Annotated in this window: 88 protein-coding genes, 1 tRNA gene and 2 CRISPR repeat arrays (1 of these 91 running past the window's edge); of the genes, 49 read left to right on the forward strand and 40 right to left on the reverse strand. The window is 69.0% G+C overall.

Going from position 1 to position 93,246, the window contains the following annotated elements; genetic code table 11:
• The 4 genes from ACE3OU_RS06380 to ACE3OU_RS06395 form a co-directional block, all read right to left on the reverse strand.
• Positions 1 to 821, reverse strand: the 5' portion of a protein-coding gene (locus tag ACE3OU_RS06380) for a polysaccharide biosynthesis tyrosine autokinase (protein WP_374240709.1). 46 nt of this gene lie to the left of the window's left edge; only the first 821 of its 867 coding nucleotides appear in the window; its start codon is at positions 819 to 821; the stop codon falls past the left edge of the window.
• A gap of 17 nt (positions 822 to 838) precedes the next feature.
• On the reverse strand, positions 839 to 1,708 hold the full coding sequence (locus ACE3OU_RS06385; protein ID WP_374240710.1) for a hypothetical protein: 870 nt from the start codon (positions 1,706 to 1,708) through the stop codon (positions 839 to 841).
• Between the two features lie 852 nt (positions 1,709 to 2,560).
• On the reverse strand, positions 2,561 to 3,121 hold the full coding sequence (locus ACE3OU_RS06390) for a lipocalin family protein (protein WP_374240711.1): 561 nt from the start codon (positions 3,119 to 3,121) through the stop codon (positions 2,561 to 2,563).
• Positions 3,122 to 3,178: 57 nt separating this feature from the next.
• A complete protein-coding gene (locus tag ACE3OU_RS06395) occupies positions 3,179 to 4,105 on the reverse strand; it encodes a MerR family transcriptional regulator (protein ID WP_374240712.1) in 927 nt (308 codons plus the stop codon).
• Between the two features lie 93 nt (positions 4,106 to 4,198).
• On the opposite strand from ACE3OU_RS06395, the gene ACE3OU_RS06400 reads away from it, so the two are divergent.
• From ACE3OU_RS06400 to ACE3OU_RS06450, 11 genes are all read left to right on the forward strand, one after another.
• Positions 4,199 to 4,420 carry a hypothetical protein gene (locus tag ACE3OU_RS06400; protein WP_374240713.1) on the forward strand — a complete coding sequence of 74 codons (222 nt, stop codon included), beginning with the start codon at positions 4,199 to 4,201 and terminating at the stop codon, positions 4,418 to 4,420.
• Entirely contained in the window at positions 4,417 to 5,022 is a 606-nt protein-coding gene (locus ACE3OU_RS06405) for a glutathione peroxidase (RefSeq protein WP_374240714.1), read from the forward strand. The genes ACE3OU_RS06400 and ACE3OU_RS06405 overlap by 4 nt, the downstream gene beginning before the upstream one ends.
• Before the next feature lie 21 nt (positions 5,023 to 5,043).
• Entirely contained in the window at positions 5,044 to 6,384 is a 1,341-nt protein-coding gene (locus ACE3OU_RS06410; protein ID WP_374240715.1) for an NAD(P)/FAD-dependent oxidoreductase, read from the forward strand.
• Positions 6,384 to 7,172 carry a DUF1365 domain-containing protein gene (locus tag ACE3OU_RS06415; protein ID WP_374240716.1) on the forward strand — a complete coding sequence of 263 codons (789 nt, stop codon included), beginning with the start codon at positions 6,384 to 6,386 and terminating at the stop codon, positions 7,170 to 7,172. Before ACE3OU_RS06410 ends, ACE3OU_RS06415 begins: the two co-directional genes overlap by 1 nt.
• Positions 7,172 to 8,422 (forward strand): class I SAM-dependent methyltransferase, encoded by a 1,251-nt coding sequence (locus ACE3OU_RS06420; RefSeq protein ID WP_374240717.1) that lies wholly within the window; start codon positions 7,172 to 7,174, stop codon positions 8,420 to 8,422. Before ACE3OU_RS06415 ends, ACE3OU_RS06420 begins: the two co-directional genes overlap by 1 nt.
• Positions 8,419 to 8,976 carry a chalcone isomerase family protein gene (locus ACE3OU_RS06425; RefSeq protein WP_374240718.1) on the forward strand — a complete coding sequence of 186 codons (558 nt, stop codon included), beginning with the start codon at positions 8,419 to 8,421 and terminating at the stop codon, positions 8,974 to 8,976. Before ACE3OU_RS06420 ends, ACE3OU_RS06425 begins: the two co-directional genes overlap by 4 nt.
• Positions 8,973 to 10,286, forward strand: coding sequence for an MFS transporter (locus ACE3OU_RS06430; protein ID WP_374240719.1), 1,314 nt, complete (start codon positions 8,973 to 8,975; stop codon positions 10,284 to 10,286). The genes ACE3OU_RS06425 and ACE3OU_RS06430 overlap by 4 nt, the downstream gene beginning before the upstream one ends.
• Before the next feature lie 11 nt (positions 10,287 to 10,297).
• Positions 10,298 to 10,831, forward strand: a complete 534-nt coding sequence (locus ACE3OU_RS06435) for a DUF3833 domain-containing protein (RefSeq protein WP_374240793.1) — start codon at positions 10,298 to 10,300, stop codon at positions 10,829 to 10,831.
• Positions 10,831 to 11,619, forward strand: coding sequence for an SDR family NAD(P)-dependent oxidoreductase (locus tag ACE3OU_RS06440; RefSeq protein WP_374240720.1), 789 nt, complete (start codon positions 10,831 to 10,833; stop codon positions 11,617 to 11,619). Before ACE3OU_RS06435 ends, ACE3OU_RS06440 begins: the two co-directional genes overlap by 1 nt.
• A gap of 44 nt (positions 11,620 to 11,663) precedes the next feature.
• Entirely contained in the window at positions 11,664 to 12,122 is a 459-nt protein-coding gene (locus tag ACE3OU_RS06445) for a nuclear transport factor 2 family protein (protein WP_374240794.1), read from the forward strand.
• A gap of 171 nt (positions 12,123 to 12,293) precedes the next feature.
• On the forward strand, positions 12,294 to 13,364 hold the full coding sequence (locus ACE3OU_RS06450) for a tyrosine-type recombinase/integrase (protein WP_374240721.1): 1,071 nt from the start codon (positions 12,294 to 12,296) through the stop codon (positions 13,362 to 13,364).
• Between the two features lie 61 nt (positions 13,365 to 13,425).
• Here the strand turns inward: ACE3OU_RS06450 and ACE3OU_RS06455 are convergent, their stop codons facing one another.
• From ACE3OU_RS06455 to ACE3OU_RS06475, 5 genes are all read right to left on the reverse strand, one after another.
• Complete coding sequence (locus ACE3OU_RS06455) at positions 13,426 to 14,958, reverse strand: cryptochrome/photolyase family protein (protein WP_374240722.1); 1,533 nt, start codon at positions 14,956 to 14,958, stop codon at positions 13,426 to 13,428.
• Positions 14,955 to 16,238 carry a DASH family cryptochrome gene (locus ACE3OU_RS06460; RefSeq protein WP_374240723.1) on the reverse strand — a complete coding sequence of 428 codons (1,284 nt, stop codon included), beginning with the start codon at positions 16,236 to 16,238 and terminating at the stop codon, positions 14,955 to 14,957. Before ACE3OU_RS06460 ends, ACE3OU_RS06455 begins: the two co-directional genes overlap by 4 nt.
• 234 nt (positions 16,239 to 16,472) lie before the next feature.
• The gene (locus tag ACE3OU_RS06465) at positions 16,473 to 16,607 is read right to left on the reverse strand and encodes a DUF2256 domain-containing protein (protein WP_374240724.1); all 135 of its coding nucleotides are present in this window, start codon (positions 16,605 to 16,607) and stop codon (positions 16,473 to 16,475) included.
• Positions 16,607 to 18,133: an FAD-binding domain-containing protein gene (locus tag ACE3OU_RS06470; protein WP_374240795.1), complete on the reverse strand. Its 1,527-nt coding sequence runs from the start codon at positions 18,131 to 18,133 to the stop codon at positions 16,607 to 16,609. The genes ACE3OU_RS06465 and ACE3OU_RS06470 overlap by 1 nt, the downstream gene beginning before the upstream one ends.
• A gap of 11 nt (positions 18,134 to 18,144) precedes the next feature.
• Complete coding sequence (locus tag ACE3OU_RS06475) at positions 18,145 to 19,152, reverse strand: NAD(P)/FAD-dependent oxidoreductase (RefSeq protein WP_374240725.1); 1,008 nt, start codon at positions 19,150 to 19,152, stop codon at positions 18,145 to 18,147.
• Positions 19,153 to 19,240: 88 nt separating this feature from the next.
• Between ACE3OU_RS06475 and ACE3OU_RS06480 the strand changes: the two genes are divergently transcribed.
• From ACE3OU_RS06480 to ACE3OU_RS06490, 3 genes are read left to right on the forward strand one after another with little or no spacing between them, the layout of a single operon-like run.
• Positions 19,241 to 19,981: an SDR family NAD(P)-dependent oxidoreductase gene (locus tag ACE3OU_RS06480; protein WP_374240726.1), complete on the forward strand. Its 741-nt coding sequence runs from the start codon at positions 19,241 to 19,243 to the stop codon at positions 19,979 to 19,981.
• A 9-nt stretch (positions 19,982 to 19,990) separates the two neighbouring features.
• Positions 19,991 to 20,449 (forward strand): DUF3429 domain-containing protein, encoded by a 459-nt coding sequence (locus ACE3OU_RS06485; protein WP_374240727.1) that lies wholly within the window; start codon positions 19,991 to 19,993, stop codon positions 20,447 to 20,449.
• Positions 20,450 to 20,466: 17 nt separating this feature from the next.
• Positions 20,467 to 20,835, forward strand: coding sequence for a hypothetical protein (locus ACE3OU_RS06490; RefSeq protein ID WP_374240728.1), 369 nt, complete (start codon positions 20,467 to 20,469; stop codon positions 20,833 to 20,835).
• A gap of 25 nt (positions 20,836 to 20,860) precedes the next feature.
• On the opposite strand, the gene ACE3OU_RS06495 is transcribed toward ACE3OU_RS06490, so the two are convergent.
• From ACE3OU_RS06495 to ACE3OU_RS06540, 10 genes are all read right to left on the reverse strand, one after another.
• Entirely contained in the window at positions 20,861 to 21,475 is a 615-nt protein-coding gene (locus ACE3OU_RS06495; protein WP_374240729.1) for a response regulator transcription factor, read from the reverse strand.
• Positions 21,476 to 21,501: 26 nt separating this feature from the next.
• Positions 21,502 to 23,016 carry a PAS domain S-box protein gene (locus ACE3OU_RS06500; protein ID WP_374240796.1) on the reverse strand — a complete coding sequence of 505 codons (1,515 nt, stop codon included), beginning with the start codon at positions 23,014 to 23,016 and terminating at the stop codon, positions 21,502 to 21,504.
• The gene (locus ACE3OU_RS06505) at positions 22,917 to 24,389 is read right to left on the reverse strand and encodes a histidine kinase dimerization/phospho-acceptor domain-containing protein (protein ID WP_374240730.1); all 1,473 of its coding nucleotides are present in this window, start codon (positions 24,387 to 24,389) and stop codon (positions 22,917 to 22,919) included. Before ACE3OU_RS06505 ends, ACE3OU_RS06500 begins: the two co-directional genes overlap by 100 nt.
• A 107-nt stretch (positions 24,390 to 24,496) precedes the next feature.
• Positions 24,497 to 25,903 (reverse strand): OmpP1/FadL family transporter, encoded by a 1,407-nt coding sequence (locus ACE3OU_RS06510; RefSeq protein WP_374240731.1) that lies wholly within the window; start codon positions 25,901 to 25,903, stop codon positions 24,497 to 24,499.
• A 32-nt stretch (positions 25,904 to 25,935) separates the two neighbouring features.
• Positions 25,936 to 26,949, reverse strand: coding sequence for a 2Fe-2S iron-sulfur cluster-binding protein (locus ACE3OU_RS06515; RefSeq protein ID WP_374240732.1), 1,014 nt, complete (start codon positions 26,947 to 26,949; stop codon positions 25,936 to 25,938).
• Positions 26,950 to 27,031: 82 nt separating this feature from the next.
• Positions 27,032 to 28,018, reverse strand: a complete 987-nt coding sequence (locus ACE3OU_RS06520; RefSeq protein ID WP_374240733.1) for an aromatic/alkene monooxygenase hydroxylase subunit beta — start codon at positions 28,016 to 28,018, stop codon at positions 27,032 to 27,034.
• 37 nt (positions 28,019 to 28,055) lie between these two features.
• Positions 28,056 to 28,370, reverse strand: coding sequence for an MmoB/DmpM family protein (locus tag ACE3OU_RS06525; RefSeq protein WP_374240734.1), 315 nt, complete (start codon positions 28,368 to 28,370; stop codon positions 28,056 to 28,058).
• A gap of 53 nt (positions 28,371 to 28,423) precedes the next feature.
• The gene (locus tag ACE3OU_RS06530; RefSeq protein WP_374240735.1) at positions 28,424 to 28,759 is read right to left on the reverse strand and encodes a Rieske 2Fe-2S domain-containing protein; all 336 of its coding nucleotides are present in this window, start codon (positions 28,757 to 28,759) and stop codon (positions 28,424 to 28,426) included.
• A 1-nt stretch (position 28,760) separates the two neighbouring features.
• Positions 28,761 to 29,027, reverse strand: coding sequence for a toluene-4-monooxygenase system B family protein (locus ACE3OU_RS06535; RefSeq protein WP_374240736.1), 267 nt, complete (start codon positions 29,025 to 29,027; stop codon positions 28,761 to 28,763).
• 65 nt (positions 29,028 to 29,092) lie between these two features.
• Positions 29,093 to 30,598: an aromatic/alkene/methane monooxygenase hydroxylase/oxygenase subunit alpha gene (locus tag ACE3OU_RS06540; protein ID WP_374240737.1), complete on the reverse strand. Its 1,506-nt coding sequence runs from the start codon at positions 30,596 to 30,598 to the stop codon at positions 29,093 to 29,095.
• 457 nt (positions 30,599 to 31,055) lie between these two features.
• Between ACE3OU_RS06540 and ACE3OU_RS06545 the strand changes: the two genes are divergently transcribed.
• From ACE3OU_RS06545 to ACE3OU_RS06635, 19 genes are all read left to right on the forward strand, one after another.
• Entirely contained in the window at positions 31,056 to 33,938 is a 2,883-nt protein-coding gene (locus tag ACE3OU_RS06545) for an adenosylcobalamin-dependent ribonucleoside-diphosphate reductase (protein WP_374240738.1), read from the forward strand.
• 129 nt (positions 33,939 to 34,067) lie between these two features.
• Positions 34,068 to 34,280, forward strand: coding sequence for a DNA-binding protein (locus ACE3OU_RS06550; RefSeq protein ID WP_374240739.1), 213 nt, complete (start codon positions 34,068 to 34,070; stop codon positions 34,278 to 34,280).
• Positions 34,280 to 34,690 carry a type II toxin-antitoxin system VapC family toxin gene (locus ACE3OU_RS06555; RefSeq protein ID WP_374240740.1) on the forward strand — a complete coding sequence of 137 codons (411 nt, stop codon included), beginning with the start codon at positions 34,280 to 34,282 and terminating at the stop codon, positions 34,688 to 34,690. The genes ACE3OU_RS06550 and ACE3OU_RS06555 overlap by 1 nt, the downstream gene beginning before the upstream one ends.
• Positions 34,691 to 35,000: 310 nt before the next feature.
• Complete coding sequence (csm6, locus tag ACE3OU_RS06560) at positions 35,001 to 36,122, forward strand: CRISPR-associated ring nuclease Csm6 (RefSeq protein ID WP_374240741.1); 1,122 nt, start codon at positions 35,001 to 35,003, stop codon at positions 36,120 to 36,122.
• 217 nt (positions 36,123 to 36,339) lie between these two features.
• Entirely contained in the window at positions 36,340 to 37,476 is a 1,137-nt protein-coding gene (locus ACE3OU_RS06565; protein ID WP_374240742.1) for a hypothetical protein, read from the forward strand.
• 15 nt (positions 37,477 to 37,491) lie between these two features.
• A complete protein-coding gene (gene cas10, locus ACE3OU_RS06570) occupies positions 37,492 to 40,410 on the forward strand; it encodes a type III-B CRISPR-associated protein Cas10/Cmr2 (protein WP_374240743.1) in 2,919 nt (972 codons plus the stop codon).
• A gap of 2 nt (positions 40,411 to 40,412) precedes the next feature.
• Positions 40,413 to 41,549 (forward strand): type III-B CRISPR module-associated Cmr3 family protein, encoded by a 1,137-nt coding sequence (locus ACE3OU_RS06575; protein ID WP_374240744.1) that lies wholly within the window; start codon positions 40,413 to 40,415, stop codon positions 41,547 to 41,549.
• A 58-nt stretch (positions 41,550 to 41,607) separates the two neighbouring features.
• Complete coding sequence (cmr4, locus tag ACE3OU_RS06580) at positions 41,608 to 42,534, forward strand: type III-B CRISPR module RAMP protein Cmr4 (protein WP_374240745.1); 927 nt, start codon at positions 41,608 to 41,610, stop codon at positions 42,532 to 42,534.
• 14 nt (positions 42,535 to 42,548) lie between these two features.
• Positions 42,549 to 42,968 (forward strand): type III-B CRISPR module-associated protein Cmr5, encoded by a 420-nt coding sequence (gene cmr5, locus ACE3OU_RS06585; protein ID WP_374240746.1) that lies wholly within the window; start codon positions 42,549 to 42,551, stop codon positions 42,966 to 42,968.
• A gap of 10 nt (positions 42,969 to 42,978) precedes the next feature.
• A complete protein-coding gene (cmr6, locus tag ACE3OU_RS06590) occupies positions 42,979 to 44,190 on the forward strand; it encodes a type III-B CRISPR module RAMP protein Cmr6 (RefSeq protein WP_374240747.1) in 1,212 nt (403 codons plus the stop codon).
• A 3-nt stretch (positions 44,191 to 44,193) separates the two neighbouring features.
• On the forward strand, positions 44,194 to 45,168 hold the full coding sequence (gene rhuM, locus ACE3OU_RS06595) for a RhuM family protein (RefSeq protein WP_374240748.1): 975 nt from the start codon (positions 44,194 to 44,196) through the stop codon (positions 45,166 to 45,168).
• Entirely contained in the window at positions 45,165 to 45,461 is a 297-nt protein-coding gene (gene csx16 / locus ACE3OU_RS06600) for a CRISPR-associated protein Csx16 (protein WP_374240749.1), read from the forward strand. Before rhuM ends, csx16 begins: the two co-directional genes overlap by 4 nt.
• 20 nt (positions 45,462 to 45,481) lie before the next feature.
• A complete protein-coding gene (csx2, locus tag ACE3OU_RS06605; RefSeq protein WP_374240750.1) occupies positions 45,482 to 46,687 on the forward strand; it encodes a TIGR02221 family CRISPR-associated protein in 1,206 nt (401 codons plus the stop codon).
• A 9-nt stretch (positions 46,688 to 46,696) separates the two neighbouring features.
• Positions 46,697 to 47,689, forward strand: a complete 993-nt coding sequence (cas6, locus tag ACE3OU_RS06610) for a CRISPR system precrRNA processing endoribonuclease RAMP protein Cas6 (RefSeq protein ID WP_374240751.1) — start codon at positions 46,697 to 46,699, stop codon at positions 47,687 to 47,689.
• A 115-nt stretch (positions 47,690 to 47,804) separates the two neighbouring features.
• Positions 47,805 to 48,403: a CRISPR direct-repeat array (repeat unit 37 nt; unit sequence GTCCGGACACATGCCCTGATATCAAAGGGATTAAGAC).
• Between the two features lie 579 nt (positions 48,404 to 48,982).
• Positions 48,983 to 49,351: a hypothetical protein gene (locus tag ACE3OU_RS06615; protein ID WP_374240752.1), complete on the forward strand. Its 369-nt coding sequence runs from the start codon at positions 48,983 to 48,985 to the stop codon at positions 49,349 to 49,351.
• Positions 49,352 to 49,603: 252 nt separating this feature from the next.
• Entirely contained in the window at positions 49,604 to 49,888 is a 285-nt protein-coding gene (locus tag ACE3OU_RS06620) for a CRISPR-associated protein Cas2 (protein WP_374240753.1), read from the forward strand.
• A 5-nt stretch (positions 49,889 to 49,893) separates the two neighbouring features.
• Positions 49,894 to 50,877 carry a CRISPR-associated endonuclease Cas1 gene (gene cas1, locus ACE3OU_RS06625; protein ID WP_374240754.1) on the forward strand — a complete coding sequence of 328 codons (984 nt, stop codon included), beginning with the start codon at positions 49,894 to 49,896 and terminating at the stop codon, positions 50,875 to 50,877.
• 2 nt (positions 50,878 to 50,879) lie between these two features.
• Complete coding sequence (locus ACE3OU_RS06630) at positions 50,880 to 51,680, forward strand: CRISPR-associated endonuclease Cas1 (RefSeq protein WP_374240755.1); 801 nt, start codon at positions 50,880 to 50,882, stop codon at positions 51,678 to 51,680.
• A complete protein-coding gene (locus ACE3OU_RS06635; RefSeq protein ID WP_374240756.1) occupies positions 51,671 to 52,009 on the forward strand; it encodes a CRISPR-associated endonuclease Cas2 in 339 nt (112 codons plus the stop codon). Before ACE3OU_RS06630 ends, ACE3OU_RS06635 begins: the two co-directional genes overlap by 10 nt.
• A gap of 140 nt (positions 52,010 to 52,149) precedes the next feature.
• A CRISPR array of direct repeats spans positions 52,150 to 54,163; the repeat unit is 37 nt; unit sequence GTCCGGACTGATGCCCTGATTTGAAAGGGATTAAGAC.
• Positions 54,164 to 54,380: 217 nt separating this feature from the next.
• Here the strand turns inward: ACE3OU_RS06635 and ACE3OU_RS06640 are convergent.
• A complete protein-coding gene (locus tag ACE3OU_RS06640; RefSeq protein ID WP_374240757.1) occupies positions 54,381 to 55,358 on the reverse strand; it encodes a hypothetical protein in 978 nt (325 codons plus the stop codon).
• Between the two features lie 388 nt (positions 55,359 to 55,746).
• Positions 55,747 to 56,946 carry a DUF2252 domain-containing protein gene (locus ACE3OU_RS06645; RefSeq protein ID WP_374240758.1) on the reverse strand — a complete coding sequence of 400 codons (1,200 nt, stop codon included), beginning with the start codon at positions 56,944 to 56,946 and terminating at the stop codon, positions 55,747 to 55,749.
• A 196-nt stretch (positions 56,947 to 57,142) separates the two neighbouring features.
• On the opposite strand from ACE3OU_RS06645, the gene ACE3OU_RS06650 reads away from it, so the two are divergent.
• Positions 57,143 to 59,188, forward strand: a complete 2,046-nt coding sequence (locus ACE3OU_RS06650) for a bifunctional 2',3'-cyclic-nucleotide 2'-phosphodiesterase/3'-nucleotidase (RefSeq protein ID WP_374240759.1) — start codon at positions 57,143 to 57,145, stop codon at positions 59,186 to 59,188.
• An 88-nt stretch (positions 59,189 to 59,276) separates the two neighbouring features.
• On the opposite strand, the gene ACE3OU_RS06655 is transcribed toward ACE3OU_RS06650, so the two are convergent.
• Positions 59,277 to 60,161 (reverse strand): universal stress protein, encoded by an 885-nt coding sequence (locus ACE3OU_RS06655; protein ID WP_374240760.1) that lies wholly within the window; start codon positions 60,159 to 60,161, stop codon positions 59,277 to 59,279.
• A 272-nt stretch (positions 60,162 to 60,433) separates the two neighbouring features.
• On the opposite strand from ACE3OU_RS06655, the gene ACE3OU_RS06660 reads away from it, so the two are divergent.
• Genes ACE3OU_RS06660 through mnhG form a run of 6 tightly spaced genes read left to right on the forward strand, consistent with a single transcriptional unit; the run spans position 60,434 to position 66,443 of the window.
• Entirely contained in the window at positions 60,434 to 63,334 is a 2,901-nt protein-coding gene (locus ACE3OU_RS06660) for a monovalent cation/H+ antiporter subunit A (RefSeq protein WP_374240761.1), read from the forward strand.
• Complete coding sequence (locus ACE3OU_RS06665) at positions 63,334 to 63,675, forward strand: Na+/H+ antiporter subunit C (protein ID WP_374240762.1); 342 nt, start codon at positions 63,334 to 63,336, stop codon at positions 63,673 to 63,675. Before ACE3OU_RS06660 ends, ACE3OU_RS06665 begins: the two co-directional genes overlap by 1 nt.
• A complete protein-coding gene (locus tag ACE3OU_RS06670; protein WP_374240763.1) occupies positions 63,672 to 65,294 on the forward strand; it encodes a monovalent cation/H+ antiporter subunit D in 1,623 nt (540 codons plus the stop codon). The genes ACE3OU_RS06665 and ACE3OU_RS06670 overlap by 4 nt, the downstream gene beginning before the upstream one ends.
• On the forward strand, positions 65,291 to 65,809 hold the full coding sequence (locus tag ACE3OU_RS06675) for a Na+/H+ antiporter subunit E (protein ID WP_374240764.1): 519 nt from the start codon (positions 65,291 to 65,293) through the stop codon (positions 65,807 to 65,809). The genes ACE3OU_RS06670 and ACE3OU_RS06675 overlap by 4 nt, the downstream gene beginning before the upstream one ends.
• Positions 65,806 to 66,090: a K+/H+ antiporter subunit F gene (locus ACE3OU_RS06680; RefSeq protein ID WP_374240765.1), complete on the forward strand. Its 285-nt coding sequence runs from the start codon at positions 65,806 to 65,808 to the stop codon at positions 66,088 to 66,090. The genes ACE3OU_RS06675 and ACE3OU_RS06680 overlap by 4 nt, the downstream gene beginning before the upstream one ends.
• Entirely contained in the window at positions 66,087 to 66,443 is a 357-nt protein-coding gene (gene mnhG, locus ACE3OU_RS06685; protein ID WP_374240766.1) for a monovalent cation/H(+) antiporter subunit G, read from the forward strand. The genes ACE3OU_RS06680 and mnhG overlap by 4 nt, the downstream gene beginning before the upstream one ends.
• A 9-nt stretch (positions 66,444 to 66,452) precedes the next feature.
• On the opposite strand, the gene leuE is transcribed toward mnhG, so the two are convergent.
• From leuE to ACE3OU_RS06710, 5 genes are all read right to left on the reverse strand, one after another.
• A complete protein-coding gene (leuE, locus tag ACE3OU_RS06690) occupies positions 66,453 to 67,103 on the reverse strand; it encodes a leucine efflux protein LeuE (protein WP_374240767.1) in 651 nt (216 codons plus the stop codon).
• Between the two features lie 121 nt (positions 67,104 to 67,224).
• Positions 67,225 to 67,728: a hypothetical protein gene (locus tag ACE3OU_RS06695; RefSeq protein WP_374240768.1), complete on the reverse strand. Its 504-nt coding sequence runs from the start codon at positions 67,726 to 67,728 to the stop codon at positions 67,225 to 67,227.
• A 367-nt stretch (positions 67,729 to 68,095) separates the two neighbouring features.
• Positions 68,096 to 70,705: a bifunctional aconitate hydratase 2/2-methylisocitrate dehydratase gene (gene acnB / locus ACE3OU_RS06700; protein WP_374240769.1), complete on the reverse strand. Its 2,610-nt coding sequence runs from the start codon at positions 70,703 to 70,705 to the stop codon at positions 68,096 to 68,098.
• 219 nt (positions 70,706 to 70,924) lie between these two features.
• Entirely contained in the window at positions 70,925 to 71,314 is a 390-nt protein-coding gene (locus tag ACE3OU_RS06705; RefSeq protein ID WP_374240770.1) for a response regulator, read from the reverse strand.
• Positions 71,315 to 71,329: 15 nt separating this feature from the next.
• Positions 71,330 to 73,930 (reverse strand): sensor histidine kinase, encoded by a 2,601-nt coding sequence (locus ACE3OU_RS06710; RefSeq protein WP_374240771.1) that lies wholly within the window; start codon positions 73,928 to 73,930, stop codon positions 71,330 to 71,332.
• A gap of 161 nt (positions 73,931 to 74,091) precedes the next feature.
• On the opposite strand from ACE3OU_RS06710, the gene ACE3OU_RS06715 reads away from it, so the two are divergent.
• Positions 74,092 to 74,478 carry a YchJ family protein gene (locus tag ACE3OU_RS06715; protein WP_374240772.1) on the forward strand — a complete coding sequence of 129 codons (387 nt, stop codon included), beginning with the start codon at positions 74,092 to 74,094 and terminating at the stop codon, positions 74,476 to 74,478.
• Between the two features lie 10 nt (positions 74,479 to 74,488).
• Here the strand turns inward: ACE3OU_RS06715 and ACE3OU_RS06720 are convergent, their stop codons facing one another.
• The 6 genes from ACE3OU_RS06720 to ACE3OU_RS06745 all read right to left on the reverse strand — a co-directional run bounded on the left by ACE3OU_RS06720 (position 74,489) and on the right by ACE3OU_RS06745 (position 78,073).
• Positions 74,489 to 74,707 (reverse strand): RNA-binding S4 domain-containing protein, encoded by a 219-nt coding sequence (locus ACE3OU_RS06720; protein ID WP_374240773.1) that lies wholly within the window; start codon positions 74,705 to 74,707, stop codon positions 74,489 to 74,491.
• Between the two features lie 94 nt (positions 74,708 to 74,801).
• Positions 74,802 to 75,287 carry a peptidoglycan-binding protein LysM gene (lysM, locus tag ACE3OU_RS06725; RefSeq protein ID WP_374240774.1) on the reverse strand — a complete coding sequence of 162 codons (486 nt, stop codon included), beginning with the start codon at positions 75,285 to 75,287 and terminating at the stop codon, positions 74,802 to 74,804.
• Between the two features lie 92 nt (positions 75,288 to 75,379).
• Positions 75,380 to 75,712 carry a YkgJ family cysteine cluster protein gene (locus tag ACE3OU_RS06730; RefSeq protein ID WP_374240775.1) on the reverse strand — a complete coding sequence of 111 codons (333 nt, stop codon included), beginning with the start codon at positions 75,710 to 75,712 and terminating at the stop codon, positions 75,380 to 75,382.
• 3 nt (positions 75,713 to 75,715) lie between these two features.
• Positions 75,716 to 76,429, reverse strand: a complete 714-nt coding sequence (locus ACE3OU_RS06735) for a UPF0149 family protein (protein ID WP_374240776.1) — start codon at positions 76,427 to 76,429, stop codon at positions 75,716 to 75,718.
• A complete protein-coding gene (locus ACE3OU_RS06740; protein WP_374240777.1) occupies positions 76,426 to 77,112 on the reverse strand; it encodes a tRNA (guanosine(46)-N(7))-methyltransferase TrmB in 687 nt (228 codons plus the stop codon). The genes ACE3OU_RS06735 and ACE3OU_RS06740 overlap by 4 nt, the downstream gene beginning before the upstream one ends.
• A gap of 10 nt (positions 77,113 to 77,122) precedes the next feature.
• Complete coding sequence (locus tag ACE3OU_RS06745) at positions 77,123 to 78,073, reverse strand: tRNA dihydrouridine synthase (protein ID WP_374240797.1); 951 nt, start codon at positions 78,071 to 78,073, stop codon at positions 77,123 to 77,125.
• 365 nt (positions 78,074 to 78,438) lie between these two features.
• Here ACE3OU_RS06745 and ACE3OU_RS06750 point away from each other — a divergent pair, with 365 nt between their 5' ends.
• Together ACE3OU_RS06750 and ACE3OU_RS06755 are read left to right on the forward strand one after the other, a co-directional pair.
• Positions 78,439 to 79,773 carry a TAXI family TRAP transporter solute-binding subunit gene (locus ACE3OU_RS06750; RefSeq protein WP_374240778.1) on the forward strand — a complete coding sequence of 445 codons (1,335 nt, stop codon included), beginning with the start codon at positions 78,439 to 78,441 and terminating at the stop codon, positions 79,771 to 79,773.
• A 95-nt stretch (positions 79,774 to 79,868) separates the two neighbouring features.
• Entirely contained in the window at positions 79,869 to 80,477 is a 609-nt protein-coding gene (locus tag ACE3OU_RS06755; RefSeq protein ID WP_374240779.1) for a xanthine phosphoribosyltransferase, read from the forward strand.
• 12 nt (positions 80,478 to 80,489) lie between these two features.
• Here the strand turns inward: ACE3OU_RS06755 and ACE3OU_RS06760 are convergent, their stop codons facing one another.
• From ACE3OU_RS06760 to ACE3OU_RS06785, 6 genes are all read right to left on the reverse strand, one after another.
• On the reverse strand, positions 80,490 to 81,353 hold the full coding sequence (locus ACE3OU_RS06760; protein ID WP_374240780.1) for a 2-keto-4-pentenoate hydratase: 864 nt from the start codon (positions 81,351 to 81,353) through the stop codon (positions 80,490 to 80,492).
• Positions 81,354 to 81,441: 88 nt separating this feature from the next.
• A complete protein-coding gene (locus tag ACE3OU_RS06765) occupies positions 81,442 to 82,452 on the reverse strand; it encodes a CapA family protein (RefSeq protein WP_374240781.1) in 1,011 nt (336 codons plus the stop codon).
• A complete protein-coding gene (locus ACE3OU_RS06770; protein WP_374240782.1) occupies positions 82,449 to 82,859 on the reverse strand; it encodes a hypothetical protein in 411 nt (136 codons plus the stop codon). The genes ACE3OU_RS06765 and ACE3OU_RS06770 overlap by 4 nt, the downstream gene beginning before the upstream one ends.
• Before the next feature lie 73 nt (positions 82,860 to 82,932).
• Complete coding sequence (locus ACE3OU_RS06775) at positions 82,933 to 84,828, reverse strand: propionate--CoA ligase (RefSeq protein ID WP_374240783.1); 1,896 nt, start codon at positions 84,826 to 84,828, stop codon at positions 82,933 to 82,935.
• 88 nt (positions 84,829 to 84,916) lie between these two features.
• Entirely contained in the window at positions 84,917 to 86,089 is a 1,173-nt protein-coding gene (locus tag ACE3OU_RS06780) for a response regulator (protein WP_374240784.1), read from the reverse strand.
• A gap of 22 nt (positions 86,090 to 86,111) precedes the next feature.
• Positions 86,112 to 87,119 (reverse strand): oxidoreductase, encoded by a 1,008-nt coding sequence (locus tag ACE3OU_RS06785; protein ID WP_374240785.1) that lies wholly within the window; start codon positions 87,117 to 87,119, stop codon positions 86,112 to 86,114.
• A 146-nt stretch (positions 87,120 to 87,265) separates the two neighbouring features.
• Between ACE3OU_RS06785 and ACE3OU_RS06790 the strand changes: the two genes are divergently transcribed.
• Entirely contained in the window at positions 87,266 to 88,150 is an 885-nt protein-coding gene (locus ACE3OU_RS06790; protein ID WP_374240786.1) for an HDOD domain-containing protein, read from the forward strand.
• A 21-nt stretch (positions 88,151 to 88,171) separates the two neighbouring features.
• Here ACE3OU_RS06790 and ACE3OU_RS06795 read toward each other — a convergent pair whose 3' ends face one another.
• Entirely contained in the window at positions 88,172 to 90,082 is a 1,911-nt protein-coding gene (locus tag ACE3OU_RS06795; RefSeq protein WP_374240787.1) for an ATP-binding cassette domain-containing protein, read from the reverse strand.
• 394 nt (positions 90,083 to 90,476) lie between these two features.
• On the opposite strand from ACE3OU_RS06795, the gene ACE3OU_RS06800 reads away from it, so the two are divergent.
• The 5 genes from ACE3OU_RS06800 (at position 90,477) to ACE3OU_RS06820 (ending at position 92,701) form a co-directional block, all read left to right on the forward strand.
• On the forward strand, positions 90,477 to 90,671 hold the full coding sequence (locus ACE3OU_RS06800) for a hemin uptake protein HemP (RefSeq protein ID WP_374240788.1): 195 nt from the start codon (positions 90,477 to 90,479) through the stop codon (positions 90,669 to 90,671).
• Entirely contained in the window at positions 90,668 to 90,829 is a 162-nt protein-coding gene (locus ACE3OU_RS06805) for a hypothetical protein (RefSeq protein WP_374240789.1), read from the forward strand. Before ACE3OU_RS06800 ends, ACE3OU_RS06805 begins: the two co-directional genes overlap by 4 nt.
• Before the next feature lie 30 nt (positions 90,830 to 90,859).
• Entirely contained in the window at positions 90,860 to 91,087 is a 228-nt protein-coding gene (locus ACE3OU_RS06810) for a (2Fe-2S)-binding protein (RefSeq protein WP_374240790.1), read from the forward strand.
• Positions 91,088 to 91,185: 98 nt separating this feature from the next.
• Positions 91,186 to 91,260 (forward strand) — tRNA-Arg (locus ACE3OU_RS06815).
• A gap of 196 nt (positions 91,261 to 91,456) precedes the next feature.
• Positions 91,457 to 92,701: a tyrosine-type recombinase/integrase gene (locus tag ACE3OU_RS06820; protein ID WP_374240791.1), complete on the forward strand. Its 1,245-nt coding sequence runs from the start codon at positions 91,457 to 91,459 to the stop codon at positions 92,699 to 92,701.
• Positions 92,702 to 93,246 lie beyond the last annotated feature (545 nt).

Genomic DNA, 93,246 nt, shown 5'->3' on the forward strand with positions numbered 1-93,246 from the left:
CGCAGGCTGGCGGCCAGCCGGGCCACCCGTGGCTGGCTGCTGGCGTGGCGACGGGCGACGACCACGGCGCTGCCGCAGGTCGCGGCCACCAGCTGGGCGTCGGCGCCGATCTCGGCCGCGGGGGTGTCCACAAGTGTCATCTGGAAGCTGTCGCGGGCCACCGCGAGCTGCGCCCCGAAGGCCGGCCGGGCCAGCAGCTCCTGGGGGTTGGGCGGCACGATGCCCGCCTGCAGCACCGACAGCTGGCCGAAGCGCGGATGGGGCTGGAGGGCGCACTTCTCGCCCCGCTCGGCGAGGCGCGAGGTCAGCCCCCCGGCCGGCGCGAGGCGGAACAGCTCTTGCTGGCGCGGATGGCGCAGGTCGCCGTCGATCAGCAGGGTCCGCTCGCCGAGCTGGGAGAACAGCACCGCCAGGTTGGCGGCCAGCCAGCTGCGGCCCTCGCCGCGCCCGACGCCCACCACCGCAATCGTGTTGAGCCGCGGCTCGGCGGCCCGCCGCAGCACCAGCTGGCTGCGCAGCTGGCGCAGGGCCTCGACCCGCTCCGAGTTGGGCTCGAAGGCCGCCACCAGCTCGGGGGAGACGCCCTGGTCGCCCACCGGCAGCACCGGGTAGTCGAACTGATGGGCCAGCGCCAGCAGCACGTCGGCGCGGGTTACCAGGCCCAGGTCCACCGCGGCTTCGCCGAAGGGAATGCCGAGCTCCCGCTGGCGTGCCATCACCCGGCCCACTGCGTCGGCGGGCAGCACGCCGCCGGAGACGAGGAGCTCGCCCACGTGGGGAAAGGCCAGCCGCCCGGCGCCTGCCCTCGAGATACGTTTCATGTCCATGTTTCGCATGCTCAGGGCTGCTGCGGCGCCGGGGCCGCTCCACCGTCGACCCGGGCCAGAACCGGCGCACCCAGCGCGGCGGCGAGGTCGTCGGCCCCCCGGATGCGTCGGTCCAGGCGTTCCCGGACCAGGGTTACCGCCACGCCGCACAGGCCGCCGATGACGATCGCCAGCGCGAGGTTGCGCAGCGGCCGTGGCCCGGTCGCCTCGGTGGGCGCCACCGCGGCCGACAGCAGGGTCGCGCTGCCCTTGTGGGGGGCGCCCTCCAGACGGCTCCCGGCGAGGTGGGCCAGCGCCAGCGCGTAGGCCGGCCCAGCGTCCGTTTCGCGCGGTCGCGCGCCCGGCTCGTCGCGCCTTGCCTGGAGCTGGCTGCGCAACTGGTCGGCGTGGGCGTCGAACCACAGCGCCGACTGGCGAGCCTGCTCGGCGCTCAGCTCCCGATCGGTGTCGAGGTAGGCGCGGGCCAGCGCGTTGGCGTAGTCGGCGGCAAAGCGCGGTTCGTCGGCGGCCACGCTGATGCGGAGCACGTTGCTTTCGGGGGTGGCGCCAACCTTGACGTCTTTCCGGAGCTGGCTGGCGATCCAGCGGTCCGCATCGCCCTGCCCGCCCGAGGCTCGCCGCCACCGCTCGGTCCAGCCTGGCTGGCCGGCGAGTTCGAGGGCGGCAACGGCACGGCTGCCTACCCGTTCACTGGTGACGATATCGGCGCGGGTCGCCAGGGTGTCGCCCCGGCCGGGCTCGACGAGCATTTCGGCGGTGGCCACGTACTCGCGCGGCAGCGCCAGGCTCAGGGCCAGCGTTACCAGCGTGACCCCACCCCAGACGGCGAACAGCGCCCGCCGGCGGGTCTTGAGAATGGTGGGAAGGTGTGTGAAACCCATGGCTACGGCCTGCTCCGAACGTTTTCTTGCGGACGGCGATCGCCCTGTCCGCCGGCATCGGATCGTGGTCGGGTCGCGGGCCCGCCGTGCCGGGGGCTACACTCCCTCTGCGGCGGAGGCGGCAGACACCCTGCGGGGCGTCCGTTCCCCTGTGACCCAGCGGCTGCGCGGCAGACCGACGGGTCAGGGAGGCCTCCAGACGCAACCGGACTGCCTTCGACACGAACATCAAAATCGCCCAAAACCGACATCCAAAAATGCAATGTGCCGCATATTGCGGGAGGACGAGGCGGAATAAAACGAAATTTTACGCAATTCGCAAAACATGCCGAAGTAAACGCATTGTTTTGCAAAATTTGTCACTTAATCGATAATTTTGACGTTTTGTGCGGTGCCAGATCCCGTCGCCAGCGGACTCTTCGGGGCGACCTGGTCCGCGCGGGCGCTGCGGCTGGCGGGCATCGTTGGCCCGGCTCCGGGATGGGCCGGCCTGCCGTTGCGGCAGTGGCAAGGGCGCGGTCGTGGGGGCTTGGGGGGCGGGGCCGGGCGCGTCGAGCGCTGGCTGAGGGCGCGCGGGGGGCGGGCCTTGGGCGTCTGGCGGCGTCGGGAGATTGGCCGGAGGGCAGTGATGAGGCCGGGCGTTCAGGGGCCTGGCGGGCGGAACGACAGGTGGGCCCGCAGGGGGCTCCGGTCAGGGGGCGTCGTGACGGCGGCGCGGATGTGCGGGCCGCGCCGGCGGTGATGGAATGTATGTGAAGACTTCAGTCCCGTCCCTCATCCAGGCCCGGGCAGCCTTGGCGCGACCCGGGCCCGCAGCCTGGGCGGCGGCGGGCCGGGTGGCGTGTGCCGGGTTCAGTCGACCTGTTTGGTCGTGATCAGCCTGGAGAGGTCGAAGCCCTGCTCGGCGAGGCGGCCGAGCAGCGCCTCGTAACGCACCGCATCCACCTGCGGCGTGCGGGAGAGCACCCACAGGTATTCCCGCGACGGCTCGCTGACGGCCACCAGGCTGTACTCCGGGTCGATGTCCACCACCCAGTAATCCCCCCACACCATCGGCAGGAAGGACAGCCAGCCGGGGGCGAAGCTCACCTTCAGCCGGGCCGAACGGGGGCCACCCACCTGGCGGCCGACGGCGGTGGCGACGTTCATCTCGCCGTTTTCGAGGCGGCAACGGTTGGTCACCGCCACCTCGCCGTTGTCCTTGAGGGCGTATTCGGCCCGGGAACTGTCCCGGCACTTTTTCTGGAACCAGGTCGGGTAGCGGGAAATCTCGTACCAGCGGCCCATGTAGCGCGCCACGTCGAGGGACTCGATGCTGGCGACGGGCTTGGCCGGCGGCGGGGTATCGGCGAGGCTGTGGGCGGCGACGAGCCCCAGCAGGGTGGACACGATGGCTTTATGGAGTGGATGCACGGCTGGCCTGATGCGGTAAAAAGTTGATGGTTGGTGAAGAGCGTGCGCTGCCGGCCTTCAAGCCGGCGCAGGTCCGTGGGCGGTGCGCCATTCGGCGAGGGCCTGCAGGGCGTCGTCGAGGTCGGCGACCACCCGCACGCCGGGCAGGCGTTTCTGCTTGCCGCGCACCGCGGCGCCGCCGGCCCAGAGGGCGATCTCCGGTGGCAGCAGGGCGCGGAGCTCCTGCAGGCGGTCGATGGCCTGGCGGGCCGGATAGGCCGCGCTGAACGACACGCCGACCACGTCGAAGCCGTTGTCCGTGGCCGCCCGGCACAGGTCCACCAGCGGGGTGCGGGTGCCGAGGGACAGGCAGGCGGCGCCCTCCGAGGCCAGGGTGGCCTCGACCATCAGCAGGCCGAGGATGTGCTCCTCGCCCGGCAGCGTGCTGAGCAGCACCCGCGGCCGCCCGCCGCCCGGCCCGAGGGCGCCGATGGCCCCGCGGAGCACGTTCTGCACCTGCTCGGTGTAGGCGTGCTCGTCGGACACCTGGATCTCGCCCCGCATCCAGGCGGCACCGACCTCCTCGTTGAGGGGCGCCACCGTCTCCGATACGAAGCGCTGCAGGCCCTGCCGGAGCAGCGACTGGCGCAGGCTCGTCCCGAGCTCGACGGTGCGGCCGAGGCGCACATACTGGAAGGCGCCGGGTTCGCTGGCCGGCGTGCTCGGGGAGCGCGGCTGGTCGCCGGCCTCGAGCAGCGCCTGGAGCGCTTCCGTCGGCTCGCCGACGATCTTGGCCGGCCGCATGCCGCGGTCGAGCAGGCAGCGGATCAGACGCAGCTTGTCGACCTGTTCGGTGGGGTACAGGCGTTCGCCCTTGTCGTCGCGATCTGGCTGGGGAAAGCCGTAGCGGCGCTCCCACACCCGCAGCGTGTCCTTGCCTAGACCGGTTTCCCGCTCCACGGCCGCGATGCTCAGGGCGGCGCTGGTGTCAGTGGAATTGATCATGTTGTCCTGGACAAATTGTTTGCATTAGCTTGACATCCTGGCGGTACGGCTCTATGTTAGAACTGCAATCCCGCATTGTCCAGGACAAAAATGATGAACGCCCAAGCCATACGTCAGCACGGAAGAGCCGTCGCCATTGCCGGGTTCCTAGCGTTTGCCATCGTCTCGAGCGCCGTGGTCGGCCAGTCGGCGAGCACCCCGGTGCCCAACATCAACCGCCCTGCCGAAAGCATCTCTGTCCAGGACAAACTCGCAGACGACGCGCTGGACTACAAGCTCTTCCTGCACCAGCAGGCCAGCGGAGCCGCCCGATGAAGGCCATGCTCCTTGTCGCCGGCGCGCTGGCCCTCAGCGCCGTGACCCTGAAGGCCGGGCTGCTGCCGGCGGTCGGCGCGTCGGCCACCGCCGCCACGGTCGAGACGGCGCGGGGCTGCCCGCCGCTCCTCGACCACACCTTTCCCGGCCTGCAGGACGAGAAGCCCCGCTCGATGTGCCAGTACGCGGGCAAGGTGGTGCTGGTGGTGAACACCGCGAGCTTCTGCGGCTACACCAGCCAGTACGAGGGGCTCGAGAGCCTCTACGACAAGTACAAGGCGCGCGGCCTGGTGGTGGTGGGCTTCCCGTCCAACGACTTCGGCAACCAGGAGCCCGGCAGCAACAAGGAGATCGCCGACTTCTGCCGGCTCACCTACGGCGTGCGTTTTCCGATGTTCGCCCGCTCCAGCGTGTCGGGGCGCGGCGCCAATCCGCTGTACCGGCAGCTGGGCGACAGCACGGGCGAGCGTCCGCGCTGGAACTTCCACAAATATCTCATCGATCGCAGCGGCACCACGGTGAAGAGCTTCCCCAGCGAAGTCTCGCCCGACAACGCCCTGCTGGTCGCCACCATCGAGCGGCTCCTGGCCGCCAAGCCTTGAGGCGGCGCAAGCCGGACGACCATGGACATGGGTGAAATCCAACGGGCGGGCATCGGCCCCCGACGCATCGCGGTGATCGGCGGCGGCATCGCCGGGCTGTCCTCGGCCTGGCTGCTGTCGCGGCGCCATCGGGTGACCCTCTTCGAGGCGGGCGACTACGTCGGCGGCCACACCAACACCATCGACGTGGAGGTGGAGGGCAAGTGCCATCCCATCGACACGGGTTTTCTGGTCTTCAACGACCGCACCTACCCCAACCTGTGCGCGCTGTTCGCCTGCCTGGGCGTGCCGTCGGTGGAGAGCGAGATGAGCTTTGGCGTGAGCCTGGCCCAGCCCGCCATCGAGTGGGCCGGCTCAGACCTCACCACGGTGTTCGCCCAGCCCAGCAACCTGCTGCGCCCGGCTTTCCTGGGCATGCTGGCCGACATCCTGCGCTTCAACCGCGAAACCACCCAGATGGCCGTGACGGGCGAGGCGCCGTCCGTCAGCCTGGGCTGCTACCTCGCCGCCGGTGGCTACGGTTACGCGTTCCGCGACTGGTACCTGCTGCCCATGGCGGCGGCGATCTGGTCGTGCCCGACGCGCACCATGCTCGACTACCCCCTCGCGACCTTCGTGCGCTTCTGCCACAACCACGGCCTGCTTCAGATCTTCGACCGTCCCACCTGGCGCACCGTGGCCGGCGGTGGCCGTGAATACGTGCGCCGCATGCTGGCCCAGCTCGACGACGTGCAGGTGTCCACCCCGGTGCTGGGCGTCGACCGCCGGCCCGACGGCGTGTGGATCCGCTGTCGCGACGGTGCCGAGCGCTTCGACGAGGTGGTGTTCGCCTGCCACAGTGACCAGACCCTGGCGATCCTCGGCGACCGGGCCACCGCCGACGAACGGCGTGTGCTGGGCGCCGTGCGCTACCAGCCCAACCTCGCGCTGGTGCACACCGATGCCGCGCTGCTGCCGCGCCGTCGCAAGGTGTGGTCGGCCTGGAACTACCTCGCCGGCAAGGGGAGCCCCGACGAGCGTCCGGTATCGGTGAGCTATCTCATCAACCGCCTGCAGCCGGTGCCCTTCGAGACGCCGGTGGTGGTGTCCCTCAACCCCTTCATCGAGCCCGCGCCGGACAAGCTGCTGCGCCGCATCGAATACGCCCACCCGGTCTTCGACCAGGGCGCCGTCGACGCCCAGGCCATGCTGCCGACCCTCCAGGGGCGTCATCGCAGCTGGTTCGCGGGTGCGTGGACGGGCTACGGTTTCCACGAGGACGGGCTCAAGTCGGCGATGACGGTGGCGCGCAGCCTGGGGGTCGACATCCCCTGGCAGCCGTCCGCCGAAGCCCGGCCCGAAGCACTGCAAGAGGCCGCGTGATGACCGACGCACCCGCCGCGCCGGGCCCCCTCTCCCCCGCCGTGTGCTTTGGCGCGGTGATGCACGAGCGGCTGGTGCAGGCTCACAATCGTTTTGTCTATCCGACCGCCTTCGTGCGCCTGCCCCTCGGCCGGCTCGACGAGATCCGCGCTCCGCTGCTGGGCATCGACCGCTTCAACCTGTTCTCGGTGCTGAGCCGGGACCACGGCCGCCGCGACGGCTCGCCGCTGCTGCCCTGGCTGCGCGGCATCCTCGCCGAGCGGGGCCTGGCCGGCGTGTGCGACGGCGAGGTGGTGCTGCAGACCATGCCCCGGGTGATGGGCTTCGTGTTCAACCCGGTGAGTTTCTGGTTCTGCCACGACCGGGATGGCGCGCTGCGGGTGGTGCTGGCCGAGGTCAACAACACCTTCGGCGAGCGCCACAACTACCTGGTGCATCACCCTGATCTGCGGCCCATCCGGCCGGCGGACGAACTCGTCGCCCGCAAGCTGTTTCACGTCTCGCCCTTCTTTCCGCTGCGGGGCGAGTACCGCTTCCGCTTCAGCACCCGTGGCCGGGTCCACGTGGTGCACATCGACCTGTGGGACAACGGCCAGCGCCAGCTCGGCACCTGCCTCTCGGGCCACGCCCAGCCCCTCGACGGGCGGGCGCTGGGCACCTGGCTGCTGCGCCACCCCTTCCTCACGCTGGGCGTGATCGCCCGCATCCACTGGCAGGCCCTGCGCCTCGCCTTCAAACGCGTGAGCTTCCACCGCAAACCCGCGCCCCCGCTCGAGGAGACGACCTGATGAACGCCCTGGAAAACACCCTCGCCCCGCTGCTGATGCCCCTCTCCAGCCTGCGCCTGTTCGAGATGCCCCGCGCTACCCGGCTGGCCCTGGAGATGCTCGACCGGCTGGAAGGCGGCGCCCTGGCCATCGAGCTGCCCCAGGGCGTGCGCGTGCGTGCCGGCCACGGCCCGCTGGTGGCCCACCTGCAGGTGCGCAGCCACGCCGTGTTCGACGACGTGCTGGCCCGGGGCGACATCGGCTTCGCCGAGAGCTGGATGGACGAGCAATGGAGCACCGACGACCTCGCCGCGCTGCTCACCCTGCTGTCCCGCAACCGCCCGGTGCTGGCCAGTGCCATCCATGGCCGCGTGCTGCGCCTGATCGGCCACCGCCTGACCCACCTGCTGCGCGCCAACACCCGCAGCGGCGCCCGGCGCAACATCGAGGCACACTACGACCTGGGCAACGATTTCTACCGCCTGTGGCTCGACCCGACGATGACCTACTCGTCCGCCGTGTTCGCCAGCCCCGACGAGAGCCTGCAGGACGCCCAGCTGCGCAAGTACCGGCGCATCCTCACCCAATTGGGCGCCAGGCCGGGCCAGACCATCCTCGAGATCGGCTGCGGCTGGGGGGGCTTCGCCGAAGTCGCCGCCACCGAGTTCGGCTGCCGGGTGCTCGGCCTCACCCTGTCTCCGGCCCAGCTGGCTTTTGCCCGCGAGCGCGCCGAGCGCGGCGGCTACGCCGACAGGATCGACCTGGAGCTGTGCGACTACCGGGACGTGCGCGGCAGCTACGACCACATCGTCTCCATCGAGATGATCGAGGCCGTCGGCGAACGTTTCTGGCCCACCTACTTCGGCCAGCTGTCGGCCCGCCTCAAGCCCGGCGGCCGCTGCGTGGTGCAGGCCATCACCATCGACGACGCGCTGTTTGCCCGCTATCGCCGCGGCACCGACTTCATCCAGCGCTACATCTTCCCGGGCGGCATGCTCCCCTGCCCGAAGAGCGTGCGCCAGCAGGCAGGCAATGTCGGCCTGGCGATTGTCGACGACTTCGCCTTCGGCCCCGACTACGCCCGCAGCCTGGCCCACTGGCACCGCAATTTCGAGGCCCAGCTCGGCGCCGTGCGGGCCCAGGGCTTCGACGAGCGCTTCATCCGCATGTGGCGCTTCTACCTGGCCTACTGCGAAGCCGGCTTCAACACCGGCGACGTGGATGTGCACCACTACGTGTTCGCCCACGCGGACGGGGGCCGCGCCCCATGACCCGCGCCGCCGGCCTGCGCGCGCTGGCTTTGGCCAGCCTGCTGGCGTTCGCGGCGGAAGCCGGCGCGGTCAGCCTGCCCCGGCCGGTGACCGCCACCGCCGGCGGCCTGCAGATGGCCGGCACGGGCGAGATGCGCTGGTTCGGCATCAAGCTCTACGACGCGGCCCTGTGGGTCGAGGCGCCGCCGCCCGGCGGCGCCGGCCTGCCCCTCGACAAACCCTACGCCCTCGCCCTGCGCTACGCCCGCTCGATTTCCGGCGAGGCCCTGGTGACGGCCAGCCTCGAGGAGATCCGCCGCCTCGGCGAGACCAACGAGGGCCGCCTCGCCCGCTGGAAGCCGCTCCTCGAAAAGGCGCTGCCCTCGGTGGCCCCCGGCGAAACCCTGGTCGGGCTGCACGAACCCGGCCGCGGCGCCCGCTTCTGGCACGAGGGCCGGCTCACCGCGCGCATCGACGACGCCGAGCTCGCCAGCGCCTTCTTTGCGATCTGGCTCGACGCCCGCACCCGCGAACCCGCGCTGCGCGCCCGCCTGCTCGGGCAGCCCCGGCCATGAGCCCCGACTCTCTGCCCCGGCGCGCCGTCATGGCCTACGGCGCCCTCGGCCTGCCGCTGGCCTTTGCGGCGCTGCCCCTGTATGTGCATGTGCCGCGCCTGTATACCGAATCCATCGGCCTGCCGCTGGCTGCCGTTGGCGGCGTGCTGCTCGCCGCAAGGGCGGTGGACGCCGTCTCCGACCCGCTGATCGGCTGGGCCAACGACCGCGTCGGGGGGCGCGGCCTGCTCGTCGCCGGGCTGGCGATCCTGGGCGCCAGCCTGCCGCTGCTGCTCGCGCCGCCGGCCGCGGCCGGGCTTGGCTGGCTCTTTCTGCTGCTGGTGCTGGTGTCGCTGGGCTATTCGATGGCCAGCATCGCCTATGCCGTGTGGGGCGCCGAGGTGGCGCCCACCCCGGAGCTGCGCACCCGCGTGGTGGCGAGCCGCGAGGGCTTCGGGCTGCTCGGGGTGCTGCTGGCCGCGGCGCTCCCGGGCCTGCTGGCCGATGGCGGAGACGAGGCGGCCGGCCTGGCCGTGCTGCCCTGGGTGTTCGCGCCGCTGCTGATCGCCTGCGCGGCGTGGACGCTGCTTGCCGCTCCGCCGGCACCGGCCCGCCCGTCGTACTCGGCCATGTCCCTGGCCAGCCTGCCGGCGGCGCTGCGGGATGGCGGCTTCGCCCGGCTGCTGGGGGTGTTTGCGATCAACGGCATCGCCGCGGCGGTGCCGTCGGCCACGGTGTTGTTTTTCGTGGCCGACGTGCTGCAGTCCGCCGAGCTGGCCGGGCTGTTCCTGGCCTTGTACTTCGTGGCGGCGGCCTGCAGCCTGCCCTTGTGGGTGGCGGCAGCGCGGCGGCTCGGCAAGCTGCGCGCCTGGCTGGCCGGCATGGCCCTGGCGGTCGCGGTGTTCGCGTGGGCCGGCCTGCTCGGCGCCGGCGACATCCGGGCCTACGGCCTGATCTGCGGGCTGTCGGGCTTCGCGCTGGGGGCCGACCTGGCGCTGCCGCCGTCGCTGCTGGCCGACCTGCTCGCGCGGCCCGTCGAAGCCCGGGACGCCCCCCGGGCCAGCAGTGGCGCGGCCTTCGGCTGGTGGAACTTCGTGACCAAGGCCAACCTGGCCCTCGCCGCCGGGCTGGCGCTGCCCCTCCTCGCGGTGTTCGGTTACAGCCCGGGCAGCCGCGAGGCGGATGCCGTGGCGGCGCTGGCCACCGTGTATGCCCTGGTGCCCCTGGCCCTGAAGCTCGCCGCGATGGCGCTGTTGTGGGCCTGGCGCCGACGCCTGGAGCCTTCCCCCTCACTTGACGACGCGGCCACCGCCGCGCAACCGGGAGCTTGACCATGACGACCATGAAACGCATCGCCGCCTTCCTTACCGCCCTGGCCGGCCTGTTCGGGCTGGGGGGGTGCTCCACCGTGGAGGTGGACACCTACCGCGGCCAGACGCCCACGTTGGACCTGCGCCAGTACTTCAACGGCACCCTCGATGCCCACGGCGTGTTCCAGGACCGCTCCGGCGAGGTGGTCAAGCGCTTCAAGGTCGTCATCGACGCGAGCTGGAAAGGCGACACCGGCACCCTCGACGAGCGCTTCACCTACTCGGACGGCACGACCCAGCGCCGGGTGTGGACGGTGACCCGCCTCGCCGACGGCCGCTACGCCGGCACCGCCGACGACGTGGTGGGCGAAGCCCGCGGCGAGGCCGCCGGCAATGCGCTGCGCTGGCGCTACGTGCTGGCCCTGCCCGTCGATGGCAAGGTGTACCACGTGGACTTCGACGACTGGATGTTCCTGATGGACGACAAGGTGATGCTCAACCGCTCGGCGATGAGCAAATGGGGCTTCCACCTCGGCGACGTGACCCTGACGTTCTACAAACGGTGATGGGTATTTTCCAACCCCTCAACACGCCGATCCGCGACTGGCAGGGCCAGCGGGTGTGGATCGTCGGTGCCTCCAGCGGCATCGGCGCCGCGCTGGCCCGGGCCCTGGCCGCCCGCGGGGCCTGGGTCGCCCTGTCGGCCCGGCGCCGCGAGGCCCTCGAGGAGGTCGCCTCCGCCTGCAAGGGCGAAACCCGCGTCGAGCCGATGGACGCCACCCGGCCCGAGGATTTCGAGCGGGTTCGCGAGCGTCTGCTGGCCGCCTGGGGCCGGCTGGATCTGGTGGTCTTCAACGCCGGCACCTACCAACCACTGCGCGCCGCCGAGCTTACCCCCGCCGTGGTCCGTGGCATCCTCGACACCAACCTGCTCGGCGTGATGGACGGGGTGGCCGCCTGCGTGCCACTGTTCACCCGACAGGGGCGCGGCGCGATGGCGCTGGTGGGCAGCGTGGCCGGCTACGGCGGCCTGCCCAAGGCCACCGTGTATGGGCCCGGCAAGGCGGCACTGATCAACTTCGCCGAAACCCTGTACCTCGACCTGGCGCCGGTGGGCGTGTCGGTGTTTCTGGTGAGCCCCGGCTTCGTCGCCACCCCGCTCACGGCGCAGAACGACTTCGCGATGCCGGCCCTGATGTCGCCCGACGCGGCGGCCGAGGCCATGCTGGCCGGCTTCGCCCGGGGGGATTTCGAGATCCACTTCCCCCGCAGGTTCACCCTGGTGCTGAAGCTGTTGCGCTTTTTGCCCCGGCGATTTTATTTTGCGTTGATCCACCGGCTCACCGGCCTGTGAAGGAGTGCCGCCCCGGGAGCCAGCAAGGGAACCCCATGGAACTCATGAAACTGCCCCCCGACCACAACCCCGGCAACTGCCGCGCGGCCCTTGCCGGCCTGGTGCGCTTCTACGAAACCCTCAGCCCCGACACCCTCGATCAGCTCCCGTCGATCTATGCCGCAGACGCCCACTTCAAGGACCCGTTCAACGACGTGGTCGGCGTCGAGGCGATCAGCGGCATCTTCCGGCACATGTTCGCCACCGTCGAGGCGCCCCGCTTCGAGGTCACCACCCGTCTCCTCACCGGCCGCGAGGCCATGCTCGGCTGGGATTTTCACCTCCGCCTGCGGGGCCGCCCGCGGGTGATCCGCGGCGTCACCCACCTCGGCTTCGACGCCGACGGCCGCGTGTGCCGCCACCGCGACTACTGGGACCCGGCCGAAGAGCTCTACGAGCACCTGCCTCTCCTGGGCAGCCTGATGCGCTGGCTGAAGAAGCGGCTGGCGAGCCCAGGGGCGTAGTCCCGCTGCGGGGCTCTGGTTTAGAGCATGCCGTGGCATGCACGATGAAGCCGCGGCATTGCCGCGGTCGCCCCATCGTGTAAGGATGCGGCCGCCCCGTTTCCAGCGGGGCAGGGTTGGCAGGCGCGTGCTCTCCTCGCTTTTCGGGGGCTTGGCGCGCCATAATTCGGCATGAAAAAACCAACCCATGCAATTAAGCACGAACTGATCGTCACAACCGAACCACCCTCGTCCCATCCGGACCTCTTCGACACGCCAGACAGTTGGGCAAACGCGCCCCGCGAAGCCTACGCGGCCTGGCTCGAGGGCCAATCCCTCCGCCCCTCGACCAAAACGGTCTATCTGGCGATGTTTTCCCGCTTCTGCCAGTGGCTGAACGAGTCCGGCAAATCCCTGTTCCACTGTGAAGCCGCCGATATCGCCCGGTTTCTGGACACGCCCAACCCCAATACCGGACGCGCGCCGCAGCCCCAGACCGGTCGCCAGCGCCAGCAGTACGTCCGCCAGCTCGAGCGGGTGTTCAATCACATCGCCTTCCTGGGCCGCGACGTCGGCAACCCGGGGCGCCAGGCCGCGATCGCGCGCGTCGGGGCGGGTGAGGACAAGCCAACCCGTGTGCTGACCATCTCCGAGCGGGATGCGGTGATTGCTGCCCTCGCCTCCCGACTTGCCCGCCTGGACACCGATGGTTCTGGCGCCGAGGACTGGATGGAATACCGTGATCTGGCCTTGGTGGCCGCCCTCTTGGGAGCGGGGTTGAAGGTGTCTAATATTGAGCGCTTGACTCTTAATTGCATAGATTTGGACGAAGGACGAATCGAACTGAGCGGGCCGCACTACACCCACCGGGCGCGCCTGCTGCCGTTTGCACTGGCGCCGCTGGCCGCCTGGCTGAAGGTCCTGGCCAGCCGGCATGGCGGAAAAATCCCGGAAAAGCACCCGATCTTCGAGGCTGATCGCACAGTCGGTTTCGGGCGTCACGCCAAGACGCTGGTGATGCACCCCTCCTCCGTGCATCGCCGCACCCAGCGTTTCCTGGAAGAAGCCGGCATCACCGGCGAACGGGCGAGCGCCCAGACCTTGCGCAACACCTATGCAAGCCTGCTGATCGAGGCCGGCGCAACGGATGACGAGCTGGTGGATTTTCTGGGGCTGAAGGCCTCGATCAGCGCCCGCCGCCTGCGCAAGGCGGTAGCAATGGTGATGTCGGCCGGAGATGCCGACAGCGACGCTGCGGCTTGACCCCCTCGCCCCTGCCCCAGGAGCCGCCAAGATCGCCGCTGGCGCGGCCCGCCCGAAGGCTTCAGAGCGCCTCCATGCGCTCCCGCAGCCGGGCGGCCTGGGCGCGCAGGGCGTCGAGGGTGCCGCCCTCCATCTTGTCGAGCTGCCGATACACCATGCCGAGGCGGTGATTGTTGCCGAGGCGCTCGCGCTGACGGTCGAAGAAGTCCCAATACAGGGCGTTGAACGGGCAGGCGTGGTCGCCGCTGCGGGCCTTCTTGTCGTAATGGCAGCCCTTGCAGTAGTCGCCCATGCGGTCCACGTAGGCGGCGCTCGACACGTAGGGCTTGGTGGCGAGCAGGCCGCCGTCGGCAAACTGGCTCATGCCCAGGGTGTTGGGCAGCTCGACCCACTCGAAGGCGTCGATGTAGACGCCCAGATACCAGCGGTGCACCTCGGCTGGAGCCAGGCCGGCCAGCAGCGCGAAGTTGCCGATCACCATCAGGCGTTGGATGTGGTGGGCGTAGGCCTCTTCGAGCGACTGGCCGATGGATTCGGCCAGGCAGCGCATGCGGGTCTTGCCGGTCCAGAACCAGCCCGGCAGCGGACGCGCGTGGCCCAGCGCATTGGCCTCGGCGTAGGCGGGCATGCGGGCCCAGTAGATGCCGCGCACGTACTCGCGCCAGCCGAGGATCTGGCGGATGAAGCCCTCGGCGGCGGCCAGCGGCACGCGGCCGTCGCGCCAGGCGGCCTCGGCCCGCCCGACCACTTCACGGGGATGGAGCATCTTGGTGTTGAGGGCAAACGACAGTAGCGAGTGGAACAGCCGCCACCCGCGGGTGCTCATCGCGTCCTGGAAATCCCCGAAGTTCGGTAGCGCCTCGGCCACGAAGGCGTCGAGCTGGGCCAGCGCCTCGGCGCGGTTGAGGGGCCAGCGCAGGCGCTCGGCACCGGGGTTGCCGAAGCTCTTCACGCCGGCCGCCACGATGCTCTGCCACAGGGCGGAGTGGTCGTGGCTAGGGCGCGGATCGCGCGGCTCGGCGGGGGTGCCGGGCCACGGCTTGCGGTTGTCGTGGTCGAAGTTCCACTGGCCACCCACCGGCTTGTCGCCGTCCATCAGCACCCCGTAACGGCGCCGCATAGTGCGGTAGAAGTGCTCCATCAGCCACTGCTTGCGGCCCTCGAAGAGCTCGGCGGCTGCGTCGCGGGTGGTATAGAAGTGCTCGCTGTCCACCATCCGGGCCGGGATCTGCAGGCCCCGGGCGTAGTCGGCGAGCTGGGCGTCGAGACGCCATTCGTCGGGGGCCTGGTATTCGAAGGCAGCGGCGCCATGGGCGGCGATCAGGGCGTCGAGGTTGGCGGGCAGGCTCTGCCGGTTGGAGGGGTTGTCGATCGCCACGTAATGCACCCGGTGCCCGGCCTCCCGCAACTGGCGCGCGAAGTCGCGCATCGCGGTGAAGATGGCCAGGATCTTCTGGGCGTGGTGGAGCACGTAATCGGTCTCCTGGCGCATCTCGATCAGTACGTGGATCACGTCGTCGCGGGCGGTCTGGAACCAGCTGTGCAGCGGGTTGAGCTGGTCACCGAGAACGAGGCGGAGGGTCGGCGCGCTCATGGGCGGCTCCACATCCTGCGGAAGCGGCCGTCCGGATCGTGCTCGCGGGCCTGCTTCGCCGGGTCGAAGCGGCGCCCGCCGCGGGGGTCGGTACCACGCCCGGCGATGTACAGCCAGTTGCCCTGGTTGCTGTACACGTCGTAGTCGATCAGCTGGGCCTCGAACCACTCGGCGCCGGCCCGCCAGTCGCAGGCAAGGTCATTGACGAGGTAGCTGGCCACCAGCTGGCGCAGGCGGTTGGACATGAAGCCCGTGACGGCGAGCTCGCGCATCGCGGCGTCCACCAGTGGCTCGCCGGTCTCGCCGCGGCACCAGCGGGCAAAGGCGTCGGGGTCGTGGCCGGGCGCGGGCTGCCTGCCGAGCCCGCCGGCGCGGTACAGGCGGCGGCCGTACTTGAGGTGCAGGAAGCGGAAGTAGTCGCGCCACAGCAGCTCGAACCACAGCCAGTAGCTGCCGTCGCTGGCCCCCTGGCTGGCCTCGAAGGCCTTGAGGTGGGCGTAGGCGACGCGCGCCGACAGCGCGCCGCTGGCCAGCCAGGGCGAGAACTTGCTGGAAAACTCCACCCCGCTGAGCCCGTTGCGGGTGGCCTTGTAGTGGTGGGGCCGGTCGCTCGAAAAATAGCGCCGCAGATGGGCCAGCGCCGCCGCCTCGCCGCCGTGGAAGGCCGGCCGGGTGTAGGGAAAGGAGGCGCGGGCGTCCACCTCGAAGGCGTCGCCCACCGGTCGGTAGGGCCAGCCCGGCGGCACGCCCTCCGGCCAGCCGGGGAGCCGCGGCGCCGGCAGGGGCTGCGGCGGCCTGACGGCGGCCTTCTCCACCGCCTGCCGGAAGGCGGTGAACACGTCGGGCAGGCGCTCCGGCGCGAAGGGCAGGTCGGCCGGGTCGAGCAGGCTGGATTGCCAGACGTCCTCCACCGGGACACCGGCGGTTTTCAGGGCGGCGAGCTGGGCTTCTTCTTCCGGCGCGGCGATGGCCTCGCAGGTGACGCCCGTGGCGCCGACCTGGACGGCCAGCGCCGGCAGGCACTCCGCCGGCTCGCCATGGAGCTCCAGCAGACCGCTGCCCTGCTCCACCAGCCGGGCGTTGAGGGCGTTGAGGGCCGCCCGCAGGAAGCGCTGCCGGTGGGCTCCGCGGCGGGCGAAGCCCCAGGGCGTGGCGGCATCGGCGGAGGGGGCATGAACATATACCGGCAAGACCCGCTGCGCCCGCGCGCAGGCGCGGCTGAGGGCCGGGTTGTCGGAGAGGCGCAGATCGTTGCGGAACCAGTGGATCAGGGTGGTCATGGGGTTGAAAGCGATCAAGGAAATGGGTGGAGAACTCGCGGCGCCGGTGTCGCGGATGGAGGTCGGGTCGGCCCCGTATGAGCCGCCATCGCATCGGGCTATCTTCCGGCAGAGGCATCGGGCGTCGGGGCAGCGATCGCGCGGGGGTGCCGGGGTTTGTCGGGTTGGGCGACGCCAACCCGATCTAAGCTACTGCGCGAACCCGAGCTGGTTTGGCTGACGGGGCATCGCCTCTCACTTCGCCGAGCGGCGGCAGCGTTCGGAGCAGTAGCGGACTTCATCCCAGCAGCGCGCCCACTTTTTCCGCCACACAAAGGGGCGGCCGCAGGCGGCGCAGGGCTTGGTGGGGAGGTCGGCTTTGCGGCGCATCAGATGTCCAGGGAGAGTTGACCAGCCGGCGGGCGCTTGGTGCGCCGGGACGTGGCCGGGCGGCGGCGGGAGCCGTGCCTGGCAACGATGGCGGCCTTGGCGGCGCGTATTTCGGGCTGGGCGCGCAGGGCGTGCACGCGGGCCTTGGCCTCGCGGGTGGCGGTTTCCAGGTCCACCGGCGGTTCAGGGATGTCGATGCCCACCCGCACGCCGCAGCGGGCCTGCACGTCGGGCGGCATCCGCCACGGCTCGAACAGCCAGGCGTCGGGCACCCGGGCCATGGCGGGCAGCCAGTGGCGCACGAAGCGGCCCTTGGGGTCGTGGTCGCGGGCCTGCTTGATGGGGTTGTACACCCGGGTGGTGTTGATGCCGGTGGTGCCGGCCTGCATCTGCATCTGGCTCCAGTGGATGCCCGGCTCGTAGTCAATGAAGGCCCGGGCCAGCCACTCGCCCACCGGGCGCCAGTGCAGCCACAGGGGGTAGCTGGCCACCGAGACCAGCATCGCGCGCATCCGGAAGTTGAGCCAGCCGGTGTCGTGGAGCATGGCCACGCAGGCGTCCACCAGCGGCCAGCCGGTGCGCCCGGTGACAAGGGCTTCAAAATGGGCCGGGTTCCAGCCGGCGCCCTCCTCCGGCGCCGGGCGCAGGCCGTCGTAGCCCCGGTGGAGGTTGCGGAACTCCAGCTCGGGCTCGCTCTCGAGCTTCTGGATGAAGTGGCAGTGCCAGTGCAGGCGGCTGATGAAGGCGGTCAGGCCCGCCCGTCGGCGGTCGGCCGTGGGGGGGAGGTCGGCCAGCTGCCGACGGGTGGCCTGAACCACTTCGCGCAGGCTGAGGCAGCCCAGCGCCAGGTACGGGGACAGCCGCGAGCAGGCGGTGGGCGCCGACAGGGGCGACGAGATGCCGCCCCGGTACTGCCCGCTGCGCTCGCCCAGAAACGCTTCCAGCACCGCCATGCCGGCGCTGCGCCCGCCCGGTTGCCGGTGCGGCGGCGCGGCGGGGGCCAGCCCCAGGGCGTCGGCGCTGGGGGGCGGTACATCGGCCCAGGGCAAGGGCGCGAAGGTGATGGCTCCCGGCACCGGCAGGCAGGGTTGGGCGACAAAGGCCTCCCAGCGGCCATGCCAGGTGTCGCGGTCGGCGAGGCGGCGCACCACGCCGAACTGGGGGAACTCCCGCCACGTCACGCCGCGGCTGCGGCACCAGCGGCCCACCGCGAGGTCGCGCTGGTAGCTCGGCCAGTTGCCGGTCTCCTCGTGGGAATACAGCGCCTCGAAGGGCTGGGCACGGTAGAGCCGCTCGAAGACCTCGACGGCCTCGCCGGTGAGCACATGCAGCCGGCCGCCCAGCACGCGCAGGGCGCGGTAGAGGTCGCGCAGGCTCTCGAGCACGAAGCCGTAGTGCTGGCGCGCGGCGTCGGGGGTGGCCCACAGGCTGGGCTCGACGATGTAGACGCAGATCAGCGGCCCGCGCAGGGCGGCGCTGACGAGGGGCGCGTGGTCGTGCAGGCGGAGGTCCCGCTTCAACCACACCACGCCCGGAGTCATGGCAGTTCGGACCCCACGGTGGCCGCGGCGCCGATCCGGCGGGCCAGCGCCCGGCCGCTCAGCCACGCGCCCTCCACCTTGCCGCCGTTGAGCCAGTCGCCGCACAGGCCGATGCGCCGCTCGTCGTCCCAGCAGCAGACGCGGTCCAGGGCCGGCTCGGTGTCGGCGAAGCGCCAGCGGTGGGCGCTCCACGCGGCCGGCGGGGTCTCGGCGCCCAGCTTGGCGAAAGCGCCGAGCAGCGCTTCGGCGACGGCCTCGGCGGGCGCTTCGAGGTGTTCCGCGCTCCACTCCGGGGTGGCGTGGAGCAGCCAGGTTTCCCGCGGGCCGCGGCCGGGCTTGTGGCTGTCCCGGGCCACCCAGCGCAGCGGGCCGTGATTGACGAAGGCCGCGTCGAAGTGGAGGTCGAGGGGCGCGTCGTAGCGCAGCATCAGCGCCCAGCTGGGGCGCATCCGGGCCAGGGCCGCGACGCCGGCGAACTGGGGGTGGACGGGGGCCAGCAGAGGCACCGCCTGGGGGGCCGGCACGGCCAGCACCACGGCGTCGAAGGTCTCGGGCAGCTCGCCCTGCTCCAGGGTGCCCAGGCGCCAGCCGGCCGGGCCGGCGACGACGCGGTCGACGGTGTGCTGCGCGCGCAGGTCGAGGGTGAGCGCCAGCGAGCGGGCCGGCGCCGTCATGCGCGGGGTGCCCACGAAGCGTTCGAGCGTCTCGTCGGGGGTGTGCAGGTCGGCGCCGGCGAAGACCTCCAGGCGCGGCTGCCAGCGCGCCGCCACGCCGAGGGCTTCCCAGCGGGCGACCTCGGCGCGGAAGTCGGGGTTGCGGGCGGTGAAGTACTGGGCGCCGTGGTCGCACTGCCAGTCGTCACCGCGCCGGGTGCTCATGCGGCCGGCGGGGCCGCGGCTCTTGTCGAAGAGCCTCACTTCGAGGCCCTGCTGCTGGAGATGGCGGGCACAGGACAGGCCCGCAAGGCCCGCGCCGAGCACCGCGACGCTCTCGATTTTATTCATGGCGACCTGGACAAATTGATTGATCAACCTAATCTTAGAATCGTAGGATTATTTTGTCCAAGACAAATACAGATTCAAGGAGCAAAAAATGAACAAGGTGGCGCTGATTACCGGCGCAGCCGGCGGCCTGGGCCAGGCGCTGGCGCGGCGCCTCGCGGCGGATGGCTGGCAGCTGGTGGTGGTGAGCCGCGACGCGGCGCGCCTGGAGGCCGCCTTCGGCACCGAGCACCTGCAGGTGGTGGCCGACTGCTCGACGCCGGCCGGGGTGGCGCAGATCTTCTCGGCGGCGGCGGCGGCGGGCCTCACCCCCACCGCCCTCGCCCACTGCGTCGGCAACATCCGCCTGGGCGCGCTGCACCGCACGAGCGAGCGGGATTTCATCGACTGCATGAGCGCCAACCTGTTCAGCGCCTTCCACACCCTGGCGGGCTTCGTCGGCGCCCTCGGCAAGGCCGGCCAGCCCGGCGCGGCGGTGCTGGTGTCGTCGGCGGCGGCGCGGATCGGCACCCCCAACCACGAAGCGGTGGCAGCCGCGAAGGCCGGCGTCGAGGGCCTCGTGCGCGGCGCGGCGGCCACCTACGCGGCGGCCGGGGTGCGGATCAACGCGGTGGCGCCGGGCATCATGGAGACGCCCGCCGCGGCGCGCATCATCGCCAGCCCACCGGCCCGGGAGGCCGCGGCGCGCCAGTATCCGCTGCCGGGCATCGGCGACCCGGCCGAGCTGGCCGGCCTGATGGCCTGGCTGCTGTCGCCCGGAGCGGGCCGGGTAACCGGCCAGGTGTGGTCGATGGACGGCGGTTTCGCCAGCGTCCGCCCGCTGGTGAAGTGAGGTGCGGCCATGAACACCCCCTTCGACCCCCGCCTCCCCCGCTCCGCCGCCTGGCTCGGCTACGGCGGCCTGCTGCCCTTCATCGGCCTGGCACTGGTGGCCTGGGCGGACCGCCACCACGGCCTGGTGTGGGCCGACGCGCTGGTGGCCTATGGCGCGGTGATCCTGAGCTTCGTGGGCGCCCTGCACTGGGGCTTCGCGATGGCGCTGCCGGGGATGGCTCTGGCCCTGCGCCGCAACGCCTTTGTGTGGAGCGTGGTGCCGCCGCTGCTGGCCTGGCCGGCGGTGATGCTGGAGCCGCAGCTCGGGGCGCCGCTGCTGATCGCCGGCTTTCTGGCCCACCTGTGGCAGGACCACCGGCTCGCCGGGCAGGTGCCGCTGCCCGCCTGGTACCTGCCGCTGCGCCGGCAGCTGAGCGGGGTGGCCTGCCTGAGCCTGGCCCTGGGCGCGTTCTCGATCACTCACTAGCCCCCGCGGAGACCATCATGAGCCGTCTCTTCAACCAACTCCCTGGCCACCCGCGGACGGCCCCCGGCCGCGAGCGGCAGATCCTGCGCCTGCTGCCCAGAGCCCTCGTGATCGGCACCGCCCTGCTGGCCCTGCCGTCGCTGGCAGTGCGCGCAGCGGCGCTTGTGAACCCGATCCTCGGCGCCACCAGCATGGTGATGAGCGTGGACATCTACAGCATCAGCCTGGTGGTGCTGCACTGGACGGTGGTGTTCACGGTGGGCCTGTCGGCCTTCATCGTGATGGTGATGAAGGGGCCCGGTTACGTGGCTGACCCCTACCCGCTCAGCGACGCCGACAGGCCGGCGGTGGCAAGGCCCGACACCCTGCCGCCGGGCCAGGGCTGAACGCCGGCCCGCCCGGCGGGGCGTTCTAAGCCTGGTTGAGCCGCTCCACCATCCGCACCAGGTCGGGCAGCCGCGTCACGCCCATCTTGTGCATGATGTTGTGGCGGTGCACCTTGACCGTCATCTCCGAGACGCCCAGCTCGGAGGCGGCCTGCTTGTTGAGGGCGCCCTTGACGATGTAGGCGATCACCTCCCGCTCCCGGGCGGTGAGCAGCGCGTAGCGGCGGCGGATCTCGCCCACCTCGCTCTCCTCGCGATGGGTGTCGCGGGCCCGGGCCAGGGCGCCGTGGATCGCGTCGAGCAGGTCGTCGTCGCGGAAGGGCTTGGACAGGAACTCCACCGCGCCCTTCTTCATCGCCAGCACTGCCATCGGGATGTCGCCGTGGCCGGTGATGAAGATGATCGGAATCGACGGGCCGCCCTGGGTCAGCCGGTTCTGCAGCTCCAGGCCGCTCAGGCCAGGCATCCGGACGTCGAGGATCAGGCAGGCCACGCCGGGGGGGCGCTCCGCCTCGAGGAAGGCCGCCGCCGAGGGATAAGTCTCCACCCGCAGCCCCACCGAGCGGATCAGGCTGCTCAGCGCCTCCCGCACCGACAGGTCGTCATCCACCACATACACCCACTCCGGGCTCTCCGTCATGCCACCTCCTTGCCCCCGCCCGCGGCTCACTGGTCCGGCAGGGTGAATCTGAAACAGGCGCCGGGGCCCGCGCTGCGGTCCAGCCACAGGCGCCCGCCGTGGTTTTCGATGATGCTGCGGCTGATCGCCAGCCCCATCCCCAGCCCGTCGGGCTTGGTCGAATAGAACGCCTCGAAGAGGCGCGCCTCCATGTCGGCGGCCACGCCGGGCCCGCTGTCCCGCACCGCAAAGCCCAGGCCGCCCGCGGGCTCGGGCGCTACCTCGATGCGCAGCCACCGCCCGCCGCCCGGCAGGTCGCGCATCGCATCGACGGCGTTGAGGATGAGGTTGAGGATGACCTGCTGCAACTGCACCGGGTCGGCGATCAGGCGCGGCTGCGGGCGGGGCTGCGCGACGCTCACCTGCACGCCGGCCTCGCTGAGCACCGTCTGCAGCATCTGCAGCAGCTCATCGAGCATCCGCGCCAGGTCGACGGGCTCGCGGCGGATCTCGCCGGCGCGCAGGAAACCGCGGATCCGCGAGATCACCTCGCCGGCCAGGCTGGCGTCGCGGTTGACCCGCTTCAGGGCCGCCGCCACCTCGTCGAGGTTGGGCGAGGCGTGGGACAGCCAGCGCAGCGCGGCCTGGCTGTTGGTGATCACCGCGGTGAGGGGCTGGTTGATCTCGTGGGCGATCGAGGCCACCAGCTCGCCCATCGCGGTGAAGCGCGCCACCCGGGTCAGCTCGGCGCGGGTGGCGGCCAGGGAGCGCTCGGCCTCCATGCGCAGGGTGATGTCCTCGACGATCACCGCCAGCATCGCGCCGTCCCCGGCCATCGCGGGGATGCGCGAGGCGCACACGTTGGCCCACAGGTAGGCGCCGTCCTTCCGCTCGTAGCGCTTCTGCACCGAATAGCTGGGCAGCTCGCCATCGAAGAGGCCATGCACGTTGCGCGCGGTGGTGTCCCGCTCGGCGGGGTCGGTGAGGGCGATCAGCGACACCCCGACGATCTCGTCCCGCCCGTAGCCGAGCATGCGCTGCAGGGCCGGGTTGGCCGACAGGATGCGGCCGTCCCGGTCGGTCAGCGCGATGCCCACCGCGGTGTTCTCGTAGAGGCCCAGCCAGCGCCGGTCGGAGACCTGCAGGGCGGTGAAGCTGCGCTGCAGCGACTGGCGGCTCTCCACCAGCCCGGCGGTCAGCTCGACGATGTCGGAGGCCTGGGAGTTGAGCTCCCGCTGCAGGATGTCCACGGTGCGCTTCACCGCCACCAGGTTGCGCGCCCGCGCCCGCAGCTCCTGGGCCGAGAAGGGCTTGATGAGGTAGTCCTGCACCAGGTGTTCGAGCAGGTTCTCGCGCAGAGTGTCGTCGGCCCGCGCCGACAGCACCAGCACCGGCACCCGGGGCGACTGGGCCCGCTCGGCCAGGGCGCGCACGAAGCGCTCGCCGTCCCAGCGGGGCATCATCAGGTCGGTGATGATGAGGTCCGGCGGGTCGGCCACGGCGGCCAGGAAGGCCGACTCGCCGTCCTCCCGCAGCACCACGTTGTACTCGTCCGACAGCACGTGGTGCAGGAAGTGGCGCAGGTCGGGGTTGTCCTCGGCGACCAGCACCCGCGGCTTGCCCGGCTGGAAGGGCGCGTCGGCGGCGAGGGGCAGCTCGGGGGCCAGGGGCACGTCGGCCTCGGCCAGGGCCGGTCCGTCCCGGCTCGCCTCCGGCCGCACGAAGGCGCCCTCGGGTGCCCGCGCGGGGAGCTCCACCTGAAAGACCGCGCCGCCCCCCGGCGCGTCCACCACCACCACCGTCCCCCGGTGCAGCTCGACGAACTCCTTGACGATGTTGAGCCCCAGCCCGCTGCCCCCGGCCCCTCGCGGCCCTGGGTGAAGCGGTCGAAGATGTGCTGCTTGAGGGCGTCGGGCACGCCGGGGCCGTTGTCCTGCACGCCGAGCAGCAGCCGGCCGCCGGGCAGGCGCTCCAGCCGGCACACGATGCGCCCCCCCGGCGGGGTGAACTTGAAGGCGTTGGAGAGCAGGTTGACCAGCACCCGCACGAACTTGGCCCGGTCCACGTCGGCGTGGAGCTCGGCCTCGCCGCGCAGCAGCATGGTGACGCCCCGGTCGTCCGCGGCGGCGGCGAAGCCGTCGAGGATCTCGCGCACCAGGGCCACCAGGTTGGTGTGCACGTAGGCCATCGGCATCCGGTCGGCATCGATGCGGGCCAGGTCGAGGAGGTTGTTCACCTGCTGCAGCAGCGCGCGGGCGTTGCGCTGGATCGCCGCGAGGCGGAAGCGCTCCCGCTCGCTGAACTGGCCGGCCTCCTTGATGAGCTGGTCCACCGGGCCGAGGATCAGGGCCAGCGGGGTGCGCAGCTCGTGGCTCACGTTGGCGAAGAAGCGGGTCTTGTAGCCGTCGAGCTCCTCGAGGCGCTCCAGGGCCACCTGCAGCTCGCCGTTCTTGCGCGACAGCTCGGCGCTGCTGGCGATCTTCTCGGTGATGTTGCGGCCCTCGGGCAGCAGGAAGGCCACCCGGCCCTCGTCGTCGAGGATGGGCGTCAGCGAGAAGTCGATGACGATGGTGCGGCTGCCGTGCAGGTCACCGAAGACCTCGAAGTCGCAGCGCACGAAGCGGCCGGTGCGGGCTTCCTCGATCATCTCCCGCACGCGCTCCCGAACCTCTTCCGACACCGCCCACCAGCGAGCCTGCCAGAAGGGCTTGCCGATCACGTCCTCGAGGCCGAGGCCGGCGCCGTCGAGGGCCGCCTGGTTGATCTCCAGCACGGTGCCGTCCAGATCCAGCAGGCCCAGAAACTGGTACATCGCGTCGAGGATGATGCGGGCCATCTTCTGGCGCCGCACCTCGCGGGCGTCGCCGGCCTCGATCACCACGCCGCGCACCGAGGTGCGCCGGGCCACCCGGCAGATATCGTCATCCGGATTCATGTCGATCCTCTCCACGCCTTGCGCCTCCCTGCCGGCCATCCACCCACGTGCGCCGGCCCGGCACGCGGGAGACGCGCGCCGGGCCTGTGGGGTACAAGGATGCGCGTTCAGAAGCGCCAGGTGTAGACCAGCGTCGCATTGTCCTGGGCGTGGCTGACCCGGATCGGCGCCGAGGTGTTGGGCAGGCTGGTGTTGTCCATGATCTCCCGGAAGGCGTGGGACCAGGCGAAGTCCACGCTGGCCCGGGGCGACACGGCGTAGCCGAAGCCGGCGGACAGGTGCTTGCGCGGCGTGGCCGGAATCACCGGGAGCAGCGTGGAGGACGGCAGCGCCTGCTGGGCCACCCGCAGGCCGCCGCGCAGGGTCCAGCGCTCGTCCATCCGCCAGGCGCCGCCCACGGCCACGACGGTCTGGTCGCGGTAGTCCTGGGGCAGCCGGATGTTAAGGTCGCCACCACCGTCGGCCACGAAGGCCACCTTGATGTCCTTCATCACCCCGGCCCAGAACACCCGCGACACATCCGCTGCCAGCGTCAGCCGGTCGGTGACCCGGTGGCTCACCCCGAGGTTGAGCACCGACGGCATCTGGAAGTCGCGCACCTGCAGCTTGCCCGGCAGCGCGATCTGCCCGGCGACACCGTCCACCGCGGTGAGGGTCGCGCGGCCGTCCATGTCGCCCATCCGGCTGCGCAGGGTGTAGGCGGCGCCGAGGCGGGTGTCCGCCGACAGGGCGTAGGTCATGCCCACCCGCCCGGTGTAGCCCCAGGCATTGACGCCGCTGGCCAGGGGCGCGTTGCGGGTCAGGCTGAAGTGGGCGCCACGCAGGTCGGGCAGGCCGCCCAGCACCGGCAGCAGGCTGCCGGACACGCGCCCGGCGCTGATCAGGCTGCCCACCTGGTCGGCCCCCAGCAGCATGTCGAGGTTGAGCCCCTGCCACATGGCGTCGATGCTGCCGCCGATGGTGAGGGCCTCGCTGGCCCGGAAGCTGGCCGCCACGGGGATGTTGAGCACCAGCAGGCGGCTGGCGTTCTCCAGCCCGGTGTCGAGCCCCCCCGTGCCGCGGGACAGGAAGCTGTTGCGACCGTACTCGGTGCCCAGCCCACCCTGGGCAAAGGCGCCGAGGCCGAAGCTCCATGCGCCGACGCGCTGCACGTAGGCCAGCTCCGGCGCGAAATACGGGCCGCGGTTGGCGCCGTGGTTGCGCGAAGGGGCGTTCTCGCCGGTGTCGCGGTTGCGCACGTCGATGTCGGTGGTGACCAGGTCGAGGCCCACCATCGCGGCGTTGTCGGCCTCCATCAGGGACAGCGTTGCCGGGTTGGTCATCATGCCGGCGGGGCCCACGTCGTGGGCGGTGGCCACCCCGCCCATGGCGCGGGACACCGCCCCGAAGCCCTCGAGGCGGAACACGTCGGTGGCCTGGGCGGCGCCCGCGGCGGTGGCCAGGGCGAGGGCCAAGCCCGCCATCGGCAGGCGCTGGCGCCGGGGGCTGCGTCCGGTGCTGTGTCGTTTTTTCATTGTCGTCTCCACGTCCGTCCCGGGGCCGGCTGTCAAAAGAATCGGTCGAAATGGATCTGCTCGAAGGGCACCCGGTGGTCCACCATCAGCATCTCCTGGAGGGCCTGGGTCATCGGCGGCGGCCCGGCGAAGTAGAACTCGTAGCGGGCCAGCGGCGCCGGCAGGGCGGCGGGCAGATGGCTGTGCACGAAGCCCGTCGCCCCCGTCCAGCCCCCATCGCCCGGCATGGAGACCACCGGGCAATAGGTGATCCGCTCCCCGAAGCCCGGCAGCCCGGCCAGCATGGCTTCGCCGCACACGTCGCGGGGCTCCCGGGCGCCGTAGAAGAAATGCAGCCGGCGCGCGCCGAGCATCCCCGCTTCCGCCGCCCCGCGGGCGATCGAGATCATCGGCGCCAGCCCCGAGCCGCCGGCCACGCAGACGATGTCGCGGGGCGAGTCGGTGCGCAGGTAGGCGACGCCGTAGGGCCCGTCGAGCCCGATCTCGGCGCCCGGCTGCAGGTGGTCGAAGAGGGTCGCGGTGCCCTGCCCGTTCGGCACCCGGCGGATCTGGAAATGCCACTCGCCGTCGCCGTTGGAGGTGTTGGCGAGGGAATAGGCGCGGGACGACGCAAGGCCCGGCAGGTCGAGCATCGCGAACTGCCCCGGCAGGAAATCCGCCTCGCCCTCGGCGCGGAAGCGGAACTCCCGCAGGTCGTGGGTGATGTCGGCGCTCCCGGTGAGCACCGCCCGGCGCCTTCGGGGCGCGCGCACCGGTACGTATTCGGGGCCGCTGGCCGCCTTGATGGTGACGTCGCCCAGCGCCCGGCACTGGCAGGCCAGGTGGCGGCCGCGCCGGCGGTCGCGCTCGCCGAGGCCCGGGGCGGCGGGCCACAGGGTCTCGATGTCGCCCGCCAGCAGCTCGAACTTGCAGCCGCCGCAGCCGCCCGAGTTGCACTCGTAGGACAGCCCGACGCCGGCACGCAGGGCCGCCCGCAACAGGGTGTCGCCGGGGGCCTGCTCGAAGCGGGTGCCGTCCCGCTCGTTGGTGATGACTGGATGAACCACTGCTTGAACTCCTTCCGCCGCGTGCGGCGCGCCCTGCCCCGCGGGCATGGGCGCGCCGTCGGGCGCTCCGGGGGCTGGGGGATCAGAGGGCCAGGCTGCGGCGCAGGTCGCGGGTGGCGGCCTTTGCTGCCTCGGCGGCGCCCGGCACATCCGGCAGGGCCGCGCAGTAGGCGTCGATGGCGCGGTCGGCCAGGGGCTCCCACTTGGCGATCCACGACTGGATCAGCGCCAGGTTGCCCGGGGTCTGCAGGGCCATCGCCACGAAGGCGGCGGTCCACCGGCGGTGGCGGGCGGCGTCGATCAGCTGGGCGTCGGTGAGCAGGCCGAGCAGCGTGTCGCCGTTGTGGCGGGCGGCTTCGCCCAGGCGGCGCAGCACGGCCTCCTCGACCGCCGGCATGACCACCAGGTTGAGCACCACGATGGCCTCGCCCCAGTCCCACACGGTGAGGGCCTTCTCCATCAGCTCGCGGAAGCCCTGCCAGGCGGGGTCTTCTTCCCAGTAGCGCCGCTCGTCGACGCCGAAGCCCTTGTCGGCGAACACCTGGGACAGCTCCCGGGTGCGGTAGGCGGTGTGGCTCAGCCAGCGCAGGCTGTCGGCCATCTGGAAGTAATGGCAGTTGGTGATGGTGCTGGCCGGCGACACCTGGCCCACGTAGGCGGAGGCCATCTGCAGGGTGTGGAAGAGGTAGCGGGCCGGGGTGTACAGGCGCGCCAGGGTGCCGGCCCAGCGCGGGTCGAGGGCCTTGTCGTGCTCGCGCTCGTTGAACTGGTCGAACAGCCCGAAGACGTAGGTCTCCTGGCCGTCCTGCATCAGGTTGTAGGTGCGATAGACCACCTCGTCCGGGTCGCGGAAGGCGTTCCAGTCGGCGTGCTTGAGGGCGGTACCGAAGGTGTTCTTCTTGTACCAGGTGTTCATGAACATGTCGGGCGACAGCTCGTAGGGCGAGTCGGGGCGCTTGTCGTTGTAGTGCAGGTTGGCGCTGACGATCTCGTACTCGCTGGGCTTGCGGCGGCGGGTGGCCAGGTGGCTCCAGGTCTTGAGGGGCTTCAGGACTTGAATCTCGGACATGGGTGTCTCCTCGTGTCTTTCTTGTAATGGGCGCGGGTCAGAGCTTCTTGTTGAAATAGAAGCGCACGGAATCGTCGCGGCTCTCGATCTGGCCGGCGAAGGAGCTGAGGTCGACCTCGAGGTCGTTCATGCGGAAGGGCCGGCCGAGTTCCTCCTCGATGGTGGCCTGGCGCAGGATCATCTCCTGCTCGGCGTGGATGCGGATGTAGGCCCGCTTGTCCTCGACGAAGATCTCCTTGTCCGGGTTGTCCACCCGGGCCGCCTCGATGACCGCCTGGGCCAGGTCGCCGGCGCGCATCACCGGCCCGACCAGGTTGTTGTGGTAGCCCTGCCCCGCAGATGCGTTGCTCATGTGTGTCTCCTCGCTGTTTTTGGGTGGGGCCGCGCCCGGGGCGCAGCCGGGGGTCAGGTGTGGGCGAACAGGGGCTCGACGCCCTCGGTGCTGACCAGCACGTCGTCGCCGTCGATACGTACCGGGTAGCTCGCCAGCGCGCAGTCGTCGGGGTTGATGCCCTGGCCGGTGCCGGCGTCGAACTGCCACAGGTGGGCGCGGCAGATCAGCTTCTTGCCATCGAACTTGCCCTCCGAGAGGGCGATGTCCTGGTGCGGGCAGATGCCCTGGAAGGCCTTGATCTCGCCGCCGTCGGCGCACACCAGCAGGATCTCGTGGCCATCGACGGTGTAGGGCGCCATCTCGCCTTCCCACAGGTCGTCGACGGTGCAGACTTTGCTGAAGCTCATCTCAGACCTCACCCGCCTGCCAGACGATGTCCACGGTCTCGGTGGGCTTGAAACCCGCCTCGGCCACCTTCATGCCCCGGGGCAGCAGCTCGGTGCTGCCGTGGCGGCGCACGCGCAGGATGTGGCCCGGCCGGGCGCGCACGCGCCGCCCCACCGAATGCACGGCCGCGGCGGCGGCCACCTCGTCCATGGTGTGCTCGGTATCCACCGGCACCAGCTGCAGGACGAAATCCCCCTCGAAATTGGAGGTCAACGGAAAAAGCGCCATCTTCAAATCTCCTCGTGTGGAACGCGCCCCGGCCCCGCGCGGGCCGGGGGCGGCATAGCGGTGGATCAGCCCGCCTTGCGGGTCTCGCGCAGGGCGCGGTAGACCTCGGCCCAGGCGTAGTTGTGGGCGTCGTCGCCGATCTCGCCCGGGGCCAGGCCCATGTATTGCAGTGCGCCGCCCAGGTCCATCGGCTGGATCATCCCGGCCAGGAAGCGGTCGACGATGCTCAGGTGGCCGGCGTAGCGCTCGGGGTCCTGCTGGAAGACCCAGCGGTCCACCTCTGAGCCGAAGTGGTAGAAGCGGCCGTTGTGCTCGAGGGGGTAGTCCTTCACGTCCCAGCCCTTGCCCGGCACGCCGAGGATGGGCAGCTGGCACATGTTGCACACGTAGGGCAGCGTCTCCGGGTAGGTCATGGCCATGTTGCCGTCCACCACGTTGTCGATGAACACGTCCCAGCACTGGCCCCAGGTGTCGTTCCAGCCGGGGTACTTTTCTTCCAGCCAGGCGCGCTCGTCGGGGGTCACGCCGGCGGCCGGGTTCCACCACAGGGTCGGGCGCCAGAAGTAGGAGCCGAGGTGCATGCCGTGGTGGGTCTGGCCGATGTCGTTGAGGAAGATGTCCCAGTACCAGGGCAGCTCGAGGCCCATGTCGGTGAGGGCGCGCTCGAACTGGGCGACGATCCACTCTTCCATGAACTCCTTGAACGACTGCTTGCGGTGCTCCAGCGGCGTGTAGTAGTCCATGATCGGGCCGGTGAGCACCGAGAACAGCTTCCAGGCGCCCCACACGGCGATGTCGACGCGCTTCTGGGCCTCGGCCTTGTGGCCGTTCTCGATCAGCAGCTTGAGGGCCGGGCCGCCGATCTGGGCGTGGCGGGATTCATCGGTCTGAATGCTGGAGATCAGGTTGGCGAAGGTGTGGTCGCCCGCCTCGGCGGCATCGGCGGCGAGACCCAAAAACTGCATGTTGGTGAAGCCGGTCTCGAAGCTGAAGGTGAGCATGATCGAGACGCTGATCGCGTCCCGGGTCATCATGATGTCGTCGAAGAAGTGGCGCGCCGCGATCATCGCCCACTCGTTGGTGTCGTAGGCCTTGAAAGCCCAGTCCATCTGGCGGTCCTTGGCCACGTGCTCGTGGGGGAAGTAGAGCTGCATCTGGCCGTGGCGGATCTCGTCCATGCAGCCCAGGGTGGCCATGTTGCGCATGCCCGGCGCCTTGGAGAAGCGCATCATGCGCGCCTCGGCGCTGGCCGCCGCGTATTCGCCGCGGGCGATGGCGCCGTAGTGGGCCTTCATCACCGATTTCCAGCCCGGGTCGGCGTTCTCGAAGATCCGGCTGCGCTCCAGCGCCGCCTTCACCGAATAGGCCCCGGCGTCCTTCTCCCGCTGCACCTTCACGTACTCGGGGTAGGTCTGCTTGTAAGGCTCGTCGTAGCCCTCCCAGGCGGTGAGCGGCAGGCCGAACTCGCCCGACAGCTGGGGCGGGAACAGTTCGTCCTCGGTGACGTATTTGGGTGTCCAGTTGGTTGAACGGGCCAGGTCATACCAGTCCATTCGATTGAGTACGGCCATCGATGTCTCCTCGTGATGGGGTGCAGGGAGCCTGCACTTCCCCTTCTTGGCCGGTCGCTCTGCGGCGGCCGGATCGGTGGGCCGGACATCGATGTTTCAGTCCGGCCGCATGGGAGACACCTTATCGGGATGCCGGAAGGCGAGGTATTAGACCTTGGTTTAGGTGCTGTGCAGCAAACGGGGACGGGCCCGGGAACGCCTTCCGCATCGCTCACCGCCTCGCCCATTTCCCCGACAAATCAAGGCCCTGGGCGCGTTCGTGCGACTTTTTTCTTGATTTTAAAGCCCAGAATACATACTAAATGTAGTAGAGAAAATATTTTTCTTACACTATTGATTTTTTTAACTTTATGTTTTTAAAGGAAATAATTTTTTGCCGAGAAACCCACTTCGCGGTAAGCTACGCACCGAAGAATTTTTGTATCAAGCACGCGAACAGACCGGTAAGAGGGAGTCCATGACCGCCACCACCAAGAACGCAAAATCCCAGATCGCAACAGCCGCCAACCTCCTCCCGCAGGAGATCTGCGAAGAGGTGCTGCTCGAGAAATACGCCAAGGGCAACGAGCAGACCATCTCCGACGTCCGCCTGCGCGTGGCCCGCGCCCTCGCCGCCATCGAGTCGGAAGACAAGCGCCTGTTCTGGGAAACCAAGTTCCTCGAAGCCCAGGAGCGCGGCTTCGTTCCCGCCGGCCGCATCAACTCCGCCGCCGGCACCAACCTCGCCGCCACCCTGATCAACTGCTTCGTGCAGCCGGTGGGCGACTCGATCACCGAATCCGTCGACGGCCGCTGCGGCATCTACACCGCCCTGGCCCAGTCCGCCGAGACCATGCGCCGCGGCGGCGGGGTCGGCTACGACTTCTCGTCGATCCGCCCGAAGGGCGCGATGGTGCGCGGCACCCAGTCGAATGCCTCCGGCCCGGTGTCCTACATGCGCGTCTTCGACCGCTCCTGCGAGACCGTCGAATCCGCCGGCTCCCGCCGCGGCGCCCAGATGGGCGTGCTGCGCTGCGACCACCCGGACATCGAGGAATTCATCCACGCCAAGGACCACGGCGACCTGTCCAACTTCAACGTCTCCATCGCCGTGACCGACGCCTTCATGCAGGCCGTCGAGGCCGATGGCGACGTCGAGCTCGCCCACAAGGCCGAGCCCTCCAACGACATCAAGGCGGCCGGCGGCTACCAGCGCGACGACGGCCTGTGGGTGTACCGCAAGGTGCGCGCCCGCGACCTGTGGGATCAGGTCATGCGCTCCACCTACGACCACGCCGAGCCGGGCATCCTGTTCCTCGACCGGATGAACCGCGACAACAACCTCTACTACTGCGAGACCATCGAGGCCACCAACCCCTGCGCCGAGCAGCCCCTGCCCTCCTACGGCTGCTGCTGCCTGGGCTCGATCAACCTCACGCTGTACGTCAAGGACGCCTTCTCCGACAAGGCCAGCTTCGACTTCGCCGGCTTCGGCAAGACCATCGAAACCTCGATCCGCATGCTCGACAACGTGCTCGAAGCCACCCACTGGCCCCTCGAGCAGCAGCTCGCCGAAGCCCAGTCCAAGCGCCGCGTCGGCCTCGGCTTCACCGGCCTGGGCAACGCCCTGGCCATGCTGCGCCTGCGCTACGACACCGACGCCGCCCGCGACATGGCCCGCAAGATCAGCGAGTTCATGCGCGACCAGGCCTACCTGGCCTCCGTCGAGCTCGCCAAGGAGCGTGGTGCCTTCCCGCTGTTCAACACCGACCTCTACCTCTCCGGCGGCAACTTCGCCTCGCGCCTGCCCGCCGAAGTCAAGGACAAGATCCGCAAGCACGGCCTGCGCAACTCCCACCTGCTGTCCATCGCGCCCACCGGCACCATCAGCCTGGCCTTCGCCGACAACGCCTCCAACGGCATCGAACCGCCGTTCTCCTACACCTACACCCGCAAGAAGCGGATGGCCGACGGCACCTTCAAGGAGCATGCGGTCGAAGACTACGCCTGGCGCCTCTACCGCCACCTCGGCGGCGACGTGAACAAGCTGCCCGACTACTTCGTCACCGCCCTCGAGATCTCCGCCGCCGCCCACAAGGACATGGTCGCGGCCGTTGCCCCCTACATCGACACCTCGATCTCCAAGACGGTCAACGTCCCCGAAGACTACCCCTACGTCGACTTCGAGAACCTCTACCTCGACGCCTGGAAGGCCGGCCTCAAGGGCCTCGCCACCTACCGCCCCAACAGCGTGCTGGGCTCCGTGCTGTCGGTCACCCCGAGTGCCGAGCAGAAGCAGCCGCAGGACCTCGAGATCTCCGACGACACCAACCGCCGCCTGTCCATCAAGAACCTGCCGGCGCCGGTGCTCTCGTCCCTGCGCTGGCCGGGCCGCCCCGACCTGCCGGACGGCAACGCCGCCTGGACCTACATGCTCAACACCCCGCAGGGCAACTTCGCCCTGTTCGTCGGCCACATGGACCCGGCCGAGGACGCCCCCGCCAAGGGTGCCTTCCCGTTCGAGGTGTGGGTGAACGGCGCCGACCAGCCCCGCGGCCTGGGCGCCGTCGCCAAGACCCTGTCGATGGACATGCGCGCCAACGACCGCGGCTGGCTCAAGCTCAAGCTCGAGGCCCTCGCCAAGACCGTCGGCGAAAAGTCCTTCGAGATGCGCTTCCCCCCGCACGGCGAGCAGAAGCTGATGCCGGGCGTCGTGTCCGCCTTCGCCCAGGTCGTGCGCTACCGCTGCGAGAAGCTCGAAGCCCTCGACGGCGACCTGCCGACCCCGGTGCTCGACAGCGTCTTCAGCCTGCAGGAGCCCAAGACCGGCACCGACGGCACCCTGTCGTGGACGGTGGACATCCAGAACCCGGCCACCGGTGAAGACTTCGTGCTCGGCCTGAAGGAGATCACCCTCCCCGACGGCGTCACCCGCCCCTACTCCATGTGGCTGTCGGGCAACTACCCGCGCGCCCTGGACGGCCTGTCCCGCATCCTGTCCCTCGACATGCGCGTGATGGACCCGGCCTGGATCGGCATGAAGCTGCGCAAGCTCATCGACTATCCGGAACCGCTGGGCGACTTCATGGCCTTCGTGCCCGGCACCCGCCGCCAGCAGAACTGGCCCTCCACCGTCGCCTACATGGCCGCGCTGATCATCCACCGCTACGCCATGCTCGGCGTCCTCGACGAGGCCGGCTACCCGACCCGCGAGATGGGCATCCTCGAAGCCCCCCGTGACACCAGCGAGCCCAAGGTGATGCAGGGCGCCCTGTGCTCCGAATGCGGCAACCACTCGGTGATCCGCAAGGACGGCTGCGACTTCTGCACCGCCTGCGGCGCAGTGGGGACTTGCGGCTGACGATCCAGCGGCTGGAGTCATCCACCAATAAAAACGCCCACCTCTCGAGGTGGGCGTTCTGTTTGAGGGTTGCATCCGCAGCGGTCCGGGCTATGATGCAATCAATGCAATCTTTATCGGAGACTTCCCGTGGCAAGCAATCTGGTCGTGCGTAACATTGAGCCCGCCGTTGCCCAGGCGCTGAAGCAGGCCGCTGCGGCCCATGGGCGCAGCGCCGAAGCCGAGCACCGTGAAATCCTGCGGGCCGCACTCTGCCGGCCTGCCCGCCGTAGCTTCAAGGAAGTGCTGGCGAGCATGCCCGATGTCGGCGAGGACGAAGACTTCAACCTCCGTCAGCGCTGATGTATCTACTCGATACCAACGTCGTCAGCGAGCTGAGAAAAGGTGTCCGCGCCAATCCAGGTTTGATGGCCTTTTTTGCCGAGCTGCGAGCCGAAGAGATCTACCTGTCGGTGCAGACCATCGGTGAGCTTCGCCGCGGCGTCGAAAACATCCGGGGCCGTGGAGACCTGCAACAGGCAGACCGTCTCGAAGCCTGGCTGGATGCCCTGGTGTCAGATCACGCCTTACGCATCCTGGACTTCGATCTGGAGTGCGCCCAGATCTGGGGCAAACTCATGTCGCCCAACCCGCAGCATCCGATCGACAAGCAGATAGCGGCCATCGGTCTGATCTATGACCTGACCGTCGTCACACGTAACACGGCTGATGTCCAGTCCTCCGGCGTTCGCCTTCTCGATCCGTTCAGCTGAGTTTCACCGATTGACGCCGACCCGCAGGGCCCTTCCCTGAAACGGGATCGGCGCGTGGGCGGGCGAGCTCGCGGAGATTGCACGAGGAAGGGCCGCGCTGGGCGAGCAAGCGTGCACCGGCGCGCTGAATGGCTGGGGAAGCCGACTTCACCTCGCAGCGAGAATCTACGGAAAGCCGTGAAAAGCATTGTTGTCTCGGGTGTCGAGCCGATCACGGATGCCGCATGACAGCCCGGCAAGCTTGCCAAAAGCCCGGCCGTCTGGGCTTAAACGATAAGCTTCGCGTCATCTCTTGTTCTGCGCTGGCACCATGGACAACCATCGCCCTACCTCTTTTTCCCGCCGCATCCTGCTTGCCGTCACCGGCCTGTCTCCCCAGATCGTCACCGAAACGCTGCATGCGCTCGCGATAGGCCATGACGACCCGTTCGTGCCCACAGAGGTCCACCTCATCACCACCGCCGAGGGCGCCGAGCGTGCGCAGCTCGCGCTGCTGTCGGACAAGCCGGGCTGGTTCCACCGCCTGCGCAAGGACTTCGGCCTGCCGGAGATCGCCTTCGACGGGGATCACATCCACATCCTGCACGACGCGTCGGGGCAGCCCATGGCCGACATCCGCAGCCCGACCGACAACCTCGCCTGCGCCGACTTCATCACCGAGAAGGTCCGCGAACTGAGCGCCGACCCCGAAAGCGCCCTGCATGTCTCCATCGCCGGCGGCCGCAAGACCATGGGTTTCTTCCTGGGCTACGCCCTGTCGCTCTTCGGCCGCCCGCAGGATCGCCTGTCCCACGTGCTGGTATCCGAGCCCTTCGAGAACAGCTGGGAGTTCTTCTACCCCACACCCTACGAAAACATCATCGAAACCGCCGGCAAGAAACTCGTCGATACCCAGCGCGCGCGCCTCAGCCTCGCCGAGATCCCCTTCGTCAGCCTGCGCCACGGCCTACCCACCGCGCTGCTCGATGGCAGCGCACGCTTCGACGCCACGGTGGCCGCCGCGCGGGCCAGCCTCGGCCCGGCGCGGCTGGAGATCGATCTGGCTGCGCGCGAAGTACAGGCGGCAGGCCACCGCTTCCGGCTGCCGCCCGCCGCACTGGCGCTGCTCGCCGTATTTGCACGGCGCGCGGCAACCAACGAGGCCGCCCTGGCCGCGCCCCTCAAGGACGTTCCGGACCCGGCCTGGGCCGAGCGCTACCTGCACGAACTGCGCGCCATCGTCGGCCCCCTGGGCGACATCGGCTCGGCCGAGCGCGCCCTGCGCGCCGGCATGGACGGCAGCTACTTTTCGTCCCAGCTCTCCAAATTGCGCAGCGCGATCAGACGCGCGCTGGGCCCGGCTGCCCGACCCTACCTGATCGACGACGGCGGCCGGAAACCGCACCGATACCGGCTGGCCCTGGCGCCCGAAGCGGTTCGGCTGCACCCCTAGCGTCCAAGGGCCGGGCTCCGCCCAGCGCCCCCCGAGGGGGCAAGGAAACTCGGGGCGGCCCTGCGTTTCCCCGGGAGCAGCCGCCGCAAGCTTGCGGTGTCATGAGATGGCACGCCAATCAGCTAAATTCAACATAGCATTTGACTATCGAAACAACATCAAATAGCGTGTTTTGCATTATTTGACGCCCTTCCGGCCGACCAACCTGGAAAGAACAATGATCAAGAAAACCTACCGCCTGCAGCTCGCCAGCCCTGCGTTTCTGGGCGACGCCGATCAAAAGGGCACCTGGCGCACCCCGCCGCTCAAAGCGCTGATCCGGGAATGGTGGCGCATCGCCGTGGCGCCCCAGGTGGCTTATGAAGTGGGCGCGCTGAAGACGCAGGAGAAAGCCCTGTTCGGCACCGCCGCCGATGACGGCAGCGACGGCAACCAGCAGAGCAAGATCCGGCTGGCCTTGTCGGACTGGCGCGCAGGTAGCTGCAAACAATGGGAGCCCGGTGAGGCCCGCGTGACGCATCCCGAGGTGAAAGACCGCAACACCGGCAAAGAACGGCCGGTCGGTGCCGAGCTGTACCTCGGCTACGGCCCACTCGTCTTTCAGCAAGGCACCCAGCTCAACAACGGCGCGGCGCTGCAGGCCAAGGAGGAGAACACCCTCAAGCTGGCCCACGCCGAAGAACATGATGAAGCGCTCACCCTCGCCCTCACCCTCGCCCACTGGTTCGGCACCATCGGCGGGCGCAGCCGCAACGGCTGGGGCTCGCTCGGCTGGGAGGCCCTCGCCGACACCCCCACCTTGCCCGTGCTGAGCAAGGCGGCCCTCGAACACACCGGCTGCTCCCGTCCCCTGGCTCGCTGCCTCGACCTCGACTGGCCCCACGCGATCGGCACCGATGCCAAAGGCGCGCTGGTGTGGCGCAGCAAGGACACCTTCCGCGACTGGCGCGCGGCGATGAAATTCCTCGCGCAGACCAAGATCGGCTTTCGCACGCAGGAGGCCCTTCAGTTTCGCCATGGCGGGCCTCATCCCAATGCAAAGAAACGACAGAACGGCTGGCAGCTACATGACTCGCCCGAGCCGCGGCATGTTCTTGCATATCCGGTGACACACCACGAAGTATCCCCACAGCTTCGCCGGAATGGCGGTGGGGAGGCGGATTGGGGGCAAGACGCCCGCCTCGCCAACACCCTGCGCTTCAAGCTCCAGCGCGAGCCCGACGGCAGCCTGCGGGCGCTGATCTACCACACCCCCTGCAAGCCCACCCTGCCCCACCAAGGCGTCGACCTGCTTGGCACCTGGCAGCGGGTCCACGACTTCCTCGACAACGCCGCGCTCACCCGTCTCCCCTGACCGCAAAGGCCCGCCATGACCAACGATACCCAAAACATCTGGCTCGCCAAGCTGGCCGCCTGGACCCACGACCCCGCCGAGAAGGCCCTCGTCCTGCTGCGCGACCCCGCCGGCCACGAAGGTGGCACGGTGCGCGAACTGCGGCAGGCCCTCTTCCCCGGCGGCCTCGGCCCGCTCGCCGCCCACGTCAGGCGGGCCGACCACTGGGCCAGCGCCGCCGACCGTCCGCAGTTTCCGCGCGACGCCAAGGACGGCCGCTACGCCGCCTGGACCCAGGTGCGCTTCACCGAAACCCCGGTCCTGATCCACCCGCTCTCCGGCACCGAATACCCGCTGGGCCGGCTCGACATCGACCCCGAGCACATCAAGGCCGCCTCCGTCGACCACTTCAAAGACCTCATCGAGCGCGACGCCGAGGGCCGGCCCGACGCGCGCCGCAGCGCCCTCTCCTTCTGGCGCTTCGGCCCCGAGATCGACGCCGATGGCCTGCGCGCCCTTTGGCAGCAACTGCCGGCCGATACGCGCATCCCCGACCACACCATCTGGACCCACCTCGACCTCTCCGCCGCCTTTGCCTCGGCGTTTGCCGCCGACAGCGGCGCCAATCCGGCGTTGCTGTCGATGAGCTTCGGCCCGGTGCAGGACTTCATCGCCCAGGCGCGCACCAGCTCCGACCTGTGGGCCGGCTCGCACCTGCTGTCGCGCATCGCCTGGCAGGGCCTCAAGGTGATCTGCGAACGGCTCGGCCCTGACGCGGTGATCTTCCCCCAGCTGCGCGGCGTGCCGCTGGTGGACCTGTGGCTGCGCGACGAGATGGGGCTGGACCCCAAGCGCTTCGCGAAAAGCTGCGAGTGGGTACGACACGGCACCGACGCCAACCCCCTGTTCGCTGCGGCGCTGCCCAACAAGCTGGTCGCCATCGTGCCGGCGGGCCAGGCCCGGGAGCTGGCCGAAGTCATCACTCAGGCGGTGCGCGGCTTCGTGCGCGACACCGCGGCGGGCATGCTCGCCGAGCTGCTGGCCGACGCCGGCATCGCCAACACCCCGGAGCTGCCCTGCCACGCCCAGCTGGCCGCCCAGCTCGACGGCTTCCCCGAGGTGCATTGGGCCGCGGTGCCCTTCGCCCCGCTGGTGCAGGAGGGCGACGGCGCCCCGGACGTCAGCCAGCTGGCGCAGGCCGGCGAACCCTTCTTCGGCAACGGCGGCTTCCTGGCCGGCCCCACCTGGCAGCGCCTGCAGAAACCGCTCGATCTCGAAGGCACGCGCTTCTACCGGCCCAACACTGGCGTGCTCTACCCCGCGCTCTACGAGCTGCTCGACCGCCTCGCCGCCAGCGCCAAGAGCGTGCGCGCCGCCCCCCAGCGCCAGGACGGCGGCGAGCAGGGCTACCGCTGCGACCTCACCGGCGAGGCCGAATGGCTGACCCACGACCGTGAGTACCTCAACATCCCCAAGGGCGAGCGCAAGCACGCCGACACCTTGTGGAACCGAGCAATCAGCAAACGCCCCGGCCTCAGCCGCAAGGGCGAACACCTTGGCGCCCTCGCCATGCTCAAGCGCCTGTGGCCGCGCTGGTTCGTGAAGCACGAGCTGGGCAAATGCGACCTCGACGTGCGCCGCTTCGTGGTGTCCACCCATACCCTGGCGGTGTCCACCTCGCTGGAGCGCTGGCTTGAGCAAGGCGCGCCGATCGGCGCCGCCGGCGAGCAACTGCTCGCCGAGGCAACGGCGGAAGCCCTTGATTCCGCCGCACTACCCCGCCGCCTGATGCGCAAGCTGATGCGCGGCAACACCTACGACGCGCAACAACGCCGCCTCGCCCGCGCCCTGCCGGCCCTCATGGACGCCGCCAGCACCGACGACCCTGAAGCCGACAACCCCAACGCCCGGCTGGTCGCTCAGCTGCTCGGCGACAAGCCCGAAACCTACTACGCCCTCATCCTGCTCGACGGCGACAGCATGGGCGCCTGGATCTCCGGCACCGACCCGGACAAGCTGCTGCAGACCCGCGACACCTTCCACCCCCAGATCCGCGAACGGATGAAGGCCCGATTCACCCGCCCCGAACACCTGGCCTATCTCGACGCCCTGCGTGCCGTCTCCCCCAGCCGCCACATGGCCATCTCCAGCGCCCTCAACGGCTTCGCGCTGACCCTCGCCCAGGACATCGTCGAGAACCGCTGCAAGGGCAAGCTGATCTACGCCGGCGGCGACGACGTGATGGCGCTGGTCGCCGTCGACGACCTGCTCGCCTGCCTCACCCTGCTGCGCGCCGCCTATGGCGGGCTGCCGGTGCCGGCCCCGCTGGCCACCACCCTCCAGCTCGACCTCGAAGGGCTCCAGCTGGGCGGCGGCCATGCCCTGCTCGACGGCAAGCTCCTGCGCCTGATGGGCGAACACGCCACCGCCAGCGCCGGCGCGGTGATCGCCCACCACAGCGCGCCCCTCGGCGCCGTCCTGCGCACCCTGCGCGACGCCGAAAAGCGCGCCAAGGGCCGCGGCGGGCGCGACGCCTTCGCCATCACCCTCCTGAAACGCGGCGGCGGCGCCACCGAGCTCACCCTGCCGTGGCGGCTCGACGCCGCCACGCTGGACGATTCGCCCATGCAGGCACTGGCCCAGCTCAGCGCGCTGTTTGCCGGCCGCGACACCTCGCGCAAGGCCGCCTACGTCACCCAGGGCTGGATGCCCCACCTGCCCGTCCAGTTGGGCAAGGACGCGCTGCACCCATTGCTGGCGCGCAACCTGGCCTACCAGCTGGTCCGCCAGGGCACCGACAGGGCACAGGCCGACGACTACGGCCGCAAGCTTGCCACCCTCGCCCTCCACCCGCGCCTCGCCGATACTGGCCCGGCCGATGTCATCACCCACACCCTCGCGGTCGCCGAGTTTCTCGCCCGCGAAAGCCGCAGCGGCACCACCCGGGAGCGCTGACCATGACCACTATCCTGATTGAACCGCTCGACGTGCTGATCCTGCGCGGCAACAAGCTCTTCGCCGACGCCGGCAGCCACGGCGAGGCCCTGATGCCGCCCTGGCCCTCGGTGGCGGCCGGCGCGCTGCGCAGCCGCATGCTCGCCGACGCCGGGGGCGACCCGGCCGCCTTCGCCCACGGCAAGGCCCGGCTTGGCGACGCCCTCGCCGCCAGCCTCGGCAGCGTCGAGGCGCCCGGCAGCTTCCGCATCACCCACTTCGGCCTCGCCCACGACACCGGCACCGAGGAGCAGCCGCGCTTCGAGCCCCTGCTCCCGCTGCCCGCCGACCTCAGCGTCGATCAACACGACCGCGCCACCCCGCTGCAGCCCACCGCGCTCCACCCGGCGCTGGCCAGCAGCCACCCCCTGCCGCTCACCCCCACCCTGCGCCAGCCCGAAGCCGGCAAGCCCAAGGGCGGCCTGTGGCTCACCGCCGCCGGCATCGCCGCCTGGCAACGCGGCGCAGCCCTCGGCAAGCACCAGGGCCACTGGCTGACCAGCTCCGAACTGTGGAAGCTCGACCCGCGCCTCGGCGTCGCCCTCGAAGCCGGCAAGCACACCGTCGCCGAAGGCCAGCTCTACACCAGCGAAGCGGTCGCGCTCCAGCCCGGCGTCGCCTTCGTCGCCCAGGTACAGGGCGCCGACGGCGTGCTGCCCGAGGCTGGCCTGCTGCGCTTCGGCGGCGACGGCCACGGCGCCCGGCTCCAGCCGGTCGACTGCGCCCAACCGCACCACGCCGGCACCACCCTGGCCGCCGCCGGGCGCTTCCGGCTGATGCTCACTAGCCCCGGGATCTTCCCCGACGGCTGGCGCCTGCCCGGCACCGACCCGGCCGGCCGCTGGCACTTCCACGGCGCCTCGGCACGGCTGGCCTGTGCCGCCCTCCCCCGCCTCGAGACCCTCTCCGGCTGGGACCTCGCCAGGCGCCGGCCCAAGCCCGCGTTGCGCGCCGTCGCGGCGGGCAGCGTGTACTGGCTTGACGATTTCCGGGGCAACCCCGCCGCCCTCGACCGGCTCGCCACCGAGGGCCTGCCACTGGACGACGCCTCGCGCCGCGCCGAAGGCTTCAACAACTGCCTGCTCGCCCAGTGGCTCTGAGGCGCTGAACCGCTGAACCGCTCGTCAACACCCCCAATTTCACTCCAGGACGCCCGCCATGTTCCAAGCCCACGCCGCCCTCTTCCTGTACGCCACCAGCCCCGTCCACATGGGCGCCGGCCAGGCCTTCGGCCTCATCGACAACCCCATCGCCCGCGAACGCCACACCGAGCACCCGCTGTTCCCCGGCTCCGGCCTCAAGGGCGCCATCCGCCACCGCTTCCACGCCCTGCCGGGCTGGAGCGAGGGCGCCACCGGCGAGCGCTTGCTCGACCGCCTGTTCGGCCCCGAGTCGCAGTCTGGCACCCTGCACGCCGGCGCGGTCAGCCTGGGTGATGCCCAGCTTGTCGCCTTCCCGGTGCGCTCGGTCAAGCGGGGATACGTGTATGCCACCAGCGCCCTTGCCCTGGCCCGCGCCGCGCGGCTGCTCAGCCAGCTCGGCGTAGCCGGCATGCCCGCGCTCCCCCAGCCCGTCGACTCCGGCTCGGCCAGCGTCACCAATACCGGCCTGCTCAGCGGTGACAGGCTCCACCTGGAAGCCTTCGAATACACCCACGCCCCCGCCCAGGCCCCCGCGCTGCAGGCCGTCGCCCGCTGGCTCGCCGACAACGCCCTGCCCACCGGCGACGCCCACGCCTTCTTCCGCGACAAGTTCGCCACCGACCTTGTGCTGCTCGCCGACGACGACTTCACCTGGTTCACCAAGAACGCCACCGTGGTCGAGCCCCACGTGCGCATCGACAACAAGACCGGCACGGCCAGCGATGGCGGCCTCTTCTACACCGAGAACCTGCCCCCCGAAGCCCTGATGCTCGGCAGCCTGATGGCCAGCCGCGAGCGCAGCGGCAAGGCCGAGATGGCCGCCGAAGCCGTCCTGTCTCAAGTCAGCGGCGCCATCGATGGCCAGCTGCTGCAGGTCGGCGGCGACGCCACCACCGGGCGCGGGCTGGTCGCCGCGCGCGTCATCACCGGCACCGCCAACTAACCGGGAGAACGCAGATGAGCACAATCACGCTGAAGAACCGCCAGCCCTCGACTGCCAAACCCGCCACGCCCGCCGCGCCGGTCACCCTCGAACAGAAGCGCGCCCAGTTCGCGTGGGACTTTGCCAAAGAAGGCACCGCCCTGGCTGGCGACGAATACCGCAACCTCGCCAAGGCCGCCCCTGCACTGATCATGAACAACGGCCTGATGCAGACCCTGGCCTTCTACCAGGACAAGAACAAGCCGCAACACCAGGCGCTCGCCCGCCATCTCCGGCGCTGGCTGAGCGTCCGCACTGGCGGGCCGGATCACGACGTCGGGTTTGAGCCCGCCATGAAGGCGATGCTCGGTTTCGGCCCCGATCAATACCGCCACGCCACCGACGAAGCCCTGCTGATCCTGCGCTGGATCCGCCAGTTCGCCGCCGCGCTGTGAGGAGCCACTCATGAGCTACGCCCTGCCCGACTACCTCACCCGCCACGCCCGCTTCGACGACTGCCCGCCCGGCCACCGCTTCGGGCTGTACTTCGACGGTTGGCGGGAAGACTTCTCCATCCCGCGTGACGGCAAGACCGGCTTGTTCCGCACCGTCGCCGGCGCCCTGCCCGACCACAGCCGCAAGGCCCTGCGCGCCCTCTGCGCCCGCCAGCAGGTGCTCGCCAGCGCCATCGGCGAAAAGCTGCTGCTCACCCACCCCGCCCGCCTCACGGCCCCCCTCGCCACCGGCCTCGGCAACGAGCACCCCCTCGAGAACGGCTTCGCCTTCCTCACCCCCCACGGCTTGCCCTACCTGGCCGGCAGCGGCGTCAAGGGCGTACTGCGCCGCGCCGCCGAAGAACTCGAGAGCGGCGAGTGGGGCGACACCTGCGGCTGGGATCAAACGGCCATCGACCTCCTGTTCGGCCCCGGCGAAGAGAACCCCGAGCGCGACACCCACGCCCGCCGCGGCGCGCTGATGTTCTGGGACCTCTTCTTCCAGCCCCCCAGCGACAAGGCCCCGCTGCTCGCGGTGGAGATCATGACCCCCCACCACAGCCAGTACCTCCAGCACGACGGCCACCCCCACGCCAACGAGCAGCCCACCCCGATCCCCTTCCTCGCCGTGGCGGCCGGTAGCCACTGCACCCTGTACGTGCAGTGCAACCCCGCCCTGATCCCCGCCGACCACGCCGAGCTGCGCGACGGCTGGCGCGCGCTCATCGAAGCCGCCATCGACCTCGCCGGCGAATGGCTGGGCTTCGGCGCCAAGACGGCGGTGGGCTACGGGCGCATCGGCCAGGACGAGGCGCTGCGCAAGAAGCTCGCACGAAACGCCGCCGACCGAGCCGAGGCCGCCGAGCAAGCGGCACGCCAGGCCGCCAGGGACGGCCTCTCGCAACAGGCGCTGGCGATCGCCGACTTCGTCGAAAGCTGCGAGCAAAAACAAAGATCCGGCCGCAAGGACCCCCTCAATCCCGGTAACGGACTGTATGCCGCAGCCTTGGCGGCCAGCAAACAAGCCCTGGCCGCCGACGGCGGCTGGAGCGCGGACGATCGCCTGCAACTCGCCGAAGCGCTGCAAAAGTGGCTGCCTCTGGTCATTGAAAAGCTCGACCGCAAGGACGACTGGAAAGACGCCCGCAAAAAACTGCAGCTCGCTGCGCTGCGGGGCGAGTGACCCATGAACGAGCTGGCCTTTTTTGAAACCGGGAGCGGAAGCATCGAAGTGCGGATCGAGCATGAGAGCGTCTGGCTCTCGCAGGAGCAGATGGCACGCCTCTTCGAGCGCGAGCGCTCGGTGATCACCAAGCACCTCCGCAACGTATTCAGGGATGAGGAACTGGTCGAGGAATCAGTCTGTGCAAAATTTGCACAGACTGCGGGCGACGGAAAAACCTACCAGACACGGTTCTTCAACCTCGACGCAATCCTGTCGGTCGGCTACCGCGTCAACTCCAAAAGAGGCGTGCAGTTCCGCCAATGGGCCAGCCGCATCCTCAAGGACTACCTCGTCCGCGGCTACGCCCTCGACCGCCAGCGCCTCGAACACAACGCCCGCGAACTCGAAGCCGCGCTGCGGCTCGTCCGCCGCACCCTCTCCAACGTCGAGCTGGCGCGCGAGGCCGGCAGCGGGCTGGCCGAGATCGTGGTGCGCTACACGCAGACCTTCCTGTGGCTGCAACGCTACGACGAGGGCCTGCTCACCGACCCGCGCGGCCACCCCGGCGGCGCGTTGCCGCCCCTCGACGAAGCCCGCGCCGGCATTGCCACCCTCAAGGCCGACCTGGTGGCCAAGGGGCAGGCCAGCGCGCTGTTCGGCCTCGAACGCGACGACGGCCTCGCTGCCCTGCTGGGCAACCTCGACCAGACCGCCTTCGGCGCGCCGGCCTACCCCACGCTGGAATCCCGCGCTGCCCACCTGCTCTACTTCGTCGTCAAGAACCACCCATTCGCCGACGGCAACAAGCGCATCGGCGCCCTCCTGTTCGCCGGCTTCCTGCACCACAACGGCCGCCTCTTCGGTGCCGATGGCAGCCCGGTGGTCAACGACGTCGGCCTCGCCGCCCTGTCGCTGCTCGTGGCCCAGTCGCGCCCCGCCGAGAAGGACGTGCTCATCCGCCTGATCATGAACATGCTGGCCGGAGACGTGGCATGACCACCTGGTTCGTCACCCGTCACCCCGGCGCCGTCGCCTGGGCCCAGCGCCGGGGGCTGGCCGTCGACCGCCAGCTCGCCCACCTGGCCCCCGAGCAGATCGCCCCCGGCGACACCGTGATCGGCACCCTGCCGGTGAACCTCGTCGCCCGCGTCTGCGCCCGCGGCGGGCGCTACCTCCACCTCTCCCTCGACCTGCCCGCCGAAGCACGCGGGCGGGAGCTCACGGCCGACGAACTCGAACGCTACGGCGCGCGGCTCGAAGCCTACGTCGCAAAACCCGCCACCCCCTGAACCCTCCACCGGAGCCCCCAATGACCACCCTCATCAGTTTTCTGGGCAAACAAAGCAGGGGCTACGCCCATGCGCGCTATCAATTTGAAGATGGCACCCTCCACGAAGAGCCCTTTTTTGGCCTTGCACTCCGCAACTACCTGCGGCCCGAGCGACTGATCTTGCTGGGCACCTCGGGCAGCATGTGGGACGTTTTCTTCCAGAGCGAGACCCCTGGTAGCGACGACGCCCAGATCCGTTTGATGGAGGCGACCGAAGCGCAAGCAGTTACCAACGAACACCTGCAAGAACACGCCATACGCCTCGAAGCCAAGCTCCAGATCCCGGTGAAGTGCCAACTGATCTCGTTCGCACGCAACGAAGCAGAGCAGGCCGAAATACTCGCGGGCCTCGCCGAGAGCCTGACGGCAGGCGAGCAAGTCGTTCTCGATGTCACCCACGCCTTCCGGCACCTCCCCATGCTTGCCCTCGTGGCCGCGCGCTACCTCAGCCGCGTGCGCAAGGTCAAGGTGCAGGACATCTACTACGGGGCCCTGGGCATGAGCACCCCCGAGGGCAACACGCCCGTTCTCAAGCTGGGGGGCATGCTCGAAATGCTCGACTGGGTAGACGCCCTGGCCACCTTCGACAAGGCGGGCGACTACAGTGCCTTTGCCCCGTTGTTCGAGCGCGCCGGGCAACCGAATGCCGCCGAGCAGCTCCACCGCGCAGCCTTTCTGGAGCGTACCAATCAGGTTGGGCAGGCCCGCGCGCCCCTGCGGGATTTTCGGGCACAACAGCCCGGGTCGATGTCGCCCACATTTGCGCTGTTTCGCGATCAACTCGATGCGCGGACCGCCTGGGTCGAGCACCAAACCTTTACAGACCGCCAGGAGAAGCTGGCCGAAGAATACTTGGCCAAAGGTGACTATCTTCGTGCCGCCACGCTCGGCTTCGAGTCAATCGTTTCTCGCCTCGTTCAGATACGGGGAGGGCTCGATCCGATGAGCTACGAGCACCGCAACATGATGAAGACGGAACTCGACGATGAGATCCGCCGTGCGGGCCGCAACCGAACCCTGACGCCAGCGCAATCCGCCTATCGTGACCTGCGAGAACTGCGTAATGCCCTCTCCCACGGCAGCCGCTCTTCTTTTGGGGAGATCCAGAGCGTGATCGCCATGGAAGCCTCCCTGAAAACCTACCTTGAAGAGCGCCTTAAACGCGTCCGCAGCATCGCCACCTGAACACTCGCCATGACCCACCTCCCCCTCGCCCGCTACCGCTACAGCTTCCGCATGGACGCCCCGCTGCGCCTGCCCCCCTACGCCGGCTCCCTGCTGCGCGGGCAGTTCGGCGCTGCCCTGCGCCGGGTCAGCTGCATGACCGGCGCCGCCCGCTGCGACGGCTGCCCCCTGCGCGCCACATGCCCCTACCCGGCCGTGTTCGAGGCGCCGGCGCCCGTCACGCACGACATGCAGCGGTTCAGCCACATCCCCAACCCCTACGTCATCGAACCGCCCCCCCTGGGCAGTCCTCCCATCGGCGCGGGCGAAACGCTGTGTTTCAACCTCGTGCTGTTCGGCCACGCCCTCAGCCACCTGCCGCTCATCAGCCTTGCGCTGCAGCGGGCCGTCGAACAGGGCCTGGGCCCCCAGCGCGCCGCCGGCCGTCTTGCGCGCATCGAGGTGCAGCGCAGGGCGGACGGGGCAGAGCCGGCCTGGGCCGAGATCTGGCAGCCCGCGGCGGCGGCCATCGCCGCCCACGACGCCCGCTTCGCCGTCGCCCCCACCCAGGCCGACGCCGGCGCCACCCAGGCGCAGCTCGTCTTCGACACCCCCCTGCGGCTCCAGCACCAGGGCCAGCCGGTGCGCCCCCCGGCGCTCACCCCACGCAAGCTGGCCGCCGACCTCCTGCGCCGCATCACCCTGCTGGCCGAATTCCACGCCGGCCGCCCCGGCCTCATCCCCGACGCCCCGGCCCTCGTCCAGCACGCCACCCACCTCGGGCAACAACTCGAACTTCACTGGCACGACTGGTCACGCTACTCCAGCCGCCAGCGGCAGGAGATGACCCTCGGCGGCGCGCTGGGCAGCTGGACCCTCACCGGCGAACTCGGTCCCCTGCTGCCCTGGCTGCGGCTCGGCGAATGGCTGCACGTGGGCAAGAACGCGACGCTCGGGCTGGGCCGCTATCGCCTGGCCCATCCCTCCGCCGCCCCATCAGACCCGACGCCCTCACCGTGCTAAGATCCAGCATCAGAAAGGACAAAGCCTTGCTCAGACAATCCGCTCCCAAACCCGCCCAAAACCTGGCAACCGTCTCTGCAGGGGCCTGTTTTAAATGGGTTTTTCTGATCGAGCAGTCCGGACACATGCCCTGATATCAAAGGGATTAAGACATTGCAGGTGGCTATTAATGATCCGCGCCCACCGTCCGGACACATGCCCTGATATCAAAGGGATTAAGACTTTCGACCTTCGTAACAGAAGTTGATGCCAATGAGTCCGGACACATGCCCTGATATCAAAGGGATTAAGACGGCATTTCTTGTTTGGGCGCACTCATGAAGGGTCCGGACACATGCCCTGATATCAAAGGGATTAAGACGCATGATTTCAGCGATTTTGGTGACTTCAGCTTGGGTCCGGACACATGCCCTGATATCAAAGGGATTAAGACCGGCGCGTCTGCGTCTTCTGGCCTGCCAGGATCGTCCGGACACATGCCCTGATATCAAAGGGATTAAGACACGCTTGAGATGCGAAGCTCGAAGGAGGCCGGCTGTCCGGACACATGCCCTGATATCAAAGGGATTAAGACACTTCCATGACCGTGCCTTTGAACATCTGCAGGGTCCGGACACATGCCCTGATATCAAAGGGATTAAGACAGCGAGATTTCCCGCGGTTCGCTGGCGCTGGGTGTCCGGACACATGCCCTGATATAAAAGGGATTGGGAGTGTCAGGGGCTGTTTCGGTTTCACACGGGCGTGGGAGGGTGATTCGAGCCCCCATGATTGAGGCACACGCCCGTGTGATCGCGATTCGAGCCCTTGTGATCGTAATGCAGGGCCGTGTGATCGTGATTCGAGAGGGTGTTTCATCAATGCAAGGCGATGTGATGCGAGCCAGCCCTGTTGTTTCTCGATCACGATAGCGAAGATTTGAATCAAACGGGCCTGTGGTTCGAGTTTTTGCTATCGTCCTCGCATCACAAGGGCGTGCATCGACCATGCACGCCCTTGTCGCGGCATTCCACGGCCCCGTGCTTGATCGACACCGGCCAGTGATCGCACTCCATGCCCGCTTGCCCGCATCACACAGCCCTGCGCCACGGATACACACCGGCCCGATCGGGGCACGCGGCCGTGTAACACGATCACGGCGGGGTGAGCCGCCATCGGCCCCCCGCCTCCCGCCGCCGCGTGCCCCTGCAAAGCCCTCTCGATGCATACGGCTTGCGCCAAAAAACCCATAGTGATAATTTTATACCCTAAACAGATACACCCCATTCCAATATTCCGCACCCGGAGGAAAGCATGAGCAAAACGCCCAGCGGTCGCGTCCCGGCCCAGATTCTCGCCGACGACATTCAGGCCTACCACGCCCTCGCCACCATCCAAGGCTACGCGCCCCCCGATCCCAAGCTCTCGCGCGAAGCGGTCGACGCCGCCTTCGCGGAGCTCTTTGCCGACCAGGCCGCCTTCGTGCGCGCCCAGGTGGCCCTCGACGCCGCCCGTGACAAGCTCGCCACCAGCGAACAGATAGCCCACGGCAAGATGCTCGGCGTCAAGGATTCGGTCTGCGCCCAGTACGGCGACGACTCCAACGAATACGCTGCGCTGGGAATGAAGAAGAAATCCGAGCGCAAGAAGGGCGGCAGCAAGCCCAAGCCGCCCGAAGCCTGACGCGGTGCCGGGCGGCTCTCACAAAGCAGAGGCCCCTCGGTAGCCGCTCAGTTAGCCGCTCAGTTACCCACTGAGCCAGCACACAAGGCGCTCCACTCGGGCGCCTTTTTTAGGCCCGGGGTCCGCCATCGACGAGCCCCCTCCTCAAACAGGCGTCATCCGCTTCGCCCCACCGCAAGCTTGCCATCCCACCCCCTCGCGCGGCGCGGTGGGCATGATGAGGGCACCCACCCCATCCTGCAGGCACCCATCATGCCCTCGCGTGATTTTTACCTTGCCGCCTACGACATCTCGAGCCCGCGCCGCCTCGCCGCCGCCCTGGCCCTGGTGAGGGGCTACGCCACCGGCGGGCAGAAGTCAGTGCATGAGGTCTTTCTGACCCGCGCCGAGCGCTTCGAGCTCCTCCATAACATGGCTCTGCTGCTGGACGAGGATGAAGACCGCTTCTTTCTACTGCGCCTCGACCCCAGCGCCCGCACCTATGCGCTCGGCGTGGCGGCGCAGCCCGCCGACCCGGATTACTTTTACGTGGGGTAAACACCATGGCCATGCTGCTGCTCGACCGCGCCGACCTCGAAGTACGTGTCTCCGAAGGCGCCCTCGTCCTCTACGAAAACGGCACCCGCCGCCAGACGGTGCCCCTGCGCCTCCTCGACCGGTTAGTGATCCAGGGCGCCCGCACCCGGCTCGACAGCGCCGTGCTGATCAAGCTGGCCGAGGCCGGCGCCGCCACCCTGCTGCTCAGCCCGCGCGCCGGCCGGCAGGTGGCGATCGTGCTCGGCCCCGCCCACAACGACGCGGCGGTCCGCCTGGCGCAGGGCCGGCGAGTGACAGACCCGGATTTTTGCGACGCGTGGGCGCGCCAGCTGGTGGTGGCCAAGCTGCGCCGCCAGCATCGCCTGCTGTTGGCCGCCGAGGCCCGCCGCCCGGACACGCGCAAAGCCCTGTTCGACGCCCGCGGCGGCATTGCCGAGGCGCTGGCCCAGGCGCAGGTGGAAGGCACCGCCAGCCCCCGCCTGCGCGGGCTCGAAGGGAGCGCCGCCCGCGCCTACTTCCACGGCTACACGGCCCTGTTCGCCCCCGAGCTCGGCTTTGCCGGGCGCAACCGCCGCCCGCCCCGCGACCCCGTCAATGCCTGCCTGTCGCTGGCCTACACCCTGCTGCACTTCGAGGCGGTGCGGATGGCTCACGCCGCCGGGCTCGACCCGCTGCTGGGCTTCTACCATCGCCCGGCCTTCGGCCGCGAGTCGCTGGCCTGCGACCTCATCGAGCCCCTGCGCCCCGCCATCGATGAATGGGTCTGGCAGCAGTTCAGCCCGGGCCCACTGCGCCCCGAGCACTTCAGCGCCGACAAGGGGGCCTGCCTGCTGGGCAAGACGGGGCGCAGCCACTTCTACGCCGGCTGGGAAAGGTTCGCCCCCTTGCCCCGCCGCTGGCTGCGGCAAGGTTGCGCCCGGCTTGCTCGCCAGCTGCGCGCCGAGGGCGAGCCCTGGCTCGAACAACCCGACGACGACGAGGCGTTCTGACCATGACCACGCTCACCCGCCATCTCAAGGCCCCGGCCGACCAGCCCCCACGCAAGCCCTTGTACCTGATGGGCACAGCGGCCGCACGGATGGATGCCGGCGCGGACCACCTGATCCTGCACAAGGGCGCGGGCAGCCTGATGCGTTTTCCGCTGGCGCGGGTATGCCGCGTCATCTGCACCCGCCACCTCACCTGGAGCGGCGCGGCGCTGGCGCTGTGCCTTGGCCGCGGCGTGCCGATCACCTGGGTGGACAGCCATGGCCACGCGCTGGGCACCACCCAGAGCCACTACGACCAACCGCTGCCGTTTGCGACACTGATCGAGACCTACCTGGAGCTGCCCGACTGGCCCCGGCGCTTTGCCGACTGGCGGGCGCACCGCCGGCTGGAGACGCTCGTCACCTGCGCCCGGCGCGCGGCCGAAGGCGGCCATGGGCTGGACGCGGCCGGTTTCCAGGAGCTGAAGCGCAGCTATGTTTACAACGGCGAACATCCCCTGGCCTTCGCTGCGGGCGGCGAAGGCTGGTGCCACGCGCTGGCCCTCGACCATCTGCACCGCGAGGGGCTGCAGGCGTGCTACTGGGGCTTCAACGCCAGCCGCCTGGAGCTGGCGGCCGAACTGGCCGCCCTGCTGTGGGCGGAACTCAACCTGGACTGCGGCACCCTCCCCGCCGCCGCCGACCAGGGCAGCGTGCTGGCGCGCCTGTTCGAGGGCTGGGCCCACCAGCGGGAGGGCCGCCTGCTGCAGCATCTGGGCGACCTCAAGCGCCATCTCGCCCGGGAGATCGAAGCATGGCTATAAACGCCCCTCGGGGCTGGTTGATCACTTACGACATCACCGACCCCAAACGCTTGGTGCGCCTGCACCGTTTTCTCGTCCGGCGAGCCACGCCGGTTCAATACTCGGTGTTCCACTTCGAGGGCAGCGCGGCGCTGATGGGGCGCCTGATGGCCGACATCGAGGAGCTGATCGACCCCGACCACGACGATGTGCGCGGCTACCAGCTACCCGAGCACCTTGGCCTCGACACCCTGGGCCGCGGCGGCTCGCCCGGCGACGTGCTCCTTCTCTCCCCCGCCTCGCCCGGCCTGCAGCAACTGCTCCAGGCAGCCGGGCGCAAGCGCGCATGAACCACGCGCCGCCACCGTGCTACGATGCCCCCCACGACACGCTCGGAAACCCGCCGTGACAATCCGCTCCCGCAACCACTCCCACCCCTGGGAACCCCCTCTGCAGACAGCTGATTTTGCGGCGTTTTTTCAAGCGAGCAGTCCGGACTGATGCCCTGATTTGAAAGGGATTAAGACGTGAAAGGACAAGCTAGCTATTTTTTAAAGAACGGGTCCGGACTGATGCCCTGATTTGAAAGGGATTAAGACAAGTAGTCCGCCACGAAATTAACAAGCTCATCAAGTCCGGACTGATGCCCTGATTTGAAAGGGATTAAGACATGAGTGGGCGCAATCGAACAGGCGCGCCCAGGAGGGTCCGGACTGATGCCCTGATTTGAAAGGGATTAAGACTCAGCCGCGGCGTTGTCCATGACGCGCGCGGCTAGGTCCGGACTGATGCCCTGATTTGAAAGGGATTAAGACAGGCCTTCGCGGCCTCAGCCGCGATCCGGCGGGCGTCCGGACTGATGCCCTGATTTGAAAGGGATTAAGACAAGTCCTTGACCTTCTCCTGAGCCTTGCTGGCGGTCCGGACTGATGCCCTGATTTGAAAGGGATTAAGACGTGCTCAAAAAGCACGGCAGCGGTTAAGCGGGAGTCCGGACTGATGCCCTGATTTGAAAGGGATTAAGACCTTCGGCATAGCAGTTGTCGCAGCCCGGGCCGACGTCCGGACTGATGCCCTGATTTGAAAGGGATTAAGACTCGACCGCATCCGCCGGCTTGATCTGGTGGCCTGTCCGGACTGATGCCCTGATTTGAAAGGGATTAAGACTGCCAGCAGCGCGGAGATGATGAGGTTCTTCGTCCGGACTGATGCCCTGATTTGAAAGGGATTAAGACGGATTCGGTGGCCCGCGACATCAAAGACTTGGCGAGGTCCGGACTGATGCCCTGATTTGAAAGGGATTAAGACCGGTCGCGACGGGCAGGGTTTCGGCTTCTGGGCGGGTCCGGACTGATGCCCTGATTTGAAAGGGATTAAGACCCCCGAGGATGGCGACACCCACGGCGTAAGCCGTGTCCGGACTGATGCCCTGATTTGAAAGGGATTAAGACCCTTGTCGCCGGCAAGCTTCGTCAGTCTTTCGTCCGGACTGATGCCCTGATTTGAAAGGGATTAAGACTATTCCAACCCGATAAACATCGCCAGCACAATCGTCCGGACTGATGCCCTGATTTGAAAGGGATTAAGACTCCAGGGTGTTCGCTGGGTTGTTCTTCCACAGCAGTCCGGACTGATGCCCTGATTTGAAAGGGATTAAGACGCCGCTTGCGCGGCGGTGATTGCATTGCAGCTCGTCCGGACTGATGCCCTGATTTGAAAGGGATTAAGACTGTACGCCTCTGCGTAATCGTCGGCGTCGAACAGTCCGGACTGATGCCCTGATTTGAAAGGGATTAAGACTCGTCGGCGTCGAACAGCCGCCCCTCTTCGATGGTCCGGACTGATGCCCTGATTTGAAAGGGATTAAGACAAGGCATCTCCGGCACGACAACTGTTTGGGCGTGTCCGGACTGATGCCCTGATTTGAAAGGGATTAAGACACGAGCGCGGCGTGAAGTTTGTCGAAGGTTTTGTCCGGACTGATGCCCTGATTTGAAAGGGATTAAGACCCAGGCTCCCAGGCAGGCGTGGAACAGGCCGGCAGTCCGGACTGATGCCCTGATTTGAAAGGGATTAAGACCCACCGCGCCGGATGCGCTTCGGCGCCGGATTTCGTCCGGACTGATGCCCTGATTTGAAAGGGATTAAGACTGCCCTTTTTGTAGCCGACCACCACGCCGTGAAGTCCGGACTGATGCCCTGATTTGAAAGGGATTAAGACGTTATGGGCGTCGAGGTCGATCAGCGGAACGGTCCGGACTGATGCCCTGATTTGAAAGGGATTAAGACGCCCGCTGCTCCCTCCCCTTACAGGCTGCGCGGGGTCCGGACTGATGCCCTGATTTGAAAGGGATTAAGACAGCCGTGGCCGAAGAAGGCGATCACCGCGGCCTCGTCCGGACTGATGCCCTGATTTGAAAGGGATTAAGACTTCCCCGGTGACCGCAATATCGACAGGCCAGCTGAGGTCCGGACTGATGCCCTGATTTGAAAGGGATTAAGACGCAGCGCCGAAAATCATCAAGATGCCGGTGATCGTCCGGATTAATGCCCTCGCCGGTCGAGCGGCGTCTGGTTCCGGCTTTCAGCGGCAGCCGCCCCCCCACGCCCAGGGCTCCCGCAGTTACGCGAACGACATCACGCTCTGACTGTCCTGTAGCCACCTCAGCTTCGCAACTCGTTGTTTTGTTGAGACGTGCTAACTGAGCCTCAGCGAAGAAATCAATGCAGGGTGCGTAGCTGCGGGAGCCCTGCCCCCACGCCCCGCCGCCGGATGCCCTCCAGCGTGGCAAGGCCGAGGGCGGCGAGATGCAGGGCGGCCGGCTCGGGGATTTCGTTGGTCACGATGTGAATGTTGGCTCCGTCGTAGCCCGGCGACTCGCAGTTTGCCGGGTTGGCCTGGCATGCGGCGCCGAAGGGGCCGTAGATGTCGTTGTCGGCGGCGTAGCGGCCGATGTCCCGGCTCATCCGGTAGCCTGCCTCGATGCCGCTGGCCCAGGCGTCGGCCCAGCCATAGCCCAGCGAAGGCTCGCAGCCCGAGGCCGCCCAGGCGGCAAAGCGGTTGGGGTTGGCGGCAAGATCGAGGTCATCCACCATCCCACCCGAATAGCACTGGGCAAAGGCGTAGATCTCGGCCTTCACGTCAAAGGGCTCCACCCACAAAGCCAGCTGGTCGTCCTCGATGTTGCCGCCCCAGCCGACCAGCTTCACGTCGTTGGGGTCGGTGCGGTTCGGGTCGATGGCGCCGTGATCGAAGGACCAGAAATAAAAGGAGTCATCGGTGGTCATGGCCGTGTCGAGAAAACCCAGGACATCGTGCAGCTTGCCCGGCGTGCCCATCAGCACGCTCGTATTGGCCGCCACCACCGTCGACCAGTCGGAGTCCTTGTGGGCGTTGCAGCTCCAGGTGCCGTCGGGGTTCTGGGCGTAGCCGATGCACTGGTCCTGCCCGGTGTAGGTGCCGTCGGCGAACAGCACATAGATGTTGGTCGGATTGAACCCCAGGGTGCCGGTCAGGATGTTCCACATCCGCAGGGTCTGGTCGTAATAGCGGGAGGCGTTGTTGTCCGCGTCCCAGCCACCGCTGAACAGCACCGCATAATCCACGTGGGCCGCCGCCACCCCCGGCACCACGGCCATCGCCACCGCCGCCGCGCTGCGCGACAGGCGCTGCTTCCACTCGAGAAACGTCGTACGCATGATCTCCCCTCCCGAAAACGGTCGGCTGGCGCGGTAGCGCATCCCATGCCTCCGCCAGCATTCCGCACCGACCCCTGCGGACCACCGACGACTCTCCAAGGGCGGCCGTCCAGCCAGCGCATCCGGTTGCCGCTGGGCGTGGCAGGCGAGATGGTTTTTTGTGTTGATCGCCGTGAAATAAAGCACGCTTTGTTCCATCGGCCCGGGGTTTCACGCCAGACCCTTGATTCGGCGCCGGTTTTATTGCCCGACCGGCCATCCGGACACGCCGGCCCGCCCTTCGCCACGGCGGGCATGTAAGATTTTCCGACACCCGCGCAGACCTTGGAGGCTGTTGTGGGCCCCGCTTCGCCGCCCCGCGAGCCTGCTCCGGGGCAGGGAGAGCCTCCTACGCAAAATACCCCGCATCAAAGGCCGCCGAGTACGCCTGCCAGTCGGCCAGCACCATTGCGGCGGCGGAGTCGGCTTGCTCGATGAGCGGCCCCTGCCAGTCGCGACGCTGCCCGAAATCCACGAAGGCGTCGGCGATCGCCGAGCCCTGGCGCCCGGCGCTGCGCAGGTGGGCCCAGGCGACCACCTGGCCCATGGTGCCGAGCACTTCCTCGAGGCGGCGCAGCTTGCCGTTCCAGGCGTCCAGCGCCACCCGGTCCTCGCTGGGCTGCAGGCCGCGCAGGATGCAGGGCTTGCCCTTCAGTTCAACCGCCTGCAGGAAGGCCATGGGGATCGCCTGGAGGCGCTTCTGCAGCGTGACCACGCGGCTCGCCTCGTCGGGCCAGGGCGGCTGGGGCGCGGCACCCCAGGGGGCCAGGGACGAGGGCAGCGCCTCCTTGAGGTCCAGCAGGTAGTTGCCATCGGGCGAGCCCTTGCCTTCGACCAGCACGATGTAGCGCTCGACCCCCAGGCTGCCGGTACCGGCGATGCGCCGGGCAACGTCGAGGGGCCTGTAGAAACCGGGGTCGGGCCGGGTACTGGCGAAGCGGGTGATGAAGGCTTCGACGTCGGCGCGCCGGGCGTCGTCGACGGGCAGCGCCTTCTTGCCATCGCTGCGGATGCGGCGGTGCTTGCCCTTGAGCTCGGTGCGGGTATCGAGGAAGGCCGGGCGCTTGCGCTCGCCGAGCCCGGCGAGGATGTCCCTGACCAACCCGACCGCCGTCTCCCGCTCGACCCAGCGGGCCTTGCCTTCGGCGAGGGCGGCGGCGTAGGCGTCGATGAAGACGCGGCCCAGCAGGCCAGCCTCCGGCGGGGTGACCCCCAGGCTGCGGGCGCCCAACTGCACGCTGGCCAGGAAGCGCACGAGGTCCAGGGTGCAGGGGGCGAGGATGGCTTCGTCGAAGTCGTTGATGTCGAAATAGGCGAGGCGGTTGTCGCCCTTGAAGCTGCCGAAGTTTTCGAGGTGGAGGTCGCCGCACAGCCAGGCCAGGGGCGCGGCGGTGAACAACGGCTCCCGGGGCAGGCGGGCGTAGAACAGGTGGCAGCTGCCGCGCAGGAAGATGAAGGGGTCGGCACGCATCTTGCCGAGCTTGAGGGCGAGCCGCTCCGGATCACGGCCAGCGTTGAAGTGCTTGATCTGCTGGGCGGCGTCGTTCATCGCTGCGGTCTCCTGGAGGGCGGGGGTTGAGGGGCATGCCGCCATGATTATCCCCGCAACCGGTGGCGGCAAGGTGACGAGGGCCGCCCCTCCGGGGCGATCGGGCCAGGGTGTCGATCGACCATCACATGGGGCACATCCCGTTGTCACATAGCCTGCTTAGTGTCCGGGGCTTTCCAACTCCTGCCCCGCTGCCATGCCTGCTGCCCACCTGCCGCCCCGCCGGGCCCTATCGGGTCTATTGCTCTCCTCCGTGCTGGCGCTGGCCGGCTGTGCCGGGAGCGACACCGCCACGACGCTGCCCGAGTCGGCCACGGCCCAGCTCGCCGTGCTGGAAACCACCGACCTCCACGCCAACCTGCTGGGCTACGACTATTTCAAGCTGGCCGAGGACAAGTCGGTGGGCTTCGAGCGCACCGCCACGCTGATCCGCCAGGCCCGCGCGGAGTTCGCCAACACGCTGCTGATCGACAACGGCGACACCATCCAGGGCACCGCGCTGGCCGACTACCAGGCCCTGGTGGCGCCGGTGGCCTGTACCGAAAAGCTGGCCGCATACAAGGCGATGGACGCCATCGGCTACGACGCCGGGACGCTGGGCAACCACGAGTTCAACTACGGCCTGCCCTACCTGGCCCAGGTGACCGGCACCCGCTTCAATGTGGACGGCATGCCCGAGCTGGCGGCCCAGGCCAAGTGCAAGGGCCCGGACTTTCCGCTGGCGCTGGCCAACGTCACCAGCCGCAAGGACGGCAAGACGCTCTACCCGCCCTACTTGATGCTGGACAAGAAGATCACCGGCACCGACAAGGACGGCAGGCCCTTCGAGAGCGTGGTGAAGGTGGCGGTGATCGGCTTCACGCCGCCGGGGATCCTGGCCTGGGACAAGCGCTGGCTCGACGGCAAGGTGGACGTGCAGGGCGTCGTCGAGAGCGCGGCCAGGTACGTGCCGATGGCCCGCGCGGCTGGCGCCGACCTGGTGATCGCCGCCTCCCACGGGGGCTTCGACAGCAGCGCCTATTCGCCGGCCATGGAGAACGCCAACTACCACCTGGCCAAGGTGGCCGGTATCGACGCGATCCTGATGGGGCACTCCCACAGCGAATTTCCCAACGCCGCCTGCAATACCACCAGCTGCAACGCCAGCGGCGTGGACAAGGTCAAGGGCACCCTCCATGACGTGCCGGCGGTGATGCCGAGCTACTGGGGCAAGGCGATCGGCGTGATCAACCTGAGCCTGACGGTGAAGAACGGCAAGTGGAGCGTGGTGAAGGACAAAACCCAGGTCAGCCTGCGCAAGACCCTGCTCGACCCGGCCAGCCGCAGCTACGTGGCCGCCGACGCGGTGGTGTCAGCCGCCGTGCAGGCCGAGCACGCCTCGGCCATCGAGTACGTGAAGACGCCGATCGGCCAGTCGGACTTCAGCATGAGCACCTACTTTGCCGACGTGGGCGATGTGTCGGCGATCCAGATCGTGAACGCCGCCCAGGCCGACTACGTGGCGCGCTACGTGGCCGCCAACCTGCCCGCCTACCGTAACCTGCCGGTACTGTCGGTGAGCGCGCCCTTCAAGAGCGGCTTTGCCGGCGGCTCGGACTTCACCGATGTGAAGGCCGGCCACATCGCCATCAACAACGCCGCCGACCTCTACCTCTACCCCAACACCGTGTATGCGGTGAAGGTGACCGGGGCCGGCATCAAGGCCTGGCTGGAGAAGAGCGCCGAGCGCTTCAACCGCATCGACCCCACGCTGAGCACCGAGCAGCCGCTGGTGTCCAGCTTCCCGGGCTACAACTTCGACGTGTTCACCTCGGCCTACCTGAGCTACGAGATCGACGTGACCCAGCCTGCCGGCAGCCGCATCCGCAACCTGCTCTACAAGGGCGCCCCGATCGACACCGCCACGGAGTTCATCGTGGCGACCAACAACTACCGGGGTTCGGGCGGCGGCGGCTTTCCGGGGCTCAACGGCAGCAACGTGATCTACGCCTCCCCCGACGCCAACCGGGATGTGCTCATCGAGTACATCAAGGCCCGCCGCAACCTGACCCTGGCCAGCGATGGCGCCACCCGCAGCTGGCGCTTCACGCCGGTAACGACGGCCGGCCCGGTGAGCTTCAAGTCGGCCAGCGGCAAGCTCTCGGTGGCCCAGGCCCTCGGCCTCACCAACGTCAGCGTGCTGCGTGACGACGACGGCTCCGGCAAGGGGCTGGGGGTATACGCGATCGACCTGGGCCGCTGAACCTCACCGCGCCACGGCGCCGCGGGCAGCGCCCGGCGCCCCCTGTACGCCCCCCGATGGCCGCTTCCGCCGGCCATTGGGGGCACTCTCACACCGACACCAGCACGTCCCCCTGGGACTCGGCCAGCACGTGCTTGGTGACGCTGCCGAGGAAGAGCTCCTCGAGCATGCCCTCGCCGTGCTTGCCCATCACGACCAGGTCGCAGTCGCACTCCTGCTCCTGCTCGATGATGCGGTAGGTCGGGTCGCCGTGGAGCACGAGCAGGCGGGTGCCCACCACCGGCAGGCCGGCCTGGTCGCGCAGGGCCTGGAGCTTCTGCAGCGCCTCCTCGCGGGCGACGATGCGGTAGTGGTGGATCACCTCGTCGTCCACGCTGGCATAGCGCAGCTTGCCCTCGAAGGGCACGTCGAAGGCATGCAGCAGCACGATGTCGGCCCGCGGCGCGATGCGGCGGGCGTGGCGCACGGCACGCAGCGACGAGGCCGAGAAGTCGACCGGCACCAGCAGCCGCCGGTAGGGCTCGTGGGGCGGCTGCTTGACCACCAGCACCGGGCAGCGGGTGGAGCTGAGCAGCCGCAGCGCGGTGGTGCCGAGCACGAAGTGGCGGATCACGCTCTCGCCCTTGGCTCCGCACACCAGCAGATCGGTGGCCAGGGGGTCGGTCTCCCGGGCCAGCTCGGCCAGCAGCGCGCCGGCCGCCACCCGGGGGTTGGCGACGACGCCGAAACGGTCGTGGATCAGGCCGGCGAGGTCGATCAGCCTGCTCCGCGCCGCATCCAGCACGCGGGCCTCGAGCTCGGCCGGGCTGCTGCCCATCAGCTGACGCAGCCGCTCCAGCGGAGCGAGATTGGCCACATGCAGCAGGTCGAGCCGGGCCGCGGTCTCCCGGCTGACCAGGGCGGCGCGCTCGGCGGCGTGGCGGGCGGGCGCGGAGAGATCGGTGGTGGCCAGGATGCGGCGAAACGGGGTCATGGAGCGTTCCTCCTTTCCGGAAGGGCCGGCACGGCGCGCCGGCTCCTGGAAGTCGGAACCCCCCGGCCGGGCAAAGTTCCCGCCGAAACGGCGGCAAATGGCGGAACCTACGGCCATTTGCCGTGTCTGGCATTAAGATTGCAGTCAGAGCCGCCGGAGTGCGGCCGGCATAATGTCGCACCATGGGGCCGCGGGCGTCGCCCCGCCCGCACCCCCCCCCCCCGCAACGCCGGGCGGCCAAAATGAAACCCAGCCATCCGAACACGATTACCATGCTGCTTGCCGCTCTCGTCCTCGTCCCTTTCCTGGGCAGCCTCCTCGCCGCGCTGATGCCGGAGGATGCCCGTAACCGCGAATCCCTGCTGGCGATCGCGGTGGCGGCGGGCGGCCTGCTGGTGGCCGGTTCGCTCTACCCCGCCGTCGCAGACGGGCAGGTGCTGCGCGAGGAGCTGGCCTGGCTGCCGGCCCAGGGCCTGTATTTCGTGTTGCGGGTGGATGGGCTGGCCTGGGTGTTCTCGATGCTGGTGCTGGCCATCGGCCTGCTGGTGGTGCTGTACGCCCGCTACTACATGTCGCCGGCCGACCCGGTGCCGCGCTTCTTCGCGTTTCTGCTGGCCTTCATGGGCTCGATGCTGGGGGTGGTGCTGTCGGGCAACCTGGTGCAGCTGGTGGTGTTCTGGGAGCTGACCAGCCTCACCTCCTTCCTGCTGATCGGCTACTGGCACCACCGGGCCGACGCCCGGCGCGGAGCACGGATGGCCTTCACCGTGACCGCCACCGGCGGGCTGTGCCTGATGGCCGGGGTGCTGGTGCTCGGCAACATCGTCGGCAGCTACGACCTGGACGTGGTGCTGGCCGCCGGTGAGCGCATCCGCGCCGATGAGCTGTACCGGCCGGCGCTGGTGCTGATCGCCCTCGGGGCGCTCACCAAGAGCGCCCAGTTTCCGTTCCACTTCTGGCTGCCCCACGCCATGGCGGCGCCCACGCCGGTGTCGTCCTACCTGCACTCGGCAACCATGGTGAAGGCCGGCGTGTTCCTGCTGGTACGGCTGTGGCCGGCGCTGGCAGGCACGCCGGAGTGGACCTGGATCATCGGCGGGGCCGGGGTGTGCACGCTCCTGATCGGCGCCTTCGTGGCGATCTTCCAGCACGACCTGAAGGGCCTGCTGGCCTACTCGACGATCAGCCACCTGGGGCTGATCACCACGCTGATCGGCATCGGCACGCCGCTGGCCATCGTGGCGGCGATCTTCCACATCCTCAACCACGCCACCTTCAAGGCCTCGCTGTTCATGGCGGCGGGGATCATCGACCACGAGTGCGGCACCCGCGACATGCGGGTGCTGAGCGGCCTGCGCCACACGCTGCCCGTTACCGCAACCCTCGCCATCGTCGCCAGCGCGGCGATGGCCGGCGTACCGCTGCTCAACGGCTTCCTGTCGAAGGAGATGTTCTTTGCCGAGACGCTGCTGGTGGGTGGCGACACCAACTGGTGGATGTCCTACGCGGCGCTGGCGATGGGGGTGTTCGGGGTGGCCTACTCGCTGCGCTTCATCGGCATCTTCTTCGGCCCGCCGGCCCGGGAGCTGCCCCGCGCACCCCACGAGCCGCCGCGCTGGATGCGCTTTCCGGTGGAGCTGCTGGTGCTGGCCTGCCTGGTGGTGGGCAGCGTGCCGGGCGTCAGCATCGAGCCGATCCTGCACGTGGCCGCGGTCGCCACCCTCGGCCCGGCGATGCCGGAATACGACCTGGCGGTGTGGCACGGCTTCAACGTTCCGCTGCTGATGAGCGCGGTGGCCCTGGCCGGCGGCGTGCTGCTGTACGCCGTGCTGCTGCGCGGCTTCAACCTGCGGGCGCGCGAGACGGTGCCGCTGCTGCACCGCCTCAACGGCGCCCAGGCCTACGAGAGCGCGATGCTGCTGCTCACCAACTCGGCCGGCCGGCTGCTGAAGCATGTCGGCACCGGGCGGCTGCAGCCCCAGCTGCTGCTCATGATGGTCGCGCTGGTGGGCGTGCCGCTGCTGCTGGCCGGCGTGCCGGCGGCGTGGCCCGACCAGCCCCGGCAGGGCTTCGACCCGCTGTTCGCCGCCCTGTGGCTGATCGGCGGCGGGGCGGCGGTGGCCGCGGCCTGGCTGGCCAAGTACCACCGCCTGGCGGCGCTGGCGCTGGTCGGCGGCACCGGCGTCGTCACCTCGGTGACCTTCCTGTGGCTGTCGGCCCCCGACCTGGCGCTGACCCAGCTGATGGTGGAGACCGTCACCACGGTGCTGCTCTTGCTCGGCCTGCGCTGGCTGCCACCGCGGGTCGCCTCCGCCGCAGACCGCTCTGCCGCCGCCCCGGGGGCCCGGCTGCGCCGCAGCCGTGACCTGATCGTGGCGCTGGCCGGCGGGCTGGGCATGGCGGCGCTCACCTATGCGGTGCTGGTGCATCCGGCCTCCCACAGCATCGGGGATTTCTTCCTGCAGCATGCCCTTGTCGGGGGCGGCGGCAGCAACGTCGTCAATGTGCTGCTGGTGGATTTCCGCAGCTTCGACACCCTGGGTGAGATCACCGTGCTGGCGATCGTCGCGCTCACGGTGTATGCCCTGCTCCGCCGCTTCCGGCCGGCACCGGAGAGCGTGGGCATCCCGGCCCAGCGGCGCAACGACGTGGACCCGGCCAGCCGGCAGGCGCCGGCCGAGCAGGCGGGCAGCGGCTACCTGCTCGTGGCGGGCATCTACCTGCGCCTGCTGTTGCCCTTCATGGGGGTGGCGGCGGTGTATTTCTTCATGCGCGGCCACAACCTGCCCGGCGGCGGCTTCGTGGCGGGGCTGATCTTCTCGGTGGCGATCCTGGTGCAGTACATGCTGGCCGGCACCCTTTGGGTGGAGAGCCACCTGCAGCTGAGGCCCCACCGCTGGCTGGGCTTCGGGCTGGCGCTGGCCTGCGCGACGGGCCTCGGTGCGTGGCTGTTCGACCACCCCTTCCTGACCACCCATACCGCCCACGTGGACTGGCCGCTGGTGGGTGAGCTGCACCTGCCCAGCGCCTTCGTGTTCGACCTGGGGGTGTTCGCGACGGTGGTCGGCACCACGATGCTGATGCTGGTGGCGCTGGCCCACCAGTCCCTGCGCGCCCATCGCCAGCCCGGCGACGACGCGCCGGCGGCCGACGAGACCCGGAGGACGATCTGATGGAACTGACCCTTGCGATCGCGGTGGGCGTGATGTTCGGCTCGGGGGTGTGGCTGATCCTGCGGCCGCGCACCTTCCAGCTCATCACCGGGCTGCTGCTGATGTCCTACGCGGTGAACCTGTTCATCTTCGCGATGGGCCGCCTGTGGGTGAACCAGGCGCCGATCACCCCCACGCCCGCCGTCGACCCGGCCCAGCTCGCCGACCCGCTGCCCCAGGGCCTGGTGCTCACGGCGATCGTGATCGGCTTTGCCACCACCGCGCTCTACCTGGTGATGATCATCGGCGCCCGCGGCCTGACCGGCAGCGACCACGTGGACGGCGAGGAGGGCCGCGAATGAACGGACTGCCCTTCCTGCAACACCTGATCATCGTGCCGGTGCTCCTGCCGATGCTGGTGGGCGCCCTGCTGATCCCGGTCAACCAGAACCGCCACCAGCTCAAGTTTGCCTGCAGCCTGGCGAGCGCCGTGCTGCTGTGGCTGCTGTCGGTGGCGCTGCTGCGGCTCGCCGATGGCGGCCACTGGCCGGACGGGATCGGCGTATACCTGGCCTCCAACTGGGCGGCGCCCTTCGGCATCGCGCTGCTGGTCGACCGGCTGGCGGCGCTGATGCTGGTGCTGACGTCCACCATCGCGCTGGCCGTGCTGGTGTTCTCGGCCCGCCGCTGGGACCGGGTCGGCGTGCATTTCCATTCGCTGTTCCAGTTCTTGCTGATGGGGCTCAACGGAGCCTTCCTGACCCACGACCTGTTCAACCTGTTCGTGTTCTTCGAGGTGATGCTGGCGGCCTCCTACGGCCTGGTGCTGCACGGCTACAACCTGCGCCGCATCCAGGCCGGCATGCAGTACATCGCGATCAACCTGGTGGCCTCGCTGCTGTTCCTGATCGGGGCGGCGCTGATCTACGGCGCGGCGGGCACCCTCAACATCGCCGACCTCGCCAGCCGGGTCGCCGCCCTCGGCCCCGAGGACGCCTACCTGCTGCGCGTGGGGGCCAGCGTGCTGGCCCTCGCCTTCCTCACCAAGGGCGCGATGTGGCCCCTCGGCTTCTGGCTGCCCACCACCTACGCCGCCGCCTCGCCGCCGGTGGGGGCAATGCTGGTGCTGATGACCAAGGTGGGCATCTACGCCCTGCTGCGGGTGTGGCTGGCAGTGTTCGGCGACGGGGCGGGCGGGCTGGAGGGCTTCGGCCTCGCGGCGCTGACCGCCGGCGGCATGGCGACCCTGCTGTTCGGCGCGGTGGGCATGCTGGCCAGCCAGGACGGCTGCCGGATGGCGGGCTACGGCGCGATCATCTCGTCGGGCACCCTGCTGGCGGTGCTCGGCCACTCGGGCAGCGCGGTGCTCGCCTCGGGGCTGTACTACCTGCTCGGCTCGACCCTGGCGATGGCGGCCTTCATGCTGCTGATCGAGCTCACCGAGCGCATCCGCCCACCCGGGGCGGCCCTGCTGGCGATCACCATGGAGGCCTTCGCCATCGAGGACAAGCCTGAAGACCCGGTGGGCGTCGGCATCCCGGGCACCCTGGCCTTCCTGGGCCTCAGCTTCGTGGCCTGCGCGCTGGTGATCAGCGGCATGCCGCCGCTGTCGGGCTTCGTGGCCAAGTTCAGCCTGTTCCACGCCCTGCTGGCGCTGCCGGGCCGCGTGCCGGCCACCACCTGGCTGCTGGTGGCGCTGATGGTGCTGGCCGGGCTGGCGGCGATCATCGCCCTGATGCGTCTGGGGGTCCGCACCTTCTGGGCCTCCGGGGCCCTCACGCCACCACGGCTGCAGCGCTCCGAGGCGCTGCCGGTGGGGGCGCTGGTGGCCCTGTGCGTGCTGCTGACGGTGCAGGCCGGGCCGGTGTTCGGCTATCTGAGCCGCACGGTGGACGGCCTGTCGCGCAGCGACAGCTACAGCCGCCGCGTGCTGATGGAGCCGCCCGTGGCACGGCCGGCGGCCGGGGAGCTGGCACGATGAGACGCTGGATTCCGTCCCCGCTGCTGTCGATCAGCCTGCTCGCGATGTGGCTGCTGCTCAACCAGAGCGTCGAGCCGGCCCACCTGCTGCTCGGCGGCGCCCTCGCCATTGCCGCGCCGCTGCTCGCCCGCCCGCTGCAGCCCCACGGCTACGCCCGCCTCCGCCGGCCGCTGGCGATGCTGCGGCTGCTCGGGATGGCGACGGTGGAGATCATCCGCTCCAGCCTGGGCGTCGGCCAGATCATCCTGCTGCGGCGCACCCGCGATGTGAATTCCCGCTTCATCCGGGTGCCCCTCGACCTGCGCAGCCCCCACGGGCTGGCGCTGCTGTCGTGCCTGATCAACTCGACGCCGGGCACGGTGTGGGTCGATCTGCTGCCCGGGGACGACGGGCGCCAGGCGCTGCTGCTGCACGTCTTCGACCTGCACGACGCGGCGTGGTGGGTGGACACCATCAAGACGCGCTACGAACGGCCCATCATCGAGGTCTTCGAGGCGCCAGGAGACCGGACATGACGACTGTGGCACTGCTCTCGGCGGCCATCCTGTTTGCGGAGGGCTGCGTGGTGCTGGGCATGGTGCTGTGCGCGCTGCGCCTGCTGCGCGGCCCCACCGCCCAGGATAGGGTGCTGGCCCTCGACACCCTGTGGATGTGCGCCATGATCCTGGCCCTGGTGCTGGGCATCGACCATGGCAGCCAGATCTACTTCGACGCGGCGCTGCTGATCGCGCTGCTCGGCTTCGTGTCGACGGTCGCCCTGGCCAAGTTCCTGATGCGCGGCGAGGTGATCGAATGAGCGCCCTCCACACCCTGCCCTGGTGGGCGGCGTTGCCGGTGGCCCTGCTGCTGGTGGCCGGCGGGCTGGTCGCGCTGATCGGCACCCTGGGGCTGTTCCGCCTCGAGAACTTCTACCAGCGCATCCACGGCCCGGCCATCACCGTTACGCTGGGCGCAGGCTGCATCCTGGTGGCGTCGATGATCCATTTCAGCGTGGCCGAATCGCGGCCGGTGCTGCATGAGCTGCTGATCGGCGCCTTCGTGCTGATGACCGCGCCGGTGGTGTCGATGCTGCTGATGCGCGCCGCGGTGTACCGCGACCTGCGCGCCCGCCGCGCCGTCGGCCAGGACGAGGACATCGGCCGGCTGTAGCCCGGCCGCCTAACCCAATCCGCCGTCGGCCAGCTTGGCGCCGAAGCCGATGAACAGCGCGCCGACGCCGCCGGTGGCGGTGGCCGACAGGCGCGGCCGGCGCCGGAAGCTGTCGGCGAGCCAGGTTCCCCCGAAGATCAGCACCGACAGGTAGGCCATGCTGCACAGCTGGACGACCACCCCCAGGATCAGGAAGGACAGCGCCGGGTGCGCATAGCCCGGCGAGACGAACTGGATGAAGAAGGACACGTAGAACAGGATCGCCTTGGGGTTCATCAGGCTGATCAAGAGGGCGACCCGGAACGGCTGGGAGGTGCCGAGGGGGGACGCCTCCACCGGCGGGGCCACCTCGCCGGCACCGCGACCACGCAGCGCGGCCCGCAGCAGATTGAAGCCGAGGAACACCAGATAGGCCGCGCCGGCGTACTTGAGCGCCTCGAAAAGCGCCGGGTTGGCCTGGAAGACCGATGCCACGCCGGTGGCGGCGAGGGTCATCAGGACGAGGTCGCCGACGAAGATCCCCGCCGCGCCCCGGTAGCCGGCGGCAACGCCGAAGCGGGAGGCAACCGTCATCACGTACAGGGAGTTGGGCCCGGGCAGGAGAACAATGACGATCGTGCCGAGCACGAAGGTGCCGAGGTCGGTGACGCCATAGAACACAGTGCGGGCCCGCTCAAAAAAAAGGCCATGCTACGCGCTCCGGGCCCGGGCTGCCAGTTGGCCGAAGCGTGAGTGGAGCCGGTCGGCGGCCGGCACCCTGCCGGCCCGGCGGCGGACGCCTTCAGTGGTGGTCGTCGAGGATCGCGGTGGTGGTGCCGACCCGGTTGCGCCGGCCCTCCACGCAGGCCCGCAGGCGGCCGGCCAGCTCCGCGATGTCATCGGTGGGGCCCAGCAGCAGCACCTCGTCGGGCAGCCGGGCCCGCACCATCGCCCGCTCGCATTCGGCTTCGAGCAGCACGATCACCAGGGTGCCCTGCTCCCGGGCGTGGCCGGCGAGGGCGCGGAGCATCCCGAAGGCATCCATGCCGGCCAGCCCGAGGTGGGTCAGCACGACGGCCGGCGCCTCGGCGCCGACGCGGATCAGGGCATCGAAGGCGTCGCGGGCAAAATCGGTCTGCATCGCAGGCACCGCGCGGCCCGCGAGGGCGGCCAGCGCGCTGCGCTCGTCGTCCTCGCAGACGATCAGCAGGCCCTCGCCCGCCGCGGGGCTGCGGGCCGGCAGCGGGGTCTCCACCGGCAGCACCAGCATCCGCGGCCGGCCGGCACGCACGGTCCAGGTCTTCAAGCGGCCATGCTCCGCCCACAGACGCGCGGCGCGCACGCCCATGCCGACCCGACGGGCGGTGGGGAGCGTAGAACAGGTTATCGGTGAATTCCGGCGATTGGACATGGCTGGGGTACCAAGTTTGTAACTTTTAACAAGTTTGCCGAATCATTGAGCATCCCCCCTGCCCTGTACAGGAGAAAAGTCTCAATCCATTCCCTTTGCGTGGCGCACAGCCCTCCGTCATCGCAACAACATTAAAATCGTCACGCTCCGACGCCCATCCTGGGGCCGGCACGGTGAACGAAACAACGCCCCGGCCGGAAACCCGGTCGGGGCGTTGCGTGGGGTGCAGCGGCCGGGCGCAGGCCCGGCTTTGCGACGCGACTTAGACTTCGACGGTGTCCGCGACTTCGACGAAGGCGGGGATCTGGTCGAAGTTCATGTAGCGATAGACCTCGGCGGCCTTGGCATTCACGGCCTGAACCTGTTCCTGGTACTCGGCGACGGTCGGCAGACGGCCCAGCAGGGCGGCGACGGCAGACAGTTCGGCGGAAGCCAGATACACGCGGGTGTCGATACCCAGGCGGTTCGGGAAGTTACGGGTCGAGGTGGACACCGCGGTGGAACCCTTGCGGATCTGCGCCTGGTTGCCCATGCACAGGGAGCAGCCCGGCATTTCCATGCGGGCGCCGGCCTTGCCGAGGACGGAGTAGTAGCCTTCTTCGGTGAGGATGAGGGCGTCCATCTTGGTCGGCGGGGCGATCCACAGGCGGGTCGGGATGTCGGACTTGCCGTCCAGCACCTTGCCCGCGGCGCGGAAGTGGCCGATGTTGGTCATGCAGGAACCGATGAAGACCTCGTCGATCTTGTCGCCCTGGACTTCGGACAGCACCTTGACGTCGTCCGGGTCGTTCGGGCAGGCCAGGATCGGCTCGGTGACGTCGGCCAGGTCGATCTCGATCACGGCGGCGTAGTCGGCGTCGGCGTCCGGCTGCAGCAGCACGCCGTTGGCGATCCACTCTTCCATGGCCTTGATGCGGCGCTTGAGGGTGCGGGCATCCTCGTAGCCTTCGGCGATCATCCACTTCATCAGGGTGATGTTGGAGCGCATGTACTCGACGATCGGGGCCTTGTTGAGCTGGACCGAGCAGGCGGCGGCGGAGCGCTCGGCGGCGGCGTCGGAGAGCTCGAAGGCCTGTTCGACCTTCAGATCCGGCAGGCCTTCGATCTCGAGGATGCGGCCGGAGAAGATGTTCTTCTTGCCCTTCTTCTCGACGGTCAGGAGGCCGGCCTTGATGGCGTACAGCGGGATCGCGTTGACCAGGTCGCGCAGGGTGATGCCGCGCTTGGTGGCTTCTTCCATGCTGCCCTTGAAGCGGACCAGCACGGACTCGGGCATGTCGAGGGGCATCACGCCGGTGGCGGCCGCGAAGGCCACCAGGCCGGAGCCGGCCGGGAAGGAGATGCCGATCGGGAAGCGGGTGTGGGAGTCGCCACCGGTGCCGACGGTGTCGGGCAGCAGCAGGCGGTTGAGCCAGGAGTGGATCACGCCGTCGCCCGGACGCAGGGACACGCCGCCGCGGGTGGAGATGAACGACGGCAGCTCACGGTGCATGCGCACGTCCACCAGCTTCGGGTAGGCCGCGGTGTGGCAGAAGGACTGCATCACCAGGTCGGCGGAGAAGCCGAGGCAGGCCAGATCCTTGAGCTCGTCGCGGGTCATCGGGCCGGTGGTGTCCTGGGAGCCGACGGTGGTCATCTTGGGCTCGCAGTAGGTGCCCGGACGGATGCCCTGGCCTTCCGGCAGACCACAGGCGCGGCCGACCATCTTCTGCGCCAGGGAGAAGCCCTTGCCGGTGTCGGCGGGGTTCTGGGGCAGGCGGAACAGGGTGGACGGGGGCAGGCCCAGGGCCTCGCGGGCCTTGGTGGTGAGGCCACGGCCGATGATCAGCGGGATACGGCCGCCGGCGCGGACTTCGTCGAGGATGACGAGGGTCTTGAGCTGGGATTCGGCGATGGTGGCGCCGTTCTTGGTGGCGACGACCTTGCCGGTGGCCTGGTCGATCTTGAGCTCGATCTCGTCGCCCATGTCCATCTGGCCGGCGTCGATCTCGATGGGCAGCGCGCCCGCGTCTTCCATGGTGTTGAAGAAGATCGGAGCGATCTTGGAGCCCAGGCACACGCCGCCGAAGCGCTTGTTCGGGACGAAGGGGATGTCCTCGCCGGTGAACCACAGCACGGAGTTGGTGGCGGACTTGCGGGAGGAGCCGGTGCCGACCACGTCACCGACGTAGGCGATCAGGTTGCCCTTGGCGGCCAGCGCCTCGAGCTGCTTGATCGGGCCGCGGGAGCCCGGCTCGTCGGCCTCGATGCCCGGGCGCGGGTTCTTGAGCATGGCCAGCGCGTGCAGCGGGATGTCGGGGCGGGACCAGGCGTCCGGCGCGGGCGACAGGTCGTCGGTGTTGGTTTCGCCGGTAACCTTGAAGACGGTCAGCTTCTGGCTGGCCGGGACTTCGGGGCGGGAGGTGAACCACTCGCCGTCGGCCCACGACTGCATCACGGACTTGGCGTTGGCGTTGCCGGCCTTGGCCAGCTCGGCGACGTCGTGGAAGTAGTCGAAGACCAGCAGGGTCTTCTTGAGGCCTTCGGCCGCGGTGGCGCCGCATTCGGCGTCGCCCAGCAGGTCGATCATCGGCTTGACGTTGTAGCCGCCCAGCATGGTGCCCAGCAGCTCGGTGGCCTTGACCTTGGAGACCAGGCCGCAGGCGAGCTCGCCCTTGGCGACCTTGGCCAGGAACTCGGCCTTGACCTTGGCGGCATCATCCACACCGGCGGGAACGCGGTAGGTCAGCAGTTCCACCAGGAAGGCCTCTTCGCCGGCCGGGGGATTCTGCAGCAGTTCGACCAGAGCTTGGGTTTGCTGCTTCGACAGGGGCAGCGGCGGGATGCCGAGGGCGGCGCGCTCGGCAACATGCTGACGATAGGCTTCAAGCATGGATAGATCCTTCTAGACGGTGGTTGTGTGACGGTGTTTCGGCTGGCGCCCCGGCCCGGGTGGGACCGCGGACACCTCTCCCTCTCGGACTGATGTTTTATAGAACAAATTCCAGTCTTATATATATTATATTTTAACCGATCAAAATTGTGCGGACGCACAATGCAAATTTGCCCGGCAGGCCAATCTTACGCCTTAAACCCCGACGATGCCCGGCCTTCAGGCGGGCATGAAGGCGGCCAGCGCGCTCTCGACGGCCTTGAGTGAAATCGGCTTGATCAGCAGGTCGTCGAAGCCGGCGTCGATGAGGCGCTGCTTTTCTTCGTGGAGGGCGTGGGCCGTGTAGGCGATGACGTGCAGCCCGGCGAAGCGGGGGTCGGCACGCAGCCGCGCCAGCACTTCCTCGCCGGACATGCCCGGCATGCTGATGTCGAGGAACACCACGTCGAAGGGGCTCGCGGCGAGCCGCTCGAGGGCGGCGGCGCCGTCTTCGACCTCCTCGACCACGAAGCCGAGCCGTTTGACGAAGGCCATCGCCAGCCGACGATTGATGGAGTTGTCGTCGACGACGAGGACGCGTGTTGCAGCCGAGGGTGGCGAATCGCTCATAGGGGGTGATGCCTGTCAGATGGGCGGGGTGAACGGCCCCTCGACGGGGAGGGTCAGGGTGAAGGTGCTGCCTTCGCCAAGCCGGGATTCTACGCTCAACTCGCCGCCGAGCAGATGGGCAAGCTCCCGGGCCAGCGCCAGGCCGAGGCCGGTGCCGCCATGGTCGCGGGTGAGGAAGTGGTCGAGCTGCTGGAACTTCTCGAAGATCAGGTGGAGGGACTCGGGCGGAATCCCGGGGCCGGTGTCGCGCACCCCGAAGGCGATCGCGTCGCCGGCCCGCCACACCCTGAGCTCGACCCCGCCGTGCTCGGTGAATTTGATCGCGTTGTTGAGGAGGTTGTTGAGGACCTGCCGCAGGCGCTGGGCGTCGGTGAGCAGATGCGGCGGCAGGTCGTCGGCGAGGGTGCAGGCGAGGCTGAGCGCCTTGCCCTGGGCGTGGGCCCGGTGGGTGGCGACCAGGTCGGCCGCCAGGCGCGGGATGTCGATGGGCGCCGGCTTGAGTTCCATGCGGCCGGCCTCGATCTTGGCGAGGTCGAGCAGGTCATTGACGATCTCGAGCAGGTGCTGCCCCGACGAATGGATGCTGGCCGCGTACTCCTGCTGCTCCGGGGTCTCGAGCTCCAGCTGCAGCAGCTCCGAGTAGCCCAGGATGCCGTTGAGGGGCGTGCGCAGCTCGTGGGACATGTTGGCGAGGAAATCGGACTTGAGCTTGTTGGCCTCCTCCGCCCGGGCGCGCGCCTCTTCGGAACGCTTGAAGGATTCCTGCACCGCGTCGGCCATGTGGTTGAACGAGCGGGCCAGCTCGCCCATCTCGTCGCGGGAGGCGATCTCCAGCCGGTGCGACAGCTCGCCCGCCCGGAAGCGGCCCAGGCCGTCGATCATGCGCGTGATGCGGCGGGTGATGAACTCGGCCATCCAGATCGCCACGATGATCACCAGCACCACCATCACCACCGTGGACAGGGTCAGCGCGCCGGCGGTCTGGGCCAGGTTGTGGCCGATCTCGTCACGCAGCGCCTCGCGCTTTTGCTGGAAGGCCTTGTCGGTCTCGGTGATGGCCTGGCCGATGCGCTTGGCCGATTCGGTGGCCGCCCGGTGGAAATCACCCACGTTGGCGCCGATCGTCACAAAGCCGAAGCCGCGCCGCGACTGGCCGTACTGGCCGGTGTAATAGGGGATCGCGGCGGCGGTGGTGAGCTTGTCGAGCCCCGAGAAGAAGATCGCGAAGGAGCCCGAACCGCCCTGCTCGGTGAGCTGGTTCCAGCCGGCGCACTGGGGCGAGAAGTTGAGGTAACGGCAGTCGAGGGCCACGGTGCCGGCCTTCACCTGGGCGGCGGCGGGCTTCTTCTTGAGGGATTGGCCGTCGAAGGGCTGCACGCCGGCGAGAAATTCCCGGGCGCTCTTGCCGGACGCCTGCCAGGCGTCGTAGAGGCCCTGATCCAGCCACGGCACCACCTGCTCGCCGGTGGCCGGGTCGTAGCCGACGATGAAGTAGTCCCGCGGGTGGGAGATGTTGCGGCTGCGGTGATCCCACATGAAGGCGTAATTGCCGACGATCGCGTCGTTGATCGGGGTATAGCGGGAGTCGGTGGGGCTCAGGTGATCGGTGAATTCGCGGATGTGGTCGTGATCGAGGGCCAGGCTCACGTAGCCGACGACGCGGCCGTTGCGCTCCACCGGCGTCGCCCACCGCACGATCCCGCGGAAGCGCCGGCCGACGGGGTTCTCGGTGCCCGCGTAGGCCGACGCCTCGGGGCGGAACTCGATCCCGGCCTTCTTCGCCGAGGCCGGCAGGTAGGGGCCGATCACCCGGCTGCCCACGTAGGCGCCGATCACATCGGAAACATAGATTTCGCCGGGCTTCAGCTTCTGCAGCTCGGGCCAGTAACGCTCGGCCTTGACGAAGGTCTGCTCCGGCCGGCTGATGTCGCGCAGGGCCGTGGGCATCAGGTCGCCGGTGGTGATCTTGACGCGCTCGCGGCCATTGAGGTCGATGAAGCTCATCTCGACGAAAAGCGGGCGCTGCTCGGCGATGCCGATGTATTCGGGCGGGCGGGCGCTGAAGTGCTTGGCGTTGTCGGGCAGCGCCTGGCTGGCATCGGCGGCGAGGGCCTCGTCCCAACCCTCGGGGCCGTTGCTCTCCCAGCGGGTCTGGTCTTCGGACAGGCGCCAGTTGCCGTGGCGATGCACCGCGCGGCTGCGATGGGCCAGGAAGCGCCGGTAGGTGGCCTCGCCGGGCTCGACCTGGGCCGCCTGCAGGATGTCCGCATCCCGGTCGTAGAGAAAGGCGGCGACGGCGCGGGCGGTGTCGGTGGTAAGCCGCTCGATACCCTCCCGGGCGCGGTCGTCGAGGGCCTTGATGGCGTCGCCGGTGGCCACGTCACCCGTCTCGCGGATGGTCGTCAGCATCGAGTCAGCCATTGCTCCGGCCTGGCGGGTCACGGTGTCACCGAGGCGCTGGGCCATCGTCCACGCCACGAGGGCGAGCAACAGCAGGGGTAGAACCTTGATGACGACGAAGATCCCGATCAGCTTGCCGCGAATCCCCAGCATCCAGCGCTTGAACTGCATATCCTCACCCACGGGCAGGCCGGCGTGCCACGGCGGCACCGGCATTGATCGGGACAATCCGAGGCCCACCCTGCGCGCGGGCCCTGCTTACCCGATTTTTAACGGCAGCGCGGCGCAAAACTGCATGGTTTTCGATGCCGGATGGCTTGCGCCCGGCAGGTTCGTCGGCCCAGAATGCAGGCCCCCTGCCCTACCCCTGTGCTGCCATGGCCGAACCCTGCCCCTGCGGCAAGCCCGCCGCCTATCCCGACTGCTGCGGGCGCTACCTCGACGGTGGCGCGCCGGCCCCCGACGCCGAAGCGCTGATGCGCTCCCGCTACACCGCCTTCACCCGGGGCCGCGAAGCCTACCTGCTCGCCACCTGGCACCCGGACTTCCGCCCGGCCGGGCTGACCCTGGACGAAGGCCCACCCACCAAGTGGCTGGGCCTGCAGGTGCGCCGCCACGAACAGGGCGACGAAAACCACGCGATCGTCGAGTTCGTGGCCCGCTACAAGGTGGGCGGCCGCGCCCACCGCCTGCACGAGACGAGCCGTTTCGTGCGGGTGGATGGCCGCTGGTTCTATACCGACGGCGACATCCACGCGGGCTGACGCCCGGCGCTCAGCCGGCGGCGACCAGCTCGATGGTCTCGCCAGCGAAGTCGATGCGCTGGCCCGGGCGCAGCTTGGCGCGCTTGCGGTTCTCGATCTCGCCGTCCACGAACACCACCCCGTCGGCCACCCGTTGCTTGGCCTCGCCCCCGGAGCCGCACAGGCCGGCGGCCTTCAGGAGCTGGTCGATCTGGATGAATTCCCCTTCGACGGAAAAGCGGATGGTCATGGCGCGAGGCTCCGTTGAGTGACGGTTTGATGAAAGGACATTGCGGATTGTGTCAGAGCCGACACAGTCCGCCAATCCTCGCCGCACCGGTGGATCAGGCCGGGATGCGCAGCACCTGGCCGGGGTAGATCTTGTTCGGGTCGCTCAGCATCGGCTTGTTGGCCTCGAAGATCTTCATGTAGGCATTGGCGTTGCCATAACATGCCTTGGCGATCGCCGACAGGGTGTCGCCACGCACCACGGTGTGAAAGGTGGCCGGCGGCTCGGGGTTGATCACGGTGAGCTGGTCGTCCACCTTGTCGACGCCCTCCACGTTGCCGCAGCAGAGCAGCACTTTCTCACGGATGGCCTGGTCGGCCACGGTGCCGGCGACGGTCACGGTGCTGCTGGCGCCATCGAAGCTGACCTGCAGCGCGCGGGTGTCCAGGCCCTGCTTGTCGATGTAGGCGACGATGGCGGCGGCTGCCTTCTGATTGAGGTCGGCCAGCTTGTCCTGGGCGCTCTCGGCCGCGGCGGCTTCGACTTCCTTGCGGCCGAAGAGCTTCTCACCGGCTTCACGCACGAAACTCAGCAATCCCATGTCGTACTCCTGACAAATGTTGTGGAGCCGACAGACTACGGCGACAACGCCGCGCCGGGCGCTAAAAAAGTGTGTCGCAATGCAAACTGCGTTCAGCCGTCCAGGGGCGGCAGGCCGTGGCGGCGGCGCGCGCGGGCGCAGCCCTCGTCGCCGATGCCCAGCGCCGCGTAGGGCGCGAAGTCGCGGCAGGGCCCCGGGCGACGGTCGTAGATGGTGCACTGCACCTCGCGCCCCACCTCGCCGGCCAGCGCGATGCAGCGGGGCGGCCCGTCGTCGGTGCCGCGCATGCGATGCAGGGTGGCAGTGACCGGCACCGTCAGGGCCACCGGCACGCAGCCGCCGGGCTGGCTTTCCAGGTCGGAGACATGGAAATCCACCCGGAAGCTGGCGCAGCAGGCGCCACACGAGAGGCAGGGGTCAGCCATCGCTCAGCTGGCGCCGCAGCACTTCTTGTACTTCTTGCCGCTGCCGCAGGGGCAGGGTTCGTTGCGGCCCGGGCCGCTCTTGGCGGCGGCGGTGGCGGCGCTCACCGCGACGGGCTCGGGTGCCGGCAGGCCGAGGGCGCGCCAGTTCTGGTAAAGATGCTGGACGGCGAAGCCCTTCTCTTCGAGCTCGGCCAGCTGGGCCTCGGCGTCGGCGGGCGCCTCGGCTTCCTCCTCGGAGCCGAGGATCACCTCCAGCAGCTCTTCGGCGATGGCGGTGTCGCTGACCTTGTCGGGCCACTCGACGGGCCACATCTCGAAACCCTGCTCGAAGCCGTTGGTCCACTCCTCGCCGATGGCCGGGTCGTCGTCGCCGCCCTGGGCATAGCAGAAGGGCTGCCAGCCTTCGGCCTCGCCCTCCTCGTCGCCTTCTTCGTCGCCGATGGCGGCGAGCTGGTCGTTGTAGTAGCGCAGCACCAGCTCGATGGCCTTCTGCAGGGTGCTGCCGGAGCCGAAGCCCACCTCACCCTCATCGGCGGTCCACACCGCGGGCAGCCAGTCTTCTACCGCGATCGGCAACGGCGAGGCGGCGATGGCGGCGAGGTAGCCGTCGAGCATCTCGAGGTTCATGCAGTCGGCGGGCACCTCGTCGGAGACCAGCAGCGCCTCGAGCTGCTCGAGTTCGTCTTCGGAGAGGGGGATGGATCGGGCTTGGGTCATGACGGGTTTGCCTCCAGTTGATCGAGCTCGACCACACACCGGTAAAGGGTCTGGCCGGAATCCCGGTACTTGCGTTCGAAAGGGGTCAGCGGCGACGGGGCCTCGAAGGCCTCGCAGGGCACCTGGCGGCCGGTGAGCAGGCCGAGGGCGACGCAGAATTCTTCCACGTAGATGTTCCAGTTGCTGCGGCACTCCAGCCGCCCGCCGAGCCGCGGGATGAACGGAAACACCGGGTGGGCGTGCCAGCGCCGGGCCAGGTGGCCGATCTTGGGCCACGGGTTGGGGTACAGGATGTAATGCCGCGCGAGGCGGATGCCGGCCTCGGCCATCAGGCGCCAGTAGTCCACCAGGTCGGCACGCACGAAGACCAGGTTGGTGGGCATCAGCGCGTCCGGGTAGGGCTTCTTGCGGGTGAGGCGGTCTTCCGACTGGTCCACGCCGATCACCCAGTGGTCGGGGAAGGCCCGCGCCAGCTGGATGGTGCTGTGGCCCACGCCGCAGCCGGCATCGAGGATCAGCGGCGCCTTGCCGTCCCAGCCGGCGAGGCTCTGGGCGAAGGCGGCCTTGTTGTAGTCGAGGCAGGGTTTGCGGAACTCGTGGCTGGCGTGCCGGGCGACCAGCGCGGCCAGATGCTCATGAACGCCCTGCTGGGCGCTCTCGGGAATGCGGGAATTGGCGTACATCGCCGCAATTCTACGCGGCTGCCCGGAGCAGCGGTATGCCGTGGGCGGAAAGCAGCTGCTCGATCACCCGCGGGTCGGCCTGGGGGCGGATATCCCGGTACAGGATCTCGGCCTGGGGAAAGTTGCGGCGCAGCAGGTTGAGCCACTGCTTGAGCCGCCCTGGCGCATGGCGGGCCTCGACCTTGGCGAGCACCCGCCGCCAGAACTCGGCGATCAGCGGCTGCAGCTCGGTCCATTCGGCCGCCCGGTCGGCGGAGGCATCGGCGCCGGCCCGGATGCGCCGCACCAGAAAGGGATCGGCCACCGCGCCGCGGCCGAGCATCACGTCGGTGGCGCCGCTCACCGCGCGGCAGCGCCGCCAGTCGTCCTCGGACCACACCTCGCCATTGGCCACCACCGGCACCGCCACCACATCGGCGATGCGCCCGACCCATTCCCAGTGGGCCGGCGGCCGGTAGCCGTCGTTCTTGGTGCGGGCATGGACCACCAGCCCCTCGACCCCGCCCTCGGCCAGCGCCCGGCCGCAGTCGAGGGCCTTGCCGGTGTCGGCCACCCCCAGGCGCATCTTGGCGGTGAAGGGGATGTGCCGCGGCACCGCCCGGCGCACCGCGCAGGCAATGGCGTGGAGCAGCTCCGGCTCGTCGAGGAGCGCCGCCCCGCCCCGGTGGCGATTGACCGTGGGCGCCGGGCAGCCGAAGTTGAGGTCGATCCCCGCCGGGTTGAGCCGCGCCAGCTGGGCCGCGTTGTCGGCCATGCAGGCCGGGTCCGAGCCGAGCAGCTGCACCCGCACCGGCGTGCCGCTGGACGTGGCGCTGCCGGCCCGCAGCTCCGGCGACATCCGCGTGAAGGCCCGCAGCGGCAGCACCGAGCCCGACACCCGGGCGAACTCGGTGACGGCGTGGGCGTAGCCCTCGACGCGGGTCAGCACCTCGCGCAGCACGTCGTCGGCGAGGCCCTCCATGGGCGCGAGCAAGAGGCGGTGCGTCACAAGAACTCCAATCGATTCAAGCTGGAAAAGGTTGTTGGACGCGCCTGCCGGTGCGTTCGGCGGGCGCCCGGCGCCAGGCAACAACACAAAGCGCCCCGGCCGGCAGGCGTGCGGGGCACCGTCCCATCGGGTGAGCCCCGGCGAAGGGGCCAAAGCGGACACGCATGCAGGCTTCGTTGCGCTCGAAGGCAGTCAACTGCCGTTTCCAGGCTCAGGGCTCCAGAGGGCGCGGACTGTACCGCAAAGCGCCGGCCGCCGATAGCCGCCCGCGCCGCCCGGCGGACGCGCCCCAACAAGGGTAAGATGCGCCGCCTGCACGACTCCCGGATGCCCACGCCATGCGCCGCCCCGCCCCCGAACCCACCAGCCGCCGCGACCTGCTGATCTTCGCCCTGCCCGCCCTCGTGCTGATCGCCGCCGCCTTCGTGCTGGCGTGGCAGTTCGTCCGCCCTGCGCCGCCCAAGAAGATCGTGATCACCACCGGCGCGCCCGGCGGCGCCTATCACTATTTTGCCGAACGCTACCGGGACAAGCTGGCCCAGGACGGCATCGAGGTGGAGCTGCGCCCCTCGTCCGGCGCCGTCGAGAACCTGCGCCGCCTGAAGACCGATGACAGCGTGGACGTGGGCTTCCTGCAGGGTGGCATCGCCAACGAGCCGGACTCGGACGACCTGGCCACCCTGGGCAGCATGTACCTCGAACCCGTGTGGGTCTTTCACCGCCAGCCGGGCGCCCGGCTCGACCGCCTCGACCAGCTGCGGGGCCGGCGGATCGCGGTCGGCGCCCCCGGCAGCGGCGCCCAGCTGTTTGCCCTGCAGCTGCTGGCCGCCAACGGCATCGCCACCGACGACCCGCGCCTGGTGACGATCGGCGGCATGGATGCGGTGGCCGCCCTCAAACGCGGCGACGTGGACGCCTTCTTCGTGGTCGGCGCGCCCCAGGCGCCGGTGGTGGACGCCCTGCTCCACACCCCGGGCATCGGCCTGCTCAGCTTCGCCCAGGCCGACGGCTACGTGCGGCACTTTCCGCACCTGCTCAAGATCACCCTGCCCCGCGGTGCCATCGACATCCGCGGCGACCAGCCGCCCCGGGACGTGCAACTGCTGGCGGCCACCGCCAACCTGGTGGTGAAGGCCGACATCCACCCGGCCATCGTGAGCCTGCTCCTCAAGCACGCGCGGGACATCCACAGCCCGCCGGGGCTCTTGCAGGCGGCCAACAGCTTTCCGGCGCCCCAGGACCACGCCCTGCCCCTGCACACCATGGCCCAGCGCTTTTACGACTCCGGCCCCCCGCTGCTGCAGCGCTACCTGCCCTTCTGGCTGGCCGTGCTCATCGACCGGCTGTTCGTGATGCTGCTGCCGCTCTTCGCGGTGGTGATCCCGCTCTCCAAGGTGATCCCGGCCATCTACAACTGGCGGATGCGTGCGCGGGTCTATCGCTGGTACGGGGAGCTCAAGTTTCTCGAGGCGGAGATCGACCGCTCCGGGCAGGACGGCCACCCCCCGGCCGCCATCGACGCCTTCATCGGCCGCCTCGACCGCATCGAGGAGCGCGCCGCCCGGCGCAAGCTGCCGCTGGCCTTCAGCAACGAGCTCTACACCCTGCGCGAACATATCGCCCTGGTGCGGCGGCGTCTGCGCCACCTTGCGGAAACGGTCACGAAGCCCTGAAGCCCCGATTGCTAAAGTGAAATCAGCCGCGAGGCGGGCTTTTCTGCCGGATTTCCCTGCCCCGCGCTCCACCTCTCGCGAACAAACACCTCATCATGAGCCCCCATCTGGACCTCACCGCCCCCTACGCCCCCCTCGTGCGCCGCATCGAAGCCGAGGGCAGCGTGGAGGGGCAGATCCTGCGGATCGACCACTTCCTCAACCACCGCATCGAGCCGGCCTTCATCTTCGAGCTGGCCCACGAGCTCGCCAAGCGCCTGTCCGCCTTCCAGCCGAACCTGATCCTCACCGCCGAGGCCAGCGGCATCGCCCCGGCCCTGATCGTCGCCCACACCCTCAACGTGCCGATGATCTACGCCAAGAAGTATTCGCACCAGGTCGAGGCGCCGTCCCTGTCGCGCCTCATCCGCTCACCCACCAAGGGCGAGGACAACCGGCTGGTGGTGTCGACCCGCTACCTCAGGCCGGGCCAGCGGGTGGTGATCGTGGATGACTTTCTGGCCAACGGCCGCACGGCGGCGGCGCTGATCGAGATGGCCCGGGAGGCCGGTGCCCAGGTGCTCGGCGCAGGCTTCGTGGTCGAGAAGCACTTCAAGCACGGCCGGCGCTTCATCGAGTCGCTGCAGGTGCCGGTGGCCACCCTGGCCCAGGTCGAACACCTGGAAAACGGCCGGGCGATCCTCACCCAGCCGCGGGACGCATGACGCCCGCCCCCGTCAGCGGAACCTGACGCTCACCCCCGGGTTGCCGGGCAGGCCCTGGTAGGTGGCCTTCACCGCCAAACCGGGCTTGGGCGGGAGGAGCCTGGTGAAGGAGCCGAGGGACAGCAGGTCGCCGCGCTTGAGCGGCGTGCCGGCGGCGGCCAGGTCGCGGGCCAGCCAGATCGCTGCGTTGAGCGGGTTGCCGAGGGTGGCCCCCCCCGGGCCGCTGTCCAGCACCGCGCCGCTGCCGTCGGTGAGGGTCACCGTCATCGAGGCGAAGGCATCGGCGAGGGCCTGGGTCGGCTTCACCGGGATCGCCTTGCCGACCACGCCGGCGCGGGCGCCCACGTTGACCATCGCCAGCATCGGCCCGCCGAGGGTGGACGGATCTTCCACCATCAGGTCGGGCAGCTCGATGAAGGGGGCGTAGCTGCGCAGCGCGCGCAGGGCGGCCAGCGGGGTCTGGGCGTCCGCCAGGGCCGCCGGGTTGGCGACCTCGACGAGCAGGTCGGCCTCGAACACCGGGCGGGCGCCGAAGGCGGCGGGCAGCTCGGCGCCGTCGATGGCGAGCATGCTCTTGAAGAGGGTGCCGCGCAGGGGCGCGTCGTACTTGAAGCGCTTCTGCACCGCCGGGTTGGTGAGGCCGGCCTTGTAGCCGACGGTCTCGCCGTAGGCCTGGGCCAGGTAGCGCACCACCTTGTCGCGCCCGCACTGGCCGTCGGCCATGCTCAGTTCGCCGGCCGGCTGCGGCACCGTCTGGCGCGCGACGATGGCGGCGGCCATCGCGGCGGCCTCCAGATCGGTCGGGCAGGCCGCCTGGGCAGAGGCCAGCGGCAGCAGGGCGGAACACAGCGCAAGGGCGGCGTGGATCGATTTCATTATGCTTGTCTCCGGATCTTACATATGGATTTGCCGTATGCCGAAGGATATACGAGATGGGTTCCGGAGGGCAGCTGCATACGCGAATTTACTGGCTTTCAGGCCGCCTCGGCCCATCGGGATCGCTGCACAGGCCAATGGCCCGCGTGCCCCGCGCCCCGCAGGGGGTGACGGCGCCATCCACGGGGGCCGGCGTGCCGGCGGCATCGATCTGCACCAGGCGGGTCTGCCAGGCCTTGAGGCCGCGGCGGTCGAGCTCCAGGCGCAGCAGCCAGCCCTGACGCTCCTCGGGAAGGTCGAAGCCGTCGAAGACGAAGTTGCCCAGGCTGTACACGATGAGCCTGCCGCGGTACAGCTCGGCGTCCTGGATCACGTGGGGGTGGCCGCCGACGACGAGGCTCGCGCCGGCATCGATCATCCGGCGGGCGAGCGCGCGCTGGCGCAGGCTGGGAACCGGCCGGCCCTCCCAGCCCCAGTGCATGAAGGGGATCACGATGTGGGCGCCGGCCTTGCGGGCCGCGCGGATATCGGAGATCACCTCGCCGTCCTCGCTCCAGGCGACGCCGGGGCGGCTGGCGCCGGCCTCGAAGCTGCGGGGCTTGTATTCGTTGTAGGCGAGCACCGCGATGCGCAGGCCGTTCCGGTGGATCCACAGCGGCGCGTGGGCCTCGCGCAGGTTGCGGCCGCCGCCGAAGGCCTGAATGCCGGCCCGGCGGGCATGCTCGAGGGTGTCGACGAAGGCTTCGGAGCCGAAGTCGCCCGAGTGGTTGTTGGCTACGGCGACGGCATCGAAGCGGCCCTGCATCACCCGCAGCGCGTCCGGGCTGGCGCGGAAGGCATAGGGCTTGCCGGGCAGCCCCTGGCCGCGGGTGGACACCGAGCACTCGAGGTTGGCGATGCGGTAGTCGGCTCCGGCGAGGAGCGGCGCCACCTTCGCCAGCGGGTCGCCGCCAGCGGCGATGAGGCGGCCGGGGCCGTCGTCGAGCATCACGTCGCCGACGAAGATCAGGCTGACATCGGCGTCGGCCGCCCGGGCTGCGCCGGCGACCAGCGCGAGGCAGGCGGACAGCCCCGCCACGAGGGCACGCAGCCGCTTCATCGGGCGGCCCTCCCGAGGGTTTCGCACCAGTATTCCAGGTGGCCGTTGTAGGTGGGCTCGAAGACCCGCTGCAGGCCGGTGAAGCCCTGCTCTTCATGCTGCCGGCCCGCAGCCACGGGCCAGCGGTAGGTGGCCTGATGCACCGGCTGCGGCGGGCCCTCGTCGGGGAGCACGGCGGTGTACACCTTTACCGCGGCGATGTCGGCCGGCGCGTTCTGGAACACCACCCGAAAAACGAAGCGCTCGCCGAGGGTGACGCCCTCCACCCCGTAGGGCGAGGCGACCGGCGCGATGAGGTGGGTCTGGCTCTCGCCGTTGTAGCGGGTGTGGCAGCGCAGCTGGGGCGCGGCGTGGGCGGTGGGGGACAGCAGCGCGGGCAGCGCCGCGAGCAGCAGCAGGGGTTTCATCGCAGGCTTTCCAGATCGAAAAAAGGCCGACCGGGTGAGCGGTCGGCCTTGGCGTTTGCGGCGTGCGGCAGGCTTACTTGGCGACCAGGGCCGCCTTGATCTGCTCGAGGGTGCTCGGGTCTTCGATGGTGGTCAGGTCACCCGGGTCGCGGCCTTCGGCCAGGGCCTGGATGGAGCGGCGCAGCATCTTGCCGGAGCGGGTCTTGGGCAGGCCGGAGATGAAGTGCACGCGGGCCGGGCGGGCGATGGCGCCGAGGCTGCCGTCGACGATCTTCATGACCGCCTTCTCGAGCTCGACGACCTTCTCGGGGGTGTCGACGCTGGCCGGGTCCTTGACCACCGCGAAGGCCATCGGCATCTGGCCCTTGAGGGTGTCGGCGACGCCCACCACCGCCACCTCGGCGATCGCCGGGTGGGACTGGACGGCCTCTTCGATCTCGCGGGTGCCGAGACGGTGACCGGCGACGTTGATCACGTCGTCGGTGCGGCCGAGGATCTTGTAGTAGCCGGCGTCGTCCTTGATGCCCCAGTCGAAGCTGGAGTACACCAGCGGCTCCTGGAACAGCGTGAAATAGGTGGACACGAAGCGCTTGTCGTCGCCCCACACGGTGGACAGGCAGCCCGGCGGCAGCGGCGGCACGACGCCGACGATGCCCTTCTCGTTGGGGCCGCACTCGGAGCCGTCGTCACGGAACAGGCGCACGTCGTAGCCATACACCGGGAAGCCGGGGGAGCCGAGCTGCACGTCCTGCTTCTCGACGCCGGGCATCAGCGAGAGCATGGCCCAGCCGGTCTCGGTCTGCCAGTAGTGGTCGATCACCGGGATGCCCAGCTCGTCCATCATCCACTGGTGGGAGGTCTCGTCCATCGGCTCGCCGGCGCAGTAGAGGGCGCGCAGCTTGGAGAGGTCGTACTTCTTGAGGAAGGCCGGGTCCTGCTTCTTGAGCACGCGGATCGCGGTGGGGGCGCTGAACATCACGGTGACGCCCTGCTCCTGGCAGATCTTCCACCAGATGCCGGCGTCGGGGCGCAGCGGGGTACCCTCGTACATGATGGTAGCCATGCCGGCGATCAACGGGCCGTAGATGATGTAGCTGTGGCCGACGACCCAGCCGATGTCGGAGGTGGAGAAGAAGGTCTCGCCCGCATTGCCGCAGTAGATGTGCTTCATCGAGGCGGCCAGGGCCACCGCGTAGCCGCCGGTGTCGCGCTGGACGCCCTTCGGCTTGCCGGTAGTGCCGGAGGTGTACAGGATGTAGCTGGGCTCGGAGGATTCGACCCAGGTGACCGGCACGTCGGCGTCGAGGTGCCTGGCGCGCAGGGTGGCGTAATCCACGTCACGGCCGGCGACCACGTTCATCTCCTTGTCGAGGCCACGGTTGACCATCAGCACGGCAGCGGGCTTGTGTTCGGCGAGGTTGATGGCCTCGTCGAGCAGGTGCTTGTAGGGCACCGGGCGGCCGCCGCGCATGCCGGCGTCGGCGGAGACGATCACGGTGGGCTTGGCGTCGTCGATGCGGGTGGCCAGGGAGTGGGAGGCGAAGCCGCCGAACACCACCGAGTGGATCGCGCCGATCCGCGCGCAGGCCAGCATCGCGAAGGCGGCCTCGGCGATCATCGGCATGTAGATCAGGACGCGGTCGCCCTTCCGGACGCCGAGCTCCTGGTAGATCGCCGCCATGCGCATGACTTCGGTGCGCAGCTCGGCGAAGCTGTAGGTTTTCTCTTCGTTGGTCTCGGTGGAGATGTACACCAGCGCCTTGCCATCGGGGTTGGTCTCGGCGTGCCGGTCGACGGCGTTGTAGCAGAGGTTGGTCTCACCGCCGACGAACCACTTGACGAAGGGCGGCTTGGAGAAATCGTAGGTCTGGGTGGGCTTCTTGTTCCAGTGGATCAGTTCGGCCTGCTCACCCCAGAAGCCGTCGCGGTCTTCGATGGAGCGCTTGTGGAAATCACGATACGAAGTCATGGGTTCTCTCCCTCATTCTTGATTGAATGGCTGCGCCAACGCCGCCCATGACGAGGCAGGCGGGTCCCTGCTCGTCGTTGATATAGGTTTAGGGGGCGGTGTCAGCCGGTTCCGAATCGGCGTAGCTGGCGAGCTTGGCCAGCGGCACGCCGGAATGGCTCCGGGATTCTATCAATTCCAGAAGGGGCATGAGCGCCCGGATCGCATCCGGAAGCTGCGCGAGCACCCGGGCGTCGCGGGGGTCGCCGGCCAGGTCCCGCAGGAGCTGGTCGATGCTCACTGGCGCGCGGTGGGGAGCGGCGAGCATGTCGGGGGTGATCTCGCCCTTGTCGCCGACGATGCGCCGGCCACCCGCCGAGCGGCCCTGGGCGAGCCGCTGGACGGCCTCGCCAATGAGGTGGCTGACGGTCGGGCTACGCGCCCCGTCGGAGGTGGCGATGCCCACCGTGATGTGGATGCGGATACGCTCCTCGCGGTAGGTCATCACGATGTGTTCGATTGCGCCCCGCAGGCGCAGCGCGAAGCCGGCCGCCCCGGTCATGCCGGTGCTGGGCAGGACCAGCGCAAAACGGGCCGGCGCCAGCTCGGCGACGGTGTCCTCCTTGCGCAGCTTGGTGGCCATGATCTTGGAGAGCTTGCGATTGACCAGTTGGGCCACGTGGGCGCCATAGCGGGCGACGAGGCCGTCGAACTGGTCGATCTCGATGACCAGCACCGAGAGCTCGCCCTGGTGGCGCTGGGCCGCCGAGAGCTCCTGGCTGGCGTGGAAGTGCAGGTACGAGGGCGTCGCGAGGCCGGAGCCGGGGTCGACGGGGCTGGCCGTGGCCAGCGCCGTGCGGCTCTCCTCGAGGTCGCGCTGGGTACGGGCCAGCTGGGTCAACGCGTCGAGGCGCGCGAGCAGCTCGACGTGGCTGACGCTCTTGGAGATGAAATCGGTGGCGCCGGCGCTCTTGGCCTTGATGCGCACCTCGGGCTCGTCATCACCCGAAATGACCACCACCGGCAGCGTGTTGATGCGCGACAGGCGCGATGCGCGCATGCGTTCGAGGAGGCCGTAGCCGTCGAGCCGGGGCATCCCGATGTCGGTGATGACCGCCTGGATGGTCGGGTCGACCAGCAGCGTCTGCCAGCCGGCCTCCCCGTCGGCCTCCTCGCGCACTTCGAAGTGGCCCCGCACTTGGCGGATGATGGAGGCTCTCACCATCCGGGAGTCGTCGATGATCAGGACTCGGGGAAGGGTCTGATCGCGTTCTTCGCTCATGCTGGGCTCACTGTGGGTTACTTCAGGGCTTTACGGCAATCACCGTGCGTCCCTTTACCCGCCCCTCGATGAAGTCGTTGAAGACGCCCGGCAGTTCGTCGAACGGGATCGTCCGGGTCATGGCGGCCAGATGGCGCGGCTTGAGGTCGGACGCCAGGCGCGCCCACACCTTGCTGCGGGTCGGCTCGCCCATGTAGCCGGAGTCGACGCCGAGCAGGCTCACCCCGCGCAGGATGAAGGGGAAGACCGTGGTGTTGAGCTTGATGCTCTGGGCGTTGCCGATGCTCGCCACGGTGCCGGCCTGCTTCATGGTAGACAGCACCCAGGCCAGGATGTCGCCGCCCACGTTGTCGACGGCCCCCGCCCACAGGCCCGCGTCGAGGGGGCGCGTGGTGGCCGGGTCGATGGTGTCGCGCATGCGCAGCTCGGCCGCGCCCAGGCTGCGCAGGTATTCCTCTTCCTGGGGTTTGCCGGTGAGGGCCACCACGTGGTAGCCGAGGCCCGCCAGCATGTCGATGGCCAGCCCCCCCACCCCGCCGCTGGCGCCGGTGACGATCACCGGGCCGTTGGCCGGGGCCAGGCCGTTGTCCTCCATGCGCACGATGCCCAGGGCCGCGGTGAAGCCCGCGGTGCCCAGCGCCATCGCCTCGAAAAGCGACAGCCCCTCGGGCAGCGGCACCACCCAGCCGGCCGGGATGCGCGCGTACTCAGCGTAGCCGCCGTGATGGGCGACGCCGATGTCGTAGCTGGTGGCGATCACCGGATCGCCGGCCTTGAAGCGCGGGTCGCTGCTCTCGACCACCGTGCCGGAAAGGTCGATGCCCCCCACGCACGGAAAGCGCCGGATGATCTTGCCCGCCCCGGTGGCGGCCAGCGCGTCCTTGTAGTTGACGCTCGAATACGCCACGCGGATGAGCACCTCACCCGCGTCGAGCCCCTCGACTGCGAGGGATTCCATGGCGGCGGAGACCTTGCGGTGCTCGTCCTGGCGGATCACGAAGGCCTTGAAGGGGGGAACGGCGGCAGACATGTGCTTCTCCTCTCGATGGAGCGCCGGGGTGGCGGCTCCTTTTTTTGATCGGAGGATTATAGCCACGCCCGGGTTTCAGACCACAGCGGGCCTCAATCCTGGGCGGCGGCTGCCGTAAATGGCATCACCCCCCGTGGAGCGTCCCAATGGCAATGATCACCGACCCCCTGGAAAGCCTCGACAGCTATCTTGCATTCTTCGACCAGCAGGCGCTGCCTGCGCTCCGGCACACCGTCCGCGAGTTGCAGGCCATGCGCGACAAGGAGGACGAGATCAACGGCCGCTCGGTGGCGGCCCTCGTCCTGAGCGACCCGCTGATGACCCTGAAGGTGCTGATCCACATCGAGACCCACCGACGCGCCCGCCAGAACCACGACATCACCACCATCGAGCGGGCCATCATGATGATGGGCATCTCGCCCTTCCTGCGCGAGTTCTCGGCGACGCCGACCATCGAAGAACAGCTGGCCGGGCATCCCAAGGCCCTTGTCGGCGTGCTGCGGGTGATCGGCTGCGCCCGCCGGGCCTCCCGCTACGCCCGCGACTGGGCGGTGCTGCGCCACGACCTGGACGTGGACGAGATCACCGTGGCGGCACTGCTCTTCGAGGCCACCGAGATCCTGTGCTGGCTGTTCGCGCCGGGCCTCACCCAGAACGTCTACGCCATGCAGCGCGCCGAGCCCGGCCTGCGCTCATCCACCGCGCAGCGCATGGTGTTCAATGTGTCGGCCAAGGAGCTGCAGCTGGCCCTGGTGCACCACTGGCACCTGCCGGAGCTGCTGGTGTCGATGATGAACGTGAAATACATCGACAATCCGCGGGTGCGCACCGTGCAGCTGGCCTCCAACCTGGCCCGCCACAGCGCCCACGGCTGGGACGACGCGGCGATCCCCGACGACCTGAGCGCCATCGAATCGCTGCTGCGCATCGGCCGGGAACACCTGCTCACCCGGGTCGGGGCGCCCCACGAGGCGGTCGAACGCCTGCTCGCCGCCGGCGGCCGGGCCGATGGGGCGCTGCCGCTGCTGTAAGCCCGCCACGGCGGGGGCCGGTCATTTCTTGCCGGAGCGGGACTCGAGCTCCTCCCAGCGCAGCATCGCCGCCTCGATCTCGGCCTCGAGGGCCTGCAGGCGGGTGTTGAGGGCCGGGATTTCCTGGGGCGCGTCCTTGTAGGTTGCCGGATCATTGAGGCGGGCCTGCACGGCGCCCTGCTCGTCCTCGAGAGCGGCGATGCGGTCCGGCAGGGCCTCGAGCTCGCGCTCCTCCTTCCAGCTCAGCCTGGCTGGCTTCGCCGGGGCCGACGCCGGAGCGGGCGCCTCGCGTCTGGCGGCCGGGGCCTTGGGCGGCGTGGCCGGGGCGGCTTCGGGCGGCTTGCGCACGCGCAGCCAGTCCTCGTAGCCGCCGGCGTATTCCTTCCAGCTGCCGTCACCCTCCGAGGCGATCACCTGGGTCACCACGTTGTCCAGGAAGGCCCGGTCGTGGCTGACCAGGAACACCGTGCCGTCGTAGCTGGCCAGCAGCTCTTCAAGCAGGTCGAGGGTCTCGATGTCGAGGTCGTTGGTGGGCTCGTCGAGCACCAGCACGTTGGCCGGCCGGGCAAACAGACGGGCCAGCAGCAGGCGGTTGCGCTCGCCGCCGGACAGCGACTTGACCGGCGAGCGCGCCCGCTGGGGTGAAAACAGGAAATCGCCCAGGTAGCCGATGATGTGGGTGCGGTGACCGGCGATCTCGACGTAGTCCGAGCCCGGGCTGATCACTTCGGTGAGCGGCGCCTCGGGGTCGAGCTGGGCCCGCAGCTGGTCGAAGTAGGCCACCGTCTGGCGGGTACCGCGGCGCACGCGGCCTTCGTCCGGCTCGATGCCGCCGAGGATCAGCTTGAGCAGGGTCGTCTTGCCGGCGCCGTTGGGGCCGATCAGGCCGATGCGGTCTCCGCGCAGGATGCGCGTGGAAAAATCGCGCACGATGGTACGCTCGCCGAAGCGCTTGGTGACGTGCTCCAGCTCGGCCACCATCTGGCCACTGCCCTCGCCGCGGTCGAGGGCCAGCTTGACGTTGCCGAAGCGCTCGCGGCGGGCGCTGCGCTCGCGGCGCAGGGCCTCGAGACGCCGCACGCGGCCCTCGTTGCGGGTGCGCCGCGCCTCGACGCCCTTGCGGATCCACACCTCCTCTTGCGCCAGCAGCTTGTCGAAGCGGGCGTTGGCCTTCTCTTCGGCATCCAGCTGGTCGGCCTTGCGCAGCAGGTAGTCGCTGAAACGCCCGGGAAAGCTCGACAGGATGCCCCGGTCGAGCTCGACGATGCGCGTCGCCACGTGGTCGAGGAACACCCGGTCGTGGGTGATCACCACCACCGCGCCGCGAAACTCGCGGATCAGGCCTTCGAGCCACAGGATGCCGTCGATGTCCAGGTGGTTGGTCGGCTCGTCGAGGAGCAGCATCTCCGGCTCGCCGACCAGCGCCCGGGCCAGCGCCACCCGCTTGATGCCGCCGCCGGACAGGCTGCCCACCACCGCCTCGCCCGACAGCTTGAGCTCGCCCAGCACCTGCTCGACGCGCTGCTCCAGGCGCCAGGCCTGGGCGTCCTCGACCCGGTGCTGCAGGTCTTCGAGGCGTGCCAGGGCCGCCTCGCTGGCGTCTTCGGCCACCGCCAGCATCGCGGCGTGATAATCCACCAGCAGCTGGGCCACGTCGCCCAGCCCGTCGGCCACGGTGGCGAACACGCTGCGGTCGAGGGGGAAATCCGCCTCCTGGGGCACATAGGCCACCTTCGCCCCCGGCTGCCGCCACAGGCGGCCGTCGTCCAGGGTCGCCTGGCCGGCCAGCGCCTTCAGCAGGCTGGACTTGCCGCTGCCGTTGCGCCCGATCAGTGCCACCCGCTCGCCGGGGTCGAGCTGGAAGGCGGCCTTGTCGAGCAGGGCGACGTGGCCAAAGGCGAGGCAGGCATCATCGAGGGTGATCAGCGGCATGGGGAAGAGCTTCAAACGGAAAGGCCGCGATTTTAACCCGCCGACCGGCCCGATCGGGCGCGGATGGCGCGGGCGGCACCAGCAGGCCCGGAAATCCCGCCCGGCGACGGTCGCTGCCGCCCCCCTCGTGATGCCCCGCAGCGGCGGCGAACTGAACAGCACCATGTCGCCACGACCACGCAAGCACCGCCCCTCGCTGCGCTGACCCAGCTTCAGCCGGCTGAAACCCATTTTCGGATCCTGCCCCGATGCAGGCCGCCTGATTCCGTTTCCTCCCGGATTTATCGCGACTCCCGCCCTGAAGTTATCTCGTTCACTCTCATCAAAATTCGATTGACGAAACGCCGCCCAGACACAACAATAAGAATTATTCGCATTTCGATTTATTCAGATCGTGACCGACATCGACCCCACCCCATCCGCCAGCGCCGTGACCGACGAAGTCGTGGCCCTGCCCCACGGCCAGTTCGACACACCGATCCGGAGCAAGGACCTGTTCAAGGGCCGGCCGTGCATCTACATCGAGCACGAAGGAATGATCTATGCCCTGCGCAGCACCCGTGCCGGCAAGCTGATACTCACCAAATGAACGCCCCGCTCCACCCCCTCGCCCAAACCGTCGGAACCCGCCAGACACGGCTCGGCCGCGGGCGCCTGCCAATGGCCACCCTGCTGCTGACGAGCCTGGGCGCCTCCGGCGGACGGGCGGCCTTTGGCCTCATCCTGCGGCTCTACCCGCCCGCCTGAAGCCGGGCCCCCACACGAGGAAAACGCACCATGTATGTCTGCGTCTGCCGCGCCGTCACCGAAAAGCAGATCGAAACCGCCGTCCACGCCGGCGCCCGCCACCTGCGCGACCTGCGCACCGGCCTGGGCATCATCGAGGACTGCGGCCGCTGCGCCCGCTGCGCCAAACAGTGCATGGACAAGACCATCGAAGGCCTGATCGCCCCACCGCCACCACCGCCCGGCTCGAGCCATCTCCTGCTTAAACCTGCCGGCTGAGCCGGGCCCAACCACCCAAGCCGACCCTTAAAGCATCAAGAAACCACGACAGGCATAGCTTTCCGGGACGCCCGCAGGATAGAATATCGGGCTTGCGTCTCTCCGTAGTTCAATGGATAGAACGGGCGCCTCCTAAGCGCCAGATACAGGTTCGATTCCTGTCGGGGGGACCAATCAAGCAGTTCAAGCCGTATCACGCAGCATCAGAAACACCCGAAGAAGCCCGCCGTTGCGGGCTTTTTTGTTTTTTGGGCGTATCATCGCGTATCAGGAAACGGCACCCAAGCGCATAGTTTTTGGGGGTATATCCGGGGGTAGTTTTCAGTACCCCCGCGTTTCCTCAGTCCAGATACCCCCAAAGGACGCCCGATGCCGCTTACCGATACCGCGATTCGCAAGGCCAAGCCTGCCGAAAAGCCCTACAAGCTGACCGACGAAAAGGGCCTCTTCCTGCTGGTCGGGGTCAAGCCCGGCGCCCTTTACTGGCGGATGAAGTACCGCTTCGCCGGAAAGGAAAAGCTCCTCGCCCTGGGCGTCTATCCCGAAATCTCCCTGAAGACCGCCCGCCAGAAGCGGGACGAAGCCCGCCGGCTGCTCGATGCCGGAACAGACCCCGCCGAAGCGCGCCGCGTCGAGAAGATCGCCCGCAAGGTGGCCGCCGCGACCTCCTTTGAAGCCGTGGCCCGGGAGTGGCACGAGAAGAAGCGCCACGAGTGGGTGGACACCTACGCGGCAAAGGTGCTCACCTCGCTTGAACAGGATCTGTTCCCGACCCTCGGGCGCCGGCCGATTGCTGAAATCAGCTCCGCCGAACTCCTGGCTGCCCTGCGCAAGATCGAAGCCCGCGGCGCCCTGGAAACCTTGAAGCGGGTCCGCCAGCGGACCAACGACATCTTCCTGCACGCAATCGCCACCGGCAGCGCCGAGAACAACCCGGCGGCGGGCCTGCACAAGGCTGTGAAGACCGCACCCGTAGAACACCGGCCGGCGCTGCACCCTTCCGAGCTTCGCGAGTTCTTCATCCGCCTGGATGCGGTGCGCGTGTCGAGGATGGTCAAGAACGCCGTGCTACTGCAAGTCCTCACCTTCCTTCGCCCTGGCGAGCTGCGGGGCGCCCGGTGGGCGGAGATCGACCTGCAGGCCGGCGTCTGGGTAGTGCCGGCGGAGCGTGACCGCAGCCGCGGGCTGGTCGGAATGAAGATGCGGGAAAGTCACACCGTCTCGCTTTCGTCGCAGGCCGTCGAAGTGCTCCGGGAACTGCACGAGATCACCGGCAACCGTGACCTCGTGTTCCCCAACCGCAACGACCCGCGGCGCCCCATGAGTGACGGCACGGTGAATAGCGCCCTGCGGGCAATGGGCTATGCCGGCGATGAAGTGACGGGCTCAGGCTTTCGGGCAACCGCAACCGGCGCCCTGCTTGAACTGGGATGGCGGCCCGAGGTGATAGACCGCCAGCTGGCACACCGGGAGCGGAAAGAGGTTTTCGGGGCCTACTCGCACCAGGCCGAATACCTGGCCGAACGCCGCAAGATGATGCAGCAATGGGCGGACTGGCTCGACCAGGTGAAGAGCGGGGCGAACGTAGTGCCGATCCGTGGGCACGCTGCATGAACTGACGATCAACCGAGCAGCACGCCGCGCCTAGGTCGGCCAACCGAAAACGGGGAAACCATCGCCCCGCTGGCGCGGCACCTCTTTTGAAGGGCGCACGAAGGGGCGCAAATGAGTAACCGAAGGCGTCGGATATGGCTGATGCGCAGCCGGGTCAAAGAGATCGTGCGCGCAGACTTGGAAGACATCCTGGATGTCGACGTTGCGACAATCGCTGAGTACAAGGGGCTCGTGCGGAGCACGTTTAGTCTTGTCGATCGCCCCCCTCTTTGCTTTCCTAGCAATCTTGATGGAATAGACCCTCGAGACGGCAGCTTGGTGCACATTCAAAGAAGGAATGCGCCGCGGGGTTTTGATCTACTGCGAGGCGAGCTGTACCAGGTAGTCGACGACGCAAGAGGCCTCAGATTGTGGTCGGATTACCAGCAGGGCAATCGCACCGTCACGTCATGAATCCGAGCACTTCCGCCCGAAACTCGTCAGACGCCGAAGCCATCAGTCTTTTGTTCTTTATTCCCACCTTGCTGGTGGTGTTGAGGCGCAAC

It is taken from the genome of Zoogloea sp. (assembly GCF_041908905.1).
Lineage (GTDB): Bacteria > Pseudomonadota > Gammaproteobacteria > Burkholderiales > Rhodocyclaceae > Zoogloea.

What these genes read in the sequence shown, in the direction of transcription:
- ACE3OU_RS06635 (WP_374240756.1), top strand. Translation starts at nt 51,671, where the DNA reads ATGGCTATAAACGCCCCTCGGGGCTGGTTGATCACTTACGACATCACC.
- ACE3OU_RS06555 (WP_374240740.1), top strand. Translation starts at nt 34,280, where the DNA reads ATGTATCTACTCGATACCAACGTCGTCAGCGAGCTGAGAAAAGGTGTC.
- ACE3OU_RS06415 (WP_374240716.1), top strand. Translation starts at nt 6,384, where the DNA reads ATGACCGACGCACCCGCCGCGCCGGGCCCCCTCTCCCCCGCCGTGTGC.
- ACE3OU_RS06680 (WP_374240765.1), top strand. Translation starts at nt 65,806, where the DNA reads ATGACGACTGTGGCACTGCTCTCGGCGGCCATCCTGTTTGCGGAGGGC.
- ACE3OU_RS06820 (WP_374240791.1), top strand. Translation starts at nt 91,457, where the DNA reads ATGCCGCTTACCGATACCGCGATTCGCAAGGCCAAGCCTGCCGAAAAG.
- ACE3OU_RS06505 (WP_374240730.1), bottom strand. Translation starts at nt 24,389, where the DNA reads ATGAATCCGGATGACGATATCTGCCGGGTGGCCCGGCGCACCTCGGTG.
- ACE3OU_RS06615 (WP_374240752.1), top strand. Translation starts at nt 48,983, where the DNA reads ATGAGCAAAACGCCCAGCGGTCGCGTCCCGGCCCAGATTCTCGCCGAC.
- ACE3OU_RS06535 (WP_374240736.1), bottom strand. Translation starts at nt 29,027, where the DNA reads ATGGCGCTTTTTCCGTTGACCTCCAATTTCGAGGGGGATTTCGTCCTG.
- ACE3OU_RS06495 (WP_374240729.1), bottom strand. Translation starts at nt 21,475, where the DNA reads ATGACGGAGAGCCCGGAGTGGGTGTATGTGGTGGATGACGACCTGTCG.
- ACE3OU_RS06655 (WP_374240760.1), bottom strand. Translation starts at nt 60,161, where the DNA reads ATGACCCCGTTTCGCCGCATCCTGGCCACCACCGATCTCTCCGCGCCC.
- ACE3OU_RS06465 (WP_374240724.1), bottom strand. Translation starts at nt 16,607, where the DNA reads ATGCGCCGCAAAGCCGACCTCCCCACCAAGCCCTGCGCCGCCTGCGGC.
- ACE3OU_RS06805 (WP_374240789.1), top strand. Translation starts at nt 90,668, where the DNA reads ATGAACGCCCCGCTCCACCCCCTCGCCCAAACCGTCGGAACCCGCCAG.
- cmr4 (WP_374240745.1), top strand. Translation starts at nt 41,608, where the DNA reads ATGTTCCAAGCCCACGCCGCCCTCTTCCTGTACGCCACCAGCCCCGTC.
- ACE3OU_RS06645 (WP_374240758.1), bottom strand. Translation starts at nt 56,946, where the DNA reads ATGAACGACGCCGCCCAGCAGATCAAGCACTTCAACGCTGGCCGTGAT.
- ACE3OU_RS06730 (WP_374240775.1), bottom strand. Translation starts at nt 75,712, where the DNA reads ATGGCTGACCCCTGCCTCTCGTGTGGCGCCTGCTGCGCCAGCTTCCGG.
- ACE3OU_RS06475 (WP_374240725.1), bottom strand. Translation starts at nt 19,152, where the DNA reads ATGAATAAAATCGAGAGCGTCGCGGTGCTCGGCGCGGGCCTTGCGGGC.
- cas1 (WP_374240754.1), top strand. Translation starts at nt 49,894, where the DNA reads ATGGCCATGCTGCTGCTCGACCGCGCCGACCTCGAAGTACGTGTCTCC.
- csx2 (WP_374240750.1), top strand. Translation starts at nt 45,482, where the DNA reads ATGACCACCCTCATCAGTTTTCTGGGCAAACAAAGCAGGGGCTACGCC.
- ACE3OU_RS06785 (WP_374240785.1), bottom strand. Translation starts at nt 87,119, where the DNA reads ATGTCTGCCGCCGTTCCCCCCTTCAAGGCCTTCGTGATCCGCCAGGAC.
- ACE3OU_RS06540 (WP_374240737.1), bottom strand. Translation starts at nt 30,598, where the DNA reads ATGGCCGTACTCAATCGAATGGACTGGTATGACCTGGCCCGTTCAACC.
- ACE3OU_RS06740 (WP_374240777.1), bottom strand. Translation starts at nt 77,112, where the DNA reads ATGTACGCCAATTCCCGCATTCCCGAGAGCGCCCAGCAGGGCGTTCAT.
- ACE3OU_RS06765 (WP_374240781.1), bottom strand. Translation starts at nt 82,452, where the DNA reads ATGAAGCGGCTGCGTGCCCTCGTGGCGGGGCTGTCCGCCTGCCTCGCG.
- ACE3OU_RS06575 (WP_374240744.1), top strand. Translation starts at nt 40,413, where the DNA reads ATGACCACTATCCTGATTGAACCGCTCGACGTGCTGATCCTGCGCGGC.
- lysM (WP_374240774.1), bottom strand. Translation starts at nt 75,287, where the DNA reads ATGGGATTGCTGAGTTTCGTGCGTGAAGCCGGTGAGAAGCTCTTCGGC.
- ACE3OU_RS06385 (WP_374240710.1), bottom strand. Translation starts at nt 1,708, where the DNA reads ATGGGTTTCACACACCTTCCCACCATTCTCAAGACCCGCCGGCGGGCG.
- ACE3OU_RS06480 (WP_374240726.1), top strand. Translation starts at nt 19,241, where the DNA reads ATGAACAAGGTGGCGCTGATTACCGGCGCAGCCGGCGGCCTGGGCCAG.
- cas6 (WP_374240751.1), top strand. Translation starts at nt 46,697, where the DNA reads ATGACCCACCTCCCCCTCGCCCGCTACCGCTACAGCTTCCGCATGGAC.
- ACE3OU_RS06460 (WP_374240723.1), bottom strand. Translation starts at nt 16,238, where the DNA reads ATGACCACCCTGATCCACTGGTTCCGCAACGATCTGCGCCTCTCCGAC.
- csx16 (WP_374240749.1), top strand. Translation starts at nt 45,165, where the DNA reads ATGACCACCTGGTTCGTCACCCGTCACCCCGGCGCCGTCGCCTGGGCC.
- ACE3OU_RS06755 (WP_374240779.1), top strand. Translation starts at nt 79,869, where the DNA reads ATGAGCCCCCATCTGGACCTCACCGCCCCCTACGCCCCCCTCGTGCGC.
- ACE3OU_RS06775 (WP_374240783.1), bottom strand. Translation starts at nt 84,828, where the DNA reads ATGACTTCGTATCGTGATTTCCACAAGCGCTCCATCGAAGACCGCGAC.
- ACE3OU_RS06750 (WP_374240778.1), top strand. Translation starts at nt 78,439, where the DNA reads ATGCGCCGCCCCGCCCCCGAACCCACCAGCCGCCGCGACCTGCTGATC.
- ACE3OU_RS06640 (WP_374240757.1), bottom strand. Translation starts at nt 55,358, where the DNA reads ATGCGTACGACGTTTCTCGAGTGGAAGCAGCGCCTGTCGCGCAGCGCG.
- ACE3OU_RS06620 (WP_374240753.1), top strand. Translation starts at nt 49,604, where the DNA reads ATGCCCTCGCGTGATTTTTACCTTGCCGCCTACGACATCTCGAGCCCG.
- ACE3OU_RS06710 (WP_374240771.1), bottom strand. Translation starts at nt 73,930, where the DNA reads ATGCCGGTGCCGCCGTGGCACGCCGGCCTGCCCGTGGGTGAGGATATG.
- cas10 (WP_374240743.1), top strand. Translation starts at nt 37,492, where the DNA reads ATGACCAACGATACCCAAAACATCTGGCTCGCCAAGCTGGCCGCCTGG.
- cmr5 (WP_374240746.1), top strand. Translation starts at nt 42,549, where the DNA reads ATGAGCACAATCACGCTGAAGAACCGCCAGCCCTCGACTGCCAAACCC.
- ACE3OU_RS06455 (WP_374240722.1), bottom strand. Translation starts at nt 14,958, where the DNA reads ATGAGCGCGCCGACCCTCCGCCTCGTTCTCGGTGACCAGCTCAACCCG.
- ACE3OU_RS06530 (WP_374240735.1), bottom strand. Translation starts at nt 28,759, where the DNA reads ATGAGCTTCAGCAAAGTCTGCACCGTCGACGACCTGTGGGAAGGCGAG.
- ACE3OU_RS06780 (WP_374240784.1), bottom strand. Translation starts at nt 86,089, where the DNA reads ATGAGCGAAGAACGCGATCAGACCCTTCCCCGAGTCCTGATCATCGAC.
- rhuM (WP_374240748.1), top strand. Translation starts at nt 44,194, where the DNA reads ATGAACGAGCTGGCCTTTTTTGAAACCGGGAGCGGAAGCATCGAAGTG.
- acnB (WP_374240769.1), bottom strand. Translation starts at nt 70,705, where the DNA reads ATGCTTGAAGCCTATCGTCAGCATGTTGCCGAGCGCGCCGCCCTCGGC.
- ACE3OU_RS06400 (WP_374240713.1), top strand. Translation starts at nt 4,199, where the DNA reads ATGAACGCCCAAGCCATACGTCAGCACGGAAGAGCCGTCGCCATTGCC.
- ACE3OU_RS06420 (WP_374240717.1), top strand. Translation starts at nt 7,172, where the DNA reads ATGAACGCCCTGGAAAACACCCTCGCCCCGCTGCTGATGCCCCTCTCC.
- ACE3OU_RS06430 (WP_374240719.1), top strand. Translation starts at nt 8,973, where the DNA reads ATGAGCCCCGACTCTCTGCCCCGGCGCGCCGTCATGGCCTACGGCGCC.
- ACE3OU_RS06525 (WP_374240734.1), bottom strand. Translation starts at nt 28,370, where the DNA reads ATGAGCAACGCATCTGCGGGGCAGGGCTACCACAACAACCTGGTCGGG.
- ACE3OU_RS06485 (WP_374240727.1), top strand. Translation starts at nt 19,991, where the DNA reads ATGAACACCCCCTTCGACCCCCGCCTCCCCCGCTCCGCCGCCTGGCTC.
- ACE3OU_RS06705 (WP_374240770.1), bottom strand. Translation starts at nt 71,314, where the DNA reads ATGAGCGATTCGCCACCCTCGGCTGCAACACGCGTCCTCGTCGTCGAC.
- ACE3OU_RS06435 (WP_374240793.1), top strand. Translation starts at nt 10,298, where the DNA reads ATGAAACGCATCGCCGCCTTCCTTACCGCCCTGGCCGGCCTGTTCGGG.
- ACE3OU_RS06735 (WP_374240776.1), bottom strand. Translation starts at nt 76,429, where the DNA reads ATGACCCAAGCCCGATCCATCCCCCTCTCCGAAGACGAACTCGAGCAG.
- ACE3OU_RS06395 (WP_374240712.1), bottom strand. Translation starts at nt 4,105, where the DNA reads ATGATCAATTCCACTGACACCAGCGCCGCCCTGAGCATCGCGGCCGTG.
- ACE3OU_RS06665 (WP_374240762.1), top strand. Translation starts at nt 63,334, where the DNA reads ATGGAACTGACCCTTGCGATCGCGGTGGGCGTGATGTTCGGCTCGGGG.
- ACE3OU_RS06675 (WP_374240764.1), top strand. Translation starts at nt 65,291, where the DNA reads ATGAGACGCTGGATTCCGTCCCCGCTGCTGTCGATCAGCCTGCTCGCG.
- ACE3OU_RS06490 (WP_374240728.1), top strand. Translation starts at nt 20,467, where the DNA reads ATGAGCCGTCTCTTCAACCAACTCCCTGGCCACCCGCGGACGGCCCCC.
- ACE3OU_RS06650 (WP_374240759.1), top strand. Translation starts at nt 57,143, where the DNA reads ATGCCTGCTGCCCACCTGCCGCCCCGCCGGGCCCTATCGGGTCTATTG.
- ACE3OU_RS06405 (WP_374240714.1), top strand. Translation starts at nt 4,417, where the DNA reads ATGAAGGCCATGCTCCTTGTCGCCGGCGCGCTGGCCCTCAGCGCCGTG.
- ACE3OU_RS06425 (WP_374240718.1), top strand. Translation starts at nt 8,419, where the DNA reads ATGACCCGCGCCGCCGGCCTGCGCGCGCTGGCTTTGGCCAGCCTGCTG.
- ACE3OU_RS06715 (WP_374240772.1), top strand. Translation starts at nt 74,092, where the DNA reads ATGGCCGAACCCTGCCCCTGCGGCAAGCCCGCCGCCTATCCCGACTGC.
- ACE3OU_RS06660 (WP_374240761.1), top strand. Translation starts at nt 60,434, where the DNA reads ATGCTGCTTGCCGCTCTCGTCCTCGTCCCTTTCCTGGGCAGCCTCCTC.
- ACE3OU_RS06440 (WP_374240720.1), top strand. Translation starts at nt 10,831, where the DNA reads ATGGGTATTTTCCAACCCCTCAACACGCCGATCCGCGACTGGCAGGGC.
- ACE3OU_RS06745 (WP_374240797.1), bottom strand. Translation starts at nt 78,073, where the DNA reads ATGGAGGGCCTCGCCGACGACGTGCTGCGCGAGGTGCTGACCCGCGTC.
- ACE3OU_RS06770 (WP_374240782.1), bottom strand. Translation starts at nt 82,859, where the DNA reads ATGAAACCCCTGCTGCTGCTCGCGGCGCTGCCCGCGCTGCTGTCCCCC.
- ACE3OU_RS06510 (WP_374240731.1), bottom strand. Translation starts at nt 25,903, where the DNA reads ATGAAAAAACGACACAGCACCGGACGCAGCCCCCGGCGCCAGCGCCTG.
- mnhG (WP_374240766.1), top strand. Translation starts at nt 66,087, where the DNA reads ATGAGCGCCCTCCACACCCTGCCCTGGTGGGCGGCGTTGCCGGTGGCC.
- ACE3OU_RS06565 (WP_374240742.1), top strand. Translation starts at nt 36,340, where the DNA reads ATGATCAAGAAAACCTACCGCCTGCAGCTCGCCAGCCCTGCGTTTCTG.
- ACE3OU_RS06760 (WP_374240780.1), bottom strand. Translation starts at nt 81,353, where the DNA reads ATGAAATCGATCCACGCCGCCCTTGCGCTGTGTTCCGCCCTGCTGCCG.
- ACE3OU_RS06450 (WP_374240721.1), top strand. Translation starts at nt 12,294, where the DNA reads ATGAAAAAACCAACCCATGCAATTAAGCACGAACTGATCGTCACAACC.
- ACE3OU_RS06810 (WP_374240790.1), top strand. Translation starts at nt 90,860, where the DNA reads ATGTATGTCTGCGTCTGCCGCGCCGTCACCGAAAAGCAGATCGAAACC.
- ACE3OU_RS06720 (WP_374240773.1), bottom strand. Translation starts at nt 74,707, where the DNA reads ATGACCATCCGCTTTTCCGTCGAAGGGGAATTCATCCAGATCGACCAG.
- ACE3OU_RS06795 (WP_374240787.1), bottom strand. Translation starts at nt 90,082, where the DNA reads ATGCCGCTGATCACCCTCGATGATGCCTGCCTCGCCTTTGGCCACGTC.
- ACE3OU_RS06520 (WP_374240733.1), bottom strand. Translation starts at nt 28,018, where the DNA reads ATGTCCGAGATTCAAGTCCTGAAGCCCCTCAAGACCTGGAGCCACCTG.
- csm6 (WP_374240741.1), top strand. Translation starts at nt 35,001, where the DNA reads ATGGACAACCATCGCCCTACCTCTTTTTCCCGCCGCATCCTGCTTGCC.
- ACE3OU_RS06670 (WP_374240763.1), top strand. Translation starts at nt 63,672, where the DNA reads ATGAACGGACTGCCCTTCCTGCAACACCTGATCATCGTGCCGGTGCTC.
- ACE3OU_RS06445 (WP_374240794.1), top strand. Translation starts at nt 11,664, where the DNA reads ATGAAACTGCCCCCCGACCACAACCCCGGCAACTGCCGCGCGGCCCTT.
- ACE3OU_RS06410 (WP_374240715.1), top strand. Translation starts at nt 5,044, where the DNA reads ATGGACATGGGTGAAATCCAACGGGCGGGCATCGGCCCCCGACGCATC.
- ACE3OU_RS06790 (WP_374240786.1), top strand. Translation starts at nt 87,266, where the DNA reads ATGGCAATGATCACCGACCCCCTGGAAAGCCTCGACAGCTATCTTGCA.
- ACE3OU_RS06545 (WP_374240738.1), top strand. Translation starts at nt 31,056, where the DNA reads ATGACCGCCACCACCAAGAACGCAAAATCCCAGATCGCAACAGCCGCC.
- cmr6 (WP_374240747.1), top strand. Translation starts at nt 42,979, where the DNA reads ATGAGCTACGCCCTGCCCGACTACCTCACCCGCCACGCCCGCTTCGAC.
- ACE3OU_RS06630 (WP_374240755.1), top strand. Translation starts at nt 50,880, where the DNA reads ATGACCACGCTCACCCGCCATCTCAAGGCCCCGGCCGACCAGCCCCCA.